The sequence below is a fragment of the Nocardiopsis sp. NPDC049922 genome, from assembly GCF_040660275.1.
Taxonomy (GTDB): domain Bacteria; phylum Actinomycetota; class Actinomycetes; order Streptosporangiales; family Streptosporangiaceae; genus Nocardiopsis.
Genome location: NZ_JBFAME010000004.1, coordinates 281,098 through 394,279, shown reverse-complemented (window position 1 = coordinate 394,279; position 113,182 = coordinate 281,098). Strand labels below are relative to the sequence as shown.

General features: G+C 70.6%; 112 protein-coding genes and 3 tRNA genes (2 of these 115 running past the window's edge). 28 read left to right on the top strand and 87 right to left on the bottom strand.

The window, feature by feature from the left end:
- Positions 1–608, bottom strand: partial view of a methyltransferase gene (locus AB0I72_RS10800; RefSeq protein WP_358565501.1) — the 5' end (the start) only. The gene continues 682 nt to the left of window position 1, outside the view; the window shows 608 of its 1,290 coding nt (coding positions 1–608); its start codon is at positions 606–608; its stop codon lies off the left edge, out of view.
- Positions 608–1,570: a hypothetical protein gene (locus AB0I72_RS10795; protein ID WP_358565498.1), complete on the bottom strand. Its 963-nt coding sequence runs from the start codon at positions 1,568–1,570 to the stop codon at positions 608–610. The genes AB0I72_RS10800 and AB0I72_RS10795 overlap by 1 nt, the downstream gene beginning before the upstream one ends.
- 100 nt (positions 1,571–1,670) lie before the next feature.
- Between AB0I72_RS10795 and AB0I72_RS10790 the strand changes: the two genes are divergently transcribed.
- Both AB0I72_RS10790 and AB0I72_RS10785 read left to right on the top strand, forming a co-directional pair.
- Entirely contained in the window at positions 1,671–2,351 is a 681-nt protein-coding gene (locus AB0I72_RS10790) for a TetR/AcrR family transcriptional regulator (protein ID WP_358565495.1), read from the top strand.
- Positions 2,348–2,833: an NUDIX domain-containing protein gene (locus AB0I72_RS10785; protein WP_358565492.1), complete on the top strand. Its 486-nt coding sequence runs from the start codon at positions 2,348–2,350 to the stop codon at positions 2,831–2,833. Before AB0I72_RS10790 ends, AB0I72_RS10785 begins: the two co-directional genes overlap by 4 nt.
- 2 nt (positions 2,834–2,835) lie before the next feature.
- On the opposite strand, the gene AB0I72_RS10780 is transcribed toward AB0I72_RS10785, so the two are convergent.
- Together AB0I72_RS10780 and AB0I72_RS10775 are read right to left on the bottom strand one after the other, a co-directional pair.
- Positions 2,836–4,332, bottom strand: coding sequence for an NAD(P)H-hydrate dehydratase (locus AB0I72_RS10780; RefSeq protein ID WP_358565489.1), 1,497 nt, complete (start codon positions 4,330–4,332; stop codon positions 2,836–2,838).
- Between the two features lie 188 nt (positions 4,333–4,520).
- Positions 4,521–5,348: a DUF4352 domain-containing protein gene (locus AB0I72_RS10775; protein ID WP_358565486.1), complete on the bottom strand. Its 828-nt coding sequence runs from the start codon at positions 5,346–5,348 to the stop codon at positions 4,521–4,523.
- 306 nt (positions 5,349–5,654) lie between these two features.
- Between AB0I72_RS10775 and AB0I72_RS10770 the strand changes: the two genes are divergently transcribed.
- From AB0I72_RS10770 to AB0I72_RS10735, 8 genes are all read left to right on the top strand, one after another.
- Entirely contained in the window at positions 5,655–6,017 is a 363-nt protein-coding gene (locus tag AB0I72_RS10770) for a hypothetical protein (RefSeq protein ID WP_358565649.1), read from the top strand.
- A complete protein-coding gene (locus AB0I72_RS10765) occupies positions 6,010–6,453 on the top strand; it encodes a hypothetical protein (protein WP_358565483.1) in 444 nt (147 codons plus the stop codon). The genes AB0I72_RS10770 and AB0I72_RS10765 overlap by 8 nt, the downstream gene beginning before the upstream one ends.
- Before the next feature lie 120 nt (positions 6,454–6,573).
- Positions 6,574–7,434, top strand: a complete 861-nt coding sequence (locus AB0I72_RS10760; protein WP_358565480.1) for a sulfurtransferase — start codon at positions 6,574–6,576, stop codon at positions 7,432–7,434.
- Between the two features lie 164 nt (positions 7,435–7,598).
- Positions 7,599–8,204: a DUF4178 domain-containing protein gene (locus tag AB0I72_RS10755; RefSeq protein WP_358565477.1), complete on the top strand. Its 606-nt coding sequence runs from the start codon at positions 7,599–7,601 to the stop codon at positions 8,202–8,204.
- A 7-nt stretch (positions 8,205–8,211) separates the two neighbouring features.
- Positions 8,212–8,724 (top strand): DUF2617 family protein, encoded by a 513-nt coding sequence (locus AB0I72_RS10750; RefSeq protein ID WP_358565475.1) that lies wholly within the window; start codon positions 8,212–8,214, stop codon positions 8,722–8,724.
- Positions 8,725–8,754: 30 nt separating this feature from the next.
- Positions 8,755–9,072, top strand: a complete 318-nt coding sequence (locus AB0I72_RS10745) for a hypothetical protein (RefSeq protein ID WP_358565472.1) — start codon at positions 8,755–8,757, stop codon at positions 9,070–9,072.
- A 79-nt stretch (positions 9,073–9,151) separates the two neighbouring features.
- A complete protein-coding gene (locus AB0I72_RS10740) occupies positions 9,152–9,580 on the top strand; it encodes a DUF350 domain-containing protein (RefSeq protein ID WP_358565469.1) in 429 nt (142 codons plus the stop codon).
- Between the two features lie 70 nt (positions 9,581–9,650).
- Positions 9,651–11,216 (top strand): polyamine aminopropyltransferase, encoded by a 1,566-nt coding sequence (locus AB0I72_RS10735; RefSeq protein ID WP_358565466.1) that lies wholly within the window; start codon positions 9,651–9,653, stop codon positions 11,214–11,216.
- Between the two features lie 325 nt (positions 11,217–11,541).
- Here the strand turns inward: AB0I72_RS10735 and AB0I72_RS10730 are convergent, their stop codons facing one another.
- The 6 genes from AB0I72_RS10730 to AB0I72_RS10705 all read right to left on the bottom strand — a co-directional run bounded on the left by AB0I72_RS10730 (position 11,542) and on the right by AB0I72_RS10705 (position 19,036).
- Positions 11,542–12,966 (bottom strand): FAD-dependent oxidoreductase, encoded by a 1,425-nt coding sequence (locus AB0I72_RS10730; RefSeq protein ID WP_358565463.1) that lies wholly within the window; start codon positions 12,964–12,966, stop codon positions 11,542–11,544.
- Positions 12,967–13,181: 215 nt separating this feature from the next.
- Complete coding sequence (locus AB0I72_RS10725; protein ID WP_358565646.1) at positions 13,182–13,946, bottom strand: ABC transporter permease; 765 nt, start codon at positions 13,944–13,946, stop codon at positions 13,182–13,184.
- 104 nt (positions 13,947–14,050) lie between these two features.
- On the bottom strand, positions 14,051–14,905 hold the full coding sequence (locus AB0I72_RS10720) for an ABC transporter permease (protein ID WP_358565460.1): 855 nt from the start codon (positions 14,903–14,905) through the stop codon (positions 14,051–14,053).
- Between the two features lie 5 nt (positions 14,906–14,910).
- Complete coding sequence (locus tag AB0I72_RS10715; protein WP_358565457.1) at positions 14,911–16,188, bottom strand: spermidine/putrescine ABC transporter substrate-binding protein; 1,278 nt, start codon at positions 16,186–16,188, stop codon at positions 14,911–14,913.
- A 120-nt stretch (positions 16,189–16,308) separates the two neighbouring features.
- Positions 16,309–17,469 (bottom strand): ABC transporter ATP-binding protein, encoded by a 1,161-nt coding sequence (locus tag AB0I72_RS10710; protein WP_358565454.1) that lies wholly within the window; start codon positions 17,467–17,469, stop codon positions 16,309–16,311.
- 118 nt (positions 17,470–17,587) lie between these two features.
- Entirely contained in the window at positions 17,588–19,036 is a 1,449-nt protein-coding gene (locus AB0I72_RS10705) for a gamma-aminobutyraldehyde dehydrogenase (protein ID WP_358565451.1), read from the bottom strand.
- 237 nt (positions 19,037–19,273) lie between these two features.
- Between AB0I72_RS10705 and AB0I72_RS10700 the strand changes: the two genes are divergently transcribed.
- Positions 19,274–20,650 (top strand): aspartate aminotransferase family protein, encoded by a 1,377-nt coding sequence (locus tag AB0I72_RS10700; protein WP_358565448.1) that lies wholly within the window; start codon positions 19,274–19,276, stop codon positions 20,648–20,650.
- A gap of 211 nt (positions 20,651–20,861) precedes the next feature.
- Here AB0I72_RS10700 and AB0I72_RS10695 read toward each other — a convergent pair whose 3' ends face one another.
- Positions 20,862–22,016: a methyltransferase domain-containing protein gene (locus AB0I72_RS10695; protein ID WP_358565445.1), complete on the bottom strand. Its 1,155-nt coding sequence runs from the start codon at positions 22,014–22,016 to the stop codon at positions 20,862–20,864.
- A 180-nt stretch (positions 22,017–22,196) separates the two neighbouring features.
- On the opposite strand from AB0I72_RS10695, the gene AB0I72_RS10690 reads away from it, so the two are divergent.
- Both AB0I72_RS10690 and AB0I72_RS10685 read left to right on the top strand, forming a co-directional pair.
- Positions 22,197–23,312: a hypothetical protein gene (locus AB0I72_RS10690; RefSeq protein ID WP_358565442.1), complete on the top strand. Its 1,116-nt coding sequence runs from the start codon at positions 22,197–22,199 to the stop codon at positions 23,310–23,312.
- A gap of 184 nt (positions 23,313–23,496) precedes the next feature.
- Positions 23,497–24,264, top strand: coding sequence for a peptidoglycan recognition family protein (locus AB0I72_RS10685; protein WP_358565439.1), 768 nt, complete (start codon positions 23,497–23,499; stop codon positions 24,262–24,264).
- A gap of 29 nt (positions 24,265–24,293) precedes the next feature.
- On the opposite strand, the gene AB0I72_RS10680 is transcribed toward AB0I72_RS10685, so the two are convergent.
- Positions 24,294–24,752: a flavodoxin gene (locus AB0I72_RS10680; protein ID WP_358565436.1), complete on the bottom strand. Its 459-nt coding sequence runs from the start codon at positions 24,750–24,752 to the stop codon at positions 24,294–24,296.
- Between the two features lie 183 nt (positions 24,753–24,935).
- On the opposite strand from AB0I72_RS10680, the gene AB0I72_RS10675 reads away from it, so the two are divergent.
- The 5 genes from AB0I72_RS10675 to AB0I72_RS10655 all read left to right on the top strand — a co-directional run bounded on the left by AB0I72_RS10675 (position 24,936) and on the right by AB0I72_RS10655 (position 31,395).
- Positions 24,936–25,892 (top strand): hypothetical protein, encoded by a 957-nt coding sequence (locus AB0I72_RS10675; protein WP_358565431.1) that lies wholly within the window; start codon positions 24,936–24,938, stop codon positions 25,890–25,892.
- 384 nt (positions 25,893–26,276) lie between these two features.
- Complete coding sequence (locus AB0I72_RS10670) at positions 26,277–27,119, top strand: nitrilase-related carbon-nitrogen hydrolase (protein ID WP_358565429.1); 843 nt, start codon at positions 26,277–26,279, stop codon at positions 27,117–27,119.
- 12 nt (positions 27,120–27,131) lie between these two features.
- Positions 27,132–28,538 (top strand): dihydropyrimidinase, encoded by a 1,407-nt coding sequence (hydA, locus tag AB0I72_RS10665; protein ID WP_358565426.1) that lies wholly within the window; start codon positions 27,132–27,134, stop codon positions 28,536–28,538.
- Between the two features lie 14 nt (positions 28,539–28,552).
- The gene (locus AB0I72_RS10660) at positions 28,553–29,563 is read left to right on the top strand and encodes a TIGR03842 family LLM class F420-dependent oxidoreductase (RefSeq protein ID WP_358565423.1); all 1,011 of its coding nucleotides are present in this window, start codon (positions 28,553–28,555) and stop codon (positions 29,561–29,563) included.
- A gap of 281 nt (positions 29,564–29,844) precedes the next feature.
- Positions 29,845–31,395 carry an NCS1 family nucleobase:cation symporter-1 gene (locus tag AB0I72_RS10655; protein WP_358565420.1) on the top strand — a complete coding sequence of 517 codons (1,551 nt, stop codon included), beginning with the start codon at positions 29,845–29,847 and terminating at the stop codon, positions 31,393–31,395.
- A 31-nt stretch (positions 31,396–31,426) separates the two neighbouring features.
- Here the strand turns inward: AB0I72_RS10655 and AB0I72_RS10650 are convergent, their stop codons facing one another.
- A complete protein-coding gene (locus tag AB0I72_RS10650) occupies positions 31,427–32,482 on the bottom strand; it encodes a CDP-alcohol phosphatidyltransferase family protein (RefSeq protein ID WP_358565417.1) in 1,056 nt (351 codons plus the stop codon).
- Positions 32,483–33,095: 613 nt separating this feature from the next.
- Here AB0I72_RS10650 and AB0I72_RS10645 point away from each other — a divergent pair.
- Positions 33,096–35,231: an acyltransferase family protein gene (locus AB0I72_RS10645; RefSeq protein ID WP_358565414.1), complete on the top strand. Its 2,136-nt coding sequence runs from the start codon at positions 33,096–33,098 to the stop codon at positions 35,229–35,231.
- A 137-nt stretch (positions 35,232–35,368) separates the two neighbouring features.
- Positions 35,369–36,823 carry a DUF418 domain-containing protein gene (locus AB0I72_RS10640; RefSeq protein ID WP_358565411.1) on the top strand — a complete coding sequence of 485 codons (1,455 nt, stop codon included), beginning with the start codon at positions 35,369–35,371 and terminating at the stop codon, positions 36,821–36,823.
- A gap of 77 nt (positions 36,824–36,900) precedes the next feature.
- Here the strand turns inward: AB0I72_RS10640 and AB0I72_RS10635 are convergent, their stop codons facing one another.
- From AB0I72_RS10635 to AB0I72_RS10570, 14 genes are all read right to left on the bottom strand, one after another.
- A complete protein-coding gene (locus tag AB0I72_RS10635) occupies positions 36,901–37,665 on the bottom strand; it encodes a crotonase/enoyl-CoA hydratase family protein (RefSeq protein ID WP_358565408.1) in 765 nt (254 codons plus the stop codon).
- Positions 37,666–37,674: 9 nt separating this feature from the next.
- Entirely contained in the window at positions 37,675–38,448 is a 774-nt protein-coding gene (locus AB0I72_RS10630) for an SDR family NAD(P)-dependent oxidoreductase (protein WP_358565405.1), read from the bottom strand.
- A gap of 130 nt (positions 38,449–38,578) precedes the next feature.
- Positions 38,579–39,097 carry a hypothetical protein gene (locus tag AB0I72_RS10625; protein ID WP_358565402.1) on the bottom strand — a complete coding sequence of 173 codons (519 nt, stop codon included), beginning with the start codon at positions 39,095–39,097 and terminating at the stop codon, positions 38,579–38,581.
- 266 nt (positions 39,098–39,363) lie between these two features.
- Positions 39,364–40,371, bottom strand: a complete 1,008-nt coding sequence (locus AB0I72_RS10620) for a Gfo/Idh/MocA family oxidoreductase (RefSeq protein ID WP_358565399.1) — start codon at positions 40,369–40,371, stop codon at positions 39,364–39,366.
- 106 nt (positions 40,372–40,477) lie between these two features.
- Entirely contained in the window at positions 40,478–41,365 is an 888-nt protein-coding gene (locus AB0I72_RS10615; protein WP_358565643.1) for an ATP-binding cassette domain-containing protein, read from the bottom strand.
- Positions 41,366–41,379: 14 nt separating this feature from the next.
- Entirely contained in the window at positions 41,380–42,444 is a 1,065-nt protein-coding gene (locus AB0I72_RS10610; protein WP_358565396.1) for an ABC transporter permease, read from the bottom strand.
- Positions 42,444–43,427, bottom strand: coding sequence for a substrate-binding domain-containing protein (locus AB0I72_RS10605; protein WP_358565393.1), 984 nt, complete (start codon positions 43,425–43,427; stop codon positions 42,444–42,446). The genes AB0I72_RS10610 and AB0I72_RS10605 overlap by 1 nt, the downstream gene beginning before the upstream one ends.
- Positions 43,428–43,544: 117 nt before the next feature.
- A complete protein-coding gene (locus AB0I72_RS10600; protein WP_358565390.1) occupies positions 43,545–44,456 on the bottom strand; it encodes a TIM barrel protein in 912 nt (303 codons plus the stop codon).
- Between the two features lie 93 nt (positions 44,457–44,549).
- Entirely contained in the window at positions 44,550–46,046 is a 1,497-nt protein-coding gene (locus tag AB0I72_RS10595; protein ID WP_358565387.1) for a CoA-acylating methylmalonate-semialdehyde dehydrogenase, read from the bottom strand.
- A gap of 25 nt (positions 46,047–46,071) precedes the next feature.
- Entirely contained in the window at positions 46,072–47,961 is a 1,890-nt protein-coding gene (gene iolD, locus AB0I72_RS10590) for a 3D-(3,5/4)-trihydroxycyclohexane-1,2-dione acylhydrolase (decyclizing) (RefSeq protein WP_358565384.1), read from the bottom strand.
- A complete protein-coding gene (gene iolB / locus AB0I72_RS10585; RefSeq protein ID WP_358565381.1) occupies positions 47,961–48,851 on the bottom strand; it encodes a 5-deoxy-glucuronate isomerase in 891 nt (296 codons plus the stop codon). The genes iolD and iolB overlap by 1 nt, the downstream gene beginning before the upstream one ends.
- Positions 48,848–49,741 (bottom strand): aldolase, encoded by an 894-nt coding sequence (locus AB0I72_RS10580; RefSeq protein ID WP_358565378.1) that lies wholly within the window; start codon positions 49,739–49,741, stop codon positions 48,848–48,850. Before AB0I72_RS10580 ends, iolB begins: the two co-directional genes overlap by 4 nt.
- The gene (iolC, locus tag AB0I72_RS10575; RefSeq protein ID WP_358565640.1) at positions 49,731–50,663 is read right to left on the bottom strand and encodes a 5-dehydro-2-deoxygluconokinase; all 933 of its coding nucleotides are present in this window, start codon (positions 50,661–50,663) and stop codon (positions 49,731–49,733) included. Before iolC ends, AB0I72_RS10580 begins: the two co-directional genes overlap by 11 nt.
- Positions 50,664–50,787: 124 nt before the next feature.
- On the bottom strand, positions 50,788–51,792 hold the full coding sequence (locus AB0I72_RS10570; RefSeq protein ID WP_358565375.1) for a Gfo/Idh/MocA family oxidoreductase: 1,005 nt from the start codon (positions 51,790–51,792) through the stop codon (positions 50,788–50,790).
- 214 nt (positions 51,793–52,006) lie between these two features.
- Between AB0I72_RS10570 and AB0I72_RS10565 the strand changes: the two genes are divergently transcribed.
- The 3 genes from AB0I72_RS10565 (at position 52,007) to AB0I72_RS10555 (ending at position 54,273) form a co-directional block, all read left to right on the top strand.
- Positions 52,007–52,747 carry a GntR family transcriptional regulator gene (locus tag AB0I72_RS10565; protein WP_358565372.1) on the top strand — a complete coding sequence of 247 codons (741 nt, stop codon included), beginning with the start codon at positions 52,007–52,009 and terminating at the stop codon, positions 52,745–52,747.
- A 107-nt stretch (positions 52,748–52,854) separates the two neighbouring features.
- Entirely contained in the window at positions 52,855–53,451 is a 597-nt protein-coding gene (locus tag AB0I72_RS10560; protein WP_358565637.1) for a Uma2 family endonuclease, read from the top strand.
- 372 nt (positions 53,452–53,823) lie between these two features.
- On the top strand, positions 53,824–54,273 hold the full coding sequence (locus AB0I72_RS10555) for an ATP-binding protein (protein ID WP_358565369.1): 450 nt from the start codon (positions 53,824–53,826) through the stop codon (positions 54,271–54,273).
- A gap of 72 nt (positions 54,274–54,345) precedes the next feature.
- On the opposite strand, the gene AB0I72_RS10550 is transcribed toward AB0I72_RS10555, so the two are convergent.
- The 4 genes from AB0I72_RS10550 to rplM form a co-directional block, all read right to left on the bottom strand.
- Positions 54,346–55,326 (bottom strand): ROK family glucokinase, encoded by a 981-nt coding sequence (locus AB0I72_RS10550; protein ID WP_358565366.1) that lies wholly within the window; start codon positions 55,324–55,326, stop codon positions 54,346–54,348.
- Positions 55,327–55,421: 95 nt separating this feature from the next.
- A complete protein-coding gene (gene glmM, locus AB0I72_RS10545) occupies positions 55,422–56,759 on the bottom strand; it encodes a phosphoglucosamine mutase (RefSeq protein ID WP_358565363.1) in 1,338 nt (445 codons plus the stop codon).
- Between the two features lie 161 nt (positions 56,760–56,920).
- On the bottom strand, positions 56,921–57,430 hold the full coding sequence (gene rpsI, locus AB0I72_RS10540) for a 30S ribosomal protein S9 (RefSeq protein ID WP_358565360.1): 510 nt from the start codon (positions 57,428–57,430) through the stop codon (positions 56,921–56,923).
- Between the two features lie 37 nt (positions 57,431–57,467).
- Positions 57,468–57,917 (bottom strand): 50S ribosomal protein L13, encoded by a 450-nt coding sequence (gene rplM / locus AB0I72_RS10535; protein ID WP_358565357.1) that lies wholly within the window; start codon positions 57,915–57,917, stop codon positions 57,468–57,470.
- Between the two features lie 1,673 nt (positions 57,918–59,590).
- Between rplM and AB0I72_RS10530 the strand changes: the two genes are divergently transcribed.
- On the top strand, positions 59,591–60,466 hold the full coding sequence (locus AB0I72_RS10530) for a hypothetical protein (protein ID WP_358565354.1): 876 nt from the start codon (positions 59,591–59,593) through the stop codon (positions 60,464–60,466).
- Between the two features lie 59 nt (positions 60,467–60,525).
- Here AB0I72_RS10530 and truA read toward each other — a convergent pair whose 3' ends face one another.
- The 17 genes from truA to rpsH all read right to left on the bottom strand — a co-directional run bounded on the left by truA (position 60,526) and on the right by rpsH (position 71,209).
- Positions 60,526–61,371 (bottom strand): tRNA pseudouridine(38-40) synthase TruA, encoded by an 846-nt coding sequence (gene truA, locus AB0I72_RS10525; RefSeq protein WP_358565351.1) that lies wholly within the window; start codon positions 61,369–61,371, stop codon positions 60,526–60,528.
- A 100-nt stretch (positions 61,372–61,471) separates the two neighbouring features.
- Complete coding sequence (rplQ, locus tag AB0I72_RS10520; protein ID WP_358565348.1) at positions 61,472–61,933, bottom strand: 50S ribosomal protein L17; 462 nt, start codon at positions 61,931–61,933, stop codon at positions 61,472–61,474.
- A gap of 70 nt (positions 61,934–62,003) precedes the next feature.
- Positions 62,004–63,026, bottom strand: a complete 1,023-nt coding sequence (locus tag AB0I72_RS10515) for a DNA-directed RNA polymerase subunit alpha (protein ID WP_358565345.1) — start codon at positions 63,024–63,026, stop codon at positions 62,004–62,006.
- Between the two features lie 182 nt (positions 63,027–63,208).
- On the bottom strand, positions 63,209–63,616 hold the full coding sequence (rpsK, locus tag AB0I72_RS10510) for a 30S ribosomal protein S11 (RefSeq protein ID WP_017598561.1): 408 nt from the start codon (positions 63,614–63,616) through the stop codon (positions 63,209–63,211).
- 66 nt (positions 63,617–63,682) lie between these two features.
- Positions 63,683–64,063 carry a 30S ribosomal protein S13 gene (gene rpsM, locus AB0I72_RS10505; protein ID WP_075928291.1) on the bottom strand — a complete coding sequence of 127 codons (381 nt, stop codon included), beginning with the start codon at positions 64,061–64,063 and terminating at the stop codon, positions 63,683–63,685.
- A gap of 207 nt (positions 64,064–64,270) precedes the next feature.
- Positions 64,271–64,384: a 50S ribosomal protein L36 gene (rpmJ, locus tag AB0I72_RS10500; RefSeq protein WP_013156136.1), complete on the bottom strand. Its 114-nt coding sequence runs from the start codon at positions 64,382–64,384 to the stop codon at positions 64,271–64,273.
- 52 nt (positions 64,385–64,436) lie between these two features.
- The gene (gene infA, locus AB0I72_RS10495) at positions 64,437–64,658 is read right to left on the bottom strand and encodes a translation initiation factor IF-1 (RefSeq protein WP_013156135.1); all 222 of its coding nucleotides are present in this window, start codon (positions 64,656–64,658) and stop codon (positions 64,437–64,439) included.
- 304 nt (positions 64,659–64,962) lie between these two features.
- Positions 64,963–65,427 carry a DUF1707 domain-containing protein gene (locus AB0I72_RS10490; RefSeq protein ID WP_358565340.1) on the bottom strand — a complete coding sequence of 155 codons (465 nt, stop codon included), beginning with the start codon at positions 65,425–65,427 and terminating at the stop codon, positions 64,963–64,965.
- Between the two features lie 60 nt (positions 65,428–65,487).
- Positions 65,488–66,312 carry a type I methionyl aminopeptidase gene (gene map / locus AB0I72_RS10485; RefSeq protein ID WP_358565337.1) on the bottom strand — a complete coding sequence of 275 codons (825 nt, stop codon included), beginning with the start codon at positions 66,310–66,312 and terminating at the stop codon, positions 65,488–65,490.
- Positions 66,312–66,977: an adenylate kinase gene (locus tag AB0I72_RS10480; protein ID WP_358565333.1), complete on the bottom strand. Its 666-nt coding sequence runs from the start codon at positions 66,975–66,977 to the stop codon at positions 66,312–66,314. Before AB0I72_RS10480 ends, map begins: the two co-directional genes overlap by 1 nt.
- On the bottom strand, positions 66,978–68,291 hold the full coding sequence (gene secY, locus AB0I72_RS10475; RefSeq protein WP_358565330.1) for a preprotein translocase subunit SecY: 1,314 nt from the start codon (positions 68,289–68,291) through the stop codon (positions 66,978–66,980). It lies immediately after the preceding gene.
- Between the two features lie 283 nt (positions 68,292–68,574).
- Positions 68,575–69,039: a 50S ribosomal protein L15 gene (gene rplO, locus AB0I72_RS10470; protein ID WP_358565327.1), complete on the bottom strand. Its 465-nt coding sequence runs from the start codon at positions 69,037–69,039 to the stop codon at positions 68,575–68,577.
- A complete protein-coding gene (gene rpmD, locus AB0I72_RS10465) occupies positions 69,036–69,221 on the bottom strand; it encodes a 50S ribosomal protein L30 (protein ID WP_017598554.1) in 186 nt (61 codons plus the stop codon). Before rpmD ends, rplO begins: the two co-directional genes overlap by 4 nt.
- Positions 69,222–69,223: 2 nt before the next feature.
- The gene (gene rpsE / locus AB0I72_RS10460; RefSeq protein ID WP_017598553.1) at positions 69,224–69,826 is read right to left on the bottom strand and encodes a 30S ribosomal protein S5; all 603 of its coding nucleotides are present in this window, start codon (positions 69,824–69,826) and stop codon (positions 69,224–69,226) included.
- 50 nt (positions 69,827–69,876) lie between these two features.
- On the bottom strand, positions 69,877–70,257 hold the full coding sequence (rplR, locus tag AB0I72_RS10455; protein ID WP_358565322.1) for a 50S ribosomal protein L18: 381 nt from the start codon (positions 70,255–70,257) through the stop codon (positions 69,877–69,879).
- A 2-nt stretch (positions 70,258–70,259) separates the two neighbouring features.
- Positions 70,260–70,799 (bottom strand): 50S ribosomal protein L6, encoded by a 540-nt coding sequence (rplF, locus tag AB0I72_RS10450; RefSeq protein WP_358565319.1) that lies wholly within the window; start codon positions 70,797–70,799, stop codon positions 70,260–70,262.
- A gap of 17 nt (positions 70,800–70,816) precedes the next feature.
- Entirely contained in the window at positions 70,817–71,209 is a 393-nt protein-coding gene (rpsH, locus tag AB0I72_RS10445) for a 30S ribosomal protein S8 (RefSeq protein WP_358565634.1), read from the bottom strand.
- Between rpsH and AB0I72_RS10440 the strand changes: the two genes are divergently transcribed.
- Positions 71,136–71,285 carry a hypothetical protein gene (locus AB0I72_RS10440; protein ID WP_358565664.1) on the top strand — a complete coding sequence of 50 codons (150 nt, stop codon included), beginning with the start codon at positions 71,136–71,138 and terminating at the stop codon, positions 71,283–71,285. The genes rpsH and AB0I72_RS10440 overlap by 74 nt on opposite strands.
- Positions 71,286–71,498: 213 nt before the next feature.
- On the opposite strand, the gene AB0I72_RS10435 is transcribed toward AB0I72_RS10440, so the two are convergent.
- The 24 genes from AB0I72_RS10435 to rplJ form a co-directional block, all read right to left on the bottom strand.
- Positions 71,499–71,684, bottom strand: a complete 186-nt coding sequence (locus tag AB0I72_RS10435) for a type Z 30S ribosomal protein S14 (RefSeq protein ID WP_017598549.1) — start codon at positions 71,682–71,684, stop codon at positions 71,499–71,501.
- A gap of 13 nt (positions 71,685–71,697) precedes the next feature.
- On the bottom strand, positions 71,698–72,273 hold the full coding sequence (gene rplE, locus AB0I72_RS10430; RefSeq protein WP_358565308.1) for a 50S ribosomal protein L5: 576 nt from the start codon (positions 72,271–72,273) through the stop codon (positions 71,698–71,700).
- The gene (gene rplX, locus AB0I72_RS10425; RefSeq protein ID WP_358565305.1) at positions 72,273–72,578 is read right to left on the bottom strand and encodes a 50S ribosomal protein L24; all 306 of its coding nucleotides are present in this window, start codon (positions 72,576–72,578) and stop codon (positions 72,273–72,275) included. Before rplX ends, rplE begins: the two co-directional genes overlap by 1 nt.
- A gap of 3 nt (positions 72,579–72,581) precedes the next feature.
- A complete protein-coding gene (gene rplN / locus AB0I72_RS10420) occupies positions 72,582–72,950 on the bottom strand; it encodes a 50S ribosomal protein L14 (protein ID WP_075928301.1) in 369 nt (122 codons plus the stop codon).
- A gap of 104 nt (positions 72,951–73,054) precedes the next feature.
- Positions 73,055–73,327 carry a 30S ribosomal protein S17 gene (gene rpsQ, locus AB0I72_RS10415; RefSeq protein WP_017598546.1) on the bottom strand — a complete coding sequence of 91 codons (273 nt, stop codon included), beginning with the start codon at positions 73,325–73,327 and terminating at the stop codon, positions 73,055–73,057.
- The gene (gene rpmC / locus AB0I72_RS10410) at positions 73,324–73,578 is read right to left on the bottom strand and encodes a 50S ribosomal protein L29 (RefSeq protein WP_358565300.1); all 255 of its coding nucleotides are present in this window, start codon (positions 73,576–73,578) and stop codon (positions 73,324–73,326) included. The genes rpsQ and rpmC overlap by 4 nt, the downstream gene beginning before the upstream one ends.
- Positions 73,578–73,991 (bottom strand): 50S ribosomal protein L16, encoded by a 414-nt coding sequence (rplP, locus tag AB0I72_RS10405; protein WP_075928302.1) that lies wholly within the window; start codon positions 73,989–73,991, stop codon positions 73,578–73,580. The genes rpmC and rplP overlap by 1 nt, the downstream gene beginning before the upstream one ends.
- A 3-nt stretch (positions 73,992–73,994) precedes the next feature.
- Positions 73,995–74,789 carry a 30S ribosomal protein S3 gene (gene rpsC, locus AB0I72_RS10400; protein WP_358565297.1) on the bottom strand — a complete coding sequence of 265 codons (795 nt, stop codon included), beginning with the start codon at positions 74,787–74,789 and terminating at the stop codon, positions 73,995–73,997.
- A complete protein-coding gene (rplV, locus tag AB0I72_RS10395; RefSeq protein ID WP_075928304.1) occupies positions 74,789–75,157 on the bottom strand; it encodes a 50S ribosomal protein L22 in 369 nt (122 codons plus the stop codon). Before rplV ends, rpsC begins: the two co-directional genes overlap by 1 nt.
- A gap of 72 nt (positions 75,158–75,229) precedes the next feature.
- Entirely contained in the window at positions 75,230–75,508 is a 279-nt protein-coding gene (gene rpsS / locus AB0I72_RS10390) for a 30S ribosomal protein S19 (RefSeq protein ID WP_073700518.1), read from the bottom strand.
- Between the two features lie 12 nt (positions 75,509–75,520).
- Positions 75,521–76,360: a 50S ribosomal protein L2 gene (gene rplB / locus AB0I72_RS10385; RefSeq protein ID WP_017598540.1), complete on the bottom strand. Its 840-nt coding sequence runs from the start codon at positions 76,358–76,360 to the stop codon at positions 75,521–75,523.
- Positions 76,361–76,416: 56 nt separating this feature from the next.
- The gene (gene rplW / locus AB0I72_RS10380; protein ID WP_358565293.1) at positions 76,417–76,707 is read right to left on the bottom strand and encodes a 50S ribosomal protein L23; all 291 of its coding nucleotides are present in this window, start codon (positions 76,705–76,707) and stop codon (positions 76,417–76,419) included.
- Positions 76,704–77,372 carry a 50S ribosomal protein L4 gene (rplD, locus tag AB0I72_RS10375; protein ID WP_358565290.1) on the bottom strand — a complete coding sequence of 223 codons (669 nt, stop codon included), beginning with the start codon at positions 77,370–77,372 and terminating at the stop codon, positions 76,704–76,706. The genes rplW and rplD overlap by 4 nt, the downstream gene beginning before the upstream one ends.
- 3 nt (positions 77,373–77,375) lie before the next feature.
- Positions 77,376–78,026, bottom strand: coding sequence for a 50S ribosomal protein L3 (rplC, locus tag AB0I72_RS10370; RefSeq protein WP_358565287.1), 651 nt, complete (start codon positions 78,024–78,026; stop codon positions 77,376–77,378).
- 12 nt (positions 78,027–78,038) lie between these two features.
- Positions 78,039–78,347 (bottom strand): 30S ribosomal protein S10, encoded by a 309-nt coding sequence (gene rpsJ / locus AB0I72_RS10365; protein ID WP_358565284.1) that lies wholly within the window; start codon positions 78,345–78,347, stop codon positions 78,039–78,041.
- A gap of 247 nt (positions 78,348–78,594) precedes the next feature.
- Positions 78,595–79,788, bottom strand: a complete 1,194-nt coding sequence (tuf, locus tag AB0I72_RS10360; protein ID WP_358565281.1) for an elongation factor Tu — start codon at positions 79,786–79,788, stop codon at positions 78,595–78,597.
- 82 nt (positions 79,789–79,870) lie between these two features.
- Entirely contained in the window at positions 79,871–81,982 is a 2,112-nt protein-coding gene (gene fusA, locus AB0I72_RS10355) for an elongation factor G (RefSeq protein WP_358565278.1), read from the bottom strand.
- A gap of 39 nt (positions 81,983–82,021) precedes the next feature.
- Positions 82,022–82,492, bottom strand: coding sequence for a 30S ribosomal protein S7 (gene rpsG / locus AB0I72_RS10350; protein ID WP_017598533.1), 471 nt, complete (start codon positions 82,490–82,492; stop codon positions 82,022–82,024).
- Positions 82,493–82,494: 2 nt separating this feature from the next.
- Positions 82,495–82,866, bottom strand: a complete 372-nt coding sequence (gene rpsL / locus AB0I72_RS10345) for a 30S ribosomal protein S12 (protein ID WP_014912437.1) — start codon at positions 82,864–82,866, stop codon at positions 82,495–82,497.
- A 486-nt stretch (positions 82,867–83,352) separates the two neighbouring features.
- Positions 83,353–84,354, bottom strand: coding sequence for a hypothetical protein (locus AB0I72_RS10340; protein WP_358565275.1), 1,002 nt, complete (start codon positions 84,352–84,354; stop codon positions 83,353–83,355).
- A 1,907-nt stretch (positions 84,355–86,261) separates the two neighbouring features.
- Positions 86,262–90,140: a DNA-directed RNA polymerase subunit beta' gene (locus AB0I72_RS10335; RefSeq protein WP_358565272.1), complete on the bottom strand. Its 3,879-nt coding sequence runs from the start codon at positions 90,138–90,140 to the stop codon at positions 86,262–86,264.
- Between the two features lie 34 nt (positions 90,141–90,174).
- Entirely contained in the window at positions 90,175–93,642 is a 3,468-nt protein-coding gene (gene rpoB, locus AB0I72_RS10330) for a DNA-directed RNA polymerase subunit beta (protein WP_358565269.1), read from the bottom strand.
- Positions 93,643–94,409: 767 nt separating this feature from the next.
- Positions 94,410–94,796, bottom strand: coding sequence for a 50S ribosomal protein L7/L12 (gene rplL / locus AB0I72_RS10325; RefSeq protein ID WP_358565266.1), 387 nt, complete (start codon positions 94,794–94,796; stop codon positions 94,410–94,412).
- 96 nt (positions 94,797–94,892) lie between these two features.
- Positions 94,893–95,420 carry a 50S ribosomal protein L10 gene (gene rplJ / locus AB0I72_RS10320; protein WP_358565263.1) on the bottom strand — a complete coding sequence of 176 codons (528 nt, stop codon included), beginning with the start codon at positions 95,418–95,420 and terminating at the stop codon, positions 94,893–94,895.
- Between the two features lie 444 nt (positions 95,421–95,864).
- Here rplJ and AB0I72_RS10315 point away from each other — a divergent pair, with 444 nt between their 5' ends.
- On the top strand, positions 95,865–96,716 hold the full coding sequence (locus AB0I72_RS10315) for a hypothetical protein (RefSeq protein ID WP_358565260.1): 852 nt from the start codon (positions 95,865–95,867) through the stop codon (positions 96,714–96,716).
- Positions 96,717–96,799: 83 nt separating this feature from the next.
- Here the strand turns inward: AB0I72_RS10315 and rplA are convergent, their stop codons facing one another.
- The 5 genes from rplA to AB0I72_RS10290 form a co-directional block, all read right to left on the bottom strand.
- Positions 96,800–97,477 (bottom strand): 50S ribosomal protein L1, encoded by a 678-nt coding sequence (gene rplA / locus AB0I72_RS10310; protein WP_358565257.1) that lies wholly within the window; start codon positions 97,475–97,477, stop codon positions 96,800–96,802.
- Positions 97,478–97,594: 117 nt separating this feature from the next.
- Entirely contained in the window at positions 97,595–98,023 is a 429-nt protein-coding gene (gene rplK, locus AB0I72_RS10305) for a 50S ribosomal protein L11 (RefSeq protein WP_075928313.1), read from the bottom strand.
- Between the two features lie 240 nt (positions 98,024–98,263).
- A complete protein-coding gene (nusG, locus tag AB0I72_RS10300; RefSeq protein WP_358565254.1) occupies positions 98,264–99,076 on the bottom strand; it encodes a transcription termination/antitermination protein NusG in 813 nt (270 codons plus the stop codon).
- Positions 99,077–99,267: 191 nt separating this feature from the next.
- Positions 99,268–99,609, bottom strand: coding sequence for a preprotein translocase subunit SecE (gene secE / locus AB0I72_RS10295; protein ID WP_358565251.1), 342 nt, complete (start codon positions 99,607–99,609; stop codon positions 99,268–99,270).
- Positions 99,610–99,708: 99 nt separating this feature from the next.
- Positions 99,709–99,781, bottom strand: a tRNA-Trp gene (locus AB0I72_RS10290).
- 218 nt (positions 99,782–99,999) lie between these two features.
- Here AB0I72_RS10290 and AB0I72_RS10285 point away from each other — a divergent pair.
- Positions 100,000–101,208 (top strand): pyridoxal phosphate-dependent aminotransferase, encoded by a 1,209-nt coding sequence (locus tag AB0I72_RS10285; protein ID WP_358565248.1) that lies wholly within the window; start codon positions 100,000–100,002, stop codon positions 101,206–101,208.
- A gap of 133 nt (positions 101,209–101,341) precedes the next feature.
- Positions 101,342–102,391, top strand: coding sequence for an adenosine deaminase (locus AB0I72_RS10280; protein WP_358565245.1), 1,050 nt, complete (start codon positions 101,342–101,344; stop codon positions 102,389–102,391).
- 24 nt (positions 102,392–102,415) lie between these two features.
- Here the strand turns inward: AB0I72_RS10280 and AB0I72_RS10275 are convergent, their stop codons facing one another.
- The 10 genes from AB0I72_RS10275 to AB0I72_RS10230 form a co-directional block, all read right to left on the bottom strand.
- Positions 102,416–103,009, bottom strand: a complete 594-nt coding sequence (locus AB0I72_RS10275) for a TMEM165/GDT1 family protein (RefSeq protein ID WP_358565242.1) — start codon at positions 103,007–103,009, stop codon at positions 102,416–102,418.
- A gap of 334 nt (positions 103,010–103,343) precedes the next feature.
- Positions 103,344–104,426 carry a UDP-N-acetylmuramate dehydrogenase gene (locus AB0I72_RS10270; protein WP_358565240.1) on the bottom strand — a complete coding sequence of 361 codons (1,083 nt, stop codon included), beginning with the start codon at positions 104,424–104,426 and terminating at the stop codon, positions 103,344–103,346.
- Between the two features lie 64 nt (positions 104,427–104,490).
- On the bottom strand, positions 104,491–104,913 hold the full coding sequence (locus tag AB0I72_RS10265) for a MaoC family dehydratase (RefSeq protein ID WP_358565237.1): 423 nt from the start codon (positions 104,911–104,913) through the stop codon (positions 104,491–104,493).
- Positions 104,914–104,947: 34 nt separating this feature from the next.
- Entirely contained in the window at positions 104,948–105,388 is a 441-nt protein-coding gene (locus AB0I72_RS10260) for a MaoC family dehydratase N-terminal domain-containing protein (protein WP_358565234.1), read from the bottom strand.
- A 147-nt stretch (positions 105,389–105,535) separates the two neighbouring features.
- Positions 105,536–105,700, bottom strand: coding sequence for a 50S ribosomal protein L33 (rpmG, locus tag AB0I72_RS10255; protein WP_013156089.1), 165 nt, complete (start codon positions 105,698–105,700; stop codon positions 105,536–105,538).
- A 99-nt stretch (positions 105,701–105,799) separates the two neighbouring features.
- A tRNA-Met gene (locus AB0I72_RS10250) sits at positions 105,800–105,875 on the bottom strand.
- A gap of 98 nt (positions 105,876–105,973) precedes the next feature.
- Positions 105,974–106,049: transfer RNA gene (locus AB0I72_RS10245), tRNA-Thr, on the bottom strand.
- 262 nt (positions 106,050–106,311) lie between these two features.
- Positions 106,312–108,417 carry an AAA family ATPase gene (locus AB0I72_RS10240; protein ID WP_358565231.1) on the bottom strand — a complete coding sequence of 702 codons (2,106 nt, stop codon included), beginning with the start codon at positions 108,415–108,417 and terminating at the stop codon, positions 106,312–106,314.
- Positions 108,418–108,498: 81 nt separating this feature from the next.
- Entirely contained in the window at positions 108,499–113,154 is a 4,656-nt protein-coding gene (locus AB0I72_RS10235; RefSeq protein WP_358565228.1) for an SbcC/MukB-like Walker B domain-containing protein, read from the bottom strand.
- On the bottom strand, positions 113,108–113,182 hold the 3' end of the coding sequence (locus AB0I72_RS10230; RefSeq protein WP_358565225.1) for a TIGR02678 family protein. Its footprint extends 1,302 nt past the window's final position; only the last 75 of its 1,377 coding nucleotides appear in the window; the start codon falls outside the window, past its right edge — the gene reads right to left on this strand; the stop codon is at positions 113,108–113,110. The genes AB0I72_RS10235 and AB0I72_RS10230 overlap by 47 nt, the downstream gene beginning before the upstream one ends.

Here is a 113,182-nt window from a genome sequence, read left to right as displayed (position 1 = left end):
AGCGCGGGCAGCCCCACGACGAAGAGGAGCTGCACGGCCGTGAAGGCCTCCGCCGCCGTCATGTCCCGCCCCAGGGCCACGAGCGGCCCGCCCATCAGGAGCCCGCCCGCGAGGGTGGCCTGGGCCCACATCCGGGCGTGGACCCACTGGCCCTCCCTCGTCCAGTAGGCGAGCAGCAGCGCGGGGATGAGGCACACGGTGGCCCCGACGATCTCGCCGACCATCCACCGGTCGTCCAGGACGACGACGGGCTCGGCCAGGGGCATGAGGACGACGTCGGCCCAGACCAGCACGAAGGAGAGCAGCGGCACCGGGAGCAGGCGCAGCAGGAGGGCGGGGAGCGCTCCCCACAGCAGGACCCAGGCGAGCATGAGGTCCACGGGCATCCCCCACCACACCGCGCCCTCGGCGTGGAAGGTCCACCATCCCGTGTGCAGCGCGTACAGGTTGAGCGGCACGAGGGTCAGCACGGCCCAGGCGCTGGCCACGATCATCGCGGCGGTCTCGCGCTGTCGGGGCGCGCGCCACAGGCACAGTCCGACGAGCGCCAGGGCGGGGAACGCCAGGCCCAGGCCGCGCACGAGGCTCGCGGGGAGATCGGCGGTCATCAGCGGTCCTCCTCCCCGGGCGCGGCGGAGGCGAAGGTGTCCGCGAGGTACGCGGCGGCCAGGTCGACGGTGTGGGACTGGAGCGGGCCGAAGTACCAGGACGGTTCGTAGGTGCGGTCGAAGTCCATGGTCCAGGTGATCCTCGTGCCGCCTCCCTCCGCCGACCACCGCGCCTCCGCCCGGTGCACGTCCATCCAGCGGGCGAGCGTGGTGTCCTCGACCACCGTGAACACGACGCGCCCGCCGTCGGGTCGGATCTCGCTCTCGGTGATCTCCAGCTCCATGTGCCGGGGGACGGGCTCGGCGCCGATTCCCAGCGACTGTCCGGGGGTGAAGTGGACGGTGCGCGTGTCACCGACGGCCAACCCCTCCCCGACCGCCTCGACGGGCAGGGGGAAGGGGACCGCGCGCAGGAGGAGGGCGTCGGGCTCCGCGTACTCGGGCGGCGCGGCCAGCGCCTCGGCGACCCGCTGCGGGCGCACGTCCGTCCACGCCGAACCCGTCCCCTGGTCGGCCCTCGGCAGGATGGCGGTCCCGCCGACGCCCTCCAGCGCCAGGACGAAGAGCAGCGGGACCGCGAGCAGGGCCTGCTGGGAGCCGCGCCCGCCTCGGGCGATGGCGCGGAAGATCGTGATCACCAGTGCGACGATCCCCAGCATCAGCGGGGCCGCGATCAGCAGGCACACCAGGCCCTCGCCCAGCAGGGGACCCGACAAGGCCAGCGCCAGGGTGGTGACGACCAGGCCCAGCCCGACCGCGGTTCGCGGCTTGGCGTAGAACGCGACGGCCAGGGCGATCAGCGCCGGGAGGCCGACGTAGAGGAACGCGGTCTGGTCCAGGCCGCCCCAGCTCGTGACGCGCAGGGAGGTGAAGGCGGCGAAGATCGCGGCGACGGCCCCGACGAGGATCCAGCGCTCACGGCTGATCCGGCGCCGTGCCGGGGGTTCAGGGGGTTCGGACACCACGACGCACACTCCATCTGTCGGACACGCGATTAAACCAAGTGCTTTAATCAGATGATTAAACCGTATGATGAACCCGTCCCCGAACACAAGGAGGGTCATGGCCAAGGGCGGCGGACGCAGATCGAGCGAGGAGACCAAGGAGCGGCTCCTGGCCGCGGCCGGCGAGGTCCTGCGGGAGGAGGGGTACGCGGGAGCGTCGGCGCGGGCGATCGCGACGCGCGCGGAGGCCAACTCGGCGCTGGTCTTCTACCACTTCGGCGGCGTCGACCAGCTGCTCCTGGCCGCCCTCGACCGGTCGAGCGCCGAACGCCTGGCGATGTACCGCGAGCTGACCGCCGGCGCCCGCACCCTGGAGGAGCTCGTGGCGGCGGCGACCCGGATCTACCGGACCGACCTGGAGCGCGGCTACATCGCCGAGTTCTCCGAGCTGGTGGCGGCCGCCGTGACCAAGCCGGAGCTGCGCCGGGAGATCAAGGAGCGCGCCGAGCCGTGGATCGCCTTCATCGAGCAGGAGTGGGAGCGGGTGCTCGGCGGGTCGCCCCTGGCCAGGCTGGTGCCCGCGCGCGAGGTCGCCTACGGGGCGATCACCTTCTACCTGGGGGTGAACCTGTTCTCGGTGCTGGACGAGGACCACTCCCGCACCGAGGCGGTGTTCGACCTGGCCACGCAGCTGGCCCCGCGCGCCAAGCTGCTCACGCTCCGGCTGCCCCGACGCGGCGGGCGCGGTGGCGACGTAGGCTTCGCCGAGAACACCGAGGACGCCGAGGAGGACGCGTGAACGACATCGAGGTGGCGCCCGGGGTCGAGTTCCCGGACACGTCCGACGGGCGGACGTGGGTGGCGGGCGCGGTGATCGCGGACCCCTCGGGCCGGGTGTTCGCGCAGCGCCGGTCCCCCACCCGCAAGGTTTTCCCGCACTGCTGGGACATCGTCGGCGGCCACGTCGAGCGGGGCGAGACCATGGTGGAGGGGCTGGCCCGCGAGGTGGAGGAGGAGACCGGCTGGCGCCTGACCGGGGTGCTCGCCGAACTGTTCTCCCTCGACTGGGACCCCGGCGACGGCGTCACCCGCCGCGAGGTCGACTACCTCGTGCGGGTCGAGGGCGACCTCTCCGCGCCCCGGCTGGAGCCGGGCAAGCACACCGAGTTCCTGTGGGTGGACGACTCGACCGTCCACGTGCTGCGCGACGAGCGCGACCCGGGCGACTACTTCATCACCGACATCGTCCAGCGCGGCCTGGACGCCGCGCGCACCGACTGACGTCAGCCGGTCCCGCGCGCCTCGGCGACCGCCAACGGCAGGCCGTCCAGCAGATCCGTCGCGCTGACCGGCGCCCCGCCGCGCGCCAGCACCGCGGCCCGTCCGTGCAGGTAGGCGCCGCACATGGCGGCCTCGTACGCGGGCAGTCCGCTGGCGAGCAGCGCGCCGATCGCCCCCGCCAGCACGTCGCCGGACCCGGCCGTGGCCAGCAGCGGCGTGCCCGTCGGGTTGGCCGCGGCGGGCAGGCCCGGCTGCGCGATGACGGTGGTCGACCCCTTGAGCAGGACCGTGCAGTCGAACTCGTCGGCGACCCGGCGCACGTGCTCCAGACGGCGGGCCTCGATGTCGGACCGGTCGGCACCGGGCAGGAGGCGGGCGAGTTCACCGGAGTGCGGGGTCAGCAGGGTGTGCGCGGTGCGCTCCCGCAGGGTCTGGGCGAGCGACGTTCCCCCGTCGCCGCTGAGCAGGGTGAGGGCGTCGGCGTCGACCAGCAGGGGGCAGTCGCTGTCCAGAACCGCGTGGAGTTCGTCGGCGTTGGCCGGGTGGGTTCCCCGACCCGGCCCGATGACCAGGGCGGAGACACGCCCGGGGCCGAGCCTGGTGCTGCCCTGGGGGTCGAGGTCGACGGCGACCGTCTCCGGCCAACGGGCGAGCACCTGGTCGACGGCGGCGCTCGCGCCCCCGTAGCGGACCATGCCGACGCCCGTGCGCAGCGCCCCTCCGACGGTGAGGACGGCGGCGCCCCGGTAGTGGTCGGAGCCCGCACGGACGGCGAGCAGGCCACGGCGGTACTTGTCGGACTCCGTGCCCGGTTTCGGCAGGAGCGCGGCGATGTCCACAGCCTGTGGACGGATCAGGTCGGGGCCGCCCAGTTCCGGGGTGAGGCCGATGTCCACCAGGTGCACCCGACCGGCCCGGTCGGCGCCGGGGTCGACGCAGAGTCCGGGTTTGAGGACGCCGAAGGTGACGGTGACGTCGGCGCGCACGGCGTGTCCGGGCACCTCGCCGGTGTCGGCGTCCACCCCGCTGGGCAGGTCGACGGCGACGACGGGCGCGGGCGCGTTCTCGGCGAGCACGGCGAGCGTCCCGTAGGGCTCGCGGAGTCCGCCGCGCCCGCCGATCCCCAGCATCCCGTCGATGATGAGGTCGGCGTCGAACAGCTCCCCGCCGTCGCTCGGGTCGCCGAGGAAGGTGCGGACCCGACCCCCCGCCGCGCGCAGGGCCGCCAGTCCCCCCTCGTGGGCGCGCGGCCCGGCGAGCATGCCGTACACGGCGGCTCCGCGCGCGGCCAGCAGGGCGCCCGCGTAGAGGGCGTCGCCGCCGTTGTCCCCGCTGCCGACCAGCAGCACCACGCGCGATCCGTACACGCGGGGCAGCAGTCGGGCGCACTCCACCGCGAGCCCGGTCGCGGCGCGGCGCATGAGCGCGCCCTCGGGCAGGCGGGCCATGAGCGCGCGCTCGGCCTCGCGGACGGCGCTGACGGTGTGTGCGGACCGCACGGGGCACCTCCTGGTGTGGACGCCTCCGCCCTCGGGGCGGGTGGATCGTGACCATCGTGCCCTACGCGTGGCCGGGCGTGCCTCCACCGCCACACCTGATCACCGCTCCCGACCCACACCCCTCGCGTCCACCGGCGGTCGGCGTCGCGGGGTCACCGCGGAACACGCCCTGGCCGCGCCGAGCGCCGTCACCGCACCTCGGCGACGACGGGCTCCCTCTCGCCGATCAGATCGCCCAGTTCCACCTGGACGACCTCGACCTCGCCGACGACCGCGATCTGGCCCGAGGTCGAGTCACCGGGCGCGAGCGACCCCACCATGATCGGCTCGATGTCCGCGAAGAGCACGTCGGCCCAGTCGTTCACGGACGACCCGTCGCTGAGCGTCAGGGTGAAGTAGATGGGGTTGATCTCGATCGACTCGTCGGAGTCGTTGACGATCTCGATGTCCACGACCGTGTAGACGGCGGACTCGTCCAGGATGTCGCCCGTCGTGCCCGCGTCGGTCGCCGTCATGGTCACGCCCTGGTCCGTCGCGGGCTCCTCGGCCGCCGGGTCGGGCGCCGACTCCTGCGCCGCCGGGGCCTCCTCCCGCGCGGAGGGCTGCGCGACGGGGGACTCGGGGTCCGCCGCACCGCCGCCGACGAGGTTCGCCACGATCGCGATGACCAGCCCGACGATGACGATGAGGCCCACCGAGCCACCGACCGCCAGCGCGACCTTCCCCCCGGTGGACATCCCCTGCCTGGGCGGCGGGCCGTACTGGGCGCCGCCCGGCTGGTAGCCGTACTGCGGGTCGCCCTGGGGCGGAGGCGCGTATCCGGGCTCGCCGTACTGCCGCCCGGTCTGGTACGGGTCCCCGTACCGCTGCCCGCCCTCGTACGGGTCCCCGTGGTGCGGCGCACCGTACCGGGCGTCCCCGGGCGGCGGCCCGAACCGCGGCTCGCCCGGCGCGGACTCGTGGTCGTGGGGACCGTGCGGCTGCTGCGGGTCCGACGGGTACTGCGGGTGGGACATGGACGCGCTCCGAGATGGGGAAGGGGAACCGGGGGCGGCGGCGGAGGGGCGCCGTGTGCCGCGTGGCGACCCGTGGACGGGTGCGTCTGGACCCTACCCAACGCCTCTGCCGAACGCAGGCCTCCCGTGGGCCCACGGGCACGTACCGACGTGCCCCACCTGCGCGAAAGGCGAAAGCGCGCCCGGCCGTCCCCGCCCCTTACCGGGGGTCGGCCGAGGCGGTCCGGCGCGAGTACTACGCTGTGTCGTTGACGGCGGACCGCTGACATGGGCGGACGCCCGGACGCGAGTGTGAGCGGAGGCGCCGTGGTCGACTGGCTGACCATGACGATTCAGATGGCGTCGCTGGCGATGGCCGGCTGGTGCCTCGTCTCGACCTTCCGTGACCAGCCCATGCTGGTCCCGCACCTGATCGGCATGGGTGTCCTGTGGCTCCTGGTGATCGGTCAGGCCGTCGTCTCCGCCGTGGCCATGGTCGGCGGCGACCGCCCCGCCGAGACGGTCATGTTCGTGTCCTACCTGGCCACCGTGGTCCTCCTACCGCCCGCCTGCGCGGTCTGGGGGTTCATGGAGCGCAGCAAGTGGGGCCCGGCCGTCATCGCCTTCGCCTGCCTGGTGCTCGCGGTCCTCATGGTCCGCCTCGAACAGCTCTGGAACCCCGTTGTCTGACACCGCGACGCCCGCCGACAGGACACTGCGCACCGGCCCCGGGCGGCTGCTGGTCGCGGTGTACTCCGTGTTCGCCCTGGCCGCGACGGCGCGCGGCTCCTACCAGCTCGCCACGAGGTTCGACGAGGCCCCGCTCGCCTACGCGCTGTCGGTCGCCGCCGGGGTGATCTACCTGGTCGCCGCCGTCGGCCTGGCCCGCGCCGGTCGCACGTCCCGCACGGTCGCGCTGGCCGCGTGCGGCGTCGAACTGGCCGGTGTGCTCCTGGTCGGCGCGCTCAGCGTGTTCGTCCCCGGTCTGCTGCCGGACGACACCGTGTGGTCCCGGTTCGGTTCGGGCTACGGCTTCGTCCCCCTGGTCCTGCCGGTCCTCGGCCTGTGGTGGATCCTGCGCGTGCACCGGAGGGACCGCGACCGGCTCGCCGCCGACCGCGGCTGACCCGGCTCCGACCGCCGCCGGGCCGACCGCCGCCCCCACCGGCGTCCGACCGACTCCCACCACCCCGTTTCCCGCGAGGCGACCGTGTGTCGAGACCCCGCGGGTCCTAGGCTGGCGGCCATGTCCGACCAACCCTTGACCCTCCCCGTGGCCGTGTCCGCCGACTGGCTCCGCGACCACCTCGACGACGTGGTCGTCGTCGACTCCCGCTGGTACCTCGACGGCCGCTCCGGGCGCGAGGCCTACCGCTCCGGGCACCTGCCCGGCGCCGTGTTCACCGACGTCGACGCCGACCTGGCCGAACCGCCCAGCCCCGAGGGCGGCCGCCACCCCCTCCCCTCGCCGACCGACTTCGCCGCCGCGCTCGGCCGCCTGGGCATCGGCGACCACGACGCCGTGGTGGTCTACGACGACGCGAACGGGTCCGTCGCCGCCCGTCTCGTGTGGATGCTGCGCGTCCTCGGCACCCCCGCCGCGTACCTGGACGGGGGTCTGCGCACGTGGACCGGCGACCTGGAGAAGGGCGACTCCCGCCGCGCGCCCGTCCACCGCACCCCGCGGGCGTGGCCCGCCGACCGGGTCGTGCACACCCCGACGGTCTCCGCCGAGATCGGCGACCCCGCGCGACTGCTGCTGGACGCCCGCGTGTACGGCCGCTACACCGGTGAGGAACCCGCCCCCGTCGACGCCCGCGCCGGACACGTGCCCGGCGCCCGCAGCGCCGAGTGGCCCGCCAACCTGGACGGCGACGGGTTCCTGTCCAGCCCCGACGTCCTCCGTGAGCGCTTCGCCGCGCTCGGGGCCGACTCCGCCGCCGTCATCACCGCCTACTGCGGCTCCGGTGTCACCGCCTGCCACGACCTCCTGGCGCTGGAGCACGCCGGATACGCCAACACGCGGCTCTACCCCGGATCGTGGAGCCGCTGGGGCGCCGACGAGAGCCTGCCCCTCGAGACCGGGGATCCCCACGGGTCCCGATAGTCTTCCCACGTCACAACCTGGCCGTCCGCGAGATCCCCTCCGGACGGCCTTCTTCCTGGCCGTTTCCGGACAGGGACGAAACCGGGCGGCCGTGGAGCGCGTCAGACGGGGGACGCCCACGGGCGCCGTTGACCGTCACCTCCGCCACAGCGAAGCGAGGAACCTTGGCCACCGAACTCCTGCTGCTGCTCGCCGTGCTCGTCGTCGGCGTCGTGATCGGCGTCGTGATCGTGTCGAACCGCGCGAAGAAGAACACGAACGTGAGGGCTCAGACCCCGCCCCCGCCCCGAGACCCGTTCGCCAACGAGGGCGACACCACCGGCGACCCCCGCGCGCTCAAGGCGGGCGACATGCTCGACTGGGGGCACGAGCGCACCTGGATCCGCGGCTCCCTGCGTCTGTCCGAGGGCGGCTACACCTGGTCGGAGCACTTCCTGGAGGTCGACGGCGGCAAGCGTTGGCTGTCCGTCGAGGAGGACCCCGACCTGGAGCTGGTCCTGTGGACCGCCCGCCCCGACACCGAACTGACCCCCCACGCCAAGACCCTGGAGTTCGAGGGCGTCACCTACCGCCTGGAGGAGAGGGGCACCGGCTCCTACCGCTCCGAGGGCACCACCGGTCTGAGCGCCCAGGGCGGCCTGGACTACGCCGACTACGAGTCCGACACCGGCCAGCTGCTCTCCTTCGAGCGGTTCGACCACGGTGGCTGGGAGGCCGCCACCGGCCAGAAGATCCTCCCCGGCAGCTTCACGATCTACCCCGGGAGCTGAGCCGCACGTGCGCGCGAGCATCAGCACGCCCTTCGTCGACACCAGGGCGGACGACCTGGTGTGGACCCTGAGCCACCCCGTGGTCGAGGCCCTCGCCGTCCGCACCGTCGAACGGCCGGGTCCGCGCGTGCGGCTGCGGGTCCTCGGCGCGTCCCACCAGGTCGTCGTGGAGCGGGATTCCGGTGACGGGACCGGCCCCCTCGTCGAGACGGTCGCCTGCCTGCCCGACGTCACCGGCGGGCTGCCCGGCATCGCCGACCTGCCCTCGTGGGGCCACGGCGACTACCGGTTCACGTCGACCGTCGAGACACTCGACCCGGGCGACCTGGCCCGCCGGATCGACCTCCTCCGCGACGAGGTGGCCGACTCCCCCGGCGGGCTGTACGTCACCTTCCCCGGCGACCCGCTCGCCGTGACCGCACTGCACCTGACCCCCGAGGCACCGCTGAGCTGGAGGACCTGGCACGCCTACCCCCAGAGCGGCGAACTGGTGTCGACGACGACCACGCTCACCCCCTGACCATCCCCCATCCGTGAGGAGATCCCCTCCATGGACGTCCACAAGTCCGGCGACGACAGCTCCAGGAAGACGTGGATCACGGTGCTCGTGATCGTCGGCGTCATCGTCCTGATCCTGGTACTTGTCGGCGCGTGCGGCAACAGCGGCGCCACCGACTACTGCCCCGACGACGACTACGTCTTGGACCCGACCTACGACGACGACGAGTGCGAGGGCGACTCCCACTCCGGCGGAGGCGGTTTCTTCTTCTTCGGCGGAATCGGCGGCGGCGGCAGCAGCGGCAGCGGCTCGAACAGCAGCGGAAGCGGCAGCGACTTCCGCGGCGGCGGCTCCGGGTTCGGCAAGTAGGAACGAGTACCCTTCGGGCACGTCAGGGCACACGTCCCCGACGAACGACCCCCTTCCCCCAACCTCGCAGGCAAGGATCATGAACGACCTTCTCCTCAACTCCCTGTCCGCCCTCGCCTACGGCGGCGTCGGCGTCGCCGTCCTCATCGTGGGCTACCTCGTCGTCGACCTGCTCACCCCGGGGAAGCTGCACACGCTGATCTGGGAGGAGCGCAACACCAACGCCGTCCTGCTGGTGTCGGCCAACACGCTGGGCACGGCCATCGTCGTGTTCTCGGCGATCCTCAGCAGCGAGTCCGAGGCGGGCCTGGGCGCCGGTCTGCTCTCCACCGCGGTCTACGGCGCGATCGGACTCGCCGCCATGGCGCTGGCCTTCGTCCTCATCGACGTCATCACCCCGGTCAAGATCGCCCGGATGATCAGCAGCGCCGAGCCGCACCCGGCCACCTGGGTCAGCGCCACCGCGCACGTGGCGATCGCCCTGGTGATCGCGGCCGCCCTCACCTGAGGACCGAGAACCACCACCCGGGCCGACCCCGGACTCCGGTCGGCCACCCCGCAGAGTGAGGCATGTTCCGGTGACCGAGACCACCACCCGCTCCTCGACCGGCCTGCCGGTCCCGCCGCGCGTGGCGCGGTTCCTCGTGCTGACGGCGGTGTTCGTCTGCGCCGCGTGCGGTCTGGTGTACGAGTTGGCGCTGGTGGCGATCGGCAGCTACCTGCTCGGCGACACCATCACCCAGGCCTCCGTGGTGCTGTCGGTGATGGTGTTCGCCATGGGGGTCGGCTCGCTGCTGTCGAAGCGGCTCCAGGGCAACCCGGCGCTGTCCTTCGCGGTCGTGGAGGGGCTGCTGTCGCTGGTCGGCGGCCTGTCGGTCCTGCTGCTGTACGGGGCGTTCGCCTGGTTCTCCGCCTACCAGCCCGCGCTGGTCCTGCTCGCGTTCGTCATCGGCGCGCTGATCGGTGTGGAGATCCCGCTGCTGATGACGCTCATCCAGCGGATCCGCAAGCAGGACGCCTCCGACGCGGTCGCCGACCTGTTCGCGGCGGACTACGTCGGCGGTCTCATCGGCGGTCTGGCCTTCCCGTTCCTGCTGCTCCCCCTCCTCGGCCTGCCCAAGGGCTCGGTCACGGTCGGCGCGCTCAACGCCGTGGTGGGGGTGGCGGTCGTGCTGTGGCTGTTCCGCTCCCAGCTGGGCAAGCGCGCGTACGCGGCGCTGACCGGCGGGCTGATCCTGGTCCTCGGTCTGCTCGGACTGGCCTTCGCCTACGCCGACCAGTTCGAGATCGACGCGCGCCAGGCCCTGTACCGCGACCCGATCGTGCACGCCGAGCGGTCGGAGTACCAGGAGATCGTGCTCACGCGGTCGCTGGACGGCGAGGACGTGCGGATGTTCCTCAACGGGTCGCTCCAGTTCTCCTCCCTGGACGAGTACCGCTACCACGAGTCGCTGACCCACCCGGTGATGGACGGCCCCCGCGAGGACGTGCTCGTGCTGGGCGGCGGCGACGGCCTGGCGCTGCGGGAGATCCTCGCCTACGACGACGTGTCCTCGGTGACCGTCGTCGATCTCGACCCCGCCGTCGTGGAACTGGCGTCGACCGACCCGGTGATCAGCGGACTCAACGAGGACTCGTTCGAGGATCCGCGCGTGGAGGTGGTGCACACCGACGCCTTCCGCTGGCTCCAGGAGAACGGGCGGGAGTTCGACGCGGTGGTCGCCGACCTTCCGGACGGGGACGACGTCGGCACCTCGAAGCTGTACTCCGCGGAGTTCTACGCGCTGATCGCCGAGGCCCTGCCCGACGACGGGCGGCTCGTCGTGCAGGCGGGTTCCCCGTTCTTCGCGCCGGAGGCGTTCTGGAGCGTGGGCCGCACCCTGGAGGAGGCCGGGCTGGCGGCCACCCCGTACAACGTGGACGTGCCCTCGTTCGGGAACTGGGGGTTCTACCTGGCCACCACGGGTGAGGCACCGGCCCCGGCCCTGCCCGACGACGCGCCGCCGCTGCGCTTCCTCGACGACGACCTGATGGCCGCCGCGCTCGTGTTCCCGAGGGACCGGCGCGACCCCGGGGTCGAGGCGTCCACCCTGATGCGGCCGAGCGTGATCGAGTACCACCAGGGCGCCTGGCGCGGGTACTGACGAGGCGGCGCCGTGCCCGGAACCCCTGCGGGCTCCGGGCCCTCGAACGCCGGCACCGCGCGGCCTGGAAACTCGGGCCGGTGGGCGGCCACGCGGTGGAACTGATCGGGCGGACGTCACCATCGTGCCCCAAGGTGCGTGATTCGGGGGTAACGCCACGCCGCGCCGCGTACCGCCCGGGACAACCCTGACCCGGCCTTACCCTCCCCTGTCAGACGACGCCGGGCACCGTGCGCACACACGGCGCGGCCCGGGCCGATCACCGACCCGGGCCGCGCCCGTCCGACCCCGGAAGCCCTCACTCCTCCGGGCCCGGACACCTGTCCTAGCTGTCGAAACCCAGACCCATCGCGTCCAGGGTCCGCAGCCAGAGGTTCCTCCTGCCGTCATTCCGGTCGGCGGCGGCCGTCGCCCGGAGCGTCAGCCCGATCCCCAGCGACCGCACCGGCTCCGGCGGGAACGGCAGCGGCTTCTCCCGCACCATCCGCAGCCGCGTGCGCTCGGTGTCCAGGCCGTCCAGCCTGTCGAGCATCACCTGCGCGCCGAAGCGCGTCGCCCCGACGCCCAGGCCCGTGTACCCCACGGCGTAGGCCAGCCGCCCCTGGTACGCCGTGCCGAAGAACCCGGAGAACCGGCTGCACGTGTCGATCACCCCGCCCCAGGTGTGCGTGAACCGCACGCCCTCCAGCTGCGGGAAGTTCTCGAAGAAGTGCTCCGCCAGCTTCTGGAAGGTCTCCGGCCGCTGGTCGTACTCCGGGCGCACCTTGCCCCCGTAGTGGTGGACGACGTCGTACCCGCCCCACAGGATCCGGTTGTCCGAGGTCAGCCGGTAGTAGTGGAAGAAGTTCGACGCGTCGCTCAGGCCCTGGCGACCCTTCCACCCGATCGACGCCATCTGCTCGTCGCTCAGCGGCTCGGTCATCAGCGCGTAGTCGTACACCGGCGCGAGGTAGTGCTTCAGGCGGCGCAGCGGCCCCGGGAAGGCTCCCGTGCCCCAGGCGACCTTCGAGGCGTGCAGTGCTCCCCCGCTCGTCTCCAGGCGCAGCCCGGAGTGCGTGGACCGGATCGCGCGCACCGGCGTGTTCTCGAAGATCCGCACGCCCGACTCCAGGCACGCGGCCCGCAGACCCCAGGCCAGCTTGGCCGGGTGGATCATGGCGACCGCGTCGGGCTCGTACAGCGCGCCGACGTAGGTGGGCGAGTCCACCTCCTGACGCGTCCGCTCGGCGTCCCACACCTGGGCCTCGTAGCCCAGCGCGTGCAGGGCCGCCGCCGACTCCTCGAAGCCCTCCGCCTGCCACGGCGCGGTCGCCGCGAGGATCTCCCCGGTGCGCTCGAACTCGCACTCGATCCCGTACCGCCGAACCGCCTCCTCGATCCCGTCGAGGTTGGCGCGGCCCTGCCGTTCCAGCTCGGCGATCTCCTCGGGCCAGCGCTCGGCCCCGTTGTCGTACCCGTGCGTGAGGCTGGCCGCGCAGAAACCGCCGTTGCGCCCGGAGGCGGCCCATCCGGCGGTTCTGGCCTCCACCAGCACCACGTCACGCTCGGGGTCGCGCTCCTTGGCGACGAGCGCGGTCCACAGTCCGCTGAACCCGCCGCCGACCACGACGAGGTCGGCGTGCACGTCACCGGTCAGGGACGGCGCCGCCTCGGGCGCGTCGTGGCCCTCGATCTCCGGGTCCAGCCAGAAGACCTTCGGGCGAGCGCCCTCCAGCGCCCTCTCCGCTCGCGCGGTCGCTCCGTCGGCCATGCGTTATCACTCCGTCTGTCGATGACCGTGTCCGCCGACAGCCGGCGGGCACGGGTCCCCGGTCTGGGGAAGGGAGAGGCGGTCCGGCATGGACGGATGGTGCCGGATCACCTCCCCGACCGCACGTGCGACACACCCGGGATCCGGGATCTCCGGGTGCGACCACGGCGGGGTCCTCGGTTGGGGCGGGCGTCCCGCGGGCGCGCCCGCCCCGCTCACCGCCTGCGTCGGCTCATGATGACGTTGACCACCGCCAGGGCCACGCCGACCAGGAACAGCAGCGTGCCCATCACGTTGACCTGCGGCGGGATGCCCACACGGGTGGTGCCCCAGATCCACAGCGGGAAGGTCGTCACGTCACCGCTGACGAACGAGGTGATGATGTAGTCGTCGATGGACAGCGCGAAGGCCAGCAGCCCGCCCGACATCACCGCCGGGAACAGCATCGGCAGCGTGACCAGGCGGAACGTGGTGAACGGCCCGGCGCCCAGGTCGCGGGCGGCCTCCTCCAGGCTCGGGTCCAGCGTGATGACGCGCGCCCGCACCGTGATGGCCACGAAGGACACGCAGAACATCACGTGCGACACGACCGTGGTCCAGTAGCCCGTGGTCACGTTCATCATGAGGAACGTGGACAGCAGGGCCGCGCCGATGACCACCTCGGGCGCGCTGATCGCGGAGAACATCACCAGGTTGGTGAGCTGCTTGCCCCGGAAGGTGAAGCGGCCCAGCGCCAGTCCGAGCAGGGTGCCCAGCGCTCCGGAGATCACCATCGTCAGGAGCGCGATGCTCACCGAGTTGAACATCGCCTGGTTCAGGTCCGGGTAGGCCAGCGCGTCCCCGTACCAGCGGAACGTGAACCCCTGCCAGGTGACGTTGTGCCGCCCGGCCGGATCGTTGAAGCTGAACGCCGCCATGAACAGGATCGGCAGGAACAGCCAGGCCAGGGCCGCGATCGTGTAGACGCGTCCCCAGTCGATCCGCCGCCGCGCACGCGGGGGCCGTCCCCCGGCCGCGGCCTCGGCGCCCCCGGGACCGCTCGGCGCGGCCCCTCCGGACACCGTGGGTGTGTCGACTCCGGTGCTCACGTGTGCACCTCCATGACCCGTTCGGTTCCCAGGGCCCGCGCGTAGCTGAAGATGCCGACCAGCAGCAGCCCCATGAGGACGAACGTGATCGCCCCGGCGATCGGGTAGTTGTTGTTGACCAGGTACTGGGTCTGGATGACGTTGCCGATCATCGTGTTGTGCGTGCCGCCCAGGACCGACGAGTTCACGTAGTCGGAGCTGGTCGGGATGAAGGTCATCAGCACACCGGCGAACACTCCGGGCAGCGACACCGGCAGGATCACCCGGAGGAAGGCCTGGATCCGGCCCGCGTACAGGTCGTGGGCGGCCTCCACCATCCGCGGGTCCATGCGCTCCAGCACCGCGTAGATCGGCAGGACCATGAACGGCAGGAAGTTGTAGGCCAGGCCCAGGATGACCGCGGGCGAGGAGTTGAGCACGGCGAAGTCGCCCGGGATCAGCCCGATCGACTTCAGCGGGCCCAGCACGACGCCGCTGTCGGCGAGCAGGAACCGCCACGAGATGGTCCGCAGCACGAACGACACGAAGAACGGCAGCAGGATCAGCAGCAGGTACGTGGACTTGTGCGCCCCGCCCCGGAAGGCGATCCAGTAGGCCATCGGGTAGCCGATGACGATGCACAGCAGCGTGGCGCAGGCGCCGTAGAACAGGGAGCGGACGATCTGCTCCCAGTACGTGGTGACGGCGGTGACGTAGTTGCCCACCTCGAAGGTCTGCTGGAAGCCGGTGACCACGTTGCCGGTGGTCAGGGACAGCGACACCATGCCGCCGATGGGGACGACGAAGAACAGGGCCAGCCAGGCCCAGGCTGGCAGGACCAGCACGTACGGGGTGTACTTACGGTTGCTCATGGCGGTCAGCTCTGCGTGATGGCGTGGAAGAGGGACGCGAACCCCTCCTGCTCCTCGGCTGGCAGGTTCACGTAGTTGTGCAGCCGCTGGTACTCCGCCTCGGTCGGGAAGACCAGCGGGCTCTCCGCCATCTCCCTGAGCTCCTCGGCGCGCTCGGTGTCGCCCTCGGCGGCGGCCCACTCCTGGAAGACCTCCTGCACGTAGGGGACCGGCGTGATGTAGGCGATGTACTCGGTGAGCCCGGCCTGGATCTCCGGCTCGTACAGGAAGTTCATCAGCTCGATCGCGTCGACCGGCGCCTGCGAGGTGTAGGGGATCATCATGCAGTCCGTCCAGAGGGTGGCTCCCTCCTCGGGGACGACGAACTTGAGGTTCGTGCCCTCCTCGGCGTTCTGCTGGTAGATGTCGCCCGACCAGGCCATGGTCATCCACAGGTCGCCGTTGGTCAGCGGCTGGATGAAGTCCTGCTCGTAGTAGGCGCGCACGATCCCGGCGTCGCGCTGCTCCCGGAGCACGTCGGCGGCGGCCTCCCAGTCCTGCTGGGTGGAGTCGGCGGGGTTGACGCCGTTGTACAGCAGACCGAAGTTGGCGATCTCCTGGGCGTCGGACATCATGCCCACCTTGCCCGCGAACTCGGGGTCCCACAGGTCGGCGATGCTCGTGATCTCCCGGTCGACGTACTCCGGGTTGTAGGCGATGCCGGTGATGCCCGAGGTGTAGGGGATGGTGTAGCGGTTGCCGGGGTCGTAGGCGGTGACCTTGTAGGCCTCGCCCGCGTAGTCGGCGAAGTTGCCGAGCCGGGTGTGGTCCAGCTGCACGAGGTAGCCGAGTTCGATCAGCTTGGCCAGCTCGAAGCCGTTGGGCAGGACCATCAGGTCGTAGCCGGTGTCGTCGCCGCTGGCCAGCTTGGGCTGGATCTGCCCGAAGAACTGCGCCGCCTCCTGCACGTCCTCCTTGTAGTCCACCTCGATCCCGGTCGCCTCGGTGAACTGCTGGAGCTGCGTGCGCTCGGAGTCCATGTACAGCGGCCAGTTGCCGAACCGCAGGGAGCCGGTCCGCTCCTTGTCGCCCCAGTAGTTCTCGACGGACTCGGTCTCGCGCTGCTGGCCGCCGACACCGCAGGCGGAGAGGGCGAGCGCGGCTGCGGCGACGCCGCCCGCCTGGAGCGTGCCGCGGCGGCTGATGCCGGGCACGGCCAGCGGGCCGCGCTGGCGGCGGCGGGTCAGCCCGCGCAGGAGCTGCTGCTGGGCGGTGGTGGGTGACGGGCGAGAGCTGTGGTTCATGTCGTCGTTCCCTGCTTCTGGTCGGGGGATGCGGCTGTGGTGACCGGCTCTGGGCCGGGTCACGGTGACCGGGTCGGGCGGGCTCTGGAGCGGGTCGGCCCGGTCGCGGTCGTGGTCGTGTCAGTCGGACAGCGCGTAGGAGTGTTCGGGTGTCCAGGACAGCCACACCCGTGCGCCGCGTTCGGCGACGAGGCCGGAGCCCGAGGTGTTCTGCTGGTAGACGGTGACCTGCTGGTCGGCGCCGATGTCGACCTGGTAGTGCGTGGCCGAGCCGAGGTAGACCGTCTCGGTGACCGTGCCCGGCACGCGGCTGACCGCCCCCTCGGGCTCGTCCACGGCGATGCGGACCTTCTCCGGCCGCACGGTCAGGTGGACCTCGGCGCCCGCCTCGGTGCCGTCGGGCAGTCCGGCGGCCAGGGCGGTCGCGCCGTCGCCGACCTCGACCCGCCACGCCCCCGCGTCCGTGCGGTCCCCGACCGTCCCGGTGAGCAGGTTGCTGGTGCCGATGAAGTCGGCGACGAACCGCGTGGCGGGGCGCTCGTAGATCTCGGCGGGCGTGCCGAGCTGCTCGACGCGGCCGTGGTTCATCACCGCGATGCGGTCCGACATCGTCAGCGCCTCGCCCTGGTCGTGGGTGACGTAGACGAAGGTGATGCCGACCTCGCGCTGGATGCGCTTGAGCTCGACCTGCATGGACTGGCGGAGCTTGAGGTCGAGGGCGCCCAGGGGCTCGTCGAGCAGGAGCGCGCTGGGCTGGTTGACCAGCGCCCGGGCCAGCGCGACCCGCTGCTGCTGGCCGCCGGAGAGCTGGGAGGGCCGGTGCTTGGCGCGGTGGCCGAGTTCCACGAGGTCGAGCATCTCCGCGACCCTGGTGCGGATCTCCGCCTTGGCGACGCCGCGCCGCCGGAGCCCGAACGCCACGTTCTCGGCGACGCTCATGTGCGGGAAGAGCGCGTAGCTCTGGAAGACCATGTTGACGTCGCGGTGGTTGGCCGAGATCCCGGTGACGTCGCGGCCGTCGAGCCGGACGACGCCCGCGGTCGGCTCCTCGAACCCGGCGATCATCCGCATGGTGGTGGTCTTGCCGCAGCCCGACGGCCCGAGCAGCGAGAAGAACTCCCCCTGGGCGATGGTCAGGTCGACCCCGGCCACGGCCGTGACCGTCTCCGAACCCGAGCGGAAGGACTTGGTCACGCCCTCCAGGCTGATGGCCGGGGCCTGCGCCGGGTCCAGGGTCTCGGCGGGCGCCTCGGGCGGAGATGTCGTGGTGCTTGTGGCCATGGCGGGGAGGCTCCTGTCAGCTCTCGTTCCTGGTGTTGGGGGATGCCGGTCGGGCAGCTCGCCCGGCCGGGCGACCGCCCGGCCGGGGTCCCGGTCAGCCGCCGGGTCGGACGCCGGGTCAGTCACCGATGTAGCTCATGACGTGCTTGATCCGCGTGTACTCGTCGAAGGAGTACATCGACAGGTCCTTGCCGTAGCCGGAGTGCTTGAAGCCGCCGTGCGGCATCTCCGCGGTGATCGGGATGTGGGTGTTGATCCACACGCAGCCGAAGTCGAGGCGGCGGGAGACCCGCAGCGCCCGGGCGTGGTCCCTGGTCCAGACACTGGAGGCCAGGCCGTACTCGACCGAGTTGGCCCACCGGACGGCGGTGTCCTCGTCGGTGAAGCGCTGGACGGTGATGACCGGGCCGAAGATCTCGTCGGTCACCAGCTCGTCGCCCTGCTGGAGGCCGGACACGACCGTGGGCGCGTAGAAGTAGCCCTCGTCGCCGACCCGCTGACCGCCGGCGAGGATCTCGGCGTGGTCCGGGGTGCGCTCGACGAACCCGCTGACCCGGGCGAGCTGGTTCGCGTTGTTGACCGGGCCGAACAGCGCGTCGGGGTTGCTCGGCGGGGCGGTCACGGTGCCGCGCGCCTGTTCGGCCAGGGCGGCGGCGAAGTCGTCGTGGATGCCCGGTGCGGCGAGGACGCGGGTGGCGGCGGTGCAGTCCTGGCCCGCGTTGAAGAACCCGGCCTCGGCGATCCCGGCGGCGGCGCGCTCGACGTCGGCGTCGTCGAAGACGATGACCGGCGCCTTTCCGCCGAGCTCCAGGTGGAGGCGCTTGAGGTCGCGGGAACCGGCCTGCGCGACCTCGAACCCGGCGCGGGTGGAGCCGGTCAGCGAGATGAGCTGCGGGATCTTGTGGTCGACGAGCGCGCGTCCGGTGTCGCGGTCGCCGCAGATCACGTTGAACACGCCCGCGGGAAGGAACTCGGACGCGATCTCGGCGAGCAGCAGCGTGGAGACCGGGGTGGTGTCCGAGGGCTTGAGGACGATGGTGTTGCCCGCCGCCAGCGCGGGGCCGATCTTCCAGGCGGCCATCGCCATCGGGTAGTTCCACGGCGAGATCTGCCCGACGACGCCGATCGGCTCACGGCGGATCCACGAGGTGTGGTCGGCCATGTACTCGCCCGCGGCGCGGCCCTCCAGGTTGCGCGCCGCACCGGCGAAGAACCGGAGCGCGTCCAGGACCTGGGCGATCTCCTCGCTCTTGGTCAGCGCCACGGGCTTGCCGCAGTTGCGCACCTCGGCCTCGACCAGCTCGTCGGCGCGCGCCTCGACGGCGTCGGCGAACCGGTTGAGGGCGATCTGGCGCTCGGCCGGGGTGGTGTCGCGCCAGCCGCCGTCGAAGGCGCGCTGGGCGACCTGGAAGGCGTGGTCGACGTCGGCGGCGGACGAGACAGGAGCCGTGGCGAAGACCTTGCCGGTCGACGGGTCGACGATGTCGCTGCGGATTCCGTCGATCGTGTCGACGTACTCCCCGTTGACGAAGTTCCTGAGATGGTCGAGGTCGTGCCTCTCGGTCACGTCTACTCCCTTGCCTGGTCAAGCACGTTCGCGCGCGGTGTCGGTGTCTCAGGTCACGTTGCCACCTGACACGCACAAGATCAAGTGATTCCGTTGTAAAGGTTCGGTTTCGCGACGGATACTTGACAAAAGCCGCGTCCGTGCCACTATTTCTATAGCGGGTCCATGCAGGGACCCACGGGTCGACCGACCTTCCACACGGTCCCCGCACCCACCCAGCGATCATGGGAGCACCAAGTGGCAGCGAGCCTGAGCCCGCAGGACGTTCAGCGGGCCGCCAAGGACCACCTGTGGATGCACTTCACGGAGATGGCCGCCTACGACGATGCCGACGTCCCCGTCATCACCCGCGGTGAGGGCGTCCACGTCTTCGACTCGAACGGCAAGAAGTACCTGGACGGTCTCGCCGGCCTGTTCGTCTCCCAGGCCGGACACGGCCGCACGGAGATCGCCGACGCCATCGCCGAGCAGGCGAAGGAGCTCGCGTACTTCCCCATCTGGACCTATGCTCACCCGAAGGCCGTCGAGCTGGCCGACCGGCTCGCCGACCTCGCCCCCGGTGACCTGAACCGCGTGTTCTTCACCACCAGCGGCTCCGAGGCCGTCGAGTCCGCCTGGAAGCTCGCCCGCCAGTACTTCAAGACGATCGGCGAGCCGCTCCGGCACAAGGTGATCAGCCGGAAGATCGCCTACCACGGCAGCAGCCTCGGCGCGCTGTCCATCACCGGGCTCCAGGGCATCAAGACCCCGTTCGAGCCGCTGGTGCCGAGCACCATCCAGGTGCCGAACACCGACTTCTACCGCGCGCCCGTCCACGGCGACGACCCCGAGGCCTTCGGCCGCTGGGCCGCCGACCAGATCGAGGACGCGATCCTCCAGAACGACCCGGACACCATCGCCGCGGTCTTCGTCGAGCCGGTGCAGAACTCCGGCGGCTGCTTCCCGCCGCCGCCCGGGTACCTCCAGCGCGTGCGCGAGATCTGCGACCGCTACGGCGTGCTCATGGTCTCCGACGAGGTCATCTGCGCGTTCGGGCGCCTCGGTGAGTACTTCGGCGCCACCAAGTACGGCTACCTGCCGGACATGATCACCTTCGCCAAGGGCGCCACCAGCGGTTACGTGCCGCTGGGCGGTGTGATCGCCCGCGAGCGGCTGATGGAGCCGTTCAAGGAGGAGGGCAACGTCTTCCTGCACGGCGTCACCTTCGCCGGCCACCCGGTCGCCGCGGCCGCCGCGCTCGCCAACATCGACCTGTTCGAGAAGGAGGGCATCCTCGACAACGTGCGCGAGAACGCCCCGGTGTTCCGCGCGACGTTGGAGAAGCTGCTCGACCTGCCGATCGTCGGCGACGTGCGCGGTGACGGGTTCTTCTACGGCATCGAGCTGGTGAAGAACAAGGAGACCAAGGAGGTCTTCACCGCCGAGGAGTCGACCCGACTGCTCAAGGGCTTCCTGTCCCAGGCGCTGTTCGAGGCCGGTCTGGTCTGCCGCGCCGACGACCGCGGCGAGCCCGTCGTGCAGCTGTCGCCGCCGCTGACCTGCGGCCCGGAGCACTTCGACGAGATGGAACGCATCCTGCGCAAGGTCCTCACGGAGGCGTGGGAGCGGATCTGACCCCGCCACACCCCCGATCCGCGTGTCCCCGCCCCCGACTTCCGGGCGGGGGCACGCCCCGTTTCAGGTCGGTCTGGAGTTCCGACCCGTGGCGATGGTGGGGGCTATGAGGGCTGCTTACCGGTGCCGTTGCACATCGGGCAGGGGATGACGATGGCTTGGCCGTCGTGGTTCTGCGTGATCTCCTTCTTGCCTTTGCAATGGAAGCAGTTCACTTCCTTGCGGTGTTGTCCCATGGACCTTCCGTCCCTTCCGCTATGCGATTCTCCGACGAATCCACCCACACGTGCTGCCCCGTCCGGTCGACGGTGACGCCGAGGCGCTCCACACCGGGGCTCCCCCACTTCAGCCACGTGCGGTAGGCGTCCTCCAGCTCGCTCCACAGATCACGCGGGCCGACCTGCATGGCCTCCGCCGAGCCGCCGAGGCCGGTTCCGGACGCTGACGCGTAGGACACGCTGGCCGGATCCCGTAGGGTCCCCCTGTCCTCTCCCCACTCCCAGTTGGTGAGCAGCACCCCGGGCAGGAGCACGGACAGAGCCGCCGTGAACCCGGGTCCGGCCTCGAAGATCCGCGACGGCTCGACCCGTGTCGACGAGTAGCGGGGTTCGTCCACAGGCGGCGGAAGCTCCCCACGCTGGGCGCGCATCATCATGAACGAGGCTCGGCCATGGAACCGGCCGACGGCCTGACCGTCGGAGACGGTGAGCACGAGCTGCTGTCCGCGCACACTGTTGGGCAGCCACGGGAGGGCGATCACGCCACCCGGCCGGGTCTGCTCCACCCACGCGTAGGGAACTGTGCTGATCCCGCAGGTCACGTGTACCCGGTCGTAGGGCGCTCCGTCCGGGTGCCCGAGCGCGCCGTCCCCGATAACGACCCTGGGCGCGAACCCGGCACGTCGCAGGTTCTCCTCGGCCCGTTTGGCGACCTGTTCGTCGACCTCGACCGTGGTCACGGCCTGGTCCCCGAGCCGCGCCGACAGCAGGGCGGCGGTCCAGCCGGTTCCGGCGCCGATCTCCAACACCCGGTCCCCGGGGCGCGGGTCGAGCAGGTCGAGGAAGTCGCCCACGAGGCTGGGCGCTGTCGAGGAACTGGACGGGATCTTGCGGGTGGCCGTCTCCTCGGTCAGCTCGGTCGCGCCGTCGTCGACCTGGGTCAGGATCGTCGTGTCGCTGTACACGGCCGCGCGCCAGCGGTCGGGGTCCTCGGCGCGGTCGATCCAGTGGCTCAGCGCGTCCGACATGGGCGTGGCCTGGGCGCGGTCGGGGATGAAGTACTCGCGCGGCGCGGCGCGGACTTCGTCGGCCCACCCCTGGCCGACGATGGCGGACAGGTCCTCGGGTCCGTACTCCTGGTACACCATGAACCAACGGTAATCAGTCGGTCACGGCACGGCAATGTCCTGGCCACATCCGGTCACCCGGCGTGACCGAACACCCCCACTCGACTGAGCCCCGTAGCTCACGCTCCCGTCCCTGGGGAACCGGGACGGGACGGGGTGCGTCCGAACCGATGACCACTGGTTCGACGTTCGGAGCCCCCCATGCCGCACACACACCAGGAGTTCATCGTCCCCGCCGTGTCCGAAACCTTCCTGGCCGACCTCACCGCCGCCCTGCACGAGGCTCTCACCAGTCTGCGGGTGGAGGACGGTCGCCTGTTGCTCCCGTCTCTGGAGGAGTTCTCCGATCTGGGGTTCGCTCGTTTGATCGAGGCCCACCAAAGCGAGGCGAGGGCGGCGGAGGAGTCGTTGCTGGAGGCCTCGCGTTCCTTCCAAGAGGACGAGACGGAGCCGCTCCCGATGACCCGCGAGGAGTTCGCCGATCTCCTCGGCTGGACCGAGGTCGAGATCGACGCGCGACTGATGCGCGGCGAGCACCTGTTTCCCGGCGCCGTGTACCACGTCCGTCTCCCAGAGATCGAGCGGTGGGCGGGGGAGGACCGCCCGGAGGAAGAGCGCCCCGTCGAAGTGACCGTACACAGGTGGGACCGGACCGGGACGAGCTCGCTGGCGATCGCCTTCCGTGAGCGCGAGCGGGAGTACGACGCGCGGGTGGAGCTGCACTGTACCGCGCGCGGGTTCTCGGGCCTGGAGATCGTGGTGCACACGAGCCGTTCCGGTGGCGAGGAGCCCGAACGGCTGGTCGTGGAGGTAGACGCCGACCGCTGGATGGCCCGGCTACGGGGCGAGCGCGGCCCCGCCCCCGTCTCGATCCGCAGGCCCGTCGCGACCGGGGAGTTGGTGTTCCTGCTGTCTCCGGTCACAGCCGAGGACGGGCGGTGGCGGGTGGCGCTGGACGTGGAGGCCCACGGGGAGGTGGCCGAGGACCCCGCGTGGACCGACGAGGTGGATCTCGCCGAGACGGCCGAGCAGGTCGCCGAGATCTGGCGTCTGTACGTGGCGGATATCGACGTGGCCGACGACCTCCGCCTAGCCGCGAGGGCGCTGCGCAGGGCGGACGCGAGGTTCCCGCTCAGGGTGCTGTGGCCGCTGCCTACCCCCGATCCGGAGGCGGCCCCCGGTCCCACCACCGCTCCGCGTCCTTTCCCTGTGCCAGCACGCCCCGACCTTGAGTACGTGCGGCTCGGGGTGGTGGTGGTCGTGCTGGTGGTCGTGGTCGTGGTCCTGCTGATCCTCGCGTACACCCTCCTGCCCTAGGGACCACCGGGGCGCGGGGAGCGGCGGGACGCAACGGACCCCAGCCGGGCTGACCGGCCGAGATTCCTCCGATTCGGGGCTGGAATCCGTCGCGGAGTGGGAACACTATCGGTGAACACCCGGTAATCCACCGTGTGGGTTCGTCGCATCGAGTCTTCTCCCCCGCTACCCGCAGGAGGCACCCGTGATCGACTACCCGCGGACCTACTTCGGGTGGTCCGCGACCTCGCCCGCCGACTACGCCGACCCCGAGTCCGGTCTCGTCGTGCACTACAACGGACCGGCGACCCACCTCGACGGCCACGCCGCGTGCGTCGCCTACTGGAAGAGCACGCGCGACCACCACGTCAACGGCCGCGGCTGGGCCGACATCGGGTACAGCTTCGGCGTCTCGGTCGAGGGCGGCGTCTTCGAGGGCCGCGGGCTGTTCCGCTACCAGGCCGCCCAGGGCACCAGATCGGGCAACTCCGGCTACTACAGCGTCAGCCTGATGATCGGCGAGGGCGAGCGGCCCACCGACGCGCAGATCGACGGCGTCCGCCGACTGCGCGCCTGGCTCATGTCCGAGCACGGCGTGTCCGGAAGGGTGCTCGGACATCGCGACTTCGTATCCACCTCGTGCCCGGGGAGCGTGCTCTACGCCCTGGTCGAGGACGGCACCTTCACCCAACGCCCAGGGGCTCCCCCAGGATCAGGAGACGACATGCTCGGACTCAAGGTCGGTGACTCCGGAAGCCGCGTCACGCTGCTCCAGCAGATGCTCACGTACGCGGGCGCCAGCCTGCCCGAGCACGGGGTCGACGGCCGCTACGGCCAGGAGACCTCCGACGCCCTGCTCTGGGTGCGCAGGCAGATGGGGTCCAAGGCCACCAGCGGCGACAAGGTCACCAGCTACGCGCTCGCCCAACTCCACGCCCAGGTCGCCCGCCACCAGTCCGCCGCCGCGAGCTGAACCGGAGCGGCGTCCGCCCGTGCTCGGGGTCAGGCCTCGCCCAGCGCCGCGAGCGCCATGACGGCCCCCAGCTCCCAGCACGCCTCCCGGGCCTCGGCGCCCGGCCGACCGGTGACGGAGACCGGCGGGCGCTGGCGCCGCCAGCCCATTCCCTTGGCGATCGACTCCACCGCGCGCACCGCCCCGGACGTGTCGTTGTCGCCGTGCACGAAGAGCGCGTACGGCAGCCCCTCGGTGTCGGTCTGGGCCGGGTAGTACACCGTGTCGAACCAGTGCTTGAGGGCACCGCTCATGTAGCCGATGTTGGCGGGCGTCCCGAGCAGTACGGCGTCGACTTCCAGCAGGTCGATGACGGTCGCGGCCAGGGCTGGCCTCGTCCGCACCTCCACGCCTTCGATATCGTCGGTGTGGGCACCGTCGAGCACCGCGGCCAGCATCTCCTGGGTGGCGGGCGAGACGGTGTGGTGAACGATGAGCAGTCGTGCCATGACCCCACAGTAGGCACGTCGCGTGGGAGAACCGATCCGTTCCCGCGGACGTCTGACCCGACACAGAACGAGCAGCCGCCGATCGCGGGCGCCCCCGGCCGACGCCTCGACCCGAACCGCGGGTAGGGAACCCCTCCCGGGCTCGGGCTCGCCCCGCACCACGGCAGAAAGCCAAGGACCGCCATGAGCCAGCCTCCTCCGAACGACCCCTACCAGGGCCCGCCGCCCGGTATGCCCCCGCAGGGGCCCCACACCGGCGGTCAGCCCCCCATGGGTCCGCCCACCGGCGGTCAGCCGCCCATGGGCCCGCCTCCGGGCGGCCCGGGGATGCCCGGCGACCCGTACAACCAGGGTGACCCGTACGGCCACGGCGGCGACCCGTACAACCAGGGCGGCGCTCCCTACGGCCAGCCCGGCGACCCGTACGCGCAGCAGCACGGTGATCCCTACGCCCAGCAGCACGGCAACCCCTACGCCGCCCCGCCGGTCGACCCGTACGGCAACCCGTACGGCCAGCAGCCCCCGCAGCAGAAGAAGAAGTCCCCGTGGCTCTTCCTCGGGCTGGGCTGCGCCGCGCTGTTCGTGATCGGTGTGGTCCTCGTGGTCCTGCTCGTGGTGGTCTTCAACGGGAACGACTCGGATCCGAGCGTCGCGCCCCGCGACCCCGGTGAGAACTCCCAGGACAACGACCCCGGTGTCGAGGACCCCGAGGCCCCGGAGGCGCCCGCCGACCCCGAGATCGACACCTCCGGCATGGAGACGATCGGCGACGAGTTCGAGCACGAGGGGCTGACGTACGTCGTCACCGGCGTCGACGTGGTCGACGAACTGCAGGGCTACACCCCGGCCGGCGAGTACCTCGTGGTCGAGATCGACGTCGCCGACCCCGACGGCTCCTCCACCTCGTTCTGGATGGACGAGCAGCACGTCTACGAGGACGACGGGACCCAGTACGAGGAGGACTACGACCTCACCCGTGAGATCAACGGCGGCAGCGTCTTCGTCAGCCTCGACGCCGGGGGCGCGTTCTCCAGCGTGACGATCGCCTTCGACGTCCCCGACGCGAGCGCGATCACCCACATGGGCGTCAGCTCGGAGACCTACGGCGGCAACGAGACCAACGTGTCCCTCGTCGACTGAACCGTCGGGTCGCACGACCCCGTTCCCACGGCGACGTGACCGCCGCGAGGGCCGCCGGAACCACCACCGGCGGCCCTCACGCGTGTCCTGTGCGGATCTCTGAAATTCAGCGGAGAATCCGGGTCAAACCTGGCATTTCCTCCGAATATTCACGCCCACTCAACGGACATTACCTACCATCCGTCCCATTAGTGAACCGGCGCAACACGACCGAATCACGGCCGCGAGAATGTCGGACGTTGACCGGCCATTCCCCTCTTCCTTAGGGTGCGACGGCACGCGCACCACCTGCTCCCACCACTCGTGCGAACAGGCCATACGCGGACACTTCAGGCGTTCTTGGCCGCCCGGACCGGGCGGCGCTCAGCAAGGAGCGAGGGAACCATGCCGCACACCGTCCGTGCCGCACTCGTCCAGACCGAGTGGACCGGCGACACCGAATCCATGCTGTCCGCCCACGAGAAGTACGCGCGCGACGCCGCCGCGCAGGGGGCGAAGGTCATCGGCTTCCAGGAGGTCTTCAACGCCCCCTACTTCTGCCAGGTCCAGGAGGCCGAGCACCACCGCTGGGCCGAGCCCGTGCCCGACGGCCCCACGATCACCCGCTTCCAGGCCCTGGCCAAGGAACTCGACATGGTGATGGTCCTGCCGGTCTTCGAGGTCGAGGGGCCCGGCTTCTACTACAACACCGCCGCCGTCATCGACTCCGACGGCAGCTACCTCGGCAAGTACCGCAAGCACCACATCCCCCAGGTCAAGGGCTTCTGGGAGAAGTACTACTTCCGCCCCGGCAACCTCGGGTGGCCGGTCTTCGACACCGCCGTCGGCCGGATCGGCGTCTACATCTGCTACGACCGCCACTTCCCGGAGGGCTGGCGCGCGCTGGGGCTCGGCGGCGCCCAGATCGTGTACAACCCGTCCGCGACCAGCCGCGGCCTGTCCGCCTACCTGTGGAAGCTGGAGCAACCCGCGTCGGCGGTGGCCAACGCCTACTACGTCGCCGCGATCAACCGCGTGGGCGTCGAGGAGTACGGCGACAACGACTTCTACGGGACGAGCTACTTCGTCGACCCGCGCGGCCAGTTCGTCGGCGACGTCGCCTCCGACACCGAGGCGGAGCTGGTCGTACGCGACCTCGACCTCGACCTGATCGACGAGGTCCGCCAGCAGTGGGCCTTCTTCCGGGACCGGCGCCCGGACGCCTACGGCCCACTGGTCGAGGGTTAGGGGGCGGCGAGCATGGGACGCACCGTCATCCGAGGCGGCCTGGTCGTCACCGCGGCGGAGGAGGTCGAGGCCGACGTCCTGGTCGAGGACGAGCGGGTCGCCGCCCTGGCCCTGCGGGGCACCGAGACCGCCGAGAGCTGGGCGCGCGGCGACGCCGCCGTCATCGACGCCGCCGGCCACTACGTCATCCCGGGCGGCGTGGACGCGCACACCCACATGGAGATGCCGTTCGGCGGCACCCAGTCGGCCGACACCTTCGAGACCGGAACCCGGGCCGCGGCCTGGGGCGGCACCACCACCATCGTCGACTTCGCGATCCAGAGCCCCGGCCAGTCCGTCCGCGCCGGAGTGGACACGTGGATGGCCAAGGCGGACGGGACGTGCGCGATCGACTACGCCTTCCACGCCATCCTGTCCGACGTCAACGAGTCCTCGCTCAAGGAGATGGACGTCCTGGTCGACGAGGGCGTCACGTCGTTCAAGCTGTTCATGGCCTACCCGGGTGTCTTCTACAGCGACGACGGCCGGATCCTGCGCGCGATGCAGCGCGGCGCGGCCAACGGCGCGCTGACGATGATGCACGCGGAGAACGGCATCGCCATCGACGTGCTGGTCGAGCAGGCCCTGGCCGAGGGCAGGACCGACCCGCGCCACCACGGCGAGGTCCGCAAGGCGCTGCTGGAGTCGGAGGCCACCCACCGCGCGATCCAGCTCGCCCGCGTGGCCGGGGCGCCGCTGTACGTGGTGCACGTGTCGGCGGGCGAGGCGGTCGAGGAACTGGCCCGCGCCCGGGACAAGGGCCTCAACGTGTTCGGCGAGACCTGTCCGCAGTACCTGTTCCTGTCCACGGACAACCTGGCCGAGCCGGGGTTCGAGGGCGCCAAGTACGTGTGCTCCACGCCGCTGCGGCCCAGGGAGCACCAGGAGCTCCTGTGGCGAGCGCTGCGCACGAACGACCTGTCCGTGGTCTCCACCGACCACTGTCCGTTCTGCTTCACCGGGCAGAAGGACCTGGGCGTGGGCGACTTCTCCAAGATCCCCAACGGCATGCCGGGTGTGGAGAACCGGATGGACCTGCTGCACCAGGCCGTGGTGGACGGGCACATCAGCCGACGGCGGTGGATCGAGATCGCCTGCGCCACGCCCGCCCGCATGTTCGGCCTCCACCCGCGCAAGGGGACGGTGGCGCCGGGGGCGGACGCGGACATCGTGGTCTACGACCCCCGCGCCGAACAGGTCATCTCCGCCGAGACCCACCACATGAACGTCGACTACTCGGCCTACGAGGGCAGACGCGTCACCGGCAGGGCCAGGACGGTGCTGTCGCGCGGGCGCGTCGTGGTCGACGACGGAACCTACCTGGGCGAGGCCGGGCACGGCCGGTACGTGCCCCGGTCCACCTGCCAGTACCTGGTCTGAGAGGAGAGATCAGCATGGACATCGGACTCGTCCTCCAGACCGACCCGCCCGCCGACCTGCTGGTGGAGCGGATGGCGCGCGCCGACGGGCTCGGGTTCACCCACGGGTGGACCTTCGACTCCGTGGTGCTGTGGCAGGAGCCGTTCGTCATCTACAGCCGGATCCTGGAGCGCACGGAGAACCTCGTCGTCGGACCGATGGTGACCAACCCGAGCACGCGGACGTGGGAGGTGACCGCCTCGCTCTTCGCCACGCTCAACGACATGTTCGGGAACCGGACGGTGTGCGGCATCGGGCGCGGCGACTCGGCGATGCGCGTCGCGGGGCGCAAGCCCGCGACCCTGGCGCGGCTGGAGAAGGCGATGTCGGCGATCAGGGACCTCGCCGAGGGGAGGGAGGCGGACGTCGACGGGGCCCCGATGCGCATCCCGTGGGTGCGGGACGGCTCCCTGCCGGTGTGGATGGGCGCCTACGGACCCAGGGCGCTGGACCTGGTGGGCCGGTGCGCCGACGGCTTCATCCTGCAACTGGCCGACCCATACCTGACCGAGTGGATGGTCAAGGCCGTGCGGTCGGCGGCGGCGGACGCCGGTCGGGATCCAGACGACGTGACCGTGTGCGTGGCGGCGCCCGCCTACGTCACGGACGGCTCGGCCGAGGGGTTGGCGCACGCGCGCGAGCAGTGCCGGTGGTTCGGCGGGATGGTGGGCAACCACGTCGCCGACCTGGTGGAGAGGTACGGCGAGCACTCGGGAGCCGTCCCCGAGGAGCTGACCGACTACATCCGCTCCCGGCGGGGCTACGACTACAGCCACCACGGCCGGGCGGGCAACCCGGACACCGAGTTCGTGCCCGACGCCATCGTGGACCGGTTCTGCCTGGTCGGCCCGGTGGAGGAACACGTCGCCAAGCTGGAGCGGCTGCGCCAGGCGGGCGTCGACCAGTTCGCGGTGTACGCGATGCACGACGACGTGGACGGGGTCATCGACGTCTACGGCCGTGAGGTGATCCCGGCCGTGTCCTGAGACACGGAGCCGACACGCGTCTCGCGGACCGTCCGACGTGCGAGACCGACGAACCCCGGGCCGGAGGGTTCCCGGGGCCCGACCCCACGCGCCCTCCGCCCGCCGCGTCCACCCGCCCGGTGGTGCGCGGCGGGCGGAGGGACGCCAGGTCCCCCCGCTCACGTGTGAAAATGATCGGCGGTCCGGGACGAACCCGGGCGTTCCCCCCACCAACGCGGGTCCTGCCCGTGTCCCCCGCCCACCTCAGATCCCCCGTCAGCACCGCCGAAACCAGGTGATCCGTGACCCACGCTCCTCCCTCACCCGAACCCGCCACCTCACCCTCCGTCGCCCACCCCGACGGCCGGGTCTCCATGCCCGAGGGCCAGAACCTGCCCGAGGGCCCGTTCGTCAACGAAGACCTGCACCCCGTGCCCATGTCCTGGCGCACCTGGGGCACCGGCAGCTTCACCGCCCTGTGGATCAGCATGTCGGTCAACCTGCCCGCGTGGACCATCGCCAGCGGTCTGATCGCCGTGGGGATGGACTGGCGGCAGGCGGTCCTGACGATCGCCCTGGGCAACCTGATCGTCCTCGTCCCCATGGTCCTCACCGGCCACGCCGGCGCGAAGTACGGCGTCCCGTTCCCGGTGTTCGCGCGCGCCTCCTTCGGACTGCGCGGCGCCAACCTGCCCGCGCTGATCCGCGGCGCCGTGGCGTGCGGGTGGTACGGCATCCAGACGTGGATCGGCGGCCAGGGCGTCCACATCCTCGCGGGCCGCGTGTTCGGCGACGGGTGGAGCGGCGCGGCCGAGGTCGGCGGGCAGCCGTGGACGATGTGGCTGTCCTTCGGGCTGTTCTGGGTGGCCCAGCTCGGGATCATCCTGTGGGGCATGGAGGGCGTGCGGAAGGTGCAGGTGTGGGCGGCTCCGCTCATGCTGGTCGGCGGCGTCGCGCTGCTGGGATGGATGGTCGTGCAGGCGGGCGGTTTCGGCCCGCTGCTGGCGGTCAACTCCGAACTCGGCTGGGGGCCGGAGTTCTGGGCGCTGTTCTTCCCGTCCCTCATGGCCATGATCGGCTTCTGGGCGACGCTGAGCCTCAACATCAGCGACTTCACGCGGTTCGCCTCCTCCCAGCGCGCGCAGGTGCTGGGGCAGACGTTCGGCCTGCCCACCACGATGGCGGCGTTCGCGCTGCTGGCCGTCATGGTCACCGCGGGCACGCAGGCCGTGTACGGCGCCCCGCTGTGGGACCCGGTGGACATCGTGGCGCAGATGTCGAACGGGATCGCGCTGCTGTTCGCGATCTTCGTGGTGCTGCTGGCGACCGTCTCGACCAACATCGCCGCGAACCTCGTCGGCCCGGCCTACGACCTCGCCAACCTCAAGCCGACGCTGATCAGCTTCCGGACGGGCGCGGTCATCACGTGCGTGGTCAGTGTCCTGATCTTCCCCTGGCGGCTGATCTCGGACCCGAACGTGTACATCTTCACCTGGCTCGGCACGGTCGGCGGCGTGCTGGGCACCGTGGGCGGCATCCTCGTCGCCGACTACTGGCTGCTGCGCCGGACCCGCATGGACCTCACCGCCCTCTACACCCGCGACTCGGCGTACTGGTACGCGGGCGGGTGGAACTGGCGGGCGCTGGTGGCCTTCGTCGTGGGCGCGGTGCTCGCGATCGGCGGTTCGCACTCGGCGCCGGGCGAGGGCCCCTTCCCCGAGAACGGCCTGATCCCGGTCCTGGCGCCGCTGGCCGACTACGGCTGGGTCGTCGGCTTCGTGTCGGCGCTGGTCATCCACTGGGGCCTGGGGGTGGTGGTACCCGACCGGCGCTCCCGCGTGGGAGCCTCCTGAGGAGAGCGACGCGCCGGTCGGCTGACTCCGGTCAGGCGGCCGGGCGCTGCTCCTCCGTTTCGAGCCGGGCCAGCGCCGTGTTGATGTCGCGGGTGACTCGCGTGAACTCGCGGGTGGACAGCCACAGCTTGTAGATGATCACCAGCTCGAAGGCCAGCATCATGCAGCCGGACGCGGCGATGGTCACGAGCATGCCGGTCGTGGAGAACAGGCCGACCAGCGGTGCGACGATGAACACGCCCATCTGGAACTCGATCCCGCTGAACAGGTGCGGGCGGATCCGGTTCTCTCGCAGGACGTCCCGCACGCGCCGGTACCACGGGAAGCGCTGGTGGAATCCCTCCTGCAGCGCGGTGCTCTGGATCTGCCGGGCCTTGCGTCCCGGGGTGGGCACGACCGGTTCCCCGTCCCCCTCGGGTACGGCCCGCCGGGCGGGTTGGGTGACGCGCTCCGCGTCACCCAGGGAGACGTCGCCCTCGTCGCCCTCGTCGTCGGCGGGGGCGCCGGAGCGGAACCCGGCCGCCAGTTCGCGGACCTCCTGGCCGCCCCGTTCGTCGCCGCCGTCCTCGGCCTCCCGGATCGCCTGGACCATGTGGCGGCGCATGGTGGTGCGCACCTTGGCCATCTGCGGGGAGTTCAGGTAGCGGAACATGTCGGTGAAGACGATGCCCAGGAGGAACCAGAGGAAGATCGGTTCCCCGGTCACGGCGAACTGGCCGCCCATGAGCGCGATGGCGCAGATCAGGACGCGGACGCGGTCGAAGACGTAGTCGAGCCAGCTGCCGAAGACCGAGCCGTTGCCCTTGAGGCGGGCGATCTTCCCGTCCATGCAGTCCAGGACGAAGCTGAGGTGGAACAGCAACGCGCCGGCCAGCAGCCAGTACCAGTCGGCGAGGTAGAAGCACGCGGCCGCCGCCAACCCCAGGACGAGCGCCGCGAGGGTCAGCTGGTTCGGGGTGATCCCGGTCCGGTTCGCGGTCACCCTGACCAACCGCGAGGCGAGGGGATCGACCAACCACACGGTCCACCACGAGTCACGTGACTTGTAGGTCTGTTCTTGTACGTCGCGAAGAGTGAACGATGGCATGGGAGAGACTCCAGGCACGGTGAACGATCGATCGGGGCCGTCGTGCGGCAGCGGAACGCACGAACGCCGTGGGCGCGGGTTCACGACGCCAGGGACCGGAGACCGCCCGGGAGGGCCGGGACCGCGTGACTCCGGTCACGCGGAGTTGACGCCCCGTCGAACCCTCGGGTTCACAGGCGCACACGATTCATGATCCGAATCGATATCCGAGATGACGCCCAGGCCCGTCCCGGATGACCCGAGACGAACGTGAACATGGCCCGACGCCGACAGCTCCGACCAGGGCCTCCGCCCACCTCGGGTGGTGCGACCGCCGACCTGCGAGGTACGTCCGAATGTGCCCCAGATTTCCGCGTGGGACGTCAGTCTCGGAGTTCACTGTGACGCGAAACACCCGATTCTCCCCTCCACGGCTACGTGTGCACACAGATTTCATCTCGACTCGACAACATGCCCCGCGTGCCCCGCGGTTCGCTGCCAGGGGCCGCTGATACTGGACCGGCAGGGCAGCCCCGGGCCGACCATCGCCTCGGCCCCGACGCCGCTCCACGCCCCCACCCCGGGGCCTGCGCCGCGCCCCTGCCTCCACCTTCGCCCGACCTGAGGCTGACTCGTGTCCGACCCCGCTCTGAACCGTGCCACCGACACGGTTCGCGTCCCTCCCACCGCCCCGTCCGCCGCTCGCCGCCGACGTTCCGACATCGAGGGGCTGCGCGCCGTCGCCGCCCTGCTGATCGCCGTCTACCACATCTGGTTCGGCACGGTCTCCGGCGGCGTCGACGTCTTCCTCGTGCTCACCGGCTTCCTCATCACGGGGTCACTGGTGCGCGCGCTGGAGCGCGACGGACGGATCGCGTTCGGCGCGTTCTGGGCCAAGATCGTCACACGCCTCTTCCCGGCGGGAGCGGTCGTCCTGGGCGCGGTCCTGGTCGGCGCCTACCTCCTCCTGCCCCGCTCCCGGTGGACCGGGATCATCGACGACGTCCAGGCCTCCGCGCTCTACCACGGGAACTGGCACCTCGCGCTCGGCTCGGTCGACTACATGGCGGAGAACGCCGCCGCGAGCCCGGTCCAGCACTTCTGGTCGCTGGGCGTGCAGGGGCAGTTCTACCTGCTGTGGCCGCCGCTCCTCGCGGTGGCCGGGCTGGCGGCCGCGGCGCTGGGCGCGCGGGTGCGTACGGGTGCGATCGCGGTGCTGTCCGCCGTGTTCGCCGCGTCGTTCGGGTACTCGCTGTGGATCACCGCGCACGAGCCCGTCTGGGCCTACTTCGACACCGGGGCCCGCCTGTGGGAGCTCGCCCTGGGCGGTCTGCTCGCGCTGGTCCTGCCCCACCTGCGTCTGCCCGGCCGGGTGCGCGGCGCCGCCGGGTGGACCGGCCTGACGGCCCTGGTCCTGTGCGGCGTCGTCGTCGGCGACCGGCTGCCCTACCCGGGGTTCGCGTCGCTGTGGCCCACGCTCGCGGCGGTCCTGGTCATCGTCGCCGGCGCCGGCGCCGGAACGACCGTCGGACGCCTGTCCGCCACCCGGTTGCTCGGCTGGGGGCCGCTCCCCTGGCTGGGCGGGCACGCCTATCCGCTCTTCCTCTGGCACTGGCCGATCCTGGTGTTCCACCTGGAGGTCACCGGATCCGAGCGGCCCACCCTCGGCGGCGGGTTCCTCGTGCTGGGCCTGTCCTTCGCGGCCGCGCTCACCACGAGCTGGGTGGTCGACGGCGGGCTCGCGCGGCTGACCAGGACGCGGACGGCGCCGTCGTGGTCGCTGGCCGCCGGGGTCCTGTTCGTCGTGCCCGTCCTGCTCGGCGGGCTGGTGTGGGGCCACGCGATCCAGCGCGACCAGCGGACGCGGCTGGAACTGGCCACCGACCCCACCGCCTACCCGGGCGCGGGCGTGCACCTGAGCCCGGTGCTGGCCGAGGACCTGCCCGACCTGCCCGTGTACCCCGACACGACCACGGTCGCCCGGGACACCATCGACCAGACCCGGGCGTGCAACGCTCTCATGGACGACACCGAACTCGTGCGGTGCGAGGCCGGGGACCCCGGGGCCGGGTTCACGATCGTGCTCGTCGGCAGCTCGCACGCCCGCCACTGGTACCAGGCACTCGACACGCTCGCCGACCGCCACGGGTGGCGCCTGGTCGTGATGACGAAGAACGCCTGCCAGTTCAGCGCGGCCGACCACACCTACCGGGGCGAGGCGTTCGAGGAGTGCGACGCGTGGAACGACCAGGTGATGGCCGAGCTGCGCGAGCTGCGGCCCGACGCCGTGTTCACCACGGGGACCCGCACGCGGGTCGGGTTCGACCGGCCGGAGCACGTACCGGACGGGTACGTCGAGCGGTGGCGTGAGCTCGACGAACTGGGGATCGACGTCGTCGCGGTCCGCGACACCCCGCGGTTCGGGTTCAACGTCCCCGAGTGCGTCGACCGCAACGGCCCCGCGGAGTGCGTCGAGCGGCAGGACTACTCGATGGCGCGGACGTCCCCGGCCAACGCGCTGGAGGACGTCCCGGACAACACGACGTTCGTGGACATGACCGAGTACCTGTGCTCGGACGGCGTCTGCCCGGGGGTCATCGGGAACCAGCTGGCGTACTACGACTCGAACCACATGTCCTTCGCGTTCTCGCACTCGATGGCGACCGTGCTGGAACCGGACCTGCTCGACGCCCTGCCCGAGGCTCCCGAGGCGGACGCGAGCCTGGTGGAGTCGGCGGCGGTGCTGTACGAGGAGTCGACTGGCCCGTGACCCCCGGGCCCTCCGGGGCGCACCGGCGTCGACCGGTGGCGTGTCGCCTGGGTCACTCCCGCTCCCCGGAATGAACCGTTCCGCGGCGTTCCCGCGTTCATCACCCCGCCGGACCGGAACCGGTCCACGGAGAGGACATGAGGATGCGTATGGCGGTCACCGACGCGGTGGACACGTCGAGGGAGCCAGAGCGGGCGCGAGTGTCCGGCCCCAGGACACGGGTGGCGGGCGTGGACGTCGCCCGGGGGCTGGCGATCCTGGGCGTCTTCATCGCGCACATGGGGGTGCCGTTGGCGGCGTTCCTGGCGCCGACCGCGGATCTCGCGGATCCGGCCGTCTACGTCGACCACGCGGCGGAGGGGTTCGGTGGGACCGTCGTCTCGTGGGTCGGCACGGCGGTCAGCGGCCGGTCGGCCGCGCTGTTCTCCTTCCTCGCGGGACTCTCCCTGGTCCTGGTCGCCGGACGGACCCGTCCCGGGACGCGGGAGGACCGCAACCGGATCCGGGTGAAGGTGGCGGTCCGCGCGATCCTGCTCATCGCCCTCGGGTACGCGCTGGCGACGCTCGGCTCGCTCGCGGTGATCCTGCACTTCTACGGGCTCTTCTTCCTCCTGGCGATCCCGCTGCTGTGGCTGCGGATCCGCCACCTGCTCGCGGTCGGCGCGGCGGTCCTGCTGATCGGCCCGCAGGCGGCCCTGGTCCCCTACGTGTCGGAGTACCTCCCGTGGAGCGAGGGCGGCTACTCCTCAGGCCTGGAGGCCGGGTCGGACGCGGAGTGGGAGGAGTGGGACGCGAAGTGGGAGGAGAAGTGGGACGACCCCGAGTGGGTCGCCGAGCAGGAGGCGAAGTGGGAGGAGGAGCCCGTCGACAAGCCGCTGTTCGATGTCGACTACCTGGAGACGCCCCTCGACCTCGTGCTCCTCGGGATCTACCCGGCCGTGGTGTTCATGGCCTACGTGATCGCCGGGATGGTGGTCGGCCGTCTCGATCTGCGAGCGCTCCGGACACGGCTGTGGCTCCTCGGGGGCGGCGTCGCCATGGCGGTCGTCGGGTACGGAACCTCCTGGCTCCTTCTCAACCCGTTCTCGGGTGTCCTGCCCGGAGACGAGAACCTGTACGCGCAGCTGTTCGCCGCCTACTCGCACAGCAACACGACGCTGGAGGTCGTCGGGAACACCGGCGTGGCCGTGGCGGTGCTCGGTCTGTGTCTCCTGGTCGCCGACCGTGCCCGGATCCTCCTGTACCCCCTGGCCGCGGCGGGCGCGATGACGCTCACGCTCTACGCCGTCCACGGGATCGGGCTGTGGGCGCTGTTCCACGTGCCGACGGACACCGGTTGGGGTGAGTTCCTGGCGACCTACACCGTGGAGATCTTCTTCCTCGTCGCCCTGGTGGCCGCACCCCTGTGGCGCCGCTTCCTCGGCGCCGGACCGATGGAACGCCCGTTGACGTGGACCGCGAACACCGTGTCCCGACGTCTGGTCCCCACCCCGACGGCGGCCGTGCACGGTCACGCGGATCCGCCCGGACCGGCCCACGACCCCGGTCCGGGCCGTTCGCCCGATGGCGCCGCCTCGCCTGACGACCGCTAGGGACGGCCGCTGGGGACGGCCGCCCGCTCCGTCACGGGGCGGGTGGCCGTCCCGGGCGACTCGGACGGTTGACCGCCCTACTCGCCCTTCCACACGGGGGCGCGCTTCTCGGCGAAGGCCGCGGCGCCCTCCATCGCGTCCTGGCTGACGAACACGGGGCCCACCAGCTCGTTCTGCCTGTTCCACATCTCTTCGGCGGACCAGTCGTCGGAGGACTGGATGACCTCCTTGGAGACCTTCAGGGCCAGCGGACCGTTCGGCGTGATGCGGGCGGCCAGATCGCGGGCGCCCTCCAGCGCACCGCCCCGGGTCGTCACCCGGTTGACCAGACCGAACTCGGCCAGGCGCGGGGCGTCGACGAAGTCGCCGGTCAGGGCCATCTCCATCGCGATGTTGCGCGGGATCCGGTGGTGCAGGCGGAGCAGACCGCCCGCGCCCGCGACGAGGCCGCGCTTGACCTCGGGGATGCCGAACTTCGCGTCCTCGGCGGCGACCACCAGGTCACAGGCGAGCACGGCCTCGAAGCCGCCCGCGAGGGCGAACCCCTCCACCGCCGCGACGAGCGGTTTCCTGGGGCCGCGCTCGGCGAAACCGCCGAACCCGCGTCCCTCGACCAGCGGCAGCTCGCCCCTCATGAACGCCTTGAGGTCCATCCCGGCGCAGAAGGTGCCGCCCGCGCCGGTGATGACGCCGACGCTCAGGTCCTCGCGCGCGTCCAGGTCGTCGAGCGCCTCGGCGATCCCGTTGGCGACGGCGGCGTTGACCGCGTTCTTGGCCTCGGGCCGGTTGATGGTGATGACGGCGACGCCGTCCTCGGCGGTGTAGAGCACCTCGTCGGTCACGGGAACCCCCTACTTCGGCGGCATGCGCAGGGCGCCGTCGATGCGGACGACCTCGCCGTTGACGTAGCTGATCTCCAGGAGGGCCCGGGCGAGCTTCCCGAACTCGGCGGCGGTGCCCAGGCGCTTGGGGAAGGGCACGGGCGCGGCGAGGCGCTCCTTGAACTCCTCGGCGCCCTCGCCCTCACCGTAGATGGGGGTCTCCAGGATGCCCGGGGCGATCGTGTTGACCGTGATGCCGACGGCCGCGAGGTCGCGGGCGGCGGGCAGGGTCATGCCGATCACGCCGCCCTTGGACGACGAGTAGGCGATCTGGCCGATCTGGCCCTCGATACCCGCCAGGGAGGCGGTGTTGACGATGGCGCCGCGCTCGCCGTCCTCGTTGACCGGCTCGGTCTGGCCGATCGCGGCGGCCGACAGGCGCAGCACGTTGAACGTGCCGATGAGGTTGACCTGGATGACCTTCTGGTAGCTGTCGAGGTCGTGCGGGTTGCCGTGCCGGTCCACGGTGCGGTTCGCCCAGGCGATCCCGGCGCAGGAGACCGCGGCGCGGAACGGCTTGCCGGTGTCGACGGCGGCCTGCACGGCGGCCTTGACCTGGTCCTCCTGGGAGACGTCGGTCTTGACGAAGACACCGCCGATCTCCTTGGCGGTGGCCTCGCCGCGCTCGGCGTTGAGGTCGGCGATGACGACGGTCGCACCGGCGCTCGCGAGTTCCTTGGCGGTGGCCTCACCGAGGCCGCTGGCGCCGCCCGAGACGAGGGCGGAGATTCCGTTCAGATCCATGGGGCGCACTCTACAGACGATGTGACCCACGCACTAGAACCGGGTTCGGTTTTTCGCCGGGCCGGGTGCGGAGGGTCACACCGGGGCCCGGCCGCGGCAGCAGGCTATCCGACGGCACCGGGCCCGCCCGCTACCAGGGCCACCACGGCACGGGGGGCTCCTCCGTGGGCTCCGGCTCCGGCTCCGGTTCGGGTTCGGGCGCGGGTTCCGGCTCGGGCTCGGGTTCCGGCACGGGCGCGCGTTCGGGCCCGGGCTCCGGTCGCGGCTCCGACTCCTCCTCGGACGGTGCGGACGGGCTCTCGGACGGGGACTCCTCCGGGGACGCCGGGGGCGGGGGGTCCGCCCCGGTCTCCTCGTCCGTCCCGCCGTCCGAGGGCGAGGCGCTGGGCTCGGAGGAGGAGTCGGACGGGGGGTCGTCCAGGCCTGGAGGACCACCCGAGGGCAGCTCCTGGGCCTGCCCCATGCGCTGGCGGTCGTCCTCGCCGGTCTCGGCGGGGCGTTGCGACACAAGGACGACGACGAGGACTCCCGACATGGCGAGTACGCCCAGGGAACAGGCGATCGCGGCCTGGAGGAGACGCTGGCGGCGACGTTCGAGGCGGCGTGCCTCACTGCGCCGGAGTCCCGTCGGATGAGGTGTGCGGGTCATCGCGTGCGGTGGCTCTCTCGGGGACGGGGGAGGGCTCGGCCCCACGGGGCGCGGAGCCCGCGAAAGTCCGAGCCAACGTACACAAGCGAGGTGTGAGCTCGCACGTTACCCGGAAGGAACCCCGGTCGCGCGCGGAACACGAAAAGGGCGCCGCACACGATCGCGTGCGGCGCCCCACCGAGGCGTCCGGCCCCTCGGCCGCCCTCTGTGGCCGACCGAAACGACGCCCCGGCGCCCTGACCGGGAGGCGGGCTCCCGGCTTCCGCTCAGGCGTAGAACGCCGGGCGTTCCTTGATCCCGGTCTCGACGACCCCACCGCCGTGCAGCGACCGCACCAGGGCGTCGGTGACGACCGCCGCCGCGTAGCCGTCCCAGGCGTTCGGCCCGGTGGTCGGGGTACCGGCGGCCACCTCGTCCACCCACGCCTGGAACTCGGCGTCGAACGCGGCGGCGAACCGCGTCACCCAGTCCTGGAGGACGGGCGTGCTCTGGCGGGCGGCCGAGCGCACGACCGCGCCGGGGATCTCCGGGAGCCGGACCGTGCCCTCCTCCCCCACGACCTCACAGCCGATCTCGTAGCCGTACTGGCAGTTGACGAACACCTCCAGGTCCACCCGGGCGCCGCCGGCCATCTCGAAGAGGAGCATCTGCGGATCGCGCAGGTGCTCGAACCTCTTGGCGGTCGGGCGGGGGGTGATGACCTGGACCGAGGAGATCTCGTCGTCGAGCAGCCACCGCATGGCGTCCACCTCGTGGACGGCGGTGTCCTGCGAGGCCATCTCGGAGTGGTAGGACTCCGGCACCGTGGGGTTGCGGTGCACGCAGTGCGCCAGGAGCGGTGTGCCGATCGCCCCCGTCGAGATGGCCTCCCTCATCTCCCGGTATCCGGCGTCGAAGCGCCGCATGAAGCCGACCTGCACCAGACGGGAACCGTGCCTGGCCTCGGCGTCGAGGATGCGCTGGGCGTCCTCGGCGGTGGTGGCCAGCGGCTTCTCGCAGAAGACCGGCTTGCCCGCGGCGATCGCCTCCAGGACCGACTGCGCGTGCGCGGGACCCCACGAGGTGACCACGACCGCGTCGACCTCCGGGTCCGCGATCACCTCCGTGCCGTTGGCCAGCACCCGCGCGCCGGTGCCCTCGACCGCCCCGGCGGCGCGGTCGGCGTCGATGTCGGCCGCCGCCACGACCTCGGCACCGCCCACGGAGGCGGTGATCCTGCGGATGTGTTCGGCGCCGATCCACCCGGTACCGATCACTCCTACCTTGACGGTCATCGTCCTTCACCTTTCTTGGCGGTTGAGCGGGTGTCGTCACCCGTCCCCGACGGTCGCGGCCTCTGGTCGTCCGGGGTCGGACGACCAGAGGCCCGGCCGTCCGGAGTCACAGCTGCTGGACGTCCGGCCCCTCGCCCGCCGCGTCGTGCAGCGGATCGACCTCGGGAGCCGCTCCCCGTTCCAGCTCGTGCTGGAGCGCGTCCAACTCGGCGCCGCCCGCCATGTGGTGGGTCAGCTCGTCGAGGGAGAGCTCGGAACGGGGCCGGTCCAACTCGGTCTCGCCGAGCTTGATCACCACGAAGTGGTCGCCGACCATGTACGCGTGGTGCGGGTTGTGCGTGATGAAGATGACGCCGAGCCCGGCGTCGCGCGCGGCCTTGACGTACTTCAGGACCACACCCGACTGCTTGACGCCCAGCGCGGCGGTCGGCTCGTCCAGGATCAGGACGCGGGCCCCGAAGTACACCGCCCGAGCGATCGCCACGACCTGCCGCTGGCCGCCGGACAGGTTCCCGACCGGCGCGTCGATGTCCGGCAGGTCGATGCCCATCTTCTTCAGTTCCTCGTCCGCCACGCGGCGCATCCGGGCGGTGTCGAGCATCCGGAAGGGGCCGAAGCCCTTGCGCAGCTCGGAACCGAGGAAGAAGTTGCGCCACACCGGCATCAGGGGAACCATCGCCAGGTCCTGGTAGACGGTGGCGATGCCCCGGTCGAGGGCTTGTCGCGGTGACGCGAAGTCCACCGGTTCACCGTCGACCAGATAGTCGCCCGACGTCGGCTTGTACAGCCCGGCGATGATCTTGATCAGGGTGGACTTGCCCGCGCCGTTGTCACCGAGGATGCAGGTGACCTCGCCCGCGTCGACCTTCAGGCCGATCCCGGTCAGCGCCCTGATGTTGCCGAAGGTCTTGCCGACGTCGCGTAGCTCCAGGAGCGGCTCGGTCTTCGGGGTGGCGCGCTCGGCCGGTGTCGACGCGGCGCCCGCCTCGGTCATGGTGCTCACCTCGATCACCTCTTGTTCGCTTGTGTACGGACCCAGCCGTTGACCACGACCGCGAGCAGGAGCATCGCCCCGACGAAGAAGAACACCCAGTTGTTGTCCCACCCCGCGAGCACGATGCCCTGGCGGGTCATGCCGTAGATGAACGCGCCGATCGCGGCGCCGATCACCGTCCCGTACCCGCCGGTGAGCAGGCACCCGCCGACGACGGCCGCCATGATGTACAGCAGTTCGTTGCCCACGCCCTCGGCGGACTGCACCGTGTTGAACATGAACAGCAGGTGCATGCCGGAGAACCAGGCCATGAAGCCGACCGTCATGAACAGGCCGATCTTGACCTTGGCGACCGGCACGCCGACCGCGCGTGCGCTCTCGGCGTTGCCGCCCACCGCGTAGATCCAGTTGCCCACCTTGGTGCGCATGAGCACCCACGTGGCCAGTCCGACGAACACCATCCACCACAGGACGGTCACCCGGACCTCGACCCCGGCGACGGTGAAGCTGGAGGCGAAGATCGCCCGGGCCTGGTCGAAGCCGTCCATCGTCGAGATGTTGCGGGTGGAGACGGTTCCCAGGACCAGCTTGGTGATGCCGATGTTGAGCCCCTGGAGCATCAGGAACATCGACAGTGTGACCAGGAAGCTGGGCAGTTTGGTGCGGACCAGGATCCACCCGTTGAGGAACCCGATGGCGAGCGACACCGCCAGGGCGAACAGGATGCCGACCCAGACGTTCAGGGAGAAGTACCAGGCGAACATCGACGCGGCCAGTCCGGAGCTGATCACCGCGACCCCGGCGGAGAGGTCGAACTCGCCGCCGATCATCAGCAGCGCCACGCCCACGGCCATGATGCCGATCGTGGAGCTGGCGTAGAGGATGTTGGTGAACGCCCCGGCCGAGCGGAACGGCTCGGCGATGGTGAAGAAGACGGTGAACACGATCACCGCGCCCACCAGGGATCCGACCTCGGGCCGGGTCAGGAAGCGCCGGAGCGCGGATCTGCTGCTCACCCGCAGGGCCTTCTCGGAACCGTTGCCCGGGGGCGGCTCCTTGGCTGTGAGGATCTGACTCATTACCGGGTGCCTTCCTCGGCGTACTCGGCGACCGCGTCGGCGTTGGTCTCGTCGATGAACGCCGGGCCGGTCAGGACGGCGCTCCCGCCGCCGGACACGTTGCCGTTGGTGTTGTACAGCCACAGGCCGTCCACGGACAGGTAGCCCTGCAGGTAGGGCTGCTGGTCGACGGCCCAGGCGACGATGCCGCCCTGAATGGCGCCGACCAGCTCGCTGTTGGTGTCGAAGGTGGCGACCCTCGCGTCGCTGCCCGCGTCGTCGACCGCGTCGATCGCGGTCATGGCGATCGGCGCCCCCAGGGTGACCACGTAGTCGTAGTCCTCGTCCGCCTGGAGGGTCGAGGCGATGCTGGTCCTGACCTCCGGCATGTTCGCGCTGTCCACGTACACGACCTCGGACTCGCCCTCGAAGGCTTCGCCCAGGGAGGCGCACCGGGTCTCCAGGGCCACGTGGCCCTGCTCCTGGATGACGCACATGACCTTCTCCGCGCCGACGTCGTTCAGCCGCTCGCCGAACGCGGTACCGGCCACGTGCTCGTCCGTGCCGAAGTACTCCAGCACGCCCATGTCCTGCCACTCCTCGAGGCCGGCGTTGAACGCGACCACCGGGATGCCCGCCTCCACGGCGTCGGAGATGGCGCCCTCCAGGGCGTCCGGCTTGGCGAGGGTGACGGCGATGCCGTCCACGTCGCGCTCGATGGCGCTCTGGATGAGGTTGGCCTGTTCCCGGGCCTCCGGCGCGGAGGAGTACTCCAGGTCGATCCCGCTCTTGGCGGCCGCGTCCTCGGCGCCCGCGCGGATGATGTCCCAGAAGGTGTCGCCGGGGACCTCGTGGGTGATCATCGCGATGGTCATGTCGGGCGTCTCGACGTCGCCTCCGGTTCCGCCCGTCTCACGGCCTCCCTCGGAAGTGCACGCCGTGCCGACGAGCATCAGGCTCGCGGCCCCTGCGATCAGGGCGGTGTACGTGGTGTTGCGCTTCATGCTTCGACCTCGTTTTTGGTCTGGGGGATTCACTCAATCTGTGGTGGTGGTCGCAGGGGCCGATGCGACTTGCGGGGAGTCCGTCGGAGACGGCGGGCTCAGCGTCTGGAGCGGGTGTCAGGCCTTCTGGTGGCGCGCCCCCAATCCGCATCCGTTGAGGTACTCACGGGTCCGGACCGCGATGGGCAGCGGGACGTCCGGCTCGCAGGGGTACAGGTCCTGCTCGACGATCACGAAGAGCCGGGCGTCGACGTCGTCGAGCGCGTCGATGACGGCCTTGGGCGCGGGCTCCCCGGCCGGGGGCTCCACGCACACGCCGCGCTTGACGGCCTCGCCGAAGCTGAGCTTCTCCTCGTGGACCTGCCGGACGATCTCCGGGTCCATCTGCTTGATGTGCACGTAGTCGACGCGCTCGGAGTACCGGCGGATCAGGTCCACGGCGTCACCGCCCCCGTAGGCGACGTGGCCGGTGTCCAGGCACAGCGACACGTACTCGGAGTCGGTCCCGTCCAGGAACCGCTCGATCTCCGGCTGGGTCTGGACGTGGGTGTCGGCGTGCGAGTGCAGGCACAGCCGCACGTCGTAGTCATTGAGCAGGATCCTGCCGAGCTCGTCGGCGGACCGGTGGAGGTTCCTCCACTGGCCGTCGTCGAGCGTCGGGGACTCGGTGAACTCCCCGGTCTTCTCGTCCCGGTACATGGGCGGGATGAAGACCAAGTGGTGCGCCCCGACGGCGGCGGTCAGCTCGGCGACCTTGCGGACGGTGGCGACCGTGTCGTCCCAGGCGTCCGGGTCGTGCAGGTTGCCGAACACCGTGCCGCCGGAGACCTTCAGGCCTCGCCGTCCGACCTCGTCGGCCAGGCGCTGGGGGTCGGTGGGCAGGTAGCCGTACGGCCCCAGTTCGAGCCACTCGTACCCGGCCTCGGCCAGCTCGTCGAGGAAGCGGTTCCACGGCGTCTGGTGCTCGTCCTCCGGGAACCACACCCCCCAGGAGTCGGGGGCGGATCCGAGGACCAGTTTCTCCGTCATGGCGATCTCATTTCGTGAAGGGCGTGGCTGGTTCGCACCGGCGGGTCCGGACGGTCGGGCGCCGCGCACTCGGCGCCCGACCGGTCCTCCGGGCTAGCCGTGGGCGGGGAAGTGGAAGGCGGCCTCGACCGAGCGGTCGACGTGCGGCCAGCGGCTGGTGACGACCTTGGCCCGGGTGTAGAACCGCACTCCCTCGGGGCCGTGGATGTGGCTGCCGCCGAAGAGCGAGTCCTTCCAGCCGCCGAAGGAGTAGTGCGCCATCGGCACGGGGATCGGCACGTTGACGCCGATCATCCCGACCGTGACCCCGCGCTGGAAGCGGCGGGCGGACTCGCCGTCGCTGGTGAAGATGGCGGTGCCGTTGCCGTACGGGTTGGCGTTGATCAGCTCGATCGCCTCGTCCAGGTCGGCGGCGCGGACGACCACCAGCAGGGGCCCGAAGACCTCCTCCTGGTACACGTCCATGTCCGCGGTGACCCGGTCGAGCAGCGACGGGCCGACGAAGAAGCCCTCCTCGTGTCCCTCGACCCTCAGGTCGCGGCCGTCGACCACGACCACCGCGCCCTGCTCCTCGCCGGAGGCGACGAACCCGGCGACGCGGTCGCGCGCCTGCGCGGTGATGACCGGGCCCATCTCGTTGGTGGCGTCCTGGCCGGGGCCGACCCTGACCGCCTTGGCCTTGTCGGCGAGCACCGGCACCAGGGCGTCGGCGGCCTCGCCGACGGCGACCGCGGCGGAGATCGCCATGCAGCGCTGACCGGCGGAGCCGAACGCGGCGGCGGTCAGGTGGTCGGCGGCGAACTCCAGGTCGGCGTCGGGCATGACGACCGCGTGGTTCTTGGCGCCGCCGAGGGCCTGGACCCGCTTGCCGGAGGCGGTGCCGCGCTCGTGCACGTACCTGGCGATCGGGGTGGAGCCGACGAAGGAGACGGCCTCGACGTCCTCGTGGTCGAGGAGCGCGTCGACGGCGGTCCTGTCGCCGTGCACCACGTTGAACACGCCGTCGGGCAGCCCCGCGTCGGCGTAGAGCTGGGCGACGAAGTTGGACACCGACGGGTCGCGCTCGCTGGGCTTGAGCACGAACGTGTTGCCGCAGGCGATCGCGACCGGGTGCATCCACAGGGGCACCATGATCGGGAAGTTGAACGGGGTGATCCCCGCGACGACGCCGAGCGGCTGGCGGAAGTCGAAGGAGTCGATCCCGGTGGAGATCTGGTCGGAGTACCCGCCCTTGAGCGCGCTGATGATCCCGCAGGCGTACTCGACGACCTCGCGGCCTCGGACGATCTCGCCCTTGGCGTCGTCGATCACCTTGCCGTGCTCGGCGGCGATGATCCGGGCGATCTCGTCCTCGTGCCTGGCCAGGAGCTCGCGCAGTGAGAACAGCACGCGCGTGCGCTTGGTCAGCGAGGAGTCGCCCCAGCTCTCGAAGGCCTTGGCGGCCGAGGCGACCGCGGCGTCGACGTCGGAGGGCTCGGCGAGCAGGACGGCGGCCTGCTGTTCACCGGTGGCCGGGTTCCACACCGGTGCGGTGCGGGTCGAGGCCCCGGAGGTCGCGGCCCCGTCGATCCAGTGCTGGATGGTCTTCACGGTGGATTCCTTAGGACGGGAGGCGTCACAGGTGGTGGCGCTGTGCCTGCTTGTGCGAGTGGTAGGTCAGGTACGCGTCGCGGGTGCTGTCGAGGTCGGAGACCTGGCTGACGGGCACGTCCCACCAGGCGCTGCCGGGCGGGTTGGGGCCCTCCGGGTCGGTCTCGACGTGCACGACGGTGGTGGTGTCGGCGGCCTTGGCCTCGGCGACGGCCGCGCGGAACTCCGCGATCCCGTCGGCGCGGATGACGCGGGCGCCGAGGCTGGCCGCGTTGGCCGCGAGATCGACGGGCAGGACGGACCCGTCGAGCCGGCCGGTGGACGGGTCGCGGTAGCGGTACCTCGTGCCGAACCGCTGGGAGCCGAGCGACTCCGACAGGGAGCCGATGGAGGCGAAGCCGTGGTTCTGGACCACGACGATGATCACCTTGATCCCCTCGGAGACCATGGTGACGATCTCCTGGGCCATCATCAGGTAGGACCCGTCGCCGACCAGGACGACCACCTCGCGGGAGGGGTCGGCCATCTTGACGCCCATGCCGCCGGCCACCTCGTAGCCCATGCAGGAGTAGGCGTACTCGACGTGGTAGGCCTTGGGGTCCCTGGCCCGCCACAGCGCCTGGAGGTCGCCGGGCATGCTCCCGGCGGCGTTGACGACCACGTCGCGGTCGTCGAGGACGTCGTTGAGCGCCCCCAGCACGGCCGTCTGGGCGGGCAGCGGGCCGTGGTCGAGGCGGTAGCAGGCGTCGGTGGTCTCGGCCCACTCCTCGGCCAGCTCCCGGGTGCGGGCCCGGTAGTCGGCCGCGACCTCCCAGCCGGCCAGCTCCCGGCGCAGCGCCTCCAGGCCCGTGCGCGCGTCGGAGACCAGCTGGGTGGCCGCGTGCTTGGCCGCGTCCAGCCGGGCCACGTTCAGGTTGACGAACACGACGTCCGGGTTGGCGAAGACCGTGTGGCTGGCGGTGGTGAAGTCGCTGTAGCGGGTGCCGACGCCGATCACCACGTCGGCCTCGCGGGCCAGCGTGTTGGCGCTCCTGGCCCCGGTGGACCCAACCCCGCCGACGGCGCGGTCGTGGTCCCACGGGAGCGCTCCCTTGCCCGCGTGGGTGTCGGCGACCGGGACCCCGGTGGCCTCGGCGAATTCGCGCAGGGCCGTGCACGCCTCGGAGTAGACCACGCCGCCGCCCGCGATCAGCAGCGGCCGCTCGGCGCGGCGGATGACGTCGGCGGCGCGGGCCAGCGCGTCGGGCTCGGGGACGGGTCGGCCGATGTGCCAGACGCGCCTGCGGAAGAACTCCACCGGCCAGTCGTGGGCCTCGGCCTGGACGTCCTGGGGCAGGCACAGTGTGACCGCGCCGGTCTCCACCGGGTCGGTGAGCACCCGCATCGCCGCCTGGGCCGCCGGGATCAGCTGCTCGGGACGGGTGATCCGGTCGAAGTACTTGGAGACCGGCCGGAACGCGTCGTTGACGCTGACGTCGCCGCCGCGCGTGTCCTCCAGTTGCTGGAGCACCGGGTCCGGGAGGCGGGTGGCGAACATGTCGCTGGGCAGCAGCAGGACCGGGACGCGGTTGGTCGTGGCCAGCGCGGCGCCGGTGACCATGTTGGTGGATCCGGGGCCGGTGGAGGCCGTACAGGCGAAGGTCTGGAGCCGGTTGCGGGTCTTGGCGAACCCGACGCTGGCGTGGACCATGCCCTGCTCGTTGCGGGCCAGGTAGTAGGGCAGGTCGGCCGCACCGGTCGTGGCCGCCTGGAGCAGCGCCTGGCCGAGCCCGGCGACGTTGCCGTGCCCGAAGATGCCCCACACACCGGGGATGAACCGCTGCTCGACGCCGTCGCGCTCGCTGTACTGCGCGGCGAGGAAGCGGACCAGGGCCTGGGCCGTGGTGAGCCGGACGGTCTGGGTCGACTGGGCCATCACGCCTCCTTCTCGACGGTGGAGGTCAGCGGCAGGCGCCGGTCCATCTCCTGGTCGGCCCAGGTCTGGCGCACCCACCCGTGGGCCGGGTCGTCGCAGATCCGCCACGCGCGTTCCTCACCGGGGCCCGCCATGACGTTGAGGTAGTAGAGGTCGTACCCGGGCGCGGCCATGGAGGGGCCGTGCCAGCCGTGCGGGATGAGGACGGCGTCCTCGGCGCGGACCTCCTCGAAGACGTCGATCGGACGGTGCTCGGTGCCGTAGACCCGCTGGTAGCCGATCCCGGGGCCGGAGGGGCCCTCCGCGACCTCGTAGTAGTAGATCTCCTCCAGCTCGCACTCGCTCTCGGTGGCCTCGTCGTGCTTGTGCGGCGGGTAGGAGGACCAGTTGGAGGAGGGGGTGAGCACCTCGCAGGCGATGAGCCTGTCCGCCTCGAAGGTCCCCGGGACGCAGAAGTTGTTCACCTGGCGGCTGGACTGACCGGCGCCGCGCAGCTCGACCGGGACGTCCTCGGCCGCGCCGTAGCGGGCGGGCAACCGCCGCTCGCACCGCGCGGACGGGAGCGCGAACCGCCCGCCCCGCGTGCTGGTGATCGTGGCGCGGGCGTCGCGCGGCAGGTAGACGAAGTCGGTGACGCGGGAGAACACGCTGTTCCTCCCGGTGACGCGGAACTCCTCGTCGTCCACGGAGACGAAGCAGCCGCCGTCGAGCGGCAGGACCAGGGTCTCGGCGTCGCCGGTGCTGATCTCCTCGCTGGCGCCGGGGGCCAGCTCCAGGACCCGCAGCCCCGAGTACCCCCATCCGGCGGACTCGGGCGTGACGACCGTGCGGAAGGGCGGCGCGGCGGTGCTCCCCGCGGGCAGGTAGTGCTTACCGTTCGTTGACGTCACAACAACCCCACAGCGGTGTCGACGGCGGCCACGACGTCGTCGTCGGCCGGGTACAGCAGGGACCGGCCCACGGTCAGGCCGATGACGTTGGGCAGCTTCAGCGCCTCGCCCCAACGGGCGAAGGCGGCGTCGGGGTCCTCGGACAGCTCCCCGCCCAGCAGCACCGTGGGCAGGGTGGAGGTGGCCATGACCCGCTCCATCTCGTCCACGACCGGCAGCTTGAGCCACGTGCGGGCCGAGGTGTTGCCGAGCCCGGAGCCGATCGCGACGGAGCGGGCGACCGCGTCCGGGGACAGGTCGTTGCGGACCACGCCCTCGCTGCGGGCGGAGATGAACGGCTCGACCATCGCGACGAGGCGGGCGGCGTTGAGCTCGTTGACCGCCCTGGCGCAGTTCTCCAGGGTCGGGATGGTGCGGTCGTCGTCGTAGTCCAGGCGCAGCAGCATCTTGCCGCCCTCGAACCCCATCCGGGCGATCCCGGCGGCGTCGTAGCCGGTGAACCGGTCGTCGATCTCCCAGGCGGCGCCCGCGAGACCGCCGCGGTTCATCGAACCGAACACGGACTTGCCGTCCAGGACCCCCGTCCCGTCGGGGTTCCGCAGCAGGAGCAGGTCCTCGATGATGTCGGCCGTGGCCAGCACGCCGGTGACGCCGGGGCGCGCCAGCGCGGTGCGCAGGCGGTCGAGCAGGTCGGCGCGGTCGGCCATGGCCATCGGACGGGAGCCCGAGCGCAGCGCGCCCCGGGCGGGGTGGTCGGCGGCGACGATCATCGCCTTGCCGCCCTCCCCCACGGGCGAGGTGGGCCGGACCCGCGTGGCCGCGGCCTCGGCGATGGCGTCCGGGTGGTGCAGGCGGGTCTCGACGATGGTGCGCAGCACGTCAGCCTCCATGAGCCGCCTCCTCCAGCGTGGCCTCGACCTCGGCGGAGGTGGGCATGGCGTCGGCGCAGGACAGGCGGGAGGCGACGATCGCGCCCGCCGCGTTGGCGAAGCGCATGACGCGCTCGGTGTCCCAGCCGGAGAGCAGGCCGTGGCACAGCGCGCCGCCGAAGGCGTCGCCCGCGCCGAGGCCGTTGACCACCTCGACCGGGACCGGCGGGACGTTGACCTGCCCGGAGTCGTCCACGGCGAGGACGCCGGCGGGCCCCTGCTTGACGACGGCCAGGTCGAGCCCCGCCGCACGACCGGCCTTGGCGGCGGCCTGAGGGTCGCGGTCCCCGACGGCGGTCTCCCACTCGTCGAGGTTGCCCGCGGCGACGGTGGCGTACGGGAGCGCCTCGGCGACCCAGCGGCGGGCCTCCTCACGCGACTCCCAGAACATCGGCCGGTAGTCCAGGTCGATGATGGTGATGCCCCGACGACCGCGTGCGCGGAGCGCCTCCAGGGTGGCGGTGCGGCTCGGCTCCTGGCTCAGACCGGTGACGGTCACCCAGAACACGTCCGCCGCGGCGATCGCGTCCAGGTCCAAGTCCTCGGCCCGGATCATGAGGTCGGGCGCGACGGGGTCGCGGCCGTAGAAGTAGAGGGGGAAGTCGTCCGGCGGGAAGATCTCGCAGAACGTGACGGGGGTCGGCAGGTCGGCGACCGGCGTGACGAAGCGGTCGTCGACGTCGAAGCCGCGCAGCGCCCGGTGGACGAACCGGCCGAAGGGGTCGTCGCCGGTGCGGGTGATCACCGCGGACCGGTGTCCGTACCGCGCGGCGGCGACGGCCACGTTGGTCGGGCTGCCGCCCAGGAACTTGCCGAAGGAACGCACCTCGTCCAGTCCCACCCCGGTCTGCTCGGGGTAGACGTCGACGCCGACGCGGCCCATGGTGATGACGCCGTGCGGCGCGTCGGGGCCGCTGCCCGCACTGGCCTTCACGGGGACCTCCGTAGGTTGCGGTACACCGGTGCTCGCCTTCTCTGTTCTCGTCGTTGTCGGTGGTGGCGCCGGATCACGGGCGCACCTCCTCGATCCGGACCGGTCGGCCCTCGCGGCGGGACCGCTCGGCGGCCTCCGCGACCAGGAGCGCCTCCAGGGCGTCGGCGACCGTGCAGGGGCTGGTCCCGCCCTCGCGCACCGCCCGCAGGAAGGCGGTGACCTCGGCTTCGTAGGCCGGGGCGAAGCGGGGCCAGAACTCGCGGAAGGGCTCCTTTCCGGGGAAGGCCACGCCCTCCTCCGCCGAGCGCAGGGCGGCGCGGTCGTCGAGGCCGACGGCGAGGGTCCCGGCCGATCCGGCCAGCTCCATCCGGACGTCGTAGCCGCCGCCGTTGTAGCGGGAGCCCTGCACGGTGGCGAGGACCCCGTCGTCCATGCGCAGGACCGCGACGGCGGTGTCGACGTCCCCGGCCTCGGTGAAGTAGTCGGCGCCCCGGTTGGCCCCGTAGGCGTGGACCTCGACCACCTCGCGGCCGGTGATCCAGCGCAGGACGTCGAAGTCGTGCACGTGGCAGTCGCGGAAGAGCCCACCCGACGTGGGGATGTAGGCGGCGGGCGGCGGCGCCGCGTCGCACGTCACGGCGTGCACGCGGTGCAGTTCGCCCAGTTCGCCGTCGCGCAGGGCCTGACGCGCGCGTGCGTACCCGGCGTCGAAGCGCCGCATGAAGCCGATGTGCACCAGGGCCCGGTGCTCCTCGACCTCGCGCAGGACCCGGACGGTCTCGTCGACGGTGGGCGCGACCGGCTTCTCGCAGAAGACCGGCATCCCCGCGCGGACCCCGGCGAGGATGAGTTCGGCGTGCGCCGAGGTGGCGGCGGTGATCACGAGCGCGTCGACCGCGCCCGGCCGGAGGAGGTTCTCCACCGTTCCCGCGACATGCGCGCCGACCCGCCCGGCGACCTCGCGGGCGCGCTCGGCGTCGGCGTCGGCCACGACCAGCTCCTCGACCTCCGGCCGCGCGGCGACGGCCGCCGCGTGTGACTCGCCGATCCGTCCGGCTCCCACCAGTCCGACGCGCATGCCCACCCCTCTCGTTGTCCGGAGCCCGGAGCGGCCGCCCCGGGATGACTGTTCCCTGGATCACAGCCACGGCTCCATGTTCACCCGAGTGAAACGAACCTGTCAATAGTTTGTCTAGACATAAGTACCTATACACCTACGAACAACTGGGCATCACTACACTGACCCTGGGAGGGACCGCCCTTCCGACACCCCAGGACGAACGGACGTGCCCGTGACCGAGACCCCGCTGTCGATCCCGATCGACCGCTCCAGCCCGGTACCCCTGTACTTCCAGGTGGCACAGGAACTGGAACGGCGCATCATGGCGGGCGAGCTGGCCGTGGGCACGAAGCTGGAGAACGAACTCGTCCTCGCCGAACGCCTCGGACTCTCGCGCCCCACGCTCCGCCGCTCCATCGAGTACCTGGTGGACCGGGGCCTGCTGGTCCGCAAACGCGGCGTGGGCACCCAGGTGGTCATGCCCCGGGTGCGCCGACCGCTGGAGCTGTCCAGCCTGTACGACGACCTCAGCCGCGCCGGGGAACAGCCGCGCACGGAGGTCCTGCGGCTGGCCGTGGAGGCGCCGCCCGACGCGATCGCCACCGCGCTGGAGGTGGACCCGGGCACGGAGGTCTACGTCCTCGAACGGCTCCGGTACGCGCGCGACGAACCGCTCGCCCTGATGCACAACTACGTGCCGACCACGCTGGTCGCCCTCGACGAGGAGCGCCTCGCCCACCAGGGGCTCTACCAGCTGCTCCGGGCGGCGGGCGTCACGATGAAGATCGCCTCGCAGACCATCGGGGCGCGCAACGCCACCGCGGCCGAGGCCCGCGTGCTGGGCGAGTCGCGCGGCGCGCCGCTGCTCACCATGGAGCGCACCGTGTACGACGACGTCGGCCGCGTCGTCGAGGTCGGATCGCACGTCTACCGGGCGTCCCGCTACGCCTTCGAGCTCACCCTGACCGACTGACCTCCCCCGCGCATCCTCGCGTTCGTGTCGTCACCCTGCGCTACGTTCCTGCCATGAGAAGACCGGCAGCACTGGAGTGGCCCCAGGAATCGACCCGGGAGGATTCGATGACCGCCGAGCCGCTCCCCGCATGGTTCACACCACCGCCCGGCGGCTGGACCGCCGATGACATGGACCACCTCCCTCCGGGCGCCCCCCGGATGGAACTCATCGACGGAGCGCTCGTTTTGCTGTCCCCCCAGACCGGATTCCGCAGCAAGGTCATGCGTCGACTGGCCAACGCCTTGGAGGACGCCGTCCCCGAGGGCGTCGACGTCATGCACGAGATGACCATGAAGCTGGGCAGGTACCAGCGCCCGGAGCCGGACCTCCTCGTCTACCGCTACGAGGAGGGGGACGAGGAGCACCTCGACTGGCACAGGATGACGCACGTCCCGCCCGTGGACGTGCTCATCGCCGTGGAGATCGTCTCCGAGGAGTCCCAGGACCGGGACCGCACCACGAAGCCCCTCAAGTACGCACAGGCGGGCATCCCGCACTTCTGGCGGATCGAGTTCGAGGACAAGGGACCCGCGATCCACGTCTACGAACTCGACGGGGTGCGGGACCCCAGGTACGTCCCCGTCACCATCGCGCGCGAGCGGCTCAAGCTCGACGTTCCGTTCACCATCGACATCGACGTGAAGGCCCTGGCCAGGCGATAGGCGCCTGAGCTGGTCGGCGCCGGGCGGGCACAGCGCCCGTCCGGGGCCGAACCGCCGCCACGACGCCTCCCCCGCCCGATCAGCGATGCCGATCGGACCCGCCCCTCCCCGGAACGCACCCACCCGGATTGTTCGATGTAGTTATGTCTAGACAACCTATTGACTTCTTGTCCGGGCAGCAGTAAACCTGAGTTATCAGTGATCCGCGTCACACTCGAAACCCGCCCGCCGGAGACCGGTTCGGGCAGACCGTCCATCGCGGCGCGGACCACCCACACCGTCCGGACTCTCGCATCCCGCGACGGGGACACGCACCGATCCCCGCGTCCGCGTCCAGGCTCCGCGTAGGTCCCCTCCCGAAGGAGAGGCGCGATGCACACCCGCACCGCCGACCCCGCACATCTGGTCGACGCGTCCCCGCGGGCTCGTTGGCGGCTCCCGGACACTCCCGTCGCCGCCCGTCTCGCCCGCCGCTTCGTCACGGAGTTCCTCGGGAACCTGATCCACGACGGAGCCCCGGACCGCGCCGGTCTGGACCACCGCAGCGTCCTCATCGTCAGCGAACTCGTCACCAACGCCGTCGTGCACGGTCAGCCGCCCATCGATCTCGCGGTCGTCTGGACGCCAACCGACGCCGAACTGCGCATCGACGTCCACGATCGCGGCGACGGCCCGTGCGGTGCCCCGGCCGTGCGGGGCGAGGCTTCCCCCGACGCCGAGTCGGGGCGGGGCCTGTTCCTGGTCGCCCAGACCGCCGCCCGCTGGGGCATCGGCCACCGCCAGCCCTACGGCACCCACGCCTGGGCGGAGGTCGTCGCCTGACCGGCGCGGGTGGAGGGATCGCGCCGCGGACCCCTTCAAGAGGCGAGCGCGGCGCGTGTCGGCGCACAGCCCCTACGACTCCAACGCCTCCCGCGCCAGCTCGGCGGCGCCGATCAGGCCCGCCTCGTTGCCCAGCGCCGCCGGGACCACACGCGCGGTCGGGCGGTAGCCCCGCCCGGTCAGGTTGCGCTCGAACGCCGTCCGCGCCGGGCCGAGCAGCAGATCACCGGCCTCCGACACCCCGCCCCCGATGATGAACAGCTCCGGGTCGAACGCCGCCGCCAGGTTGGCCAGCCCGGTGCCCAGCCAGGTCCCGACCTCCTCCAGGATCTCCACGCACGCCCGGTCGCCCTTGCTCGCCAGCTCGCTGACCAGGGGGCCGGTGATCTGCGCCACGTCACCGCCCACGGCCTGGTGCAGGACCCGCGCGACCGGTGACTCCGCGCGTACCAGCTCACGGGCCTCACGGGTCACCGCGTTCCCACTGGCGTACTGCTCCCAGCAACCCCGGTTGCCGCACTCGCACCGGTGCCCGCCCGGCACCACCGTCATGTGCCCGAACTCGCCCGCGATGCCGTAGCGGCCCCGGTGCAGTCGGCCGCCGACGACCACCGCCCCGCCGATGCCGGTGCCCAGGTTGACCACGACGACGTCGTCCACCCCCTGCCCCGCCCCGGAGCGCACCTCCGCCCAGGCGGCGGCGTTGGCGTCGTTCTCCACCACGACCGGGAGACCGAGCCGGTCGGCGAGCGCGTCACGGAGCGGCTCCCTGCGCCACGACAGGTGCGGCGCGAAGAGGACGTTCGCCCGCTGCTCGTCGACGAACCCCGCGGCGCCCACCCCCACGGCGGCCACCGCGAACTCCCGCGTCAGCTCACGCACGACGCCGACGATCGTCTCCTCGACCACCGCCGGGCTCTTGCTCCGCTCGGGCGTCTCGGTCCGCAGGCGCGCCAGCACGTGCCCCTCGGCCGTGACCGCACCGGCGGCCACCTTCGTCCCGCCGATGTCCACCCCGACCGTCAGGGCGTCCCCGCTCCGTGGCTCCGTCATCCCGCTCCACCCCAGTGCCCGACACACGATGACCGGGGACCGCATTCACGACCCCCGGTCAGCACAACGCGCTCACGCGCCCATCTCTGCCCGCGCTACCCCAGCGCGGACCGCACCACGTCGGCGAGCCGTTCGGCGATCGCCCCGGCCTGCTCCTGCTCCTGGGCCTCGACCATGACGCGCACCTTCGGCTCGGTCCCGCTCGGCCGGAGCAGCACGCGCCCGGTCCCCCCCAGCTCGGCCTCGGCCTCGCGCACGGCGGCGGCCAGCTCCTCGGACTCATGGGTCCGGGACTTGTCCACCCCGGACACGTTGACCAGCACCTGCGGCAGCCGGGTCATCACCTTGGCCAGCTCCGCCAGGCCCAGCTGGCGCCGTGCCATCGCCGCGAGCAGGTACAGGCCGCACAGCACCCCGTCACCGGTGGTGGCGTGGTCGAGCAGGATCACGTGGCCGGACTGCTCACCGCCCAGGCTGAACCCGCCGCGTTTCATCTCCTCCAGCACGTAGCGGTCGCCCACCGCGGTCTCCAGGACGGCGATGCCCTCCCGCTCCATCGCCAGCTTCAGGCCCAGGTTGGACATGACCGTCACCACCAGGGTGTCCCCGGCCAGCCGTCCGGCCTCCTTGGCCTCCACGGCCAGGATCGCGAGGATGTGGTCACCGTCGACCACCCGCCCCTCGGCGTCCACGGCCAGGCACCGGTCGGCGTCGCCGTCGTTGGCGATACCGGCGTCCGCGCCGTGCGTCAGGACCGCCTCCCGGAGCGCGTCCAGGTGCGTGGAGCCGCAGCCCTCGTTGATGTTGCGCCCGTCCGGCCGGTCGCCGATCGTGACGACCTCGGCCCCCGCGCGGCGCAGCGCCTCGGGCGCCACCGCCGAGGAGGCCCCGTTGGCGCAGTCCACGACGACCTTCAGCCCGTCCAGGGGGTGCGGCAGCGACGCCAGCACGTGGTCGACGTAGCGCTCCACGCCGTCGGTGGCGTCGGTGACCCGGCCGACCTCGTCGCCCACGGCCGGGGTGGACGGCACGCCGAGCATGCCCTCGATCTCGTCCTCCAGCGCGTCCTCCAGCTTCTGGCCGCCCCGCGCGAAGAACTTGATCCCGTTGTCGGGGGCGGGGTTGTGGCTCGCGGAGAGCATGACGCCGAAGTCGGCGTCCAGCTCACCGGTCAGGAACGCGACGGCGGGGGTCGGCAGGACCCCGACCCGGACCACGTCGACACCGGTGCTCGCCAGCCCGGCGACCACGGCCGCCTCCAGGAACTCACCCGAGGCCCGCGGGTCCCGGCCGACGACCGCCAGGGGACGCCGCCCCTCGGTGCGCTCGGCCAGTACGCGGGCCGCCGCGATGGACAGCTCCAGGGCCAGTGAGGCGGTCAGGTCCCGACCGGCGACGCCCCGTACACCATCTGTTCCGAACAGCCGTGCCACAGGCCACAGCCCCTTTCGAGAACGGCGCCGCGTCCGGCGCCGGAGGAGAAGATCGACGTGGCGAAGTCGCCACCGGGTGAACGAAAAACCCGTACGCCGTCCCCGACTCGGGGACGACGCACGGGTGGAGACTCAGCCGAGCCAACGCCGGCGCATGAGCACTAGCGCTTGGAGAACTGGGGAGCCTTGCGCGCCTTCTTGAGACCGGCCTTCTTCCGCTCGACCTCGCGGGAGTCGCGGGTGAGGAAGCCGGCCTTCTTCAGGGTCGGGCGGTTGTTCTCCGGGTCCAGGGACGCGAGCGCACGGGCGATGCCGTGGCGCAGCGCACCGGCCTGGCCGCTGGTGCCGCCGCCGTCCAGACGGGCGAAGACGTCGTAGGCGCCGTCGAACCCGAGGGAGACGAACGGCTCCTTGATGGTCTGCTGGTGGACCTTGTCCGGGAAGTACACCTCGAGGGGCTTCCCGTTGACCTTCCACTCACCCGCCCCGGGGGTGATGCGGACACGGGCGACAGCCTGCTTACGGCGACCGGTGCCGGCGCTGGGGCCGGACGCGGTGGGGACGTAGGCGGCGGTCGTCTCCTCGGACTCGGTGGTGTACTCGGAGGGGAACTCCTCCGGGTTGTCCGCGTAGTCCTGGGCGACGTCTTCGATGCCGGTGGGCTCGACCACGGTTCTCCTCGTGCTTCCTGTAAAGTCTCGCGAACGCCTAGGCGGGCTGCTCGATCTTGCTGATTTCGAACGGCACCGGCTGCTGGGCCTGGTGCGGGTGCTCCGGACCGGCGTACACCTTGAGCTTCTTGGCCATCTGACGGCCGAGCGAACCCTTGGGCAGCATCCCCTTGACGGCCTTCTCGATGGCCCGCTCGGGGTTCTTCTCCAGCAGGTCGGCGTACGCGACGGAACGCAGACCGCCGGGGTAGCCGGAGTGCCGGTAGGCGCGCTTCTGAGCCAGCTTGTTGCCGGTCAGGGCGACCTTCTCCGCGTTCACGACGATCACGAAGTCGCCGGTGTCGATGTGGGGCGCGTAGTACGGCTTGTGCTTGCCCCGGAGGAGCGTGGCAACCTGGCTCGCCATACGCCCGAGCACGAGATCGGTGGCGTCGACGACATGCCACTGACGCTGAACATCGCTTGGTTTGGGGCTGTATGTGCGCACGATCGTTTGCCTTCGCTCTTCAGTCGGCTGCCCCATCCCTTACGGGGATGGCGGACTCGTATTACGAAACGCCGCCGCGGTTGCGGGGCGTTACTTGGCCGGATGTCCCATGCCAATGAGGACGATCCGGAGGTGAGTGCGCAGACGATGGTGCGTGGATCGGCACCCGACTTCTCGAGTCTGGGGCCCACGGCAACTCAACGCACAACGACGGAATATCCTACCCGGCCGCCATGCGCAGGTCAAAGCCAGCGGTGGGGCGACCCGGCAAGACCACGCCTGGCGGGAAAGCGCCGGCACGGGGTCACATCCGTGACCTCTCCGCCTTTTATTATGCCTGTCGCCGGGAGTGCTTCGTCCTGCCTTCGCCCCCGTGTTGGTTACGCTTGCACCGAAAGGCCGTTCTCCGCCCGCATCGACGGGCGCGGACGCGAATCGTGGAGACGCCCGTCACGGTGGCCCGAGCAGGGGCCCGGCGGCCGTCCAGTCCCCCCTCTGAGCCTTCGGAGACACCCATCAGTACGCACCCGAACCAGCCGCAGCCCGGCCCCGACGGGTACCCCACCGGCCGGGAGAGCGGTGACGGACAGGACCTGCTCGGCTCCGGCCCGGACCGGCCCGACGGTCAGCATCCCACATACGCCGCCCCGCCGGCGCACAACGCGCCGGGGCGGTACATGCCGCCTCCGCCCCACCCCGACGCCTACGGCCAGCCGCGGCCCCCCGAGGGACCGTTCCCGGGCACGGGCGGCCAGCAGGGCATGGGACATCTCACTCCGAGCGGCCCGAACCAGCCGCCGCGGCCCCCCTCCGGACCTCAGAGCGCGCTTCCGCCCCTTTCCCCGGGCCAGCAGGGACCCCAGGGACAACCGGGCCAGGCAGGCCCGTTCGGCCAGCAGGGACAGTCGGGGCCTACGGGACCACAGAGCCTGACGGGAAGCCAGGGGCAGCCGGGGCGACCCGGACAGCAGGAAGGCAGCCACCTCGGACCGAGCACTCCCGGCCCCACCGGGCAGACGGGCCCCCAGAGCCCGACGAACCAGGCAGGCCCGTTCGGACAGCAGGGACAGTCGGGGTTTCCCGGGCAACCCAGCCGGATGGGACCACAGAGTCTGACCGGACCCCAGGGGCAGCCGGGGCGACCCGGACAGCAGGGAGCCCAGGGACAACCGGGCCAGGCTGGCCCGTCCGGCCAGCAGGGGCAGACAGGCCCGACGGGACCACAGAGCCTGACGGGAAGCCAGGGGCAGCCGGGGCGACCCGGCCAGCAGGAAGGCAGCCACCTCGGACCGAGCACTCCCGGCCCAACCGGGCAGACGGGCCCCCAGGGCCGAGCGGGACAGGTGGGATTCGACGGACACACGGGACCTCGGCAGCAGGGACAACCCAACCCCCTGGGACAGGGCGGGCCCGGGGGCCCAGGACAGCACGGGCAGCCGGGGTTCTCCGGACAACGTGTTCAGGGCGCTCCTGGCCAGTCGGGGCCCCAGAGCCCGGCGGGCCAACCCGGACCGCAGGGACCGGGGGGCTTCCAGGGACAACAGGGACACCCCAGCCCGTACGGCCAACCGGGCCAGCCCCCGCAGGGTCCCGGACATCCGCCGACGCCCTTCCCCGGCGCCCCCTCGGGCGGCCAGCCCGCCATGGGTCTCCCGGCCGGACCGGCGCAGGGCGTGCCCATCAGCCCTCCGCCGTACGCGCGACAGCCCACCGAGCCCGCGTACCCGGTCGACCCCGCGGGCCCCACACAGCACATCCAGGCGGTCCCCGCGACCCCCGGCCGCCAGGCCGACCGCCCCCTCTACCGCGACGAGGTCCCCGACGACGCGGGCGCCGACACCGCGCAGTTCGACCTCCAGGACCTCGACGACTACGACGGCTACGCGGACCAGGGTCCCGGCTCCTCCCGGCGCTCCGGCGGCAGGACGAGGATCCTCCTCATCGCGGGGTTCGTCGCCCTCCTCGTCGTCGCCGGCGGCGGCGCGTTCCTCTTCGCCCGCGGCGGCTCCGAGTCCGGCGGCTCCTCCGGGGGCGGCGGCCAGGCCCCCGACACCCCGCTCGCCGCGGAGTCCCTCTTCCCGGAGTCCGTCGACATCGAGGGCGCGGGCACCTTCACCCGCGTCGCGACGAACGACACCGAGGAGTGCGCCACCGCCGCCCACGGCGGCTACGGCGACGTCCTCGCCGAGCAGGACTGCGCACAGGTCGTCCGGGCGTCCTACCTCAACGAGGACGAGACGCGCGCCGTCACGATCGGCGTGGCCACCCTGGGCACCGAGGGCCAGGCCGTGACCGCCCAGGACGGCCAGGACCTGGTCGGCGCCGACTGGTTCGCCGGGCTCGCGGGCGAGGAGGGCACCAGCGCCGAGCGGCTCGGCTACTCCGGCGGCCACGCCAGCAGCGGCCAGTGGAGCAACTTCCTCGTCTTCTCGCTGGCCGCCAACAGCGACGGCACCAACGCCCAGGAGGACTCGGAGATCGCGACCGAACTCCAGACGATCGGCGAGGGCTTCCTCGGCGAGGCCTTCGCCAGCCTCACCGACGGCTGACCCACGGTACGTGTGAGGGCGTCCGGTGCGCACCGGACGCCCTCACACGTACCCGCGGCTCAGTCCCGGTGCCCCGGACAGGGCAGCTCCCGGACCCTGCGCGTGGCCGACGCGCGCACGGCCAGCTCCTCGTCCGCCGGGTAGCGCACCTCCTCCAGGCTGAGCCCCTGCGGGCCCACCACGTGCACCGACGAGTCGCGCACAGCGGCCCCCAACACCTCTCCCGGCCACGTGACCCCCCGGCGGCCGTCCCCGACCGCCAGGAGCGCGCCCACGAGCGCGCGGACCATGTTGTGGCAGAAGGCGTCCGCCTGGATCGTCCCGCGCAGCAGGTACTCGTCCGTGCGCTCCCACTCCAGTCGCAGCAGCTCCCGGATCGTGGTGGCGCCCTCCCGCCTCCGGCAGAACGCCGCGAAGTCGTGCTCGCCCACGAGCCGCGCGGCCGCCTCGTTCATCCGGTCCGCGTCCAGCGGGCTCCGGTGCCAGAGCACGTGCCGACGCCACAGCGGGTCGACGCCGTAGGGCGCGTCGCTCACCAGGTAGGCGTACCGCCGGAACAGCGGCGAGAAGCGCGCGTCGAACCCGGGCGGCGCCACGCGCACCCCGGTCACCCGGACGTCCTTGGGCAGCACACCGGCCAGGCGGCGCGCCACCCGCTCCCCCTCGCTCTCCCAGGTGGCCGCCGGGACGTCCGCCTGGGCCACCTGGCCCCTGGCGTGCACCCCGGCGTCCGTGCGCCCCGCGCAGGTCAGCGACACCGAGGGCAGCCGCATCACCCGCGCCAGCGCCGCCTCCAGCTCACCCTGCACCGTGCGCCGACCGGGCTGCGTCGCCCACCCGGAGAAGTCCGTGCCGTCGTAGGCGATGTCCAGCCGGAGCCGGACCGTCGTGTCGTTCTCGTCCATCGCACCCATCCCGGAAGAACACGAGTGCCCGACCCCACGGGGATCGGGCACTCGACGAACGGTCGGCGGCGGGCCCTCGCCCGCACACACCGTGACCGCCCTACTTGCTCTCGGAGCTCTCCTCGGCGGGAGCCTCGACGGTCTCCTCGGCCGGGGCCTCGGTGGCCTCGGCGGCGGGGGCCGCGGCCGGGGCGGCCGGAGCCGCGAGCGCCTCGACCAGCTCGATGATCGCCATCGGGGCGTTGTCGCCCTTGCGCGGACCGATCTTGGTGATGCGCGTGTAACCGCCGGGGCGGTTCTCGTAGCGCGGGCCGATCTCGGTGAACAGCTCGTGCACGACCGACTTGTCCGTGATCTTGGTCAGGACCTGGCGGCGGGCGTGCAGGTCACCGCGCTTGCCGAGGGTGATGAGCTTCTCGGCGTACGGGCGCAGGCGCTTGGCCTTGGCCTCGGTGGTGCGGACACGGCCGTGCTGGAACAGCGCGGTGGCGAGGTTCGCCAGGATGTGCCGCTCGTGAGCGGGCCCGGAACCCAGACGGGCGCCCTTGGTAGGCGTGGGCATGGTGTCGTTCTCCTAGTGATGCGGTCCGCGGCCGCACTCGGCCGGGGACCATGTGGGCGACGAAGGTCGGTTAGTACTGCTCCGTCTCGACGAAGGACTGGCCCTCGTCGTCATCGGAGCCGTAGGAGTCCGCCGCGGCACTGGGGTCGAATCCGGGCGGGGAGTCCTTCAGGGACAGGCCCATGTCGACGAGCTTCTGCTTGACCTCGTCGATGGACTTGGCACCGAAGTTGCGGATGTCCAACAGGTCCTGCTCGGAGCGGGCAACCAGCTCGCCGACGCTGTGGATGCCCTCACGCTTGAGGCAGTTGTAGGACCGGACCGTCAGGTTGAGGTCCTCGATCGGCAGCGCCAGGTCCGCCGCGAGGGCGGCGTCCGTCGGCGACGGGCCCATGTCGATGCCCTCGGCGTCGACGTTGAGCTCACGCGCCAGACCGAACAGCTCGACCAGGGTCTTGCCCGCGCTGGCGACCGCGTCCCGGGGACGGATGGCCGGCTTGGTCTCGATGTCGACGATCAGACGGTCGAAGTCGGTGCGCTGCTCGACACGGGTGGCCTCGACCTTGTACGTCACGCGCAGCACGGGCGAGTAGATGGAGTCGATCGGGATCCGGCCGATCTCCTGGCCCGCCTGCTTGTTCTGCGTCGCCGAGACGTAACCGCGGCCGCGCTCGACCGTCAGCTCCATCTCCAGCTTGCCCTTGCCGTTGAGCGTGGCGATGTGCAGGTCGGGGTTGTGCACCTCGACACCGGCCGGCGGAGCGATGTCCGCGGCGGTCACCACACCCGGGCCCTGCTTGCGCAGGTACATCAGCACCGGCTCGTCGTGCTCGGAGCTGACGACCAGGCCCTTGAGGTTGAGGATCATCTCGGTGACGTCCTCCTTGACACCGGGCACGGTGGTGAACTCGTGCTCGACGCCCTCGATGCGGATGCTGGTGACAGCCGCGCCGGGGATGGAGGACAGCAGGGTGCGCCGAAGCGAGTTGCCGATGGTGTAGCCGAAGCCCGGCTCCAGCGGCTCGATGACGAACTTCGAACGCAGGTCCGAGACGGCTTCCTCGGTCAACGTGGGACGCTGTGCGATCAACATGGTCCGTGTCTTCCCTTCCACATGGCCGACCGCTATTTGACGGCCATCGGACGGACACCGCCCTGACGGCGGTGCCCACTACTCGGATTCCTACCCAGCCCGCGCGGCCCCGACGGGGACCACGCGGGCCAAGCGCCGCGTGCGCGTCCGCGCGGTAGGAGGCGCGGCGCGACGGCCGGGGGTCAGACCCGGCGGCGCTTGGGCGGACGGCAGCCGTTGTGCGGAACCGGGGTGACGTCCTGGATGGAGCCCACCTCGAGGCCGGTCGCGGTGAGCGAACGGATGGCGGTCTCCCGGCCGGAACCCGGGCCCTTCACGAAGACGTCCACCTTGCGGACGCCGTGCTCCTGGGCACGGCGCGCGGCGGCCTCGGCGGCCATCTGCGCGGCGTAGGGGGTCGACTTACGCGAACCCTTGAAGCCCACCTGTCCGGAGCTGGCCCACGAGATCACGGCACCGGTCGGGTCGGTGATGCTCACGATCGTGTTGTTGAACGTGCTCTTGATGTGAGCGTGTCCGTGGACAATGTTCTTCTTTTCCTTGCGGCGCACCTTGCGCGCGGCACCCTGCTGACGGCCCTTAGGCGGCATGAGCGAAACTCCCAGAGATCATCGGTCCGTGTGTGTGTCTCGGACGCGGTCGACAGTCCGAGCGGACTACTTCTTACCGGCCTTCTTCTTACCGGCCACGGTCTTCTTCTTGCCCTTGCGGGTGCGGGCGTTCGTCTGCGTGCGCTGACCGCGGACCGGGAGGCCACGACGGTGCCGGATGCCCTGGTAGCTGCCGATCTCCATCTTGCGACGGATGTCGGCCTGGACCTCACGACGCAGGTCACCCTCGACCTGGTAGTTGGCGTCGATCCACTCGCGCAGCTTGACCAGGTCCTCTTCGGACAGGTTGTAGACGCGCGTGTCTCCGTCGACACCGGTGTTCTTCAGCGTTTCGAGCGCGCGGGTGCGGCCGACCCCGAAGACGTACGTGAGAGCGATCTCCACCCGCTTGTCGCGGGGGAGGTCAACGCCGGCGATACGTGCCATGTGGGCGAGACTCCATCCAATGTGTGTGCGGAGGTCTGACCCGTTCCACCCTCCCGTCGCCCAACCGACGAGGCCCCGGCCTCCGACCGGGGGTGGTTCCCGGGCACTCCCGGGAATCGGAACAGGTGTTCGTTCTTGCTGGCCCTGAGGGGGACGCGTTCCCCCCGTCGGGCCGTCGCGACGCGGAAGCCGCGGCGAGCGCGGGTGCTAGCCCTGGCGCTGCTTGTGCCGCGGGTCCGAGCAAATGACCATGATCCGGCCGTTACGGCGGATCACGCGGCACTTCGCGCAGATCTTCTTCACGCTCGGCTTGACCTTCATGGTGACTCCGAACTCGATGTCACCCGCCCTGGGCCCTACGGCCCTCGACGGGCTACTTGTAGCGGTAAACGATGCGCCCGCGCGTGAGGTCGTACGGGCTCAGCTCCACGACGACGCGGTCGTCGGGGAGAATACGGATGTAGTTCATCCGCATCTTGCCGCTGATGTGGGCAAGGACCTGGTGCCCGTTGTCGAGCTCTACCTTGAACATAGCGTTGGGTAGGGACTCGACAACGGAACCCTCGATCTCGATGGCGCCGTCCTTCTTTGCCATGTCCTCCACGCCTCGCTCATCGATTGGTTGATCAGGACAACCCGACGGGTCCCCGTGCGCCCTCGCACGACACGACGGCCCCGACGGCGGTGCACGGAGGCCAACCGCCGTCGAAGCCAGAGCACACTGGAAGATCGGGTCAACTGCGAGAGCGTACGTCGTCGCGAGGACGGGGCACGGAGAAGGCAGACTGACCCAACAGCCCGCGTATGGGCAGTGTCAGTCTATCGCCTTCGGACAAGTGCTCCTAACCAACGGGCAGAGCAGCCTACACCGTCGGCCCGCCCGACGGAACAGCCATCCCTCAGGCCGAGCCGTCGTTCCCGCTCTGCCAGCGCTGGGCGGCGAGCACGCCCACGGTCACCACGCCCATCACGATCCCCCACGGGCCCAGCACCCACAGGAACCAGGGGTAGTCGTTCTCACCGGTGAGGAACAGGATGAGCCAGATGACGAAGCACAGGACGTTGACGCCGACGTAGAGCATCCACGGCACGAGCAGCGCGGGGTCGCGCATGCTGATCGGCGGCGGCGCCGCGAACTCGACGTCGCGCCGATCCCCGCCGCCCAGGTCCGCGAGGTCGCGTTCGGGCAGGTCCCGGGTGACCTCCGCCAGCTCACCGGCGGTCCGGGCCTTGTACGTCTGTCCCAGGCGTTCGGTGAACTCCTCCTGGTCCAGCCTGCCCTGGGCGAACTGTTCCTGGAGGAGCTGCGCGACGCGGTCGCGTTCGCCGTCGGACGTACGCATGGACGGAACCGGTTCGGACACCGCGCACACCTCGCATCTCCACCCGGCAGGTACCGCGCGCCGCCCCCGACGCGGAGGCGACTACCAGGTCGGCTGGACGAACCCCATCTCCGCGATTTTATCGCGGTTGGACTCGCGGGCGGTCAGGACGACGGGGCCCTCGGCGGTGATCGCCACCGAGTGCTCGAAGTGCGCCGCGCGCTTCCCGTCCCGGGTGACGACGGTCCAGCCGTCGTCCAGCTGGACCACGTCGTGCCGGCCCAGGGTGGTCATCGGCTCGATCGCCAGGCACATGCCCTCGACCAGGCGCTGGCCCTTGCCGCGGCGACCGTGGTTCAGCACGTGCGGGTCCATGTGCATCTCCGTGCCGATGCCGTGGCCGCCGTACTCGCGGACGTTGCCGTAGCCACCGTGCTTGGAGATGTGCGCGGCGATCGCGTGGCCGACGTCGCCCAGGCGCTTGCCGGGACGCAGTTGGGCGATCCCCTGCCACATGGACTCCTCGCAGACCTCCATCATCCGCAGGTCCTCCGGACGGCCCTGGCCGACCGCGACGGTGATCGCCGAGTCGCCGTGCCACCCGTCCAGGATCGCGCCGCAGTCGATGGAGATGATGTCGCCCTCGGCCAGCACCCGCTCGGCGCTGGGGATGCCGTGGACGACCTCCTCGTTGACCGAGGCGCAGATGGAGCCGGGGAAGCCGTGGTAGCCCTTGAACGACGGGACGGCCCCCGCGTCGCGGATCACCTTCTCCGCGACCGAGTCCAGCTCCAGGGTGGACACCCCGGGCCGCACCTCGGCCCGGAGGGTGTCCAGGGCGCGGGCCACGACCTGGCCCGCAGCCCTCATCCTGGCGATCTGTTCCGGCGTCTTGATCTGGACGTCCGGCTCCGCCTTACGGAACATCAGGCGCCGGCCTTTCGCGCCTTGTCCTCGATGGCGGCCTTGGCGCGGGCCGTCACGTCCTCCACGGCGCCCGCCGCGGCGATGGTGGCCAGCAGCCCCTCGGACGCGTAGAACTCGACGAGCGGAGCGGTCTGGTCCCGGTAGACCTTGAGGCGGTGACGGATCGTCTCCTCGCGGTCGTCCTCGCGCTGGTAGAGCTCGGCGCCCTCGGCGTCGCACCGACCCGCGGTCTTCGGCGCGTCGTACTCCACGTGGTAGACCCGGCCGCACTCGGGGCAGGACCGACGGCCCGAGAGCCGCCTGACGACCTCGTCCTCGTCGACCCTCAGCTCCAGCACGACGTCCAGGGTCGTGTCGAGCTCCCCGAGCATCTCCCGGAGCTTCTCGGCCTGGGGGACGTTGCGGGGGAAACCGTCGAGCAGGAAGCCCGGGGCCGCGTCGTCCTGAGCCAGGCGGTCCTTGACCATGGCGTTCGTGACCTCGTCGGGGACGAGGTCGCCGCGGTCCATGTACTCCTTGGCCTTCTTGCCCAGTTCGGTGCCGCCGCTGACGTTCGCCCGGAAGATGTCGCCCGTGGACACCTTGGGGACCGACAACTCGGCCGCGAGGATCTGGGCCTGGGTGCCCTTACCGGCCCCAGGGGGTCCCACCAATACTGCACGCATTTATCGCAGAAAACCTTCGTAGTTCCTCTGCTGGAGGTGACTCTCGATCTGCTTCACCGTGTCCAGCCCGACACCGACCATGATCAGGATGCTCGTACCGCCGAAGGGGAAGTTCATCGAGGCGCCGGTGGCGCCCAGAGCCACCATCGGCAGGAGAGCGATCACGCCCAGGTACAGGGAGCCGGGCGTCGTCAGCCGCTTCAACACGTGGTCGAGGTACTCGGCGGTCGGACGCCCCGGCCGGATACCCGGGATGAACCCACCGTACTTCTTCATGTTGTCGGCCACCTCAACGGGGTTGAAGGTAATGGCCACGTAGAAGAACGCGAAGCCGACGATCATGAGGAAGAACGTGACCATGTACACGGGGTGCGTACCGGTGAGGAAGTAGGTCTGGAGCGTCCGGACGACGACGTTGTCCGTCTCCGGCCCGACCAGGTTCACGATCATCTGCGGCAGGAACAGCATCGACGAGGCGAAGATCACGGGGATGATGCCCGCCTGGTTGACCTTCAGCGGGATGTACGTGGAGCTGCCGCCGTACATCCGGCGCCCCACCATCCGCTTGGCGTACTGCACCGGGATGCGGCGCTGCGCCTGCTCGATGAAGACCACGGCCGTCACCAGGGCCAGGCCCGCGATGCAGATGATGGTGAAGACCCAGACCGAGCGCTCCTCGTACATGCCCATGATCGACGCCGGGAACATGGCGACGACGGTCGTGAAGATCAGGAGCGACATGCCGTTGCCGACGCCGCGCTCGGTGATGAGCTCACCGAACCACATGACCACCGCGGTACCGGCGGTCATCACGAAGACCATGGTGACCAGGGTGATGATGTCCTGGTTGGGCATGTAGGCCTGGACCGGGATCACGCCCTGGAAGAGCAGGTCGGTGCGGGCCATGGCCACGATGCTGGTCGACTGCAGGACCGCGAGCATCAGGGTGAGGTAGCGGGTGTACTGCGTGATCTTCGCCTGGCCGGCCTGGCCCTCCTTCTTGAGGGACTCCAGGCGGGGGATGACCACCGTCAGCAGGTTGATGATGATGCTCGCGGTGATGTAGGGCATGACCCCGAGCGCGAACACCGCCAGTTGCAGCAGAGCGCCACCACTGAACAGGTTGACGAGCGCGTACACGCCGGTCTCGTCCCCTGCCCGAAGCGCCTCCATCTGGTCCCGGATCGCCGCCGAGTTGATACCCGGCGCGGGAATGACCGACCCCAGACGGAACAGCGTCAGGATGAACAGTGTGAACAGCAACTTGTTGCGCAGATCGGGCGTGCGGAATGCACGGACGAACGCACCTAGCACGTCTCCTCCTGCGCGATTTCGGCGGCGGAACGGGTTCCAGACATCGCGGCCGATCCTGAATCGTCGTAGATCGTCAGCACGGGGCACGCGCCCGGTGCTCGGAAGTATTCACATTACGTCAAGCGGGGGGCTCGAACAGATGGCACTGTAACAGTGATCACCCGCTCACGGCGGACCGACCGTCATAACGATCGACGCTCGCAACGCGCGAGGGCGCCCGCCGACGGGTCTGTCACTGACCTGCCGGGCGGGCGCCCCTGGAGTCGCATCGCGGGGAAGACCCCTACAGCTCGGTGGCGGAGCCACCGGCGGCGGTGATCTTCTCCTTCGCCGAGGCGGAGAACGCGTGCACGCTCACCTGGACGGCGACGGTGATCTCACCGGTCCCCAGCACCTTGACGGGCTGGTTCTTGCGAACCGCGCCCTTGGCGACCAGGTCCTCGACCGTGACCGCGCCACCCTCGGGGTAGAGCTCGGTCAGGCGGTCCAGGTTGACGACCTGGTAGGTCGTCTTGAACCGGGCGTTGCTGAAGCCCTTCAGCTTGGGCACCCGCCTGATGAGCGGCATCTGACCGCCCTCGAAGCCGGGACGCACCGTGTTACGAGCCTTCGTGCCCTTGGTGCCGCGACCGGCGGTCTTGCCCTTGGACGCCTCGCCGCGGCCCTTGCGGGTCTTGGCCTTGTTGGCACCCGGGGCCGGCCGCAGGTGGTGCAGCTTGAGCAGCTCGTCGGGGTTGTAGTCGCTCATTCGGCAACCTCCTCGACAGAGACGAGGTGCGAGACGATCGTGATCTGCCCGCGAACCTCGGGGCGGTCCTCACGGACGGTGGACTTGCCGATCCGGCCCAGGCCCAGCGACTGGAGGGCAGCGTGCTGCTTCTCCTTGCCGCCGATCTTGGAACGGGTCTGCGTGATCTTGAGCTTGGCCATGGTCAGGCTCCTGCCTTCGCCTCGGCACGAGCACGCAGGAGCGCGGCCGGAGCGATGTCCTCGATCGGCAGGCCACGGCGGGCGGCGATCTCCTCGGGCTGGTTGAGGCCCTTCAGAGCCGCCACGGTGGCGTGCACGATGTTCAGCGGGTTCGACGAACCGAGCGACTTGCTCAGGACGTCGTGGATGCCGGCGCACTCCAGAACGGCGCGCACGGGACCACCGGCGATGACACCGGTACCCGGGGCGGCCGGACGGAGCAGGACGACGCCGGCGGCGTCCTCGCCCTGGACCTGGTGCACGATCGTGCCCTGGACGCGGGGAACGCGGAAGAAGTTCTTCTTCGCCTCCTCGACGCCCTTGGCGATCGCGGCCGGGACCTCCTTGGCCTTGCCGTAACCGACACCGACCATGCCGTTGCCGTCGCCGACGACGACCAGGGCGGTGAAGGAGAAGCGACGGCCGCCCTTGACGACCTTCGCGACCCGGTTGATGGTCACGACCTTCTCGATGTAGGAGACACCCTTGTCTGCGGCGCCGCCGCGGCGATCGTCACGGCGATCACGCCGCTCGCCACCGGCGCCGCGCCGCGGTGCTGCAGCCATCAGTGGTTCCTCTTCTCGTGGTTGATCTTGCCAAGTACAGAGGTCATCGGCTAGAACTCCAGTCCGCCCTCGCGCGCCGCGTCGGCGAGCTTGGCGATACGGCCGGCGTACTGGTTACCGCCGCGGTCGAACACGACCTTGGAGACACCCGCCTCCTTCGCGCGCTGCGCGAGGAGTTCGCCCACCTTGGCGGACCTGTCGGACTTGGTGCCGTCGAGCCCACGAACGTCCGCCTCGACGGAGGAGGCGGCGGCCAGCGTGTGGCCCTTCGTGTCGTCGATGACCTGCGCGACGATGTGCTTGGAGGAGCGGAACACGGCCAGACGCGGACGCTCGGCGGTGCCCAGCACCTTCTTGCGGACGCGGAACTGGCGGCGCGCACGCGAGGTGGTGCGCTTGGCGGTCCGCTTGCGGCTCACGGTGATGCCCATGCCTACTTACCAGCCTTTCCGGCCTTGCGGCGGATGTGCTCACCCTGGTACCGCACGCCCTTGGCCTTGTACGGGTCAGGCTTGCGCAGACCGCGAATGTTCGCCGCCACCTGGCCCACCAGCTGCTTGTCGATGCCCTCGACGTGGAGGAGGGTCGGCTTCTCGACGCGGAAGGTGATGCCCTCCGGGGGCTCCACCACGACGGGGTGGCTGTAGCCCAGCGAGAACTCCAGGTTGGAACCGCGCGCCTGGACGCGGTAACCCACACCGTGGATCTCCAGCGTCTTGGCGTAGCCCTTGGAGACACCCTCGATGAGGTTGGCGATCAGCGCACGGGTCAGACCGTGCAGCGACCGGTTCTCCGGCTTGTCGTCGGGACGCGCCACCGTGACGACGCCGGTCTCGTCCTTGGAGACGGTGATCGGCTCGGTGACGGTGTGCTTGAGTTCGCCCTTCGGCCCCTTGACAGTGACGTCTTGCCCGTCAATCGTGACTTCGACGCCCTTGGGGACCGAGATCGGCAGTCGACCGATACGCGACATGCTTCAATCTCTCCCTGTTACCAGACGTAGGCGAGGACTTCGCCGCCAACGCCACGCTTCTTGGCCTGCTTGTCGGTCATCAGGCCGCCGGACGTCGAAATGATCGCCACGCCGAGCCCACCCAGCACCCGGGGCAGGTTCTCCTTCTTCGCGTACACGCGCAGACCGGGCTTGGAGACCCGGCGGATGCCCGCGATGGAGCGCTCACGGGTGGGGCCGTACTTCAGCTCCAGGACGAGGCTCTTGCCGACCTCGGCCTCCTCGGAACGCCAGCCCTGGATGTAGCCCTCCTGCTGGAGGATCTCGGCGATGTGCGCCTTGATCTTGGAATACGGCATGGCCACGGTGTCGTGGTACGCCGAATTCGCGTTGCGCAGACGCGTCAGCATGTCTGCGATCGGGTCGGTCATCGTCATGGCCGACTGGCCCTTCCTCACCGCGGTTTCCGAGTGCGGGCCTTCCCAGGGCCTGTACCTGCACGGGTGATCCCGTGAGGATGCACAAACGGACCTACGGCGTGGTCGTGGGCACCGCGATCCCCGAGGGGACTGCCGTGCCCTGATGGTTGGTTGGTACCGGACCGAATCCCGCCCGCGGCGGGTCCGGCCACTGCTGGTGAGCCACGGAGCGGTGGCTCCGGGGGGCGGCCCCGTGATCCTCCCTCGACGAGAGGTCCCACGGGGCCGTCCCCACCGGGAGCTACCAGCTCGACTTGGCGATGCCGGGCAGCTCGCCCCGGTGGGCCATCTCGCGGAAGCAGATACGGCACAGGCCGAACTTCCGGTAGACGGCGCGGGGGCGGCCGCACCGCGAGCATCGAGTATACGCGCGAACGGCGAACTTCGGCTTGCGGGCCGCCTTCGCGATCAGGGACTTCTTAGCCATCTGTGGTTACCCCTCAGGCTTCCTTGAACGGGAAACCGAGCCGCTTGAGCAGGCTGCGGCCCTGGTCGTCGTTGGTCGCCGTGGTGACGACCGTGATGTCCATGCCACGCTGCCGGTCGACCTTGTCCGGGTCCACCTCGTGGAACATGACCTGCTCGGTCAGGCCGAAGGTGTAGTTCCCGTTCCCGTCGAACTGCTTCGGGGACAGACCGCGGAAGTCCCGGATCCGGGGCAGGGCCAGCGAGAGCAGCCGGTCGAGGAACTCCCACATCCGGTCGCCGCGCAGCGTGACGCTGGCGCCGATCGGCTGACCCTCGCGCAGCTTGAACTGCGCGATGGAGTTCTTCGCGCGGTTGATCCGCGGCTTCTGCCCGGTGATCGCCGACAGGTCGGCGATCGCGCCCTGGATCAGCTTCGCGTCCCGCGCCGCCTCGCCGACACCCATGTTGACCACGATCTTCGTCAGACCGGGGATCTGCATGATGTTGGCGAGCTCGAACTCCTCCTTGAGGGCGGGAGCGATCTCGTTACGGTACTTCTCCTTCAGCCGCGGCATCGGAGGGACCGTGATGTCGTTGGTAACCGTCATCAGATGTCCTTACCAGTGCGGCGGGAGACCCGAACCTTGGTTCCGTCTTCCTCGAAGCGGTAGCCCGCCCGGGAGGCCTTCCCGTTCTCCACGAGCGCGACGTTGCTCACGTGGATCGGGGCCTCCTTGGTGACGACCTCGCCCTGCTGGCCGCCCGCCGGGTTGGCCTTCCTGTGCTTCTTGACCAGGTTGACGCCCTCGACGACGACACGGTCCTCGCGCGGCATGGCCTTGACGACCTTGCCCGTGGCACCCTTGTCCTTGCCGGCGATGACGATGACCTCGTCGCCAGATTTGATCTTCATCGCCTACAGCACCTCCGGCGCAAGCGAAATGATGCGCATGAACTTCTTGTCCCGCAGCTCGCGGCCGACCGGGCCGAAGATACGGGTGCCTCGCGGGTCCCCACCGTCCTTGATGAGCACGGCAGCGTTCTCATCGAAGCGGATGTAGGAGCCGTCGGGCCGGCGGCGCTCCTTGACGGTGCGCACGACAACGGCCTTGACGACGTCGCCCTTCTTGACTCCAGCGCCAGGCAGGGCGTCCTTCACCGTGGCGACGATCGTGTCGCCGATCCCGGCGTAGCGCCGACCCGAGCCACCGAGAACACGGATGGTGAGGATCTCCTTGGCACCCGTGTTGTCGGCGACCTTGAGTCGCGACTCCTGCTGAATCACGTCTGCTCCTGATGTGATGCGTGCGGTCCACTGCCGCACGGCTAGGTGGTCTCACCCCTCGCGCCGGCGGCCGACAACGCGTGTCGGCCGCCAGCAGGCCGGGGTTACTTAGCCTTCTCCAGGATCTCCACGACGCGCCAACGCTTCGTCGCGGAGAGCGGCCGGGTCTCCATCAAACGGACCCGGTCACCGACGCCACAGGAGTTCGCCTCGTCGTGCGCCTTGTACTTGGTCGTCCGACGGATGACCTTGCCGTACAGGGCGTGCTTGACGCGGTCCTCGACCTCGACAACGACGGTCTTGTCCATCTTGTCGCTGACGACGTAGCCCTCGCGCACCTTGCGGTAGTTGCGAGTCGCGGTCTGGTTCTCACTCATTCGGCTGCTTCCTTCGTCTCCTCAGCCGACTCACCAGACAGCGGGGCGATCCCCAGCTCGTGCTCGCGCAGGATCGTGTAGATCCGCGCGATCTCACGCTTGACGGTACGCAGCCGGCTGTGGTTGTCGAGCTGGCCGGTGGCGGCCTGGAAGCGGAGGTTGAAGAGCTCGGTCTTCGCTTCCTTGAGCTTCTCGACCAGGTCCTCGACGGACTGGTCGCGCAGCTCGTGGGCAGTCACGGACTTCGCCATCACTCCCCCTCCCGCTTGACAAACTTGCACTTCATCGGGAGCTTGTGCATCGCACGACGCATGGCTTCCTTCGCCACGGCCTCGGGCACGCCCGACAGCTCGAACATCACGCGGCCGGGCTTGACCGGCGCGACCCACCACTCGGGCGAACCCTTACCGGAACCCATCCGGACCTCGGCGGGCTTCTTGGTCAGCGGGCGGTCCGGGAAGATGTTGATCCACACCTTGCCGCCACGCTTGATGTGCCGCGTCATGGCGATACGCGCGGCCTCGATCTGGCGGTTCGTCACGTAGGCCGACTCGAGGGCCTGGATGCCGAACTCGCCGAAGGTCACCGTGGTCCCGCCCTTGGCCTTGCCACGGAGGTCGGGGTGGTGCTGCTTACGGTACTTGACCTTACGAGGAATAAGCACTGGTCAGCTCCCCTCGGTCTTCGCGGACTCAGCCGGGGCCTTGGACTCGGCGCCCTGCTGGCCGCCGCCACCGCCGCCACGACGGCGGCGCTGCGGACGCTCACGGCGCTGACCGCCGCCGCCACCACCCGCGGAACGCTGCGCGGCCTGGGCCGCCTCGCGCTCGGCGCGGGTCGCGGGCGCGTCGCCCTTGTAGATCCAGACCTTCACGCCGATGCGGCCGAAGGTCGTGCGGGCCTCGAAGAAGCCGTAGTCGATGTCGGCGCGCAGCGTGTGCAGCGGGACCCGACCCTCGCGGTAGAACTCCGAGCGGGACATCTCGGCCCCGCCCAGACGACCGCCGCACTGGATGCGGATGCCCTTGGCGCCGCTCTTGACGGCGCTCTGCATGGCCTTGCGCATCGCGCGGCGGAAGGCCACGCGGCTGCTCAGCTGCTCGGCGACGCCCTGGGCGACGAGCTGCGCGTCGATCTCGGGGTTCTTGACCTCGAAGACGTTCAGCTGGACCTGCTTGCCGGTCAGCTTCTCCAGGTCGGTCCGGATACGGTCGGCCTCGACGCCGCGGCGGCCGATGACGATGCCCGGCCGGGCGGTGTACACGTCCACGCGGACACGGTCACGGGTGCGCTCGATCTCGACCTTGGAGATGCCCGCGCGCTCCATGCCACGGGTCAGCATCCGGCGGATCGCCACGTCTTCCTTGACGTAGTCCTTGTAGGACTTGTCCGCGTACCAGCGGCTCTTGAAGTCGGTGGTGACACCGAGGCGGAACCCGTGCGGGTTAACCTTCTGCCCCACTATCGGGTCCTTTCCTTCGTCTTGGACGAGGCGCCCGAGTCCTCAGCGACGACCACGGTGATGTGGCTCGTGCGCTTCGTCACCCGGAAGGCTCGGCCGAAGCCTCGCGGACGAATGCGCTTCAGGGTCGGACCCTCGTCCACCCACGCGCGTTCGACCACCAGCGACTCACGGTCCAGCTTGTCATTGTGCTCAGCGTTGGCGATGGCACTGGCCAGTACCTTGCCAACAGGCTCGCTCGCCGACTGGGGCGCGAACCGGAGCACCGCCTGTGCCTCGTCAGCGGGCAACCCGCGAATAAGGTCCACCACCCGGCGGGCCTTCCGGGGCGTAACACGGACGAACCGTGCCTGAGCCCTCGTTCCCATCGCTTTTCCCTCGCTCACGGAAATTCATCTCCACTCACCGTGGAGAAATGGTTCTTTCTCCTGCTGCAACCGCTAACGGCGGCTACGGCGGTCTTCCTTGACGTGGCTGCGGAAAGTACGCGTGGGAGCGAACTCGCCGAGCTTGTGGCCGACCATCGACTCGGACACGAACACGGGGACGTGCTTGCGACCGTCGTGGACGGCGATCGTGTGGCCGATCATCTCCGGGACGATCATGGACCGCCGGGACCACGTCTTGATGACGTTCTTGGTCCCCTTCTCGTTCTGCGTCTCCACCTTCTTGATCAGGTGGTCGTCGACGAAGGGACCCTTCTTCAGGCTACGTGGCATCAGACGTGCTCCTTACCGCTTCTTCTTACCGCTACGCCGACGCCGCACGATGAGCTTGTCGCTGGCCTTGTTCTTGGCCCGGGTCCGGCCTTCCTTCTTACCCCAGGGGCTGACCGGGTGCCGACCACCGGAGGTCTTGCCCTCACCACCGCCGTGCGGGTGGTCGACCGGGTTCATGACCACACCGCGGACGGTCGGGCGCTTGCCCTTCCACCGCGAACGGCCGGCCTTGCCCCAGTTGATGTTGGACTGCTCGGCGTTGCCGACCTGGCCGACGGTCGCGCGGCAGGTGATCTCCACCATGCGCATCTCGCCGGAGGGCATACGCAGCGTGGCGTACCGGCCCTCCTTGGCCAGGAGCTGGATCTGGGAGCCCGCGGAGCGGCCGAGCTTGGCGCCGCCACCCGGCTTGAGCTCCACCGCGTGCACGAACGTACCCGTGGGGATGTTGCGCAGCGGGAGGCAGTTGCCGGGCTTGATGTCCGACTGCGGACCGTTCTCGACGCGGTCACCCTGCTTGAGGCCGGCGGGCGCCAGGATGTAGCGCTTCTCACCGTCGACGTAGTGCAGCAGGGCGATGCGAGCCGTGCGGTTGGGGTCGTACTCGATGTGAGCGACCTTGGCCGGCACGCCGTCCTTGTCGTGGCGGCGGAAGTCGATCACACGGTAGGCCCGCTTGTGACCGCCGCCCTGGTGGCGGGCGGTGATGCGACCGTGGCCGTTACGCCCACCCTTGGAGTGGAGCGGACGCACCAGGGACTTCTCCGGCTCCGACCGCGTGATCTCGACGAAGTCGCTCACGCTGGAACCGCGACGACCCGGTGTCGTCGGCTTGTACTTACGAATGCCCATCTTCTTCGCGCATTCCTTTACGTGTTACTTGTGTGTAGCGGTCAAGACCCGGAAGGTCAGACACCGAAGATGTCGATCCGGTCGCCCTCGGCGACACTGACGATCGCGCGCTTGGTGTCCGGACGCTTCCCGTAACCGAAGCGGGTCCGCTTGCGCTTGCCCTTGCGGTTGATCGTGTTCACGCTCGTGACCTTCACGTCGAAGATCTTCTCGATCGCGATCTTGATCTGGGTCTTGTTGGCGTCCGGGCGAACGATGAACGTGTACTTGTTCTCGTCCATGAGCCCGTAGCTCTTCTCGGAGATCACCGGCTCGACGATGATGTCCCGGTGGTCGGCGATCCTCACTGGTCGTCCTCCTCGGACTGCGCGGCCTTGGCACCGGCCGCGTGGGCCAGGAACTCGGCGTAGCCCGCCTCGGTGAAGACCACGTCGTCCGAGTAGAGGACGTCGTAGGTGTTCACCTGGTCCGCGTCGAGGATGTGGACTTCCTCGAGGTTGCGCAGGGCGCGCCGGTTGTGCTCGTCCTCGCGGGCCAGGACGACCAGGACCTTGTCGGACTCGGTCACCTGACGCAGCGCCTTGAAGGCCGTCTGCGTGAGCTTGCTGTCGGCGTCCTCGGCCACGAAGGTGGTGAGGACGTGGATACGCCCGTGACGCGCCCGGTCGGAGAGGGCACCGCGCAGGGCGGCGGCCTTCATCTTCTTCGGGGTGCGCTGGGAGTAGTCGCGCGGCTGGGGACCGTGGACCGTGCCACCGCCGGTGTACTGCGGGGCGCGGATGGAGCCCTGACGGGCCCGACCGGTGCCCTTCTGGCGGTAGGGCTTCTTACCACCGCCGCGGACCTCGCCGCGGGTCTTGGTGGCGTGGGTGCCCTGACGGCCGGCGGCCAGCTGGGCGTTCACGACCTGGTGGATCAGCGGGATGCTGACCTGCTGGGCGAAGACGCTCTCCGGCAGCTCGACGCTGCCCTTGGCGCCACCCTCGGGGTTCTTGACCTCGATCTCGGCCATGGCTTACTTGTCCCCCTTCACAGCGGTGCGGACGAGCACCAGACCGCCGTTGGGACCGGGAACAGCACCCTTGACCAGGATGAGACCCTTCTCCGCGTCCACGGAGTGAACGGTCAGGTTCTGGACGGTCTTGCGCACGTTGCCCATGCGCCCGGCCATCCGCATGCCCTTGAAAACGCGGCCGGGCGTGGCGCAGCCGCCGATGGAACCGGGAGAGCGGTGCTTGCGCTGCGTGCCGTGCGAGGCGGAGAGACCACGGAAACCGTGGCGCTTCATCACACCGGCGAAGCCCTTGCCCTTGCTCTTACCCGTGACGTCGACCTTCTGGCCGCTCTCGAACGAGTCCGCCGTGACCTCCTGGCCGAGCTGGTACTCGGAGGCGTCCTCGGTGCGGACCTCGACGTAGTGCCGGCGCGGGGTCAGATCGTTCTTGCGCAGGTAGTCGCCGAGCGGCTTGTTCACCTTGCGCGGGTTGATCTGCCCGTAGCCGAGCTGGATAGCGGAGTAGCCATCGGTGTCCGGAGTCCGGATGCGGCTCACGACGCACGGACCGGCCTTCAGAACCGTCACGGGCACGATCCTGCCCGCGTCGTCGAAGACCTGGGTCATGCCGAGCTTCTCGCCCAGAACTCCCTTGATCTGCTTGGTGGCCATGTCTGTGCGTCCTTAAAGCTTGATCTCGATGTCAACGCCCGCCGGCAGGTCGAGCCGCATGAGCGAGTCGACGGTCTTCGGCGTCGGGTCGATGATGTCGATCAGCCGCTTGTGCGTGCGCATCTCGAAGTGCTCGCGCGAGTCCTTGTACTTGTGCGGCGACTTGATGACGCAGTAAACGTTCTTCTCCGTCGGCAGCGGCACCGGGCCCGCGACCTGTGCGCCAGTTCGCGTCACGGTCTCGACGATCTTGCGCGCCGAGCTGTCGATGACCTCGTGGTCATAGGCCTTTAGCCGAATGCGGATCTTCTGTCCCGCCATGTGGCCTGTTCGTCCTTCGCTTCAGTGTCCGTAACGGTGTCAGTCCCGGTCACAGACGCCCAGGCCCCGGCGGAGACCGCCGTGTACCGTGAGCCCCTATTCCCTTGAGAAACCGCAACAGGGCTTGCCCCTGCGGTGCGTCACCGTCACAGAGCCCGATGACGTCTTGTGTGGTGCGGTGGTCGGGCCGTGCGAACACGGCCCGACCACCGCGTCGGGGTGGCGCTCGGCCACCCCGACCCGGGTACTACTTGAGGATCTTCGTGACGCGACCGGCGCCCACGGTCCGGCCACCCTCACGGATGGCGAACTTCAGGCCCTCTTCCATGGCGACCGGCTGGATGAGCTGGACGGTCATCTCGGTGTTGTCACCGGGCATGACCATCTCGGTGCCCTCCGGCAGCGTGACGACGCCGGTGACGTCGGTCGTGCGGAAGTAGAACTGCGGGCGGTAGTTGTTGAAGAACGGCGTGTGGCGGCCACCCTCGTCCTTGGACAGGATGACGACCTGGGCCTCGAACTCGGTGTGCGGGGTGGTCGTGCCCGGCTTGATGACGACCTGGCCGCGCTCGACGTCCTCGCGCTTGATGCCGCGCAGGAGCAGACCGACGTTGTCGCCGGCCTGGCCCTGGTCGAGCAGCTTGCGGAACATCTCGACACCGGTGACCGTGGTGGTCTGCTTCTCTTCCTTGATGCCGACGATGTCCACGGTCTCGTTGACGTTGACGATACCGCGCTCGATACGGCCGGTGACGACGGTGCCGCGACCGGTGATCGAGAAGACGTCCTCGATCGGCATGAGGAACGGCTTCTCCGTGTCACGCTCGGGCTCGGGGATGTTCTCGTCGACGGTCTTCATGAGCTCGAGGACGGACTCGCCCCACTTGGCGTCGCCCTCGAGGGCCTTGAGCGCCGAGACCTTGGTGACGGGGACGTCGTCGCCCGGGAACTCGTACTCGCTGAGGAGCTCGCGGACCTCGAGCTCGACGAGCTCGAAGATCTCCTCGTCGTCCACCATGTCGGCCTTGTTCAGGGCGACCACGATGTAGGGCACGCCGACCTGGCGGGCCAGGAGCACGTGCTCCTTGGTCTGCGGCATCGGGCCGTCGGTGGCGGCCACGACCAGGATCGCGCCGTCCATCTGGGCCGCACCCGTGATCATGTTCTTCACGTAGTCGGCGTGGCCCGGGCAGTCGACGTGGGCGTAGTGACGCGCCTCGGTCTGGTACTCGACGTGGGCGACGGAGATGGTGATACCGCGCTCGCGCTCCTCGGGAGCGTTGTCGATGTCCTCGAACGGGGTGAACGGGTTCAGGTCCGGGTACGCGTCGTGCAGAACCTTGGTGATGGCCGCGGTCAGCGTGGTCTTGCCGTGGTCAATGTGACCGATGGTGCCGATGTTGACGTGCGGCTTAGTCCGCTCGAACTTTTCCTTCGCCACTGGATGTCTCCTAGACGTACAGAGCTATCTGGTGCCTGCTCCCGCGGCCGCGGGAGCGGGCTGGTTACGTGTCCGCGGGCGACTACTCGCCGCGGACCTTCGCCACAATTTCTTGGGCGACAGCGGACGGAACCTCCGCGTAGGAGTCGAACACCATCGAGTAGTTGGCTCGACCCTGCGTGCGGCTACGAAGGTCACCCACGTAGCCGAACATCTCGGAGAGAGGAACCCGGGCCTTGACGACCCGGACCCCGGAACGCTCGTCCATGGACTGGATCTGTCCACGACGGGAGTTCAGGTCTCCGATGACGTCGCCCATGTAGTCCTCGGGAGTGGTGACCTCGACGGCCATGACCGGCTCCAGGAGCGTGGGCTTCGCGAGCCTGACGGCCTCCTTGAAGGCCATCGACCCGGCGGTCTTGAAGGCCATCTCGGAGGAGTCGACCTCGTGGTACTGACCGTCCGTCAGGGTCACCTTGACGCCCACGAGCGGGTAGTGCGCGAGCACACCCAGCTCGGCGGCCTCCTGGCAGCCCGCGTCGACCGACGGGATGTACTCCCGCGGGATACGGCCACCGGTGACCGCGTTGACGAACTCGTAGCCGGTCGCGTCGCCGCTCTCGGTCTCGAGCGGCTCGATGTTGATCTTGACCTTGGCGAACTGGCCCGACCCACCGGTCTGCTTCTTGTGGGTGTAGACGTGCCCCTCGACCTTCTTGCGAATGGTCTCGCGGTACGCCACCTGGGGCTTACCGATGTTCGCCGCGACCTTGAACTCGTCGCGCATCCGGTTGACCAGCACCTCGAGGTGCAGCTCGCCCATGCCGGAGATCACGGTCTGACCGGTCTGGTCGTCCGTGGCCACCTGGAAGGACGGGTCCTCCTCGGCCAGGCGCTGGATCGCGATGCCCAGCTTCTCCTGGTCGCTCTTGGTCTGCGGCTCGATGGCCACCTCGATGACCGGAGCCGGGAACGACATGGACTCCAGGACGATCGGAGACGACGGGTCGCACAGCGTCTCGCCGGTCGTGGTGTCCTTCAGACCCATGACCGCGACGATGTCGCCCGCGCCCGCCTCGCTGATCTCCTCACGCTTGTTGGAGTGCATGCGGTAGATCTTGCCGATGCGCTCCTTGCGGCCCTTGACGCTGTTCTGCACCTGGGAGCCGGACTGGAGCACGCCGGAGTAGATGCGCACGTACGTCAGCTTGCCCAGGTGCGGGTCGCTCATGATCTTGAAGACCAGGGCGGACGCGGGCTCGTCGACGCTCGGCTTGCGGGAGAGCTTGGTCTCCTCGGTCTCGTCCTTGGGGTCGTGGCCCTCGATGGCCTCGACGTCCAGGGGCGAGGGGAGGTAGTCGGTGACCGCGTCGAGCAGGGGCTGGACGCCCTTGTTCTTGAACGCGGTGCCGCACAGCACCGGCACGGCGGTACCGGCGATGGTGGCGCGGCGGATCGCCGGGACCAGCTGCTCGACGGTGGGCTCCTGGCCCTCCAGGAACAGCTCCATGATCTCGTCGTCGGCCTCGGCCAGCGTCTCGATGAACTGGTCGCGCGCCTCGCGGGCGGCGTCCGCGTGGGTGTCCGGGATGTCGATCGTGTCGTACATCTCGCCCAGCGCGGCCTCTTCGTTCCAGACGTAGGCCTTCATGCGGACGAGGTCGATGACGCCCTTGAAGTCGCTCTCGGCACCGATGTTCAGCTGGATCGGCATCGCGTTCGCGCCCAGACGCTCGCGGAACATGTCCACGCAGCGCTGGAACTCGGCGCCGATCTTGTCCATCTTGTTGACGAAGCAGATGCGCGGGACGCCGTAGCGGTCAGCCTGACGCCAGACCTGCTCGGACTGGGGCTCCACGCCCTCCTTGGCGTCGAACACCGCGACCGCACCGTCGAGGACACGCAGCGAACGCTCGACCTCGACCGTGAAGTCGACGTGGCCGGGCGTGTCGATGATGTTGATGGTGTGGTCGGCCCAGTGGGTGGTGGTGGCAGCCGAGGTAATGGTGATACCCCGCTCCTGCTCCTCCTTCATCCAGTCCATCGTGGCGGCGCCGTCGTGGACCTCACCCACCTTGTGGGTGACACCGGTGTAGTAGAGGATGCGCTCCGTCGTCGTGGTTTTACCCGCGTCGATGTGGGCCATGATGCCGATGTTTCGCACCTTGGCCAGGTCAAGCAAAGTCTTAGCCATGAGGCTCGTCGTCCCTCGGTCTGTTCCGATCCAGCCGCTTTACCAGCGGTAGTGAGCGAAGGCCTTGTTCGACTCGGCCATCTTGTGCGTGTCCTCACGCTTCTTGACGGCCGCGCCGAGACCGTTGCTGGCGTCGACCAGCTCGTTCATCAGACGCTCGGTCATGGTCTTCTCACGGCGCTGACGCGAGTAGGAGACCAGCCAGCGCAGGGCCAGCGTGGTGGACCGGGAGGCGCGAACCTCGACCGGCACCTGGTAGGTCGCGCCACCGACGCGGCGGCTGCGGACCTCGAGCGCGGGCTTGACGTTGTCCAGGGCGCGCTTGAGAACGACGAGCGGGTCCTGGCCGGTCTTCTCGCGAGCGCCCTCCAGGGCGTCGTAGACGACGCGCTGGGCGATGGAGCGCTTGCCGTCGAGCAGCACCTTGTTGATCAGCTGCGTGACGAGCGGCGAGCCGTAGACCGGGTCGGTGATGAGCTGGCGCTTCGGCGCCGGGCCCTTGCGCGGCATGCTTACTTCTCCTTCTTGGCGCCGTAGTGGCTACGCGCCTGCTTGCGGCCCCGGACACCCTGGGTGTCGAGCGAACCGCGGACAATTCGGTAGCGGACGCCCGGCAGGTCCTTCACACGACCGCCACGGACCAGCACGATGCTGTGCTCCTGGAGGTTGTGACCGATGCCGGGAATGTAGGCAGTCACCTCGATGCCGCTGCTCAGCTTCACGCGAGCGACCTTGCGCAGAGCGGAGTTGGGCTTCTTCGGCGTAGTGGTGTAGACACGCGTGCACACACCACGACGCTGCGGACTCCCCTTCAGCGCCGGGGTCTTGTTCTTTGCGACCTTGTCCTGTCGGCCCTTACGGACCAGCTGCTGGATGGTGGGCACCGCGTCTCCGTCTTCCTCGTGACCTACGCCGGTTCTCGTAGCCGATATCGCTATTGACCTGCTGGATTTCCCGAACCTCCCCGACCCCCGATGTCGGGCGTGTCGCGCTCGTTCTGGCGCATGGCGAAGCCGAACACACCCGGCCTGGGGCCGTTGCTGGGAGGGGGTTCACATGAGCGGCACGCCAGTACCGAACCTCGGGAGGGTCAAGCCGCTCCCGGTCGGGCGAAAGGCGCCGCACACACACGTGTGACCCGTCGACTCACGGGCACAATCACACAGGCTACCGCCCGCCGTGTACACGGTCAAAACGGTGTGCGACATGGCGAGGACCGTGAATCCGATTCTCGCGTAGCCGTGGGTCCCCACCAGTCTACGCGCTTCGGCGCTCGCTTCGTCCCAGGTTTCCCTGGGGAAAGGGGATGGAGTCGCCCACACGTGAACGGCCGCCTTCCCCGGGACGTCCCGGGGAAGGCGGCCGACGTGCTAGAGGACGAAGAACAGAGCGACGGAGATCACCGTCACCAGGATGCCGATCACGGCGAACGCGGTTCCGGTGGTGATGAAGCCCAGCCCGTCGAGCGTGCCCCCCGAGCCGCGGATCGCCCGCTTGGCCCTGGGGCCGGTGACGAACAGCGCGAGGACCGCGGTGACCAGGCCGATGCCAGGCAGCAGCGAGGCCAGACCCAGCCACAGGGTGACGAGCGCCCCGCGCTCGGTGTCGGCGAGGAAGTCGACGCTGTCGTAGCCCGGGTAGGCGTCGCCCGCCTCGCCGCCGGGCGGACGGTCGTCGAAGCCCGGGAAGTCGCTCGCGATCGGGTCGCGCCTCCGACGCGCCCTCGACCGGTCCACCGGCATGCCGTAGTCGGCCGGGGTGAAGCCGTCGTCGTACTCGGGCTCCGGCTCCGGTTCGGGGCCGAGGTCCGACGGCGCACCCGGAGCGGGGGCGTCGTACTCGTCCTCGTAGATCTCGTCGGGGTCGCCGTCGAACCCGGTGTCGTGGTACCGCGAGTCGTACGGCTGGTCGGCGTAGGCGTCCTCCGCCTCGTCGTGGGAGAGCGCGTCGAACATCTGCGTCGCACCGCCCGGCTCACGCGGGCCGTCGGCGTCCGGCTCCCCGGGGTCGGCGTCCCAGTCGCGGTACTCGGGCTGGGCGGGTCCGCCCTCGCGGCGGCGCCGCTCGGCCTCGCGCACCGACTCGGGCAGACGGGCGTCCTCCCGGTCGAAGACCCACGTGTTGCCGGTGCCGCCGCCGGGCGCGGGCGAGAGCTCGTCGGCGTAGCGGTCCGTCGCGGGACCGTCCGCCCCGGCCCAGGTGTCGAGGTCGTCGGTGCGTCCGTCCCAGGAGGAGGGCGCGTCCGACCGGGGGCCGAGTTCGTCCTCCCAGGTGTCCGGGCCGCTCGCCGGGTGGCTCGGAGTCCGGGCCCCCAGACCGTCGTCGCCGGGGGTCCAGGTGTCGTTGACCCGGTCGAGGGCGGCGTCACGCACACCGGCCCCACCCGACACACCGAACGGCTCAGGGGCCGGGGGTCCGTCCGGCACCGGGGCCGAGGACCACGTGTCATGGTCGGTGGACCGGGACCAGGGCTCCTCGTCCCGGCCGGGAGCACCGGACCGCGAGCCGACGCCCTGATCGAGGGCGGCGTCCGGCGCCCACGGGGCGTCGCCGGAGGCCCCGTCAGACGACCACGGCTCATCACGCACACCAGACCCGGAGTCCCACCCGGACCCGGCCGACGGGCCGAACGGCTCAGGGGTCAGGGGCCCATCCGACACCGGGGACGCGGACGGAGACCAGGATTCCTCACGGTCCGGGCCACCGGACCTCGGCTCGACACCCCGATCCAGGGAGGAATCCGGCGACCACGACTCCTCACCCGCGAGGCTCGCGCCATCAGCGGACCACGGAGCATCCTCACCCGTGCCCGGAGACCACGGCTCATCACGCACACCAGACCCGGAGTCCCACCCGGACGCACCCGACACACCGAACGGCTCAGGGGTCAGGGGCCCATCCGACACCGGGGACGCGGACGGAGACCAGGATTCCTCGCGGCCCGGACCACCGGACCTCGGCTCGACACCCCGATCCAGGGAGGAATCCGGCGACCACGACTCCTCGCTCGCGGGGGCCGTGCCGTCAGCCGACCACGGAGCATCCTCACCCGTGCCCGGAGACCACGGCTCATCACGCACACCAGACCCGGAGTCCCACCCGGACCCACCCGACACACCGAACGGCTCAGGCGACAGAGGTTCGTCGGACACCGGGGACGCGGACCCACCGGCGCGCACAGAGGGCCATCCCTCCTCATCGAGCCCGTCCGCCTCAGCCGACCACGGAGCATCCTCGCCCGCGTTCGGAGACCACGGCTCATCACGCACACCAGACCCGGAGTCCCACCCGGACCCACCCGACACACCAAACGGCTCAGGCGACAGAGGTTCGTCGGACACCGGGGACGCGGACCCACCGGCGCGCACAGAGGGCCACCCCTCCTCATCGGGCCCGTCCGCCTCAGCCGGCCACGGTGTCCCACCGAGACTCGTGTCACCGGACCTCGGCTCGACACCCCGATCCAGGGAGGAATCCGGCGACCACGACTCCTCACCCGCAGGGGCCGTGCCGTCAGCCGACCACGGAGCATCCTCACCCGTGCCCGGAGACCACGGCTCATCACGCACACCAGACCCGGAGTCCCACCCGGACCCACCCGACACACCAAACGGCTCAGGCGACAGAGGTTCGTCGGACCAGGACTCCCCATCGCGCGCGGGGCCGCCGGAGAGCGGCCCGACGCCCCGATCGACGGACGTCTCCGGGGACCACGGCTCAGCGGACCACGGGGTGTCGTCCCGGCCGGTGTCCTCCGGGGCTTCCGGCGGCAGCGGGACCTCCGCGCTCGCGGCGATCCCCGGGTAGCTCGGTTCGTCGTGCGGTTCGGGCTCGCCCGGAATCCGGGTCAGGGGCTCGTAGGCCGAGGCCCCCGCACCGGGGTAGGAGATGGCGCCCGGCGCCGGCGGGCTCGGCTGCGGCGGTCCCCCCAGCGCCTCCGGGTACGGCTCGACCATCGGCGGCCGCGACGTGCTCAGCCCCGCGTAGCCTCCGCTGTCCGGGAAGACCGTGTCTCCGGTCTGCCCGTCCTCCATCGGGTCCTGGTACTCCGACTGCGAGCGGTAGCGGTTCTCGCTCGGCTTGAACCACGAGTCCTCGTCCCGCGAGCCCGAATCCCGTCCGCCCCCGTTATCAGTCACTGTGCGCCTGCTCTCCCGACAGCGCCGAAGCGCTCTCTCCCCATCCACACCGCGATGTGCGGATCGACAACGTGAAACGGCGGCGGCACCACCCCCGAGGGGAGGTGGTGGACCGCCGCCGTCCGTTCAGCCAACCGCTCTTACCGGTTGTACGGCCCGAAGTCGTACTCCTCCAGCGGAACGGCCTCGCCCGATCCCTGTCCGAAGGTGTACTCGCTGGGCTCCTCGTAGCCGGAGACCGAGTACATCGAGGCCTTGGCCTCCTCGGTCGGCTCGACCCGGATGTTGCGGTACTGCGGAATACCGGTACCGGCCGGGATGAGCTTACCGATGATGACGTTCTCCTTGAGGCCGAGCAGCGGATCGCTCTTGCCGTGGATCGCGTTCTCGGTCAGCACCCGGGTGGTCTCCTGGAAGGAGGCCGCCGACAGCCAGGACTCCGTGGCCAGCGAGGCCTTGGTGATGCCCAGCAGCACCGGACGTCCGGCCGCGGGCTGTCCGCCCTCGGACACGACGCGTCGGTTGATCCGCTCGAACTTCGGCCGCTCGACCATCTCACCCGGCAGCAGCTCGGTGTCGCCCGACTCGAGGATGTTCACCCGCTTGAGCATCTGGCGGACGATGATCTCGATGTGCTTGTCGTGGATGGACACACCCTGCGACTTGTACACCTCCTGGACCTCCGACACGAGGTGCTGCTGCACCGCGCGCGGGCCCTGGATGCGGAGCACCTCGTGCGGGTTGATCGCGCCCTGGATCAGCTGCTGGCCGACCGACACGTGGTCGTCGTCGCTGACCAGGAGCTGGGCGCGCATCGGCACCGGGTAGGCGATCTCGTCCGTGCCGTCGTCCGGGATGACGACGATCTTACGGCTCTTCTCCGTGTCGTCGATCCGGATCCGGCCCTCGACCTCGGAGATCGGCGCCACACCCTTGGGGATGCGGGCCTCGAAGAGCTCCTGGACACGGGGCAGACCGTGGGTGATGTCCTGACCGGCCGAACCACCCATGTGGAAGGTCCGCATGGTCAGCTGGGTACCGGGCTCACCGATGGACTGCGCCGCGATGATGCCGATCGCCTCACCGACGTCCACCGGCTTACCGGTCGCCATGGACCGGCCGTAGCAGGTGGAGCACACGCCGATCTTCGCCTCACAGGTCAGCGACGAACGGATCCGCACGCGGGTGATGCCCGCCGCGATCAGCTTGTCGATGTTCTGCTCGGAGGTGTCGGACAGCGCGGGCAGGACGACGTTGCCGTCCGCGTCCACGGCGTCCTCGGCGAGGGTACGGCCGAAACCGGTGTTCTCGACGTTGTGCTTGCGCACGACGGCGCCGGCGGCGCTCTTCTCACCGATCTCGTGCCACAGCGAGCGGTCGGTGCCGCAGTCGACCTCGCGGACGATGACGTCCTGCGCGACGTCCACCAGACGACGGGTCAGGTAACCCGAGTCGGCGGTACGCAGGGCGGTGTCGGCCAGACCCTTGCGCTGACCGTGCGTGGAGATGAAGTACTCCAGGACGGACAGGCCCTCGCGGTAGGAGGACTTGATCGGACGCGGGATCGTCTCACCCTTGGTGTTGGAGACCAGACCGCGGATACCGGCGATCTGACGCACCTGCATCGGGTTACCGCGGGCGCCGGACTGGACCATCATCCACACCGGGTTGTCGGCGGGGAAGTTCTCCTCCATGTTCCGGGCGACCTCGGCGGTGGCCTGGGTCCACACCTCGGTGAGCTCCTGACGGCGCTCGTCGTCGGTGATGAGACCGCGGTCGTACTCGCGCTGGATCTTGTCGGCCTTGCGCTCGTACCCCTCGAGGATCTCCGTCTTGGCCGGAGGCGCGACGACGTCCTCGATGCCGATGGTCAGACCGGACCGGGTGGCCCAGCGGTAACCGGCGTCCTTCAGGGCGTCCAGGGTCGTGGCGACCTGGACCTTGGGGTAGTTCTCGGCCAGGTCGTTGACCAGCGCCGAGACCTGCTTCTTGCCCACCTGGAAGTTGACGTACGGGTAGTCGACCGGGGTGGCCTCGTTGAAGAGGTACCGGCCCAGCGTCGTCTCCAGGGTGTACGGCTCGCCCTGCTGCCAGTTCTCCGGCGGCGTCCAGTCCTTGGGCGCGGGAGCGCCGTCGGCGATCCGCAGGCGGATCTTCGCCTGCAGGTCCAGGTCCCCGATGTCGTAGGCCATGATCGCCTCGGCCGGGGACCGGAACGCCCGCCCCTCGCCCGTGGCGCCGGTCTTCTCCGTCGTCAGGTAGTACAGACCGATGATCATGTCCTGGGTGGGCATGGTCACGGGCTTGCCGTCGGACGGCTTGAGGATGTTGTTGGTGGCCAGCATCAGCAGCCGCGCCTCGGCCTGGGCCTCGGCGGACAGCGGCAGGTGCACGGCCATCTGGTCACCGTCGAAGTCGGCGTTGAACGCCGTGCAGACGAGCGGGTGGATCTGGATGGCCTTGCCCTCGACCAGCTGCGGCTCGAAGGCCTGGATGCCCAGGCGGTGCAGGGTGGGAGCGCGGTTGAGCAGCACCGGGTGTTCGGTGATGACCTCTTCCAGGACGTCCCACACGACCGGGCGGGACCGCTCGACCATGCGCTTGGCGCTCTTGATGTTCTGCGCGTGGTTCAGGTCGACCAGGCGCTTCATCACGAACGGCTTGAACAGCTCCAGGGCCATCTGCTTGGGCAGGCCGCACTGGTGCAGCTTGAGCTGCGGGCCGACGACGATGACCGAACGGCCGGAGTAGTCGACGCGCTTGCCCAGCAGGTTCTGGCGGAAGCGGCCCTGCTTGCCCTTGAGCATGTCGGACAGCGACTTGAGCGGACGGTTGCCCGGCCCGGTGACCGGACGGCCGCGGCGGCCGTTGTCGAACAGGGCGTCGACGGCCTCCTGGAGCATCCGCTTCTCGTTGTTGACGATGATCTCGGGCGCGCCGAGGTCGAGCAGTCGCTTGAGGCGGTTGTTCCGGTTGATCACCCGGCGGTACAGGTCGTTGAGGTCGGAGGTCGCGAAGCGGCCACCGTCCAGCTGCACCATCGGACGCAGGTCCGGCGGGATGACCGGGATGCAGTCGAGCACCATGCCCATGGGGCTGTTGGTGGTGTTGAGGAACGCCGAGACGACCTTGAGCCGCTTGAGGGCGCGGGCCTTCTTCTGGCCCTTGCCGGTGCGGATGGTCTCGCGGAGCTTCTCCGCCTCCTGGTCCAGCTCGAAGTTGGAGAGCCGGTCCTGGATGGCCTGGGCGCCCATGCCGCCGCGGAAGTACTTCCCGAAGCGGTCCCGCATCTCGCGGTAGAGCATCTCGTCGCCCTCGAGGTCCTGGACCTTGAGGTTCTTGAACCGGTTCCAGACCTCGTCGAGGCGGTCGATCTCGCGCTGGGCGCGGTCGCGCAGCTGGCGCATCTCGCGCTCGGCGCCCTCGCGCACCTTGCGGCGCGCGTCGCCCTTGGCGCCCTGCTCCTCCAGCTCGGCCAGGTCGGCCTCGAGCTTGCGGTGGCGCTCCTCGATGGTGGAGTCGCGGCGCTGCTCCAGGTGCTGCTTCTCGACCGAGATCCGCGCCTCCAGGGACTGGAGGTCGCGCTCACGGGCCTCGGTGTCCACCCACGTGACCATGTAGGCGGCGAAGTAGATGATCTTCTCGAGATCCTTCGGCGCCAGGTCCAGCAGGTAGCCCAGGCGGGAGGGCACACCCTTGAAGTACCAGATGTGCGTGACGGGCGCGGCCAGCTCGATGTGGCCCATCCGCTCACGGCGCACCTTGGCGCGGGTCACCTCGACGCCGCAGCGCTCACAGATGATGCCCTTGAAGCGGACGCGCTTGTACTTGCCGCAGTAGCACTCCCAGTCCCGGGTCGGACCGAAGATCTTCTCGCAGAAGAGACCGTCCTTCTCGGGCTTGAGGGTCCGGTAGTTGATGGTTTCGGGCTTCTTGACCTCGCCGTGCGACCACTGGCGGATGTCTTCGGCCGTGGCCAGGCCAATGCGCAGCTCGTCGAAGAAGTTGACGTCGAGCACTTAATTCGTCCCCTGCTCTCGAAGATCGCGGAAGTTAGACCTCTTCGACACTGCTCGGCTCACGCCGACCCAGGTCGATTCCCAGCTCTTCCGCCGCGCGGAAGACGTCCTCGTCGCTGTCCCGCATCTCGATGGACATACCGTCACTGGACAGCACCTCCACGTTCAGACAGAGCGACTGCATCTCCTTGATGAGCACCTTGAAGGACTCAGGGATGCCCGGCTCGGGGATGTTCTCGCCCTTGACGATGGCCTCGTAGACCTTGACCCGGCCCACCACGTCGTCGGACTTGATGGTGAGCAGCTCCTGGAGGGCGTAGGCGGCGCCGTACGCCTCCAGCGCCCACACCTCCATCTCACCGAAGCGCTGACCGCCGAACTGCGCCTTACCGCCCAGCGGCTGCTGGGTGATCATCGAGTACGGGCCGGTGGAGCGCGCGTGGATCTTGTCGTCCACGAGGTGGTGGAGCTTGAGGATGTACTTGTAGCCGACGGAGATCGGCTCGGCGAACGGCTCACCGGTACGGCCGTCGTACAGCCGCGCCTTGCCCTCGTCGTTGATCAGGCGGTGGCCGTCCTCGTTGGGCCGGACCGACGTGATCAGGCCGTTGAGCTCGTCGCCGCGCAGGCCGTCGAAGACCGGGGTGGCCACCTTGGAGTCGGGCTCGGACTCCGAGGCGCCGATCTCGTTCAGCGACTGCTTCCACGGTTCGTCGAGCCCGTCGACCGTCCAGCCGTTCTTGGCCAGCCAGCCCAGGTGGACCTCCAGGACCTGGCCGACGTTCATCCGGCCGGGGACGCCCAGCGGGTTGAGGATGATGTCGACCGGCGTGCCGTCCTCCAGGAAGGGCATGTCCTCCTGGGGCAGGATCTTGGCGATGACGCCCTTGTTGCCGTGGCGGCCGGCGAGCTTGTCGCCGTCGGTGATCTTGCGCTTCTGGGCGACGTAGACGCGGACCATCTCGTTGACGCCCGGGGCGAGCTCGTCGCCGTCCTCGCGGCTGAACACGCGGACGCCGATGACCTTGCCGGTCTCGCCGTGCGGGACCTTGAGGGAGGTGTCGCGGACCTCGCGGGCCTTCTCACCGAAGATGGCGCGCAGCAGGCGCTCCTCCGGGGTCAGCTCGGTCTCGCCCTTGGGGGTCACCTTGCCGACGAGGATGTCGCCGTCGACGACCTCGGCGCCGATCCGGATGATGCCCCGGTCGTCGAGGTCGGCCAGGACCTCCTCGCTGACGTTGGGGATCTCGCGGGTGATCTCCTCCGGGCCCAGCTTGGTGTCACGGGCGTCGACCTCGTGCTCCTCGATGTGGATCGAGGAGAGGACGTCGTCCTGCACCAGGCGCTGGGAGAGGATGATCGCGTCCTCGTAGTTGTGGCCCTCCCAGGACATGTACGCCACGAGCAGGTTTTTGCCCAGCGACATCTCACCCTGGTCGGTGGACGGACCGTCCGCCAGGACCTGGGACTCCTCGACCCGCTGGCCCTCGTGCACGATCGGCCGCTGGTTGAAGCAGGTGCCCTGGTTGGAGCGCTGGAACTTGCCCAGGCGGTAGGTCTTGCGGGTGCCGTCGTCGGCCATCACCGTGACGTAGTCGGCGGTGACGTCCTCGACCACACCGGCCTTCTCCGCGAGGATGACCTCACCGGCGTCGGTGGCGGCGCGGTACTCCATGCCGGTGCCGACGAAGGGGGCCTCGGCGCGCAGCAGCGGCACGGCCTGGCGCTGCATGTTGGAGCCCATGAGCGCGCGGTTGGCGTCGTCGTGCTCCAGGAACGGGATCATGGCGGTGGCGACCGACACCATCTGGCGCGGCGACACGTCCATGTAGTCGACCTCGTCCGAGCGGACCTGCTCGAACTCCTCGCCCTTGCGGCGCACCAGGACGTGGGACTCGGCGAAGGTGCCGTCCGGGTTCATCGGCGTGTTGGCCTGGCCGATGACGTACCGGTCCTCCTCGTCCGCGGTGAGGTAGTCGACCTGGTCGGTGATGCGGCCGTCGACGACGCGGCGGTACGGGGTCTCGACGAACCCGAAGGAGTTGACCCGGCCGTAGGCGGCGAGGGAGCCGATCAGACCGATGTTCGGACCCTCGGGGGTCTCGATCGGGCACATGCGGCCGTAGTGGGAGGCGTGGACGTCACGGACCTCGAAGCCCGCCCGCTCACGGGACAGACCGCCCGGACCCAGGGCCGAGAGGCGGCGCTTGTGGGTCAGACCCGCCAGGGGGTTGGTCTGGTCCATGAACTGGGACAGCTGCGAGGTGCCGAAGAACTCCTTGATGGAGGCCACGACGGGGCGGATGTTGATCAGGGTCTGCGGCGTGATCGCCTCGACGTCCTGGGTGGTCATCCGCTCGCGGACGACGCGCTCCATGCGGGCCAGACCCAGGCGGACCTGGTTCTGGATGAGCTCGCCGACCGTGCGCAGGCGCCGGTTGCCGAAGTGGTCGATGTCGTCGGTCTCGACGGGCCGCGTGCCGACGGCCGTCTCGTGCTCGACCTCACCCGCGTGCAGGCGCACGAGGTAGTCGATGGTGGCGACGATGTCCTCTTCGGTGAGGGTGCCCTGGGTGTAGTCGGTCTCCAGACCGAGCTTCTTGTTGATCTTGTAGCGGCCGACCTTGGCGAGGTCGTAGCGCTTGGGGTTGAAGTAGAGGTTCTCCAACAGCGCCTGGGCCGACTCCTTCGTGGGCGGCTCCCCCGGACGCAGCTTGCGGTAGATGTCCAGCAGCGCGTCGTCGGTGCCCGCGGTCGGGTCCTTCTCCAGCGTGTTGCGGATGGACTCGTACTGGCCGAAGCGCTCGAGGATCTGGTCGGTGGTCCAGCCCAGCGCCTTGAGCAGGACGGTGACGCCCTGCTTGCGCTTGCGGTCGATGCGCACACCGACGAAGTCGCGCTTGTCGACCTCGAACTCGAGCCAGGCGCCGCGGGACGGGATGACCTTGCAGCCGAACAGGTCCTTGTCCGAGCTCTTGTCGACCGACCGGTCGAAGTACACGCCCGGGGAGCGGACCAGCTGGGACACGACGACGCGCTCGGTGCCGTTGATGATGAAGGTGCCCTTGACGGTCATGAGCGGGAAGTCGCCCATGAACACCGTCTGGCTCTTGATCTCACCGGTGTCGTTGTTGATGAACTCCGCCGTGACGAACATCGGGGCGGAGTAGGTCATGTCCTTGTCCTTGCACTCCTCTTCGGAGTACTTGGGCGGCTCGAACCGATGGTCGCGGAACGACAGCGACATCGTGCCCGAGAAGTCCTCGATCGGACTGATCTCCTCGAAGATCTCTTCGAGACCGGACTGCTCCGGAACGTCCTTGCGGCCAGCGTTTCGGGCCGTCTCGACCCGGGTCTTCCACTTCTCGTTGCCCAGCAGCCAGTCGAACGACTCGGTCTGCAGGGCGAGCAGGTTCGGGACCTCGAGCGGTTCCTGAATACGGGCGAACGAAACGCGGTTCGGACCAAGGGCGTTAGCGGAGGCGTTGCGCGAGGCTGCCAACAGGGGTCCTTCCGAAGGCTTGTGGCGGTTGAAGCGCGCACGCCAGACGATCCGTCACGGGAGGACCGCCGCAACACGGTTGAGACGGTCACACGAGCGGGAACGGGCTACCGTGTCCAGACGAAAACGGGATGGCGGAAGCCGTACACCGACACAGGGATCACCAAAGGGCAGCGCAAAAGAGCAGTGTAGCCGAACACCACACCGCTGTCCACTCACGGTCCACGGCGCCACTCACGACACCGGCAGGATCACCCGTGGCGGGCGATCCGTCAAGCCCGGAGGCCGCCTTCGGCGCGGATTCCGACGATGGTCTCCACCGTCGGGACCGTGTTGGGTGGCCCAGCGCGCCCGCCCTGGCCCCAGGGGGATACGAGCCATCGGACACCCGGAAGGGTTCCCCCACCCAGGGCGGGTAAACACTCTCCCCGGGACCCGTCAAGAATCCCGGGACCCGGAGATTATCGCGTCCCGGGGACACTTCGCACACACGGACGCCCCCCGCGAGGTCCACGGCCGCGTCCGCGACCGCCCCAGCTTCGCACACCTCGGCGACCGTCCGGGGTCGGACACGGCGCGAAACCCGGCGAAGGGCACCTTACCTCCACGCCCCGGCCACTCGGCCGCGAACCGGGCCGCCCCCGCTCGCGCGCACCCGCGCCGCCACCGGGCGCCGCCCCCCCGCGGAAACGACGACGCGGCCGTCCCTCCCGGAGGAGGAACGGCCGCGTGGCGCGTACCAGCGGGCCCGTACGGCCCGCGTGGGACTACTTGAGGGTGACGGTGGCGCCGGCGCCCTCGAGGGCGGCCTTGGCCTTGTCGGCGGTCTCCTTGTTGACGCCCTCGAGCAGCGGCTTGGGAGCGTTGTCGACCAGGTCCTTGGCCTCCTTGAGACCCAGGCTCGTAAGGCCGCGGACCTCCTTGATGACCTGGATCTTCTTGTCGCCGGCGGCCTCGAGGACGACGTCGAACTCGTCCTTCTCCTCCTCGGCCTCGGCGGCGGCGCCACCGCCGGTCGGGGCGGCGACGACGGCGGCCGGGGCGGCGGCCTCGACGTCGAACTTGTCCTCGAACAGCTTCACGAACTCGGACAGCTCGAGGAGGGTCATCTCCTCGAACGCGGCAAGCAGGTCCTCGTTGCTGAGCTTCGCCATGATGCGATCTCTCTTTCTCTACGGACACGCGCGTCCGTCGACGCCACGTGCGAGCCATGAGGCGGGTGACGTACGCACCCGCCGGGATCGGGTTGTCTAGGCCGCTTCCTCGGAGCGCTTGTCCGCCAGGGCCTGTGCGAGCCGCACGGCCTTGGTCGGGAGCGCCTGGAAGACGGCGGCGGCCTGGCCCTGCTTGGCCTTGAGCGCACCGGCCATCTTCGAGAGAAGCACCTCGCGGGACTCCAGGTCGGCCAGCTTGGTGACCTCGTCGGCGGTCATCGACTTGCCGTCGATGACGCCGCCCTTGATCACCAGGGGCTCGTTCGCCTTCGCGAAGTCACGCAGGCTCTTGGCGACCTCGACCACGTCACCGCGGATGAAAGCGACGGCGGTGGGGCCCTCGAGCAGGTCCTTGACCTTCTCGTCGACTCCGGCCTCGCTCACGGCGATCTTGGTCAGCGTGTTCTTCACGACGCGGAAACGCGCGTTCTGGCCGAGGCTGCGGCGGAGCTCCTTGAGCCCGGCCACAGTGAGTCCCCGGTATTCCGCCAGCACGGCGCCGTTCGACTCGCGGAGTTCCTCCGTGAGTTCGGCGACCGCGGCGGCCTTGTCCGGCCTCGCCATGGGACTCCTTCCAACAGTGAACGCTGGTTGGTTCCCAAGGACTCACGCGATCGGCGTCTGCACGAGAAAAGGCCCCGAGCGCGAGGCGCACGGGGCACGACCGCGTCCACGGGGCGAGAGAACGCGCCCGGAACGGGAAAGCTCTGGTGACACCTGCGCGGGCGCCCATCGCGAATGGGTCCTTAGGTCACCCGTTCGGGTGACGACCAGCGGTCTTCGGCAAGTACTCATGCTACAGGACGCGGAGGAACGCCTGGGACGGAAGCCGGGGCCCCGACCGCGACGTGAGCGCACTCACAACACGGAACCGTTCCAAAAGGGACGCCGTCCCATCAACAACCGTTGCCTCGTGCCCGATGTGTCATATGCACGTGGCAACATGACCGGTCGGAGACCCGTTCCCTCCGGCCCATCCGTCCCCCATCGAAGAAGGTACCCACCCCTATGAAGACCCGTGTGCCGGCCCTGCTGGCCGCCGGCGCCCTGAGCCTGTCCCTCGCCGCCTGCGGCGGCGAGTCCGCCGAGCCCGAGGAGACGACCGAGGCCGCCGCCGAGGAGAGCGCGACCGAGGGCGGAGGCGTCCTGAGCCTCCTCGCCGACCTGGCCTCGAACACCGAGGAGGTCGACAACTACACGCTCGCCATGGCGATGAGCATGACCGACCCCGAGTTCGGCGAGACGAGCATGGACCTCACCTACGAGGTCATGGACGACCCGCAGGCCGCCCAGGTCACCATCGTCATGCCGGACATCGGCGAGATGATGCTGGAGCTCGCCGAACTCGGCGGTGAGACCACGGACCTGACCGCCGAGGAGCTCGGCACCTCGATCGTCATCGTGCCCGCCGAGGGCGAGGCGCTCGTGTCCAACCACAACGGCAACCTCGAGGTCGACACCGCCTGGGCCCGTGGCGCCTCCGGCATGGACTCCATGCCGACCCCGGAGGACATGTTCGACGTGTCGAGCCTCTCGGACGTCGCGGACGCGATCGCCTCGATCGAGTCCGCCGAGGAGGCCGGGACCGAGGAGATCAGCGGGGTCGAGACCACCCGCGTCGACGGCACGCTCACCCGTGAGCAGATCGACGCCCTCCCGGAGGAGCAGAGCAGCGCCCTCAACGAGCTCATCGGCGGCTCGGTCGAGGGTTCCATGAACACGTCCGTCTGGATCTCCGAGGACGGCTTCCCGATGCGCATGGACTTCAGCGACGACGTCTCCGATGTCTCGATGGTCTTCTCCGCCCTGGGCGAGACCTCCTTCGAGATGCCCGCCGAGGACGAGATCACCGACCTGTAGTCGCTGGCCCTCCGACACGGCGACGGCCCCCGGTCCCTTCGCGGGACCGGGGGCCGTTCTGCTGTTCCGGAGACCGGGCGCTACTAGGCGTCGAGCGGGATGCTCGGGCCCATGGACGTGGTGACCACGGCCTTCTTGATGTAGCGGCCCTTGGCGGCGGACGGCTTGAGGCGGTTCACCTCGTCGATCGCGGCCTGGAAGTTCTCCAGCAGCTTGGCGTCGTCGAAGGACGCCTTGCCGATGATGAAGTGCAGGTTGCCGTGGCGGTCGACACGGAACTCGATCTTGCCGCCCTTGATGTCGGTCACGGCCTTGGCCACGTCCGGGGTGACGGTGCCCGTCTTGGGGTTGGGCATGAGACCACGCGGACCGAGCACGCGGCCGAGGCGGCCGACCTTGCCCATGAGGTCCGGGGTGGCGACGACGGCGTCGAAGTCGAGGAAGCCGTTCTGGACCTCCTGGACGAGGTCGTCGTCACCGACGTGGTCGGCGCCAGCGGCGCGAGCCTGCTCCGCACGCTCACCGGTCGCGAAGACCAGGACCCGAGCGGTCTTACCGGTGCCGTTGGGCAGGTTCACGGTGCCGCGGACCATCTGGTCGGCCTTGCGCGGGTCGACGCCCAGACGCAGGGCGACCTCGACGGTCGCGTCGAACTTGGTGGTGGAGGTCTCCTTGGCGAGCTTCACGGCCTCGGCGGGGCTGTAGAGCTTGTCACGGTTCACCAGCTCGCTGGCTTTGCGGTGGTTCTTGCTGCGCTTCACGCGGTTCTCCTAGGAACGTGTGGTCGGTGGGCCAGCGCCTGGCCCTGCCACTGTCGGTTCTTGACGTCGACACCCCTCGCGGCGCGGGCGGTCGCCCGGCGCCCCGGTGCGAGGGGGCTACTTGACCTCGATGCCCATCGAGCGGGCGGTGCCGGCGACGATCTTGGCCGCGGCCTCGACGTCGTCGGTGTTGAGGTCGGGCAGCTTGGTCTGCGCGATCTCGCGGACCTGGTCGGCGGTGATCGAACCGGCCGTGCTGCGGCCCGGGTCGGTCGCGGCCTTGTCCAGACCGGCGGCCTTCAGGATCAGCCCGGACGCCGGGGGCGTCTTGGTGACGAAGGTGAAGGAACGGTCCTCGTAGATGGAGATCTCCACGGGGATCACGTTGCCGCGCTGGGCCTCCGTAGCAGCGTTGTACTGCTTGCAGAAGTCCATGATGTTGACGCCGTGCGGACCGAGGGCGGTACCGACGGGCGGCGCCGGGGTGGCCTGACCGGCGGGAAGCTGCACCTTGACGAGTGCGGCCAGTTTCTTCTTCGGAGGCATGTCGGGTCCTTTGCCTGATATGCGGTGTGTGCTGGTCCCCTGGCCCTCCTGACGGCGCCGCGCGGTCGCGTGGACCGCACCGGGCGCCGCTGCCGGGGAGGGCGCGTCCCCGGGCACGGGGACGGCGGCCCGCCGGGACCGGGCGGGCCGGGGCGCCCCGCGCGGGGCGGAGCGCACGAGCGGGTCCGCCCGGAGGCGGACCCACCAAGTCTACGTCGGTCCGGTCACTGCCCGGACGGGTCAGATCTTGGCGACCTGGTTGAAGGACAGCTCGACCGGGGTCTCGCGGCCGAAGATCGACACGAGCACCTTGAGCTTCTGGGTGTCGGGGTTGATCTCGCTCACCGTGGCGGGCAGGGTCGCGAACGGCCCCTCCATGACGGTGACGGACTCGCCGACCTCGTAGGCGACGTCGGAACGGGCCTCGCCGACACCGGCGGCGGCCTTGGCCTTGCGCTCCTCCTCCGGCTCCTCCTCCGGCTCGGGCGCCAGGAGCTTGGCGACCTCGGTGAGGCTGAGCGGGGCGGGCTTGTTGGACAGGCCCACGAAGCCGGTCACGCCCGGGGTGTTGCGGATGGCCGACCAGGACTCGTCGGTCAGGTCCATGCGCACGAGCACGTAGCCGGGCAGGACCTTCTCGGTGACCTGCTGGCGCTTGCCGCTCTTGACCTCGGTGACCTCGTGTTCGGGCACCTCGACCTGGAAGATGTACTCCTCCATGTTGAGCGACTGGGTGCGGCTCTCGACGTTGGCCTTGACCCGCTTCTCGTACCCGGCGTAGGTGTGCACGACGTACCAGTCGCCGGGGAGCAGCATCAGCTCGGCGCGGAACTCCTCGACGGGGTCGAGTCGGGGGAGCTCGGGCTCCTGCCCGGCCTCCTCGTCCTCGTCACCGGCCTGCTCGTCCGCCTCGTCGGCCGGCTCCCGGCCCTCGGCCTCGGGCTGCTCGGCCGCGTCCTCGGACAGCTCGCCCGCCGGGCCGGTCTCTTCCTCCGACGGCTGACCCGGCTCCTCTTCGGGGAAGTCGTCAGGGGTCAGTGGGGACTCGGACACGGCTGCTCTTTCTCTCGTCGGATGCGCTACTGCGGGCCGACGCGCGCCGGACAGCGGTCGACGTCGAACCCCGTCCTGCCAGCTTACGGTCTCGGCGTGCGGGATGGGACCAGGCACGGGTGGACGGCGACGGCGAGCGGTGTCACATCCGGACCGCCGTCGTGCCCGCGCGGGCCCGTGTCCTGGGACGGTTAGTCGCCCCTGCTGCGCATGATGCCCATGGCACCGAGGATGACCGCGAGACCGCCGGTGGCGATGCTGGTCCACAGCGGCAGGGCCTGGAACTCGCCCTCCAGGCTGAACCCGGCGTAGAGCCACGTGGTGAGCGCGGCGAAGACGAAGTCGAGGAGCGAGACGTAGCTGAGGACGAGGACGACGAACACCAGGACGACGATGGTGTAGGTGACCAGTTCGCGGCGCGTGGGCCAGCGAACCTTGCGGAGCTCTCCGACGACCTGCTTGGTGAAGGTCACAGGACCGGTACGACGCTTGGGCTCCCTGTCGGGCTTGGCGTCGGCGTCAGTCTGGGTCACCTGGGGTCCTTAGGGTCGCGGGCTGCTGGTCATCCCCGTAGTTCCGTAACGCCCCGCGTGGTGCGGCGGCCGAAACGACCGCCACACCGCGCGTTCGTGCAGGGCAGGAGGGACTCGAACCCCCAACCGCCGGTTTTGGAGACCGGTGCTCTACCAATTGAGCCACTGCCCTTGGACGGAAACTGCGTCCCCACCATAGCCGGTCCGCACCGGGTCCGCACCCCATGCCGGGGAGCGCCACCCGTCGACCGGTCGGCTCGCATGAGTGTAAGGCCTGCGCGCTGTCGAGACCAAACCGCTTTCCCCGGGCGCCCCCGCCGCACCGCCCCCGCGACCGCCCCGTCCCCACCCCCGGCACCCTGGTCGAGGGCACATGACACCATGGGGGGCATGACTGAGCGACCGCGAGTCTCTGCACGTATCAGCGCTATCTCCGAGTCGGCCACCCTCGCCGTCGACGCGAAGGCCAAGGCCATGAAGGCGGAGGGGCGTCCCGTCATCGGCTTCGGGGCCGGAGAGCCGGACTTCCCGACCCCCGACTACATCGTCGATGCCGCTGTCGAGGCGGCCCGCGAGCCGCGTTTCCACCGTTACACCCCGGCCGGCGGCCTCCCCGAGCTGAAGAAGGCCATCGCCGAGAAGACCGCCCGCGACTCGGGCTACCAGGTCGAGCCCTCCCAGATCCTGGTGACCAACGGCGGCAAGCAGGCCATCTACGAGGCCTTCGCCGCGATGCTCGACCCGGGCGACGAGGTCATCGTCGTGGCCCCGTACTGGACCACCTACCCCGAGTCGATCAAGCTCGCGGGCGGCGTCCCGGTGTACGTCACCACCGACGAGACCACCGGCTACCTGGCCAGCGTCGAGCAGCTCGAGGCCGCGCGCACCGAGCGCACCAAGGTCCTGGTGTTCGTCTCCCCGAACAACCCGACCGGCGCCATCTACCCGCGCGAGCAGGTCCGCGCGATCGGCCAGTGGGCCCTGGAGAAGGGCCTGTGGGTGCTGACCGACGAGATCTACCAGCACCTGGTCTACGGTGACGCCGAGTTCTCCTCGATCCCCGTCGAGGTGCCGGAGCTGGCCGACCGCACCGTGATCGTCAGCGGCGTGGCCAAGACCTACGCCATGACCGGATGGCGCGTGGGGTGGATCATCGGCCCCAAGGACGTGGTCAAGGCCGCGGGCAACCTCCAGTCGCACGCCACCTCCAACGTCGCCAACGTGTCGCAGGCCGCCGCGCTGGCCGCCGTCTCCGGCGACCTGTCCGCCGTGGACGCGATGCGCGCGTCCTTCGACCGCCGCCGCAAGACCATCGTCCGGATGCTCAACGAGATCGACGGCGTGCTCTGCCCGGAGCCGCAGGGCGCCTTCTACGCCTACCCGTCCGTCAAGGGCGTCCTGGGCAAGGAGATCCGCGGCAGGCGGCCCGGCACCTCCGCCGAGCTGGCCGAACTCATCCTGGAGGAGGCCGAGGTCGCGGTCGTGCCCGGCGAGGCCTTCGGCACCCCCGGCTACGTCCGGATGTCCTACGCGCTCGGCGACGAGGACCTCGTCGAGGGCGTCAGCCGCGTCCAGAAGCTGCTGGCCGAGGCCAAGTAGCCCGGATCGCCGATCCGTCCGAGCGAGCGCGCCCCCGACCACCGTCGGGGGCGCGCTCGCGTTCGGCCGCCGTTTCCCGGTCGGTCTCCCGGTCCCGGTACCACGCGTGCGCGGCGTGCGGCAGGCTTGGGTCATGGAGACACCGACCAGCGCCCGCCGGTTGGACCGGCTGCCCAAGGCGCACCTGCACCTGCACTTCACCGGCTCGATGCGCCACTCGACCCTCGTGGAACTCGCCGAGGACCACGGCATCCACCTCCCCCAGGCCCTGGTCCAGGAGTGGCCGCCCCGCCTCCGCGCCACGGACGAACGCGGCTGGTTCCGGTTCCAGCGCCTCTACGACATCGCCCGCTCGGTGTTGCGCAGACCCGAGGACGTGTACCGGCTGCTGCGCGAGGCCGCCGAGGACGAGCGCGCGGCGGGGTCGGGCTGGCTGGAGATCCAGGTGGACCCGAGCGGGTACGCGGCCCTGTTCGACGGTCTGACCGCCACCCTGGAGCTGATCCTGGACGCCGCCCGCGCCGCCGAGCGGGAGACCGGGGTCCCGATCGGCCTGATGGTGGCCGCCAACCGGACGCGACACCCGATGGACGCCAGGGCCCTGGCACGGCTGGCGCGGCAGTACGCGGGCCGGGGTGTGGTCTCCTTCGGCCTGAACAACGACGAGCGGCGGGGTCGGGCACGCGAGTTCGAGGCGGCCTTCCGGATCGCCCGGCGCGCGGGACTGCTGTCGGCGCCGCACGGCGGCGAACTCCTGGGACCCCGCAGTGTCCGGGAGTGCCTGGACGACCTCGACGCCGACCGGGTGGGCCACGGCGTGCGCGCGGTGGAGGACCCGCACCTGGTGGAGCGGATCGCCACCCAGGGCGTGACGCTGGAGATCTGCCCGACCTCGAACGTCGGGCTGGGGGTGTTCGAACAGCTGGAGCACCTGCCGCTGCGCAGGCTCTTCGACTCGGGGGTGCAGATCGCGCTCGGCACCGACGACCCGCTGCTGTTCGGTCCCCGCCTGGTCGAGCAGTACCGGATCGCGCGGGAGGTGTTCGGGTTCTCGGACCCGGAGCTGGCCGAGCTGGCGCGGATGTCGGTGCGCGGTTCGGGAGCCCCGGAGGCGGTGCGCAAGGAGCTGCTGTCGGGGATCGACGCCTGGTTGGCGACGCCGCCGGAGGGCGGCGGCTCCTGAGGACGGCGTCCGGCGTGGGGCGGCTCAGCCCAGGAGCAGCCAGGCGCCCTGGCCGGTCATGACCGCGCCCGCGACGAAGAACAGGACCGCGGCGCCCACGCGCACGGCCCGTTCGGGGAGCTTCTTGCCGAGGACGGCGCCGAGCACGATGGCGACGGCGTCGGCCGCGACCATGCCGACGGTGGAACCGATCCACACGGCCAGCCAGTGGTACTGGGTGCCCACGGTGATGGTGGCGAGCATGGTCTTGTCCCCCAGTTCGGCGGTGAGGAAGACCACGAAGACGGTGAGCAGACCGGAGCGGATGCGCCGGGACGCGGCGCGTTCCTCGTCCCTGGCCGTCATCTCGTCCCCGCGCAGGGTCCAGAACCCGAAGAGGACGAAGGCGAGACCCGCGATGAAGGTCAGCCAGTCGGTGGGGACGCTGGCGCCCAGGACCTCGGCGAGCAGGACGCTGCCCGCGTGCACGATGGCCGTGGCCGCGGTGATCCCGAGGATGACCGTGAGGGCGCGGTAGCGGGTCGCCAGGGACATCGCCACCAATTGGGTCTTGTCCCCCATCTCGGCGACGAGAATGGCGACGGTGCTGACCGCCAAGCCCGTGAGAAATGCCGTCACTCGTCCTCCTCCGACCGCGGGTTTCGGGCAGAAGGAGGGTGCGGACGCCCCTTCAACCCGGCTGTCTCCTACCGGGTCAAAGGTCTCGTCCGCCCTGTGCGGCGCCTGTTCGGCACCTGTCGTGACGGGCTCGCGCGACCGGGCCGCCGGGCGGCCAGTGTGTCGATCGCACGCATTGGGGACTACTCCCCTTCGACACCCACGACTTTAGCAAAACAAAGGGAAATAGCAATTCATCTGTTCGGCGAATTTGTTTATCAGGACCCCTGAAAAAACAAGTTGGCCGCGCCCAACTCAAGAATTGGGCACGGCCGTCGAAAGACTGGGGCTTCCCTTACAGAGTCACGCCGACCATGACGGGCTCGTTGACCAGGCGCACGCCGAACGCGGCCTCGACCCCGGAGCGCACCTCGCGGGCCAGGTCGAGCAGGTCGCGCGTGGTCGCGCCGCCCGGGTTGGTCAACGCCAGCGTGTGCTTGCCGGAGATCCGGGCGGGACCGGCCCCGTAGCCCTTGGTGAACCCGGCCCGGTCGATCAGCCAGGCGGCGGAGAGCTTGACGTTGCCGTCCCCGTCCGGGTGGCCGGGCACCTCGACGTCCTTCCCCAGGCGTGCCGCGACGCGCTCGCGAACGGCCGTGAACTCCTCCGCGGTCACCACGGGGTTGGTGAAGAACGATCCGGCGCTGCGCGTGTCGGGGTCGTCGGGGTCCAGCACCATGCCCTTGCCCGCGCGCAGCTCCAGGACGGTCTCCCGGGCCTTCTCCAGCGGCACCCGCTCGCCCGCCTCGACGCCCAGGGCCCTGGCCACCTCCGCGTAGCGGATCGGGCGGCTCAGCTCGGAGCGGCGCAGCTCGAAGACGACCTCGCACACCACGTACCGGTCGTCGCCCTTGAACACGCTGTCGCGGTAGGTGAATCCGCACTCGGCGTTGGTCATGGTCCGGCGCTCGCCGGTGTGCCGGTCGTGCACGCGGACCTCGACCACGGTCTGGCTGACGTCCTGCCCGTAGGCGCCGACGTTCTGGATGGGGGTGGAGCCCACCCGGCCGGGGATCCCCGAGAGGAACTCGACGCCGCTGAGCCCCTCGGCGACCGTGCGCTCCACCAGCGGGTCCCACTCGACGCCGGCCTCGGCGCGCAGGAGGACGAGGGTCTCCCCGGTCTCCGGGTCGCGACCCGCCTCGGTGAGGGTGACGCCGCGCGTGTCGACGTGCACCACGGTTCCCGCGAAGCCGTCGTCGGCGACGACCAGGTTGCTCCCGCCGCCCAGGATCAGGAGCGGTTCGCCGTCCCGGTCGGCCGTGGTGACCGCGTCCACCAGCGTCTCGGTGGTGCTGGCGACGAGGAACGTCTTGGCCGGGCCGCCCAGGCCGAGCGTGGTGTGGTCGGAGAGCGGGGCTCCGGAGAGTGTGGACACGGGTTCTCCCTCACTGGGTACTGCTGCCGCGGCGCGGTCGCGGGGACCGGCGCGGGCCCGGCGGTCAGGCCAGGCGGACGACGGCGGTGGACTTGGCCAGGACCTTGGCGCCGCCGGAACGCGCGGTCAGGAGCACGTTGACGGTGCCGTCGTCGTTCTTGGCCCTGACCTTCCCGCCGACGGTGATCTCGGCGCCCTCCTCGTCGTCGGGGACCACCACGGGCGCGGAGAAGCGCACGGAGTAGTCGACGACGCAGCCGGGGTCCCCGGTCCAGTCGGTGAGCACGCGGGCCGCCTCGGCCATGGTGAACATGCCGTGGGCGATCACGTCGGGCAGGCCGACGGACTTGGCGAAGCGCTCGTTCCAGTGGATGGGGTTGAAGTCGCCCGAGGCGCCCGCGTAGCGGACCAGGTCCAGGCGGCGGACGCGGAAGGTCTGCTCGGGGAGTTCGGCGCCGACCTCGACGTCGGCGTGGCGCAGGCTCACGTTCGCGTTCCTCACGTTGTGCTGGTCGGAAGGGTCACTCGCCGCGGACGACGAGCATCATGCCCGCCGTGACGACGTGTTCGCCGTCGGCCTCGGCCACGGTCTCCAGGGTGAGCATGCCGTTGCCGCCGAGGGTCTTGACGTCGGTGATCCGGGTGACGGCGGTCAGGACGTCGCCGGCGCGCAGGGGGCGGCTGTAGTGGAAGCTCTGGTCGCCGTGCACGACGCGCGAGAAGTCCACCCCCAGATCGGGGTCGGCGACGGCGATCGCGGACCCGGCCATGCCCAGGATGACGGGGAAGGTGGGCGGTGCGATCACGTCGGGGTACCCGGCGGCCTTGGCCGCCTCGGGGTCGACGTAGACCGGGTTGGGGTCGTTGATCGCCTCGGCGAACTCGCGGATCTTGCCGCGGGTCACCTCGTAGGGTTCCGGCGCCGGGTACTCCCGGCCGACGTACTCGGCGTTGATCGCCACGGTCTCCCTCTCCTGGTCCTCCGGCCCGGTGCGGTTCCGGACACGCGAACAGCCCGGCGAGCGGTTCGCTCGCCGGGCTGGAAGTCTAAGTCGAACGGAGCCACCGCTCACACGCCCCCGTGGGTGGGCGACGGCACGCGGCGGGACTCAGCGAGTCTCGCGGTGCTCGTTGTGCTTGCGGCAGTTCGGGCAGAACTTCTTGATCGCGAGACGGTCGGGGGTGTTCCGACGGTTCTTGCGCGTGATGTAGTTCCGGTGATTGCACTCCTGGCAGGCCAGGGTGATCTTCGGCCTCACGTCTGTGGCAGCCACTTCGGAGTGCCTTTCTCGCTGGAGACGGTACTGGCATGCAGTGAACACTGCAAAGGGCCCGCGACGACCCCTGAGTTAGGGCCTCAGGGGTCAGCGGGTTGGTAGCGGAGGCCGGACTTGAACCGACGACACAGCGATTATGAGCCGCTTGCTCTACCGACTGAGCTACTCCGCCCCGATCGGCGGGGACGGCCGTCGACGACCGTTCCCGGTTCCAGGCCGGTAGTCACTCCACCGGCCACCCACCTGAGTGGACCGGACCGCTTCAAGTGGTGGAGCCCCTTTACGGAATCGAACCGTAGACCTTCTCCTTACCATGGAGACGCTCTGCCGACTGAGCTAAAGGGGCGCGCTGTGGGGCTTTCTTCCGTCCGCCCCGGGGGTGTTGCCCCCTTGCGCTGGTCATGACTATACAGGTCTTCGGGGGTGGTCTGCCAAATCGGATACCGCCCGCCCCCGGTTCGGCCCCGCGAAGGGCCCCGCAGCGGCGGCGAGCGGGGCGGGAACGCCCAGGACAGCGCGGGTCTCGCGGACTCCGCGACGACTGCGGACGGGCCCGGGAAACGCGCCCCTTGTGATCCACGCCGCCCCCCGGAGGCGCCCCCCTGGCCTCATCCGTCCCCCTCGGTCACCCACACGTTGGACATGGCGTCGCGGTTGATCGTGCGGATGACGGCCGGCAGACCGAGCCTGCGCAGGGCGTCGGACAGCCGCGTGTCGTGCGTGAACACGATGAGCTGCCGGTGGCGGCCCACCTCCGACAGGACGGAGGCCAGGCCCTCGACGGTCTCGGTGTCCATCGCCTGGACCGGGTCGTCCAGCACGAGGAAGCCGAACGGGTTGCCGTCCACCAGGGCGCGCGGCAGGCAGATGGACAGCGCCAGCGCCTGGAACTCGCCCTGGCTGAGCAGGCCGGGAGCGCTGGTCTGGTCCGCCACGCCGTCCACGGCCACGTCCACCTCGACCCGGCGACGGGCGCCCCGGCCGATGAGGCGCATGCCCTGGAGGTCGATGCGGCGCTCCTGCCGCAACCGGAACCACACCTGCTCGGCCTGGCTCGCCACCGGCCCCAGCTGCCGCGACCGCAGCTCCCGGGCCCGTTCGGAGAGCCAGTGCAGCGCCGCCTCGGCGGGGGCCAGGGTGTCCCGGGCCGCGATGGCGTCCTGGGCGTCGTCCAGCCAGCCGGAGAGCTGTTCGGCCAGGACCGCCCACCCTCCGGTGGGGTCCTCCAGGCGTTCGGTGGCGTCCCGGCGCGCGCTGACGGCGGCGGCGCGGAGCTTGCGCCCGACCGTCTCGATGTGCTCGGCCAGCTCTCCGAGGTCGGTGATGTCCGCGCCGGACTCCCACAGGGCCCACACCTGTCCCAGCTCGCTCTCCGGCGGCAGCCACGAGGGCGCCGGGGCGAGCAGGAAGCGCGCCTGGTCGCGGGCGGCGTCGACGCGTTCATAGGCGGCCGAGGCGGTCGCGGCCTGGGAGCGCAGCGTCCGGAGCTGGGCGTTGGCCCGGCGCACCCAGTCGGCGCCCAGGGCCCCCGGCGCGGAACAGGTGGGGCAGGTGGTCTCCGTGGGATGGCGCTGGTGGTGTTCCAGGGCCTGTTCGAGGAGGCGGACGACGCCGTGCGCGTGGTCGCCCTTGGTGCCCGCGGCCATGGCCAGCTCCATGGCGGCGCCGCGCAGCTCGTTGACGACGTCGCCGATGACGACGCGCTCGGGGACGGCGAGGCGGCGCAGACGGCGCAGGACCACGTGCAGGGCGGGGTCGCTGGGGCCGTCGTCCGCGGCGACCGCGCGCAGCGCGTCCAGGTCCAGGTGGGACGAGCTCAGGAGCTGGTGGGCGCGGGCCGCCCGGGGGTCGCCGGAGCCCTGGAGGGCCTCCAGGAGGAACCGGAGTTCACGCGAGGGGCGGTCGCGGCGCTTGACGAGGGCGTCGCACGTCCGGGCGAGCCGCCGTTCGGCCTCGGCGAGGCCGGTGAGGCCCAGGAGGGCGGTGAGGGTGTCGTAGAGCTCGGCGGCGCGGCCGGTGACGGTGCGGCCGAGTTCGTCGTAGGACAGGAACGGCCGGTAGCGGACGAGGGGCTCGCCCCAGGAGAGGGTGCGCAGGGCGGAGGTCGTGCCGTCGGGGTGGACGACCTCGCCGCGCGCCGAACGCACGCTCTCGCCCGTCCAGCGCCGGTTGACCCGGATCGGACTCGCGTCGCCCGCGATGTGCAGGTCGACGGTGGCCTCGGTGCGCTCGTCGTAGTGGAGGTTGCGCCAGCCGTCGCGCCACCCGGTGGGCATGGCGTCCCAGCGGGGGTTGCGGCCGGTCAGGGCCGCCTCGGCGGCCTCGGCGAAGCTGGACTTGCCCGAGCCGTTGCGGCCCACGATGACCGTGAGGCCGGGGCCGGGCGGGAAGGTGAGCTCGGCGGGTCGGCCGATGCCGCGGAAGCCCTGGACGCGGATGCCGGTGAGGTAGGCACGGCGGACCGGACCCGCGGGCCGGTCGTCGGCGGGCGGGGCGCCCTGGGCGGCGTCGGGGATGCGCTCCCCGTTGAGCAGGGCCGTCAGGGCCTCGTCGCCCCACAGGGCGGCGGTGACCCAGGCGCGGACCTCGGCGGGCAGCCCCGACCGCGCCAGTTCATCCAGGAGCCCCTCCGTGACGGGGTCCTCGGCGGGTGGTGGGGCCCCGTGCCGCCCTCCGTCGTCGAACGCCTCGGGTCCCCGAGTCACCTGCGCCACCCCGCTCCGTCGTCGAACCTGCACCAGCAGACTAGGACAGAGAGGAAAGTACGACGCTAACTTCCCCCCGATCTCCGGCCGCTAGACCCCGACCAGCCTGCGCCTGCTCCCGTCCCAGGTGAAGTGCAGTGTGGCGATCCCCGGGACGTTGGGGTCGCGCAGGCACTCGTAGATGTTGAGGCTCGGCACGCTGGCGAAGCAGCCCCACACCCGTTCGGAGGTCAGCACGAAGTCGAGGTCGAGTTCGACCAGCAGACCGAGCAGGCGTCCGTGCGTGGGCTCGTCGACCTTGGCGAAGGCGTCGTCGAGCAGGATGAGCCTCGGCGCCCACGGGGCGTGCGCGGCGAGGGCGTCGAACTGGGCCGCCGCGGCGGCGAACAGGACCAGGTAGGCCACGACCCGCTGCTCCCCCTGGCTGAGCGCCGTGCGGTGGCCGAGCCTGCGCTCGTGGCCGCTGCCGTCGGTGACGTAGACGGTGAAGGCGAACCAGGAACGGTAGTCGAGCGCCGCGCGGAGCTGCGCGCCGCCGGTCGCGGTGGGGTCGAGTCGGCGGATCGCCTCGATGCAGCGGCGCAGGGCGTCGCGCAGCCGGGTGGCCTGGACCCGGGTGCGCTTCTCCGCGGGCGTGGCCAGGAGCGGGACGACGGCCTCGATGTCGGCTCCGGCGTCGGGGGCCAGGTCCCAGTCCAGGCGGACCCCAAGCCCGGCGGAGGTCGTCACGTCCTTGAGGACGCCGTTCATGGTGGCGATGAGTCCGCGCGCCTCGTCGATCTGGCGGGCCAGGTGGGCGGCGAGCTCCCCGAGCAGGTGGCGTTCGAAGGCCTCCTCCTCGGCGATGGCGACGGTCTCCTCGGCGCGGGCGGCGGCGGCCGTGACGCGCTCGGCGTAGGCGGTGACGTCGTGGGCGCCGTCCTCGTCGTGGACGGTCAGGCGCTTGAGGCCGCGCGGTTCGCTGAGTTCGGTGCGGGTCTGGGACCAGCCGACCGAGGCCAGCAGGCCGCGCAGCTCCTCGCGGCTGCCGAGGATCGCGCTGTCGTCGACCTCGGGGACGCCGTCGTGCTCGGCGAGGCCCTCCTCCAGTTGTCCAACGAACTCCTCCAGCAGGGCGAGGCGCGTGTCGGGGCCCGGTGGGGAGGTCGGGGTGTCCTGGTCCGCGTCGGGGGCGTCGCCGCCCTCGCCCTGGGCGCTCGCCGCGAGGTAGCGGGCCAGCGGCGCGTCGGCGGCGGCGCAGGCGTCGAGGCCGGCGGCGGCGAGGAGGACCGCGTCGGGGGCGTCTCCGGAGGCTCCGGAGCCGGTGGTGACGGCCGACACCAGGGCCGCGCCGCCGGCGAGGGCCAGGCGGACCTGTTCGGCGCGTTGCCGGGTGGCGGCGGCGAGGCGGGCCTCGGCGCTGACGCGCTCGTCGCGGGCGCGCTGGGCGGCGCGTTCGAGTTCGGGAAGACGGCGGGCGGCCTCCTGCGCACGGGCTTGGACCTGCTCACGGGCGGCGTCGAGCTGCCCCCCGGGCACGCCGCGGGCCCGGTCGCCCAGCTCGATCTGGCGGCGGACGGTGATCATGTCGTCGATGGCGGCGGCGCGCGCGTCCTCGGCCAGGATCCGGTCGGCCCGGGCGCGGTCCCAGGCGAGGACGTGGCGTTCGTGGTCGGCCAGGTCCCAGGCGAGGACGTCGAGGTCGCGCAGGGCGGCGGCGACCAGGACGCGCAGGTGGTCCAGGGCGCGCAGGGTGCTGTCGAGCTCGGCGCGGACGGTCGGCAGGGGGTGCCGCGCCCAGGGCGTCCCCTGAGCGTGCCCCGCCCCCGGCGAGGCGCCCCCTGGCCGGGGCGGGTTCACGGCGGGGCCCGGGGCGGCGGCGTCCCGGAGACGCGCGCGGATGTCGAGGAGTTCGGCCCGGGCCTCCTCGGCGGCCGCCTGGGCGACGTCGTGCGTGCGGCGGGCGGTGGCGACGTCGGCGCGGGCGACGTCCAGGGTGGCCCAGGCGCGGACGAGGGGCGCGGGGTCGGGGAGCTCGCGGGAGACCTCCAGGAGTTCCGCGTAGGAGTTCTCGACCGCCCACCGGCGTTCCCCGGCCTCGGAGAGGAGGGCCTCGGCCATGGTCCTGCGCCGGTCGGTGTTGGCCAGCAGGCGGTCGCGGGCCCGTTTGCGCGCCGCCTCGCCGATGAACTCGGGCTCGCCCTTGCGGTGGTGTCCGGACACGACACCGAGCCGCCAGCCGCCGTCGAGGGACACCGAGCTGACGGTCGCGACGGCGGTGTCGCGGCGGTGTTTGGGTTCGGAGTCCTCGGTGAGGCCCCGGCCCTCGCGGTGCAGCGCGATGGAGGAGAGCAGGGTGCGCACGGCGTCGTGGCTGACGCCGGTGTCGGGGGAGGCGACCGGGACGAGCACGTCGAGGAGCGTGCGGTCCTTGGCGGGGCGCGCGGGGCTGAGCACGAGGTCGCGCGTGGCGGGGTCGTGGAGGGCGCCGTCCGCGCGGAGCCACCCGGCGAGCAGGCCGCTGGCCTCCAGGGCGGCCTCCAGTCCGGCGCGTTCGTCGTGGGTGAGCGCCTCGGCGAAGTCGACGGCGAGGTGGAAGGGGACGCCCTCCCCCTCGGGGCGCGGGTGGGTGGCCCAGGCCGGGCGTTCGGGGGCGTGGTCGGCGCCCCGGGCACGCTGGTCGGCGAGTTCGTGAAGCTCGTCGGAGAGCTGGCCCTCCTCGCCGACGGCCACGTCGCGGCGGGCGCGCAGTTCCTCCAGGAGGGGATCGACGGCGGCGTGGGCCAGGCGGCCGACGGTGGCGGGCACGTCGGGGGGCAGGACGCGCAGGTCCTCGCTGATCGGCAGCTCGACGCTGCCCTCCAGTTCGTGGATGGCGTCGCCCAGGGCGTGGGCGTGGCTGGAGTCGCGCAGCCGGGCGGTCCAGGCCCGGACGCCCTCGGCGTAGGCGGCGCTCTCCTCGCGCAGGCCGTCGATGGCGGCGCGCTCGCGGGCGTGGGCGTGTTCGAGGTGGGCCTCGGCGCTCTCGGCCTCGCTGGTCAGGGCGACCAGGCGGCGGTCGGTGGCGGCCTCGTCGCTGGTGAGCCCGGTGAGGTGGGTGGCCGCGTCGGAGCGGAGGTCGGCGAGGTCGGCGGCGGAGGTGAGCCGGTCGTGGAGGCGGCCGAGGCGTTCGCGCAGGGCGTCGAGGTCGATGCCCTCCACGGGCGGGCGTTCGACGGCCTGTTCGAGGCCCTGGAGGTCGACGCGGGTGGCGCTCTCGCGGGGGGCGTGGACGCGGGGGGAGGTGTCGGGGACGGCGCCGAGGGCGGCGGGGTCGATCCCGGCGGCGACGGCGGCACGGGTGGCCTCGGCGTGGGTCTGGCGGAGGACGTCGAGGGCGCGTTCGATGGCGCCGGTGTCCTCGGCGAGGCGTTCGACGGCGTGGTCCTCGGTGCGTTCGGCGTGCTCGGCGGCGACCCAGGCGGCCTCGGCGGCGCGGATGTAGGCGCCGACGGCGGCGTCGTAGGCGCGGCGCTCGTTCTCGGTGGCGGTCGCGGCGCCGTTCTGGGCGGCGGCGAGGGTGCCGTCGTCGGCGTCGGCGGTGTCGCGGGTGCGGCGGGCCTGGTCGCGCTCCTCGGACACGCGGCCCTCGGCGGTGACCAGTTCGTCGAGTTCGGCGCGGAGGCGGTCGGCCTCGGCGGTGCGGGACGCGCAGGCGTCGAGCTGCTCGCGGACGGCGGCGGCGCGGGCGCGCAGGGCGTGGACCAGGTAGCCGCGGTAGTCGGCGAGGAAGTCGGCGACCCCCGCGCCCGCCCGGCCGCGGGCGTCCTTCTCCGCGCGGGCCTGTTCGAGGTCGGCGATGTTGCGGGCGACCTCGTCGAGGACGGAGTCGTCCATGGGCGGGAGGGCCTCGGACAGCACGCTGACGAGTTCCCCGGCTTCGAGGCGGTCGCCGATGGTCGGCCTGCGCAGCCGGTAGAGCAGGTGGACGAGGTTGCGGTAGCGGACCGAGTCGTCGATGCCGAAGAGGGCGTTCATGACGTGGGCGCGGTAGGCGACCGGGCTGGTGAAGCAGTGGTCGGCGCCGAGTTCGGAGCGCAGGCGGTCGACGGGCTTGGGGCGGCCGTCGGTGACCAGTTCCAGGTCGTGGCCGACGCGGCGGTCGGTGACGAAGAACACGCAGCGCGGGTCGGCGTCGCCGACGGCCAGGACGGCGGCCCCGAGGGTGAGGTGGCGGGGCGGGGCGTCCGGCCCGGGGGCGGGGTCGGTGTCGTCGGCCGGGAGGGCGGCGGCGAGCAGGGAGGAGGCCGTGCCGCCGCGGGTCGCGGCGTCCAGACCGCGGTCGCCGCGTTCGGTGGTGAACTCGACCCACAGGTACCCCAGGCGGGTGGCGGGGCCGGTGTCCTCGGCGGGGGCGTCGGCCGGGTCGGCCTCGCCGGTCCGGTCCGCGCCGCCCAGCAGGTCGGGGCCGGTCTCCTCGGGGTCGGGGGTCCGGTCCGGTCGGGGCCCCTCGGACATCAGCCAGCGCAGGCTGGTGCGGTTGGTGCCGGTGGTGTCCAGTCGGCGGATGTCGCCGTCCAGGAGGAAAGGCAGCAGCATCTCCAGGGCCTTGGACTTGCCCGCGCCGTTGCGGCCGCGCAGCAGTAGGCGCCCCTCGGCGAAGTCGAGGACCTGGTCGTCGTACTGCCAGACGTTGCGGATGCCCGCCCGTTCGAGGCGGTAGCGGGGGGCGCCGGACGGGTCAGTCGGACCCGTAACGGGGGTCGGGCTCGTCTCCTGGGTCACCACTGGTCGCGCTCACCTTCTCGTTCGCCAC

Coding starts and splice junctions, on each gene's coding strand:
- AB0I72_RS10440 (WP_358565664.1), top strand. CDS start 71,136: ATGGCCACGGTGTCGTGGTACGCCGAATTCGCGTTGCGCAGACGCGTC.
- AB0I72_RS10730 (WP_358565463.1), bottom strand. CDS start 12,966: ATGGCCGACGGAGCGACCGCGCGAGCGGAGAGGGCGCTGGAGGGCGCT.
- AB0I72_RS10670 (WP_358565429.1), top strand. CDS start 26,277: ATGCCGCACACCGTCCGTGCCGCACTCGTCCAGACCGAGTGGACCGGC.
- AB0I72_RS10580 (WP_358565378.1), bottom strand. CDS start 49,741: ATGGAGGCTGACGTGCTGCGCACCATCGTCGAGACCCGCCTGCACCAC.
- AB0I72_RS10660 (WP_358565423.1), top strand. CDS start 28,553: ATGGACATCGGACTCGTCCTCCAGACCGACCCGCCCGCCGACCTGCTG.
- iolC (WP_358565640.1), bottom strand. CDS start 50,663: ATGGGCCGCGTCGGCGTCGACGTCTACCCCGAGCAGACCGGGGTGGGA.
- AB0I72_RS10560 (WP_358565637.1), top strand. CDS start 52,855: ATGACCGCCGAGCCGCTCCCCGCATGGTTCACACCACCGCCCGGCGGC.
- rplX (WP_358565305.1), bottom strand. CDS start 72,578: ATGAAGATCAAATCTGGCGACGAGGTCATCGTCATCGCCGGCAAGGAC.
- infA (WP_013156135.1), bottom strand. CDS start 64,658: ATGGCAAAGAAGGACGGCGCCATCGAGATCGAGGGTTCCGTTGTCGAG.
- AB0I72_RS10625 (WP_358565402.1), bottom strand. CDS start 39,097: ATGACCCGCACACCTCATCCGACGGGACTCCGGCGCAGTGAGGCACGC.
- rplD (WP_358565290.1), bottom strand. CDS start 77,372: ATGGCCGAGATCGAGGTCAAGAACCCCGAGGGTGGCGCCAAGGGCAGC.
- rplJ (WP_358565263.1), bottom strand. CDS start 95,420: ATGGCGAGGCCGGACAAGGCCGCCGCGGTCGCCGAACTCACGGAGGAA.
- AB0I72_RS10555 (WP_358565369.1), top strand. CDS start 53,824: ATGCACACCCGCACCGCCGACCCCGCACATCTGGTCGACGCGTCCCCG.
- AB0I72_RS10720 (WP_358565460.1), bottom strand. CDS start 14,905: ATGAGCAACCGTAAGTACACCCCGTACGTGCTGGTCCTGCCAGCCTGG.
- rplB (WP_017598540.1), bottom strand. CDS start 76,360: ATGGGCATTCGTAAGTACAAGCCGACGACACCGGGTCGTCGCGGTTCC.
- AB0I72_RS10570 (WP_358565375.1), bottom strand. CDS start 51,792: ATGCGCGTCGGACTGGTGGGAGCCGGACGGATCGGCGAGTCACACGCG.
- rplL (WP_358565266.1), bottom strand. CDS start 94,796: ATGGCGAAGCTCAGCAACGAGGACCTGCTTGCCGCGTTCGAGGAGATG.
- rpsE (WP_017598553.1), bottom strand. CDS start 69,826: ATGGCTGCAGCACCGCGGCGCGGCGCCGGTGGCGAGCGGCGTGATCGC.
- AB0I72_RS10650 (WP_358565417.1), bottom strand. CDS start 32,482: ATGCCATCGTTCACTCTTCGCGACGTACAAGAACAGACCTACAAGTCA.
- fusA (WP_358565278.1), bottom strand. CDS start 81,982: ATGGCTAAGACTTTGCTTGACCTGGCCAAGGTGCGAAACATCGGCATC.
- AB0I72_RS10710 (WP_358565454.1), bottom strand. CDS start 17,469: ATGGCCACAAGCACCACGACATCTCCGCCCGAGGCGCCCGCCGAGACC.
- rpsS (WP_073700518.1), bottom strand. CDS start 75,508: ATGCCACGTAGCCTGAAGAAGGGTCCCTTCGTCGACGACCACCTGATC.
- AB0I72_RS10620 (WP_358565399.1), bottom strand. CDS start 40,371: ATGACCGTCAAGGTAGGAGTGATCGGTACCGGGTGGATCGGCGCCGAA.
- AB0I72_RS10610 (WP_358565396.1), bottom strand. CDS start 42,444: ATGAGTCAGATCCTCACAGCCAAGGAGCCGCCCCCGGGCAACGGTTCC.
- AB0I72_RS10775 (WP_358565486.1), bottom strand. CDS start 5,348: ATGTCCCACCCGCAGTACCCGTCGGACCCGCAGCAGCCGCACGGTCCC.
- rplF (WP_358565319.1), bottom strand. CDS start 70,799: ATGTCGCGTATCGGTCGACTGCCGATCTCGGTCCCCAAGGGCGTCGAA.
- AB0I72_RS10315 (WP_358565260.1), top strand. CDS start 95,865: ATGAAGACCCGTGTGCCGGCCCTGCTGGCCGCCGGCGCCCTGAGCCTG.
- AB0I72_RS10550 (WP_358565366.1), bottom strand. CDS start 55,326: ATGACGGAGCCACGGAGCGGGGACGCCCTGACGGTCGGGGTGGACATC.
- AB0I72_RS10715 (WP_358565457.1), bottom strand. CDS start 16,188: ATGAACCACAGCTCTCGCCCGTCACCCACCACCGCCCAGCAGCAGCTC.
- rpmC (WP_358565300.1), bottom strand. CDS start 73,578: ATGGCGAAGTCCGTGACTGCCCACGAGCTGCGCGACCAGTCCGTCGAG.
- rplV (WP_075928304.1), bottom strand. CDS start 75,157: ATGGGAACGAGGGCTCAGGCACGGTTCGTCCGTGTTACGCCCCGGAAG.
- map (WP_358565337.1), bottom strand. CDS start 66,312: ATGTTCCGTAAGGCGGAGCCGGACGTCCAGATCAAGACGCCGGAACAG.
- AB0I72_RS10285 (WP_358565248.1), top strand. CDS start 100,000: ATGACTGAGCGACCGCGAGTCTCTGCACGTATCAGCGCTATCTCCGAG.
- rpsK (WP_017598561.1), bottom strand. CDS start 63,616: ATGCCGCCTAAGGGCCGTCAGCAGGGTGCCGCGCGCAAGGTGCGCCGC.
- rplK (WP_075928313.1), bottom strand. CDS start 98,023: ATGCCTCCGAAGAAGAAACTGGCCGCACTCGTCAAGGTGCAGCTTCCC.
- rplQ (WP_358565348.1), bottom strand. CDS start 61,933: ATGCCCACGCCTACCAAGGGCGCCCGTCTGGGTTCCGGGCCCGCTCAC.
- AB0I72_RS10760 (WP_358565480.1), top strand. CDS start 6,574: ATGTCCGACCAACCCTTGACCCTCCCCGTGGCCGTGTCCGCCGACTGG.
- hydA (WP_358565426.1), top strand. CDS start 27,132: ATGGGACGCACCGTCATCCGAGGCGGCCTGGTCGTCACCGCGGCGGAG.
- rpsJ (WP_358565284.1), bottom strand. CDS start 78,347: ATGGCGGGACAGAAGATCCGCATTCGGCTAAAGGCCTATGACCACGAG.
- rpsM (WP_075928291.1), bottom strand. CDS start 64,063: ATGGCACGTATCGCCGGCGTTGACCTCCCCCGCGACAAGCGGGTGGAG.
- truA (WP_358565351.1), bottom strand. CDS start 61,371: ATGGACGAGAACGACACGACGGTCCGGCTCCGGCTGGACATCGCCTAC.
- AB0I72_RS10675 (WP_358565431.1), top strand. CDS start 24,936: ATGAGCCAGCCTCCTCCGAACGACCCCTACCAGGGCCCGCCGCCCGGT.
- AB0I72_RS10515 (WP_358565345.1), bottom strand. CDS start 63,026: ATGTTGATCGCACAGCGTCCCACGTTGACCGAGGAAGCCGTCTCGGAC.
- rpsH (WP_358565634.1), bottom strand. CDS start 71,209: ATGACCGACCCGATCGCAGACATGCTGACGCGTCTGCGCAACGCGAAT.
- rpsG (WP_017598533.1), bottom strand. CDS start 82,492: ATGCCGCGCAAGGGCCCGGCGCCGAAGCGCCAGCTCATCACCGACCCG.
- AB0I72_RS10695 (WP_358565445.1), bottom strand. CDS start 22,016: ATGGTGTACCAGGAGTACGGACCCGAGGACCTGTCCGCCATCGTCGGC.
- AB0I72_RS10680 (WP_358565436.1), bottom strand. CDS start 24,752: ATGGCACGACTGCTCATCGTTCACCACACCGTCTCGCCCGCCACCCAG.
- AB0I72_RS10690 (WP_358565442.1), top strand. CDS start 22,197: ATGCCGCACACACACCAGGAGTTCATCGTCCCCGCCGTGTCCGAAACC.
- rplC (WP_358565287.1), bottom strand. CDS start 78,026: ATGGCCACCAAGCAGATCAAGGGAGTTCTGGGCGAGAAGCTCGGCATG.
- AB0I72_RS10740 (WP_358565469.1), top strand. CDS start 9,152: ATGAACGACCTTCTCCTCAACTCCCTGTCCGCCCTCGCCTACGGCGGC.
- AB0I72_RS10480 (WP_358565333.1), bottom strand. CDS start 66,977: ATGCGTGCAGTATTGGTGGGACCCCCTGGGGCCGGTAAGGGCACCCAG.
- AB0I72_RS10790 (WP_358565495.1), top strand. CDS start 1,671: ATGGCCAAGGGCGGCGGACGCAGATCGAGCGAGGAGACCAAGGAGCGG.
- rplR (WP_358565322.1), bottom strand. CDS start 70,257: ATGGGCATCACCGTGAGCCGCAAGCGGACCGCCAAGCGCACCACCTCG.
- rpmJ (WP_013156136.1), bottom strand. CDS start 64,384: ATGAAGGTCAAGCCGAGCGTGAAGAAGATCTGCGCGAAGTGCCGCGTG.
- rplE (WP_358565308.1), bottom strand. CDS start 72,273: ATGACGGTTACCAACGACATCACGGTCCCTCCGATGCCGCGGCTGAAG.
- iolD (WP_358565384.1), bottom strand. CDS start 47,961: ATGGCCCAGTCGACCCAGACCGTCCGGCTCACCACGGCCCAGGCCCTG.
- AB0I72_RS10630 (WP_358565405.1), bottom strand. CDS start 38,448: ATGGATCTGAACGGAATCTCCGCCCTCGTCTCGGGCGGCGCCAGCGGC.
- AB0I72_RS10435 (WP_017598549.1), bottom strand. CDS start 71,684: ATGGCTAAGAAGTCCCTGATCGCGAAGGCGGCCCGCAAGCCGAAGTTC.
- rpsQ (WP_017598546.1), bottom strand. CDS start 73,327: ATGAGTGAGAACCAGACCGCGACTCGCAACTACCGCAAGGTGCGCGAG.
- AB0I72_RS10600 (WP_358565390.1), bottom strand. CDS start 44,456: ATGACGGAGAAACTGGTCCTCGGATCCGCCCCCGACTCCTGGGGGGTG.
- AB0I72_RS10605 (WP_358565393.1), bottom strand. CDS start 43,427: ATGAAGCGCAACACCACGTACACCGCCCTGATCGCAGGGGCCGCGAGC.
- AB0I72_RS10615 (WP_358565643.1), bottom strand. CDS start 41,365: ATGACCGAGGCGGGCGCCGCGTCGACACCGGCCGAGCGCGCCACCCCG.
- rpmD (WP_017598554.1), bottom strand. CDS start 69,221: ATGGCCAAGCTCAAGATCACGCAGACCCGTTCCAAGATCGGCGGCAAG.
- rplO (WP_358565327.1), bottom strand. CDS start 69,039: ATGAGCGACTACAACCCCGACGAGCTGCTCAAGCTGCACCACCTGCGG.
- AB0I72_RS10640 (WP_358565411.1), top strand. CDS start 35,369: ATGAGGATGCGTATGGCGGTCACCGACGCGGTGGACACGTCGAGGGAG.
- AB0I72_RS10280 (WP_358565245.1), top strand. CDS start 101,342: ATGGAGACACCGACCAGCGCCCGCCGGTTGGACCGGCTGCCCAAGGCG.
- AB0I72_RS10745 (WP_358565472.1), top strand. CDS start 8,755: ATGGACGTCCACAAGTCCGGCGACGACAGCTCCAGGAAGACGTGGATC.